We start from the raw sequence: 83,482 nt of genomic DNA on the forward strand, positions 1-83,482 counted from the left end.
CCGGGGGGGGGGGCGCGCCCCCGCCGGGGCCAGCCGGGCGCCGGCCCCGCGGGGGGGGGGGGGCCGCGGCGGTGTGCTCCTCGTCAGACGTGGAGCTTCTCCTTGACCTTCGCCTTCTTGGCTTCGGCGCTGGCGCGGTGCTCCGCCTTGCGCTGCTCGCGCACCGTTCGCCGGGCCTCGGCCGCTGCCGCTTCGGCGGCGGCGTCCGCCACCTCCAGCTCGGCCATGACCTCGCCGACCGGGCGCCGCGTCACCTCACCCCCGAGTCGTCCCATCTCGACGTCGATCACCTCGACGGCCGGCTCGGTCACGGTCGCGATGATCGCCGTCGACCCGAACGGGATCGACCGCCCCAGCACGGTCAGCGCCTCCTCCGACGTGCCCAGGCGGTCCGCGTCGAACGCGCCACCGATCAGGCCCCCGGCACCCCAGCCCAGCAGGATCCCCACCGGCCCACCGAGGACACCCACCAACGATCCGATCAGGGACCCGGACAGGACCCCGACGGGGCCGATGTTGTCCGCGCCGTCGGGGATGTGCAGGGCGCCGCCCTCGGTGCGCTCCACCAGCGCCGCGGACTCGAGACCGATCCGACCCTGCGCGTTGCACTCCTTGAGCACGCTCAGCGCCTGAAACGCCTTGCTCTGCTCCACGAACCGAACCACCACGACGTTCGTCTCAACCATGATCACTCCTTCACTCGGAACTTCTCTGACTCGTCGAGCATCCGCGGGGCCGATGCCAGAGCGATGCCAAAGATCGCGAGTCCGCTGCCAACGGCGGCGCGCGACGTCACGAACGGAGAGACTTCGCGGAGCCGTACGGCTGCGTACCGCAGCGCGGCTGCCCACGACGGCGGTGGGTGGTCAGCTCAGATCGAGGACGAGGCTCCGCGCACCGGGCTCGGGAAGCGCCACCGTCGGGCCACTCTCTCGTCGACCGTCTGGTCAGACGTTGCCCTAGGTCGGATCGTGCTCCACGTTGGCCTCAGGGCAGCCAGCGGCGGATCCGCTCGCGGTGTGCACGAGCCCAGACAGGGGAGCGGACGACGGGAATCGAACCCGCGTAGCCAGTTTGGAAGACTGGGGCTCTACCATTGAGCTACGTCCGCACTGGTCCCGGCTCTGGTGGAGCCCGGACCGCGGCACCCAGGGTACCGGGTGCAGGAGGGCGTCTCGTGCACCCGCGTCGCCCGTCAGGGCCGCTGCCGGGTGCGCACGGGGTGTGGCGCAGGTTGGTAGCGCGTCCGCTTTGGGAGCGGAAGGTCGTGGGTTCGAATCCCGCCACCCCGACAGCACGGGCCTGCCGCACGGACGGTGCGGCTCCCACTGTCCCGGCCCGGACGGCGACACACTGGCCGCGTGCTGCAGCTGCGCATCTCGGTGCCGAGCGACCTGACCGCGGACGTGGTCGCCGCGCTCGAGCGGGCGCCCGCGGTGAGCAGCCTCGCGGTCCTCGACGGCGCGTCGAGGCGGCCGGCGGGGGACGTCGTGCTCGCCGACGTGGCGCGCGAGGCAGCGAACGACGTGCTCGACGAGCTGCTGGAGCTCGGCGTGCACCACGAGGGCACGCTCAAGGTCGAGCCGGTGGACACCTGGGTGTCGCAGCGCGGCTACGACGCCGAGCGGCTCGCGCCGGGCAGCAGCGCTGACTCCGTCGTGTGGATCGACGTCACCAAGCGCGCGTACGCCGAGTCGGAGCTCAACTGGACGTACCTCAGCTTCATGACGTTCGCGACGCTCATCGCCGCGATCGCGATCGTGCTCGACTCCCAGATCCTCGTCATCGGCGCGATGGTGCTGGGGCCCGAGTTCGGGCCGATCGCGGCGCTGGGCGTCGCGCTCGTCCGCCGCCGGTTCCACCTGCTGCGGATCGCGCTCTGGACGCTGGTCGTCGGCTTCCTCGTCGCCATCGCCGTGACCTGCGTGGCCGCCCTCGTCGGCAAGCAGGTCGGCTGGGTGACGCTCGCGCAGGTCACGGCCCCGCGCCCGGACACCGCGTTCATCTACACGCCCGACAAGTGGTCGTTCGTCGTCGCGGTCATCGCGGGGGCGGCCGGGGTGCTGTCGTTGACGTCGGCGCGCGTCGGGGGTCTGGCTGGCGTCTTCATCTCCGTCACGACCGTGCCGGCCGCGGGCAACGTCGCGCTCGGGCTGGCATTCGGGCAGATGACTGAGGTGCGGGGGAGCGCCCTGCAGCTGGGCGTGAACATCGTCGGCATGGCGCTCGCGGGCTGGCTGACGCTGGTCTTCCAGAAGGCGGTGTGGAACCGGTTCGCCGAACGGCGCGAGCGGCTGCGCGAGAGGCTGCTGCGCCGGCGCTGAGATCGGATGTATCAGGACGAATCGCCGTGCGTCCTGTCCAGGGACTGTCCGTCCGACACCTCTGGAGAGCTTCACCATGAGCAGGATCCTGTTCACCCTCACCCCCGCCACCGGCCACGTGCGACCCGCGCTGCCCGTGGCGCGCGCCCTCGTCGACGAGGGCCACGACGTCGTCGTCTACACCGGTCGCAAGTTCGCGCAGGCCGTGACCGCGACCGGCGCGAAGCACGCGCCGATCGTCCAGGGCCGCGACATCGACGACGCGGAGTTCGACGCGTGGTCGCTCGCCCACGGTGCCCCGGCCCCCGGCATCAGGCGGCTGCAGTGGGACGTGCGGCACCACTTCGTCGAGACGGTGCCCGGGTTCCTGGCCGACATCGACGACCTGGTGTCCGCCGAGCGCCCCGACGTCGTCGTCATGGACAACGCGTTCCTGGCCGGGGGGATCGCCGCCCGCCGCTACGGCCTGCCGTCGGTGCTGTTCTCGGTCTCGCCGCTGGCCATCTCCAGCAAGGACACCGCGCCGTTCGGCATGGGCCTGCAGCCGCCCCGGACCGGGTTCGACGGCCTGCGGTACCGCCTGCTCGAGTGGTTCACCCGCAACGTCGTGTTCCGGGACGTCCAGAAGGTCGCCGAGCGGGTCGTCCGCGACGCCGGGCAGCCCGTCCCCGACGGCTTCTTCCTCGACTGGGTGCAGACGGCGGTCACCCGCGTGCTGCACACGTCCGTGCCGTCGTTCGAGTACCCCCGCAGCGACCTGCCCGAGAACGTCGAGCTCGTGGGGCCGTACCTGCCCGCCGGCATCGACCGGTTCGACCCTCCCGCGTGGTGGGACGACGTGCTCGACGCCCGCGCCACCGGTCGGCCGGTCGTGCTGGTCACGCAGGGCACCGTCGCCACCGACCCGGAGCGGCTGCTGTGGCCGGCGATCGACGGGCTCGCCGACGAGGAGGTGCTGGTCGTCGCGACCACCGAGGAGAACCCGGGCTACCCGGCCAACGTGCGGGCCACGCCGTTCGTGCCGTTCGAGCGGCTGCTGCCGCTGGTCGACGTCATGGTCACCAACGGCGGGTTCGGCGGGGTGCAGCAGGCGCTCGCCGCCGGCGTGCCCGTCGTCGTCGCCGGTCGCACGGAGGACAAGGCGGAGGTCGGTGCCCGGGTCGCCTGGTCCGGCGTCGGCCTCGCGCTTCCCACCGACAGGCTCACGGACCGCACGACGTCGCAGGAGGTCCGCCGCGGGGTACGCCGGGTGCTCGACAACCCGTCGTTCGCCCGCCGCGCCGCCGAGCTGGCGCAGGAGTACGCCGGGTACGACGGCGTCGCCCGGACCGTCTCGGTGCTGACGGAGGTCGCGGGTGCCTCCCGGTGACGGCGTGGGCGGTCCCACAGCCTGCGGGCTTGGGACCGCCGCCCGCCGTGGCGTAAGGTCGAGGGTCGCCAGCGTGCGGTCGTCGGTCCTCTGAACAGGTCGGTGACGGGCCGCGCGCGGCCCTGAAGCACGGAGATCGCCGGAGTCGCCGGCGCCCGCCCCGATCAGTTGGAGACCATCGAAGTGAAGAGCGCCGTCGAGACCCTGGAGCCCACCAAGGTCAAGCTGACCGTCGAGGTGACGTACGACGAGCTCAAGCCGAGCATCGAGCACGCGTACGAGCACATCGCCCAGGACGTGGTGGTCCCGGGCTTCCGCAAGGGCAAGGTGCCGCCGCGGATCATCGACCAGCGCGTCGGCCGCCCCGCCGTCATCGAGCACGCGATCAACGAGGGCCTGTCCGGCTTCTACGCCGAGGCCGTCCGCGAGAACAAGCTGCGCCCGCTGGGCCAGCCCGAGGTCGAGGTCACCCAGGTCCCCGGCCTGACCGCCGCGCCGAAGGGCGACGAGGGCGAGCTGCACTTCACCGCCGAGGTCGAGGTCCGCCCCGAGATCACGGTCCCCGCGCTCGACGGCCTGGCCGTGACCGTAGACGACGTGGAGGTCTCCGACGAGGACGTCCAGGGCCGTCTCGACGCCCTGCGCGAGCGCTTCGGTACGCTGGTCGGCGTCGACCGCCCGGCCGCCGAGGGCGACTTCGTCGTCATCGACCTCACCGCCACGATCGGCGACGAGCAGGTCGACAACGTCTCGGGCGTCAGCTACCAGATCGGCTCCGGCAACATGCTCGAGGGTCTCGACGAGGCGCTCACGGGCCTGTCGTCGGGCGAGTCGACCACGTTCGAGACCGCGCTCGCGGGCGGCGACCACGCCGGCGAGACCGCGCAGGTCAGCGTGACCGCCACGACCGTCAAGGAGCGCCAGCTCCCCGACGCCGACGACGACTTCGCGCAGCTGGCCAGCGAGTTCGACACGCTGGAGGAGCTGACGGCGGACCTGCGCGAGCAGGCGTCGCGGATCAAGATCTCGAACCAGGCCGTCCAGGCCCGCGACCTGCTGCTCGAGCAGCTGCTCGCCGCCACCGAGATCCCGGTCCCGACCGGCGTCGTCGAGGCCGAGGTGCACCGCCACCTCGAGGGCGAGGGTCGTCTCGAGGACGACGTGCACCGCGCCGAGGTGGGCGAGCAGGCCACCACCGCGCTGCGCAACCAGATCCTCCTGGACACGCTCGCCGAGCAGCTCGAGATCAAGGTCAGCCAGAACGAGCTGCTCGACTACCTGGTGAACGCGTCGCGCCAGTACGGCATGGACCCGAACACCTTCATCCAGACCATCGACCAGCAGGGCCAGATCCCGACGATGGTCGCCGAGGTCGCCCGCTCGAAGGCCCTCGCCGTCGCGCTGCGCCGCGTCGCCGTCACCGACAACGCCGGTGCGGCCGTCGACCTCTCCGAGTTCATCGGCTCCGACGCCGAGGACGCCGAGGAGGCCGCCGCCGTGACCGGTGGCGACGCCGCCGCGGACATCTCGGTGCTCGACGACGCCGAGACCGTCGAGGACGCCAAGGCCTGACGCGCCCGACCCGAGGGCCCCGCACCGGCACGACCGGTGCGGGGCCCTCGTGCGTCCGGCTGCTCCTAGGGTGGGCGCATGTCCCTCGTGCGCGTCCACAACTTCTCGGTCTCCCTCGACGGCTTCGGCACGGGCGAGGACCAGCGGCTCGAGGCCCCGTTCGGCCACGCGGGCCACCGGCTGATGGAGTGGGCCTTCGAGACGCGCACCTTCCGCGCGATGGGCATCCACGGCGAGTCGGAGGGGTCCTTCGGCGTCGACGAGGCGCTCGCCAGCCAGTGGGGGCCCGGGATCGGCGTCGAGATCATGGGCCGGAACAAGTTCGGCCCTCAGCGGGGTCCGTGGGCGGACGAGGAGTGGAAGGGCTGGTGGGGCGACGACCCCGTCTTCCACACGCCGGTCGTCGTCCTGACGCACCATCCCCGGCCGACGCTCGAGATGGAGGGCGGGACGACCTTCCACTTCGTCGACGCCGACCCCGTGACGGCGCTCGCGCGGGCCCGTGAGCTGGCCGGTGACCTCGACGTCCGGATCGGTGGCGGGGTCTCCACGGTCCGCCAGTTCCTCGAGGCCGACCTGATCGACCACCTGCACGTCGTGGTCGTGCCGATCGTGCTGGGCCGGGGCGAGCGGCTGTGGGACGGGCTCGAGGGGCTCGAGGAGCGCTTCGAGATCGAGGCGACGCCGTCGCCGTCCGGAGTCGTCCACCTCGTGCTCAGCCGCCGCGCCGAGCAGTAGGGCCGCTCGCGGGACCGGCCGGGTGCCCTGCTCTGCCGTCAGCGAAAACGCTCGGTGCGCGGCCATGGACCGGTGTGGCTGCGCGTTAGGGTCACTGCATCGCGCGGCTCCGGAAGCGGAGGACCGCGTGGTGCAGGACAGACGTCACCGTCAGACGAGGGAGCCTTCGTGAACGAGCTAGTGCCGATGATGGCCAGGGCCGACAGCCCGGCCTTCGGCCTCAATGACTCCATCTACAACCGACTGCTCCGCGAGCGCATCATCTGGCTCGGCTCCGAGGTGCGCGACGAGAACGCGAACGCCATCTGCGCGCAGATGATGCTGCTGGCCGCGGAGGACCCGGACAAGGACATCTGGCTGTACATCAACTCGCCCGGTGGCTCGATCACCGCGGGCATGGCGATCTACGACACCATGCAGTACATCCAGCCGGACGTCGCCACGATCGCGATGGGCATGGCCGCCTCGATGGGGCAGTTCCTGCTCTCGTCGGGCGCCCAGGGCAAGCGCTACGCCCTGCCGCACGCCCGCGTGATGATGCACCAGCCCTCGGGCGGCATCGGCGGCACCGCGACCGACGTGCGGATCAACGCGCAGCTGATCCTCCACATGAAGACCGTGCTGGCCGAGCTCACCGCGGCCCAGACCGGCAAGAGCGTCGACCAGATCAACGCCGACGCCGACCGCGACCGCTGGTTCACGGCCCCCGAGGCCCTGGAGTACGGGTTCGTCGACCACGTGGTCGAGCGGGCCGGCTCCGTCACCGGCGGCGGCGGCACGGCCTGACGGCCTCCGACCTTTCATCTTTGAGGAGAAGCTCATGAGCATGGAGTCCCAGTTCATGGCGCGCGCCGGGATGCTGGCGGGACCCGGTGGCCTCGCGCCGTCGTCGCCCGCCGCCCGGTACGTGCTGCCGCAGTTCGAGGAGCGCACGGCCTACGGCTTCAAGCGCCAGGACCCGTACACCAAGCTGTTCGAGGACCGCATCATCTTCCTCGGCGTGCAGGTGGACGACGCCTCGGCCGACGACGTCATGGCCCAGCTGCTGGTGCTGGAGAGCACCGACCCGGACCGCGACATCATCCTGTACATCAACTCGCCCGGCGGCTCGTTCACGGCGCTCACGGCGATCTACGACACGATGCAGTACATCAAGCCGCACATCCAGACGGTCTGCCTCGGGCAGGCCGCCTCGGCGGCGGCCGTGCTGCTCGCCGCGGGCTCGCCGGGCAAGCGCCTGGCCCTGCCCAACGCGCGCGTGCTCATCCACCAGCCGGCGATGGAGGGTGGCGGCTACGCGCAGGCGTCCGACATCGAGATCCACGCCAACGAGCTGATCCGGATGCGCGAGTGGCTCGAGCTGACCATCGCGCACCACACCGGCCGCGACATCGAGCTGGTCCGCAAGGACATCGAGCGCGACAAGATCCTCACGGCCCAGCAGGCGCTGGAGTACGGGATCGTCGACCAGGTGCTGGCCAGCCGCAAGGGCGTCATCCCGACGACGGTGCAGCCCACGGACTGATCGACCGGCGACGCCGGACCCGCACGCGGGTCCGGCGTCGCCGCGCCGGTCGCCGGGTGGGCGGCCGCGCGGGTGGAATGGCGCCGCGCCACGAAGGGTGTTCGGCTGACATCCCGGCCGCGGTGGTGTGCAATGGGGGAGGACGCGCACCCCGCGGGGTGGCGCGAAGAACGACGCACCGCCCGACGGGCGGAGGGCGACACGAGGAAGGGGATCGACGTGGCTCGTATCGGGGACGGTGCCGATCTCCTCAAGTGTTCCTTCTGCGGCAAGTCGCAGAAGCAGGTCAAGAAGCTGATCGCGGGCCCCGGCGTCTACATCTGCGACGAGTGCATCGAGCTCTGCAACGAGATCATCGAGGAAGAGCTGGCGGAGGCCACCGAGGTCGGCCTGGTCGAGCTGCCGAAGCCGAAGGAGATCTTCGAGTTCCTCGAGCAGTACATCATCGGCCAGGAGTCCGCGAAGCGGGCGCTCTCGGTCGCGGTGTACAACCACTACAAGCGGGTCCAGGCCGGTGAGGCGCGCACGTCGACGACCGACGACCACATCGAGATCGCGAAGTCGAACATCCTGCTGGTCGGCCCCACGGGCACCGGCAAGACGTACCTCGCGCAGACCCTGGCCCGCATGCTCAACGTCCCGTTCGCCATCGCGGACGCCACGGCCCTCACCGAGGCGGGCTACGTGGGCGAGGACGTCGAGAACATCCTGCTCAAGCTCATCCAGGCCGCCGACTACGACGTCAAGAAGGCCGAGTCGGGGATCATCTACATCGACGAGATCGACAAGATCGCCCGCAAGAGCGAGAACCCGTCGATCACGCGCGACGTCTCCGGCGAGGGCGTGCAGCAGGCGCTGCTGAAGATCATCGAGGGCACCACGGCCTCGGTCCCGCCGCAGGGCGGCCGCAAGCACCCGCACCAGGAGTTCATCCAGATCGACACGACGAACGTGCTGTTCATCGTGGCCGGCGCGTTCTCCGGGCTGGACGACATCATCGCGGCCCGGGCGCGCAAGCGCGTGGTCGGCTTCGGCGCCCCGCTGCTCGACGCGCACGACGAGGGCGACCTGTTCTCGGAGGTCCGCCCCGAGGACCTGCAGAAGTACGGCCTGATCCCCGAGTTCATCGGCCGGCTCCCCGTCGTCGCCGCGGTCTCCCGGCTCGACCAGGACGCGCTGGTACGGATCCTCACGGAGCCCAAGAACGCGCTGGTCAAGCAGTACCAGCGGATGTTCCAGATCGACGGCGTCGAGCTCGAGTTCGACGACGAGGCGGTCGCCTCCATCGCCGACCAGGCGCTCCTGCGCGGCACGGGTGCGCGCGGCCTGCGGGCGATCATGGAGGAGGTCCTCCAGCAGGTGATGTTCGAGGTGCCCAGCCGCGACGACGTGGCCCGCGTGGTCATCACCCGCGCCGTGGTGCTCGAGAACGTCAACCCGACGCTCGTCCCGCGGGAGACCCAGGAGAAGCGCACGCCCCGCGAGAAGAGCGCCTGACCGTCCCGCGATCCCGCCTAGGATCGCGTGCGTGAGCGACCTGCCGACCCCGATCCCCGCCGAGCTCGCGCGGCTGCGCGGGAGCATCGACAACATCGACGCCGCCCTGGTGTACCTGCTGGCGGAGCGGTTCAAGGCCACGCAGCAGGTGGGCGTCCTCAAGGCGACCAGCGGGCTGCCGCCGTCCGACCCGGCCCGCGAGGAGCAGCAGGTCGCGCGCCTGCGCGAGCTCGCACACACCGCCGACCTCGACCCGGTGTTCGCGGAGAAGTTCCTCGCGTTCATCGTCGAGGAGGTCATCCGCCACCACGAGGCGATCGCGCAGGACCACGCGCTGAAAGACTGACGCCGCGGGGGTGGCGCGCCGTCCCTGAGGGGCGGAAGGTAGGAGGGGTCAGCTCCGGCGGGCCGTGCGGGGGCGGAGCGCGCCTGCGGTCGCCGGGGATCGTCGATCCCGGAGGTGCTGCCCATGGACCTGCACTGGCTCAAGCCACTGCTCGGCCGCCCGTCACCGTTCACCACCGTCTACCTCGACGCCACGCGCGCCGGGGCGACCGGTGACGCGGAGGCGCTCGAGCGGTGGAAGGCCGTCCGACGCTCGCTCGAGCGGGACGGCGCGCCGGCGGGCGTGCTCGACCAGATCGCGGACGTGGTGTCGCGCCCGACCGGGGTGCGCGGGCCGCATGGTCGTGTCGTCGTCGCCGACGCCGGGGCCGTGGTGGTCGACCGGGTGCTCGCGGAACCGCCGGCGCAGTCGCACGCGGTGTTCGGGCCGGCGCCGGCCCTGCTGCCGGCCGTGCGGGCCGCGGACGAGACCGTCACCTACCTGCTGGTCGAGGTGGACCGCAACGGCGCGGACCTGACCTGGGCGGCCGGCGGCACGGTGCGGACCGAGGGCGGGCCCGAGATCGAGACCGTGGACGGCGGGCACGACGACGTGCACAAGACGCGCGAGGGCGGCCTCGACCGGCGCAGCCAGACCCGGGCGGAGGACTCCTGGGAGCGCAACGCGGAGGCCGTGGCCGCGGTGCTGGACAAGCGCGTCGCCGAGCGCAGCCCCGACCTGGTGCTGGTGACCGGCGACGTGCGGGCCGTGTCGCTGGTGTGCGAGGCCGTGGGGCAGCACACGCGCGAGCTGCTCGTCGAGGTCCCCGGCGGGGGCCGGGGCGAGGGCGTGAACCGGGGGTCGTTCGGCGCCAAGGTGACCGAGACGCTCGCCGGGTTCCGGGAGCGACGCCGGCATGCGGTGCTCGACCGGTTCCGCGAGGCCCAGGGGCGCGGCGGCGGGGCCGTGACCGCGCTCGACGACGTCATCGAGGTGCTGCGGCGCGGCCAGGTCTCCGAGCTCGTGCTGCACGTCGACGCGCTGACGTCCGGGCTGGCCGAGCGGACGCTGTGGGTGGGGCCGGAACCGCTGCAGGTGGCGACGAGCGCCGCGGACCTCTCGTCGATCGGAGTGACCGGCGAGGCGCGGGAGATGGACGCCAACGTCGCCCTGGTGCGCGCCGCGCTCGGGCAGGACGCCGGCCTCACGTTCGCCGAGGACGGCACGGTCGACCTGGTCGACGGCATCGGCGCGGTGCTGCGCTGGTCCGACGACTCGACCCCGAGCGAGTCGGTGCCCACCCAGTCGGCCGACCAGGCCCGCCTCCGCACGGTGGTCTAGCCGCGACGTCCGAGCAGATGTGGCCCCCGGGCTGCATCTGCTCGGACGTCCCGGTTCCCATGAGCGCAACGTCCGCACTCGTGCGGGCCAGGGGCCCCCGGAGTGCGGACGTTGCGCGGGGGGTGTCAGTCGGTGGTGCGGGTGTCCGTGTACAGGGCGTCGATGTCCGCCGCGAAGTCCTTGAGCACCAGGGCGCGCTTCACCTTGAGGGACGGGGTCAGGTAGCCGTTCGCCTCGGTGAAGTCGGTGGTGAGCAGGCGCAGCTTGCGGATGGACTCGGCGCGCGAGACAGCCTCGTTGGCGCGCTCGGCGGCGCGGTCGAGCGCCTCGAGCACCGCGGGGTCGGTGGCCGCCGCCTCCACCGACATGGCCGGCAGCCCGTGGTTGGCCAGCCAGCCGGGCAGCATCTCGGCGTCGAGCGTGACCAGGGCGCCGATGAACGGGCGCTGGTCGCCGACCACGACGACCTGGCTGACCAGCGGGTGGCCGCGCAGCCGGTCCTCGAGCACGGCCGGGGCGACGTTCTTGCCACCGGCGGTGACGATGATCTCCTTGGTGCGGCCGGTGATCCGCAGGTACCCGTCGTCGTCCAGGGTCCCCAGGTCGCCGGTGCGGAACCAGCCGTCGACCAGGGCCTCGGCGGTGGCCTCGGCGTCGTGCCGGTACCCGCGGAACACGTGCGGCCCGGCCACGAAGACCTGGCCGTCGTCGTCCACCCGCAGCGCCGTACCGGGGAACGCCGGCCCGACGGTGCCCACCTTGGTGAGCCCGGGCCGGTTCACCGCCGTCGGTGCTGTGGTCTCGGTCAGTCCGTAGCCCTCGAGCACCCGCACGCCGATGCCGCGGTAGAAGTGCCCGAGCCGCTCGCCCAGGGGCGCGCCGCCCGAGATGGCGAACTGCGCGCGGCCGCCCAGCGCGGCGCGGAGCTTCTTGTGCACCAGCGCGCCGGCCAGCGCGTGCCGAGTGCGCAGCGCGGGGCCCGGGCCGGAGCCGTCGAGCGCCCGCGAGTAGTCCTCGGCGGCCTTCGCGGCCCAGCGGAAGACCTTCAGGGTGGTCCCCGAGCCCGCCTTCTGCTCGGCCGAGTTGTAGACCTTCTCGAACACGCGGGGGACGGCCAGGATGAACGTCGGCTGGAACGCGGCCAGGTCCTCGAGCAGGTGCTTGGCGTCCGGCGTGTGGCCCAGCACCGCGCGGGAGGGCACGCAGAGCACCTGGATGAACCGCGCGAAGACGTGCGCGAGCGGCATGAACAGCAGCGTGCGCGACCCCGGCGCGGCGCACACCTCGCCGAGGCCCGCGACGCCGTTGAGCGTGAGCGCGACGAAGTTGCCGTGCGTCAGCTCGACGCCCTTCGGCCGGCCCGTCGTGCCCGAGGTGTAGATGATCGTGGCCAGGTCGTCGGCCCGCGCGAGCGCGCTGCGCCGGGCGATCTCGGCGTCGCCGACCGTGGCACCGTCGTCGACCAGCGTGGCCACGGCGCCGTCGTCGATCACCAGCACGTCGGCCAGCCCCGGCAGGTCGTCGCGGACCTCGGCCACGACCGCGGCGTGCCGGGCGGTCTCGACGATCGCCAGGCGCACCCCGGCGTCGGCCGCGATCCACCGCACCTGCTCGGCCGACGACGTCTCGTAGACCGGCACGCCGAGAGCGCCCGCGGCCCAGCACGCGAAGTCGAGCAGGGTCCACTCGTAGCGCGTGCGCGACATGATCGCGACGCGGTCGCCCGGCTGGACCCCGCGCGCGACCAGCCCCTTGGCCACGGCCGTGACCTCCGCGGCGAACGCCGACACGGTCACGCCGGTCCACGCGCCGTCGACCAGCCGCTCGGCGAACACCCCGTCGGCGTCCTGGGCGAGCCGGTCCGCGAGCAGGCCGGGGATGCTCGCCGCGGGGTCGAGCTCGACCAGCGTCTCCGACCGGAACTCGCGCACGTCAGGCCTTCGAGGCCGTCGGCTGCTCGACGGGCACGAGCACGGCGTCACGCGCCACGCACGCCTCGCCGTCGCCGTCCACCAGCGTGAGCGTGCCGACCACGCGACCGGCCGCGCGCACGTCGCCCAGGGCCGCCTCGACACCCGGGCGCAAGGCGGCGGGCACGGTCAGCTCGACCGCCGAGATCTCGGTGCGCATGGACACCTTGGCCTCGGACTTCACCTTGCGCAGGGCGGCGAGCGCCGAGCCCGCGGCGCCGACCACGGCCGGGTCCGCGGTGGTGCGCAGGGGCGCGGCGGACGGCCAGGCGGCGCGGTGCACCGACCCCTCGCGCCACCACGACCAGACCTCCTCGGTGGCGAACGGCAGCACCGGGGCGAACAGGCGCAGCAGCACGTCGAGGGCGATCGCCAGGGCGGCCCGGGCGGACACGGTCTCGGGCGACGGGTCGCCGTACGCGCGGTCCTTGACCAGCTCGAGGTAGTCGTCGCAGAACGTCCAGAAGAACGTCTCCGACAGCTCGAGCGCGCGGGTGTGGTCGTACGACTCGAGGGCGGCGGTGGCCTTCTCGACGACGTCCGCCAGGCCGGTGAGCATCGCGCGGTCGATCTCGACCGTGACGAGCGCGGGGTCGAGCGCGAGCGGCTCGTCCGCCGCGCCGAACGACAGCGCGAACTTCGAGGCGTTGAGGACCTTGATGGCCAGGCGGCGGCCGATCTTCATCTGCCCGATCTCGAAGGCGGCGTCGGTGCCCAGACGCGCGGACGCGGCCCAGTACCGGACGGCGTCGGACCCGTGCTCCTCGAGCAGGCCCATCGGCGTGACCACGTTGCCCTTGGACTTCGACATCTTCTTGCGGTCGGGGTCCAGAATCCAGCCGCTGATCGCGGCGTCGGACCAGGGCAGCGAGCCGTGCTCGAGGTGGGAGCGGACCACCGTGGAGAACAGCCAGGTGCGGATGATGTCCTGCCCCTGCGGGCGCAGGTCCATGGGGAACACGCGGCTGAACAGGTCGGGGTCGGTGCGCCAGCCGCCGACGATCTGCGGCGTCAGCGAGCTGGTGGCCCAGGTGTCCATGATGTCGGGGTCGGCCGCGAAGCCGCCGGGCACGCCGCGCTGGTCGGCCGTGTACCCGGCCGGCACGTCGGACGACGGGTCGATGGGCAGCTGGTCCTCGGTGGGCAGCAGCGGCGCGCCGTGCACGGGCTGGCCGTGCTCGTCGAGCGGGTACCAGACCGGGAACGGCACGCCGAAGAACCGCTGCCGCGACACCAGCCAGTCGCCGTTGAGGCCGCTGACCCAGTTCTCGTAGCGGACCTTCATGAAGTCGGGGTTGAAGCCCAGCTCGGCGCCGCGGGCCAGGAGGGCGTCGCGCAGGGCCTCGTCGCGACCGCCGTTGCGGATGTACCACTGCCGGCTGGTGACGATCTCGAGGGGCTTGTCGCCCTTCTCGTAGAAGTTGGCCTTGCGCTCGGTCTTCACCGGCTCGCCGTCCAGGTCGGCGGTCTCGCGCAGGCCGGCGACGACCGCCTCGCGCGCCGAGAACGTCGTCTTCCCGGCCAGCTCCTCGTAGCGGGCGCGCGCGGCGTCGGACGACAGCCAGTCCGGGGTGTCGCGCAGGATGCGGCCGTCGCGGCCCACCACCGAGCGCGTCGGAAGCTGCAGCTCGCGCCACCACTGGACGTCGGTCAGGTCGCCGAACGTGCAGCACATCGCGATGCCCGCGCCCTTGTCGGGCTCGGCCAGCGGGTGGGCCAGCACGGGGATCTCCACGTCGAACAGCGGCGAGCGGACCGTGGTGCCGAACAGGTGCTGGTACCGCTCGTCGTCGGGGTGCGCGATGAGCGCCACGCAGGCGGGCAGCAGCTCGGGGCGGGTGGTCTCGATGTACACGGGACCGTCGGCGCCGTGGAAGGCCACCCGGTGGAACGCGCCCGGGTAGTCGCGGGCCTCGAGCTCGGCCTGGGCCACCGCCGTCTGGAACGTCACGTCCCAGAGCCCGGGCGCCTCGGCCTGGTACGCCTCGCCGCGCGCGAGGTTGCGCAGGAACGCCTGCTGGGCGACGGCCCGCGACTCGGCGGACACCGTCTGGTACGTGCGCGACCAGTCGACCGAGAGGCCGAGGCGGCGCCAGAGGGCCTCGAACAGCTGCTCGTCCTCGACCGTCAGGCGCTCGCACAGCTCGACGAAGTTCTTGCGGCTCACCGGCAGCTGGAGTCCGGACTTGCCCTCGCCGCCCTCGAACGGGGGCGTGAAGTCCTCGTCGTACGGCAGCGACGGGTCGCAGCGGACGCCGTAGTAGTTCTGCACGCGGCGCTCGGTGGGCAGGCCGTTGTCGTCCCAGCCCATCGGGTAGAACACCTCGCGGCCGCGCATGCGCTGGAACCGGGCGACCACGTCGGTGTGCGTGTACGAGAACACGTGGCCGACGTGCAGCGACCCCGACACCGTGGGCGGGGGCGTGTCGATCGAGAAGACCTGCTCGCGGGTGGCCGTGCGGTCGAACGCGTACAGGTCCTGGGCGGTCCACGCCTCGTCCCAGCGCGTCTCTACGCCCTCGAGGGAGACCCGGTCCGGTACCTGCCGCGTGCCCGCGGTGATCAGGGGGGCGTCGGGGGTGGAGGGGGAGTCGGAGCTCATGGGCAGACATCTTCCCAGATCGGTGGGGCCGCGGCGGCCGGGCGACCATCCGGCGAACGTTCGGTGAACGATGCCGGCTCGGCGCGGGCGGGGTGACAGGATCGCCCTTCGCCGGTCGGGAGCGCATGATCGGGTGGACACACGGCACACGGAACCACGGGGAGGCTTGGCGATGGCCCCCGAGGGCTTCCTCCGGTCCCACCTCGCCGCGCCCCCACGCACCCTGCTCGACGTCCTCGACGCCACCGTGGCGGCGCACCCTGACGCCCCCGCGATCGACGACGGCAGCGCGGTGCTGACCTACCGAGAGCTGGCCGACGCGGTGCGCGACGCCGCGGGCGGGCTGACCGCGGCGGGGATCGGTCCCGGCGACCGCGTCGGCGTGCGGATCCCGTCGGGCACGGCCGGGCTGTACACGGCGATCCTCGCGGTGCTGGCCGCGGGGGCGGCGTACGTGCCGGTCGACGTCGACGACCCCCCGGAGCGCGCCCGGACCGTGTTCGGCGAGGCGGGCGTCGCCCGCGTCCTGACGGAGGGGGGTCTGGCCACGGCTCGCGGCACGACCCCCAGGCGGCCGGGTCTCGACGACGACGCGTGGATCATCTTCACCAGCGGGTCGACCGGCGCGCCCAAGGGCGTGGCTGTCACCCACCGGTCCGCCGCGGCGTTCGTCGACGCCGAGGCCCGCCTCTTCCTGCAGGACGCCCCGCTCGGACCGGGCGACCGCGTGCTCGCCGGGCTGTCGGTGGCGTTCGACGCCAGCTGCGAGGAGATGTGGCTCGCCTGGGCGCACGGCGCGTGCCTGGTCCCGGCACCGCGCGCTCTGGTGCGCACGGGCATGGACCTCGGGCCGTGGCTCGTCGCGCAGCGGATCACGGTCATCTCGACCGTCCCGACGCTCGCGGGGCTGTGGCGCAGCGAGGAGCTGGCCGGGGTGCGGCTGCTCATCTTCGGCGGCGAGGCGTGCCCGCCCGAGCTGGCCGCGCGGCTGGTGGGGGACGGGCGCGAGGTGTGGAACACCTACGGCCCGACCGAGGCCACGGTGGTCGCCTGCGCCGCGCTGCTCACGGGCGACGGACCGGTGCGCATCGGGCACGCGCTGGACGGCTGGGACCTGGCGGTGGTGGCGCCCGACGGGCAGCAGGTGGCGGAGGGCGAGGTCGGCGAGCTGATCATCGGCGGCGTCGGCCTGGCGCGGTACCTCGACCCGGCCAAGGACGCGGAGAAGTACGCGGCCGTCGACGGGCTCGGGTGGGAGCGGGCGTACCGCAGCGGCGACCTGGTCCGGTACGAGCCGGCCGGGCTGCTCTTCGTGGGGCGGGCCGACGACCAGGTCAAGGTGGGCGGCCGGCGCATCGAGCTCGGCGAGGTCGACTCCGCGCTGCTGGGGCTGCCGGGCGTGGCCGGTGCGGCGGCGGCGGTGCGCCGGACGCCCGCGGGGACCGCCGTGCTCGTCGGCTACCTGGTGCCCGAGCCGGACACGGAGGTGGACCTGGCCGAGGCGCGGCGCCGGCTCAGCGGCAGCCTGCCCGCCGCGCTCGTGCCGCTGCTCGCGGTGGTCGACGCGATCCCCACGCGCGGGTCCGGCAAGGTCGACCGGGACGCGCTGCCCTGGCCCCTGGAGCGCCCCGACGAGGAGTCCGCGCCCCCCGTCGGGCTGACCCCGACCGGCGCGTGGGTGGCCGAGCGGTGGACCGCCGCGCTCGGGGTCGCCGTGGCGGGCCGGGACGAGGACTTCTTCGCGTCCGGCGGGGGCAGCCTGGTGGCCGCGCAGCTGGTCAGCGCGCTGCGCGCCCGGTTCCCCACCGTGACCGTGGCGGACGTGTACGAGAACCCGCGGCTCGGCGACCTGGCGGACCGGCTGGACGAGTTCGAGCCGCCGGTGGTCGCCGACGAGCGGGTGGTCCCGCCGACCCCGTGGAGCGCCCAGCTGCTGCAGACCGTGCTGGCGGTGCCGCTGGCCGCCCTGGTCGGGCTGCGCTGGCTGACGTGGCTGCTGGCGGCCGACGCGCTGCTGGTGGCCACCACCGGGGCGCCGTGGGTGCCCGTCGTGCCCGGCGTCTGGTGGTGGGTGGCCCTCGGCTGGGTGGTGCTCATCAGCCCGCTCGGCCGGATGGGGACCACGGTGCTCGTCGCGAGGGGGCTGGTGGGCCGGATCGAGCCGGGCCGGTACCCGCGCGGCGGGTCGGTGCACCTGCGGCTCTGGTTCGCGGAGTCGTGGGCCGCCGCTGCGGGCGCGGAGAACCTCTCGTGCGCGCCGTGGGTGGCGGAGTACGCGCGGGCGCTCGGGGCGACCGTGGGCAAGAACGTCGACCTGCACGCGCTGCCGCCGGTCACGGGCCTCCTCACGCTCGGCAACGGCTGCTCGGTCGAGCCCGAGGTGGACCTGCGCGGGCACTGGCTCGACGGGGACGTCCTGCGCGTGGGCCGCGTGCGGATCGACAAGCGGGCGACCGTGGGGACGCGCAGCACCCTTGCCCCCGGCACGCGCGTCGGGGCGTGGTCCGAGGTGGCCCCGGGCTCCGCGGTGCTCACCTCGGTGCCGCCCGGCGAGCTGTGGGTGGGCTCGCCGGCGACCTTCGACGGACCCGCTCGCCGGCACTGGCCGCGCGACCGTGCTCCGCGGGGGGCCCGGTGGGTGGGCGTGTACGGCGTGACCGCCGCCGCGCTCGCGGCCCTGCCGGTGGTCGCCGCGGCGTGCGGGCTGTGGGTCGTCGGCCTGGGCCTGCGCGGCTCGGTCACCTGGCGGGACGCCGCCGTCGACGCCCTGAAGGCGGTGCCGCTGGGCGCGGTGACCATGGTGGTCGTCCTCGCCGTGGTCACGCTGGTCGCGGTGCGGCTGCTGGCGCTCGGGATGCGCGAGGGCTACCACCCCGTGCGCAGCCGGCCGGGGTGGCAGATCTGGGCCACGCTGCGCCTCATGGACGACGCGCGCACCACGCTGTTCCCCCTGTACTCGAGCATGGCGACCCCGGCCTGGCTGCGAGCGCTCGGCGCGGACGTCGGCCACGACGTCGAGGCGTCGACCGCGCTGATGATCCCGTCCATGACGTCGGTGGGCGACGGCGCGTTCCTGGCCGACGACACCCTCATCGGCTCCTACGAGCTGGGGCACGGCTGGCTGCGGGTCGAGCGCAGCCGGGTGGGCAAGCGGGCGTTCCTGGGCAACTCGGGGATGATCGCGCCCGGTCGCGCGGTGCCCAAGCGGGGGCTCGTGGCGGTGCTGTCGGCCACGCCCGAGGACGCCCGCGCCGGCACCAGCTGGCTGGGCTCGCCGCCGGTCCGGCTGCGGCGCGTGGCGGGGGAGTCCGACGACGCCCGCACGTTCGAGCCCCCGACGCGCCTGCGGGTGGCCCGCGCGCTCGTCGAGCTGTGCAGGATCGTGCCCGTGATCTGCACGTTCGGGCTCGGGGTGCTCGTCCTGCTGGCCCTGCAGGCGGTGCTCGACCGGTGGGGCCTCGGCGCGGCCGCGCTCGCCTCCCCGGTCGTGGTGCTGGTCGCCGCGTTCGTCGCGTGCGTCGTGGCGACGGCGGCGAAGTGGCTGCTGGTGGGTCGCCTGCGCGCGGGCGACCACCCGCTGTGGAGCTCGTTCGTGTGGCGCAACGAGCTCGCGGACACCTTCCTCGAGGTGGTCGCGGTGCCGTGGCTCGGTCCGGCCACGTCCGGGTCGCCGGCCCTCACCGTGTGGCTGCGCAGCCTCGGCGCGCACATCGGGCGCGGGGTGTGGTGCGAGACGTACTGGCTGCCCGAGGCGGACCTGGTCACCCTGGGCGACGCCGCCACGGTCAACCGCGGCTGCGTGCTGCAGACCCACCTGTTCCATGATCGGGTGATGAGCATGGACACGGTGGTGCTGGGGCACGGGGCGAGCCTGGGTCCCCACGGGGTGGTTCTGCCCGCGGCGAGCCTGGACGACGGCGCGCGCGTCGGGCCGGCGTCGCTCGTGCTGCGCGGCGACGCGATCCCCGCCGGGTCGCGGTGGACCGGCAACCCGGTGGCCCCCGCGTGACCAGCCCGCCCGAGGACCCCTACCTGCCGGGGCGGCCCGACGGGGGCATCACGGTGGACCGGTACGAGCTCGAGCTCGAGTACCGCGTGGCCACCAACCGCCTCGCCGGCCGCGCCGTCGTGCACGCCCGCGCGCTGCGACCCCTCGACAGGGTCGCGCTCGAGCTGCACGGGCTGCGGGTCTCGCACGTGCTGGTGGGCGGACGCCGGCCCGACCGGTGGACGCACCGCGGGGGTCGGCTCGTGGTCCGGCTCGGTCGCGAGGTGCCCGCGGGGACGCCGCTCGTCGTCGAGGTGCACTACGGCGGGCAGCCCGGACCCGTGAAGGGCCCGTGGGGCGAGGTCGGCTGGGAGGAGCTGGAGGACGGGGTCATCGTCGCGGGTCAGCCCGACGGTGCGCCCAGCTGGTTCCCGTGCCACGACAGCCCGGCGGACAAGGCCACGTTCGGCATCACCGTCGCGGCCGAAGCGGGCTACGAGGTCGTCGCCAACGGGCGGCTGGTGTCCCGCACCCCGCGTGCCGGGCGCGTGAGCTGGGTGTACGAGCAGCCGGAGCCCATGGCCCCGTACCTGGCGACCGTGCAGATCGGCCGGTACACGCGCGCGTGGGCCGGGGGCGAGGTGCTGGTCCCCGCGCGGCTGCGGGCCGCCGCCGAGCACGACCTCGGGCGGCAGCCGCAGATGCTCAGGCTGTTCGAGGACCGGTTCGGGCCGTACCCGTTCGGCGGGTACACGGTCGTGGTGACCGACGACGACCTCGAGATCCCGCTCGAGGCCCAGGGGCTGTCCGTGTTCGGCGCCAACCACCTGGACGGGCGGCGCGGGTCCGAGCGGCTGGTGGCCCACGAGCTCGCGCACCAGTGGTTCGGCAACAGCCTGACCGTCGCGCGCTGGAAGGACATCTGGCTGCACGAGGGGTTCGCCTGCTACGCCGAGTGGCTCTGGTCGCAGGAGGCGGGCGGCTGGACGGCGGAGCGGCACGCGCGGACCGCCTGGACGCGCCTGTCCGGCCTGCAGCAGGACCTCGTGATCGGCGATCCCGGGCCCGACGCGATGTTCGACGACCGCCTCTACAAGCGCGGCGCGCTCGCCCTGCACGCCCTGCGGCTCACGGTGGGCGACACCACGTTCTTCGACCTCCTGCGCGCGTGGACCGCCCGGTTCCGGCACGGGTCCGTCAGCACCGCGCTGTTCGTCGCGACGGCCAGCGAGATCGCCGGGATGTTCGTCGGCCCGCTGCTGGACGACTGGTTGTACCGCGAGGCGCTGCCCGCGCTCCCGGCGGCTGCTCGCGCTTAGGGTGATGGGAGGGGACGACCACGCGGAGCACCGCGGACCCCCGTTGGACAGGAGTGTTGATGGCACAGGTCACGGCGGACGGCCTCACGGTCGGGTACGCGGCGATGCTCGAGCAGTTCCACCCCACCGAGGCGGTCGACCTGTCCGCCCACGCGGAGGCGCACGGGTTCTCCGGCGTCATGGCGGCCGACCACTACCAGCCGTGGGTGCCCGCGCAGGGCCAGGCGGCGTTCGTCTGGAACGTGCTCACCGCGCTGGGCGAGCGCACGACCGGCGACATCGGTCCTGGCGTCACCGCGCCGACGTTCCGCTGGCACCCGGCGATGGTCGCGCAGGCGTCGGCCACGCTCGCCGCGATGTACCCCGGCCGGCACTGGCTCGGGCTGGGCTCCGGCGAGGCGCTCAACGAGCACATCGTCGCCAACTACTGGCCCGAGGCCCCCGAGCGGATCAACCGCATGTTCGAGGCCATCGAGATCATCAAGAAGCTCTTCTCGTCGTCGATCGCGGGCAAGGACGTCAAGCACGCGGGCCAGTTCTACAAGCTCGAGTCGACGCGTCTGTGGACCATGCCGGAGGTCGCGCCCGAGATCCTGGTGGCCACCGCCGGTCCGGTGACCGCCAAGCGCGCGGGCCGGCTCGCCGACGGGCTCATCACGGTCGGGGCGCCGCTGGAGAAGATCTCGGGGCTGTTCGGCAAGTTCGACGAGGGCGCGCGCGAGGCCGGCAAGGACCCGGACGCCATGCCGAAGGTGCTGCAGCTGCACCTGTCGTGGGCCGAGACCGACGAGCTCGCGCTCGCGCACGCCATGCACGAGTGGCCCAACGGCGGCATGAAGTTCCCCAAGGCTGACATCCGCTCGCCGTTCGACTTCGAGCAGATGGCCAAGCTGGTGCGCCCCGAGGACTTCGAGGGCCGCATGGTCATCTCGGCCGACCCCGACGTGCACCGCGCCGAGATCCAGAAGTACGTCGACCTCGGGTTCGACCGCATCTACCTGCACAACGTCGGCCGCAACCAGCGCGAGTGGATCGAGACGTTCGGGGCGGACGTGCTGCCCAAGCTGGTGCGATGACCGAGATCCGGGTCTGGGCGCCCGACGGCCTGCCGGAGATCGCGCCGGGGGACGACCTCGTGGCTCTGCTCACCGAGCTGCTGCGGGACGACCCGCCGGTCGACGGCGACGTCCTCGTGCTCACGTCGAAGGTCGTCTCCAAGGCCGAGGGTCGCGTGGTGTCCGCCGACGACCGCGAGCAGGCGATCACCGACGAGACGGTCCGCGTCGTCGCCACCCGCGAGCACGCCTCGGGCGTGACGCGGATCGTCGAGAACCGGCTGGGCCTGGTCATGGCCGCGGCCGGCGTCGACGCGTCGAACACCCCCGAGGGGACGGTGCTGCTGCTGCCGGTGGACCCGGACGGGTCCGCGCGCCGCCTGCGGGCCGGTCTCTCCCAGGCGTTCGGCGTGCGCATCGGCGTCGTCATCACGGACACGGCCGGGCGGCCGTGGCGGCAGGGCGTCACCGACATCGCGATCGGCGCGGCCGGCCTCGTGGTGCTGGACGACCTGCGCGGTCAGGTGGACACGTTCGGCCGCCCGCTGATCATGACGCAGGCCGCGGTGGCCGACGAGATCGCATCGGCGGGCGAGCTGGTCAAGGGCAAGGCGCTCGGCAGGCCGCTGGCGGTCGTCCGCGGGCTCGGGCACCTGGTGACCGTCGACGACGGCCCGGGTGCGCGCGTGCTCGTGCGGCTGGGCGACGAGGACATGTTCCAGCAGGGCAGCGCCGAGGCGTACTCGCAGGGCTGGAAGGACGCGCTCAGGGGCCAGCAGTAGCCTTCGCGGCCGCCTTGGCCGCCTGCTTGGTCGCGCGGACCTCGCCGAGCGAGACCGGGTCGGTGACGTCGGCGATGGACCGGCGCGACCCGGGCTCTCCGTAGGCGCCGGCGGCCTCGGCCCACCCGGCCGGCTGCACGCCGCGCTGCTTGCCCAGCAGGGCCAGGAAGATCCGCGCCTTCTGGTCCCCGAAGCCGGGCAGCGCCTTGAGCCGCTTGAGAACCGTGGCTCCGTCGGGGTCGCCGTCGGTCCACAGCCGCGTGACGTCGCCGTCGTAGTCGGCGGCCACGGCCGCGGCGACCGCCTGGATGCGGCCGGCCATCGAGCCGGGGTAGCGGTGCACGGCCGGCGGCGTCGCGCACAGGGCCGCGAACGTCTCCGGGTCCGCCTCCGCGATGCGGTGCACGTCGAGGCCGCCCATGCGGTCGGCGATCTTGGCGGGACCCGCGAAGGCCGACTCCATGGTGACCTGCTGGTCCAGGAGCATGCCGATGAGCAGCGCGAACGGGTCGTCGGTCAGGAGCTGGTCGGCGGTCGGGTCGCCGGTGAGCCAGAGCGTCATGACGGCATCCTCTCGCGAGTGGGGGAGGATGCGCCCGTGCGATGGGTCGTCGTGGTGCCTGTGAAGCCGGCCGCCGAGGGAAAGACGCGGCTGGCCGGGTCGTTGTCCGCCGGCGCCCGGGAGCGGCTGGTGCGGGCGATGGCGCTGGACACGATCGCGGCGGCCTCGGCCGCCGAGGGCGTCGAGCGGGTCGTCGTGGTCACCGCCGACCCCGTGCTGCGGGAGCTGCTCGCGTCGTCGACCGACCTGGTCGGCGAGCCGGGCGGCGGCCTGAACGCGGCCGTCGGGGCCGGGATCGACCGCGCGCGACGCCTCGACGCCGGCGTCGCCGTGCTGCTGGGCGACCTGCCCGCGCTGCGGCCGGCGGACCTCGCGGACGCCCTGAGCATGGCGGCCGCGCACGACCGGGCCGTGGTCGCCGACGCCGGCGGCACGGGGACCACCCTCCTGACTGCGCTGCCGGGTCTCGCGCTCGAGCCCCGGTTCGGCGCCGGCTCGGCCGCCGCGCACGAGCGGGCCGGGCACGTCCGGCTCGCCGTGCCCGCGACCTCGACCGTGCGGCGGGACGTCGACGTCGCCGACGACCTCGCGGAGGTCGAGCGGCTCGGCGTCGGGCCGGCGACGCACGCGGTGCTCGGCCTCGACGCCGACCCGGTGGGCTAGCGTCGGCGCGTGCTCCTCTACCGTTGCCCGCGCTGCGGGAGCGTCGCCTTCATCGAGACCACCGCCTGCGAGGCCTGCGGGCTCCAGATGGGGCTGCACCCCCCGACGCTCACGATGCGCCCCGCGCCCGAGCAGGGGACCGACATCGACGGCACGTGGTGGTTCCCGTGCACGAACCGGCTCTGGCAGTGCAACTGGCTCGCGGCGGCGGACTCTGGGTCCGGGCAGTGCGTCTCGTGCCGGCTCACGCGCACCCGGCCGGGCAACGACGACACCCTCGCGCTGGAGAAGCTGGCGACGGCGTCGGCGGACAAGCGCCGCCTGCTCGTGCAGCTGGCCGACCTCGGGCTGCCGATCACGCCCTGGTACGAGCGGCCCGGCGGGCTCGGCTTCGACCTGCTCTCGTCCCGGTCCGACGGCTCCCGCGTGGTGATCGGGCACGCGAACGGCATCGTCACCATCGACCTGGCGGAGTCCCTCGACGCGCACCGTGAGGCGCTGCGGATCAGCCTGGGCGAGCCGTACCGCACGATGCTCGGCCACTTCCGGCACGAGGTCGGGCACTACTACGAGTGGATCCTGGTCGAGCAGACGGGCTGGATCGACGAGTGCCGGACGTTGTTCGGCGACGAGCGCGCGTCCTACCGCGACGCCATCGCCCGGCACTACCGCGAGGGTGCACCGCGGGACTGGGCCGAGAGCTTCATCTCCGAGTACGCGACGATGCACCCGTGGGAGGACTTCGCGGAGTGCTTCGCCCACTACCTGCACCTCACGAGCACGCTGCAGACGGCCGCCGCGGGCCGGCTGACGGTCGAGGTCGAGGGCGTGCCGCAGATCGCCGACGGCCAGGTGCGTCCGCGCACCAGCTACGCGGACGCGAGCATGGACGAGATCCTCGCCGACTGGCTCCCGCTCGCCACGTTCCTCAACCGGGTCAACCGCGCGATGGGCAAGAGCGACCTGTACCCGTTCACCATCGCCGCGCCCGTGGCCCGCAAGCTCGACTTCGTGCACCGCGTCGTGACGGCGTCCCGGGTGGAGCAGCCGCTCGGGTCCTAGCGGCCCACGAGGGCGAGGGCGTCCGTCGCGATGCGGGCGGTCGTCGGCACGTCGGTCATGAGGGTGTCGACGGCCCGCGCGACGAAGCCGGCGGCCTCCAGCGCCGGCACGGCGTCGGAGTCGCGCCGGTCGACCAGCCACGCGTCGAGGATCCCGTCCGGGCGCCGGCCGTAGTGCTCGGCCACGGCGCGCGCGGTCGTCTCGACGCCGATGGCGGCCAGGCACGCGTCGGCCATGCCGCGCACGGGCGCACCGCCGATCACAGGGCTGATGCCGACCACGGGCGCCGGCGTGGCGCGCAGGGCGTCGCGGATGCCGGGGACCGCCAGGATCGTGCCGACCGAGACCACGGGGTTCGACGGCGGGATCACCACGACGTCGGCGTGGGCGATCGCCTCCAGGACGCCGGGCGCGGGCCGCGCGGTCTCCACGTGCGTCTGCACGAACCGGGTCGCCGGCAGCGCCGCGCGGTGCCGGACCCACCACTCCTCGAAGTGCATCGTCCGGCCGTCCGCCACGACGACGTGGGTCTCCACCTCGTCGTCGGTCATCGGCAGGAGCGTCACGCCCGGCTGCCACCGCTCCGCCAGCCGGGCCGTGACCTGCGACAACGGGAGCCCGTCCCGCAGCAGCTCGGTGCGGGCGAGGTGCGTGGCCAGGTCGAGGTCGCCCAGCGTGAACCACTCCCAGCCGAGGCCGTAGGCCTGCAGGTCGTCGCTCACGCGCCGGGACTCGTCGCGCCGCCCCCAGCCCTGCTCCTCGTGCACGGCGCCGCCGAGCGTGTACATCAGCGTGTCGAGGTCGGGGCAGACCCGGACGCCGTGCAGCCACATGTCGTCGCCGGTGTTCGCGATCACGGTGATCTGGGCGTCGGCCAGCTCGCGCAGCCCGCGCGTGAAGCGGGCGCCGCCGACGCCGCCGGACAGGACGGTGATCTTCACGCGGGGGGCCTCCTGGCCTGGGGGGACGGCTCGTGGAACGCGATGACGGGCCGCCCGGTGCGGGGGTGCTCCAGGACGTCGGCCTCGACGCCGTAGACCGCGCGCAGCAGGTCGGGCACCAGGACGTCCCGGGGGTGGCCGGCGGCGGCGAGGTGGCCGTCGCTCAGCACGAGCACGTGCTCGCAGAACGCCGCCGCGAGGTTGAGGTCGTGCAGGGCCGCGACCGTCGTGGTGCCCAGGTCCCGCACGAACGCCAGCAGGCTGAGCTGCGCGCTGACGTCGAGGTGGTTGGTGGGCTCGTCGAGCAGCAGCAGGTCGGGCTCCTGCGCCAGCGCGCGCGCGATCTGGACCCGCTGCCGCTCGCCGCCGGACAGGGACGACCAGGGGCGGTCGGCCAGGTGGTCCGCCTGCGCGCTGACCAGGGCGCGGTCGATCGCGGCCTCGTCGGGGTCGCTGCCCCACAGGGACCGGTAGGGGATGCGGCCGAGGGACACCACCTCGCGGACCGTGAGGGGGACGGAGCTGGTCGACTCCTGCTCGAGCAGGGCGATCCGCTGCGCGCGCGCCCGGCGCGGCAGGTGGTGGACCGGTCCGGCCTCCACCAGCACGGCGCCCTTCTCGGGCGGGAGCAGGCCCGCGATCAGCCGCAGCAGGGTGGTCTTGCCCGCACCGTTGGGGCCGAGCAGGCCGGTCAGGTGGCCCTCGGGCGGCGTCGCGTCGATGCCGTCCACCACCCACCGGCCGCCCAGGCGGGTGCCGACGCCGTCGAGGGTCAGGTCCACGCCGACCCCTTCCCGCGCCGCAGCAGGTAGGCGAACACCGGCACGCCGATGAGGGCGGTGACGATGCCGACCGGCAGCTCGCGCGGGTCGAACACCGTGCGTGCGAGCGTGTCCGCCCAGACCAGGAACACGGCGCCGCTCAGCGCCGCGACCGGCAGGAGCCGGCGGTGGGCCGGACCCGTGAGCGACGAGACGGCGTGGGGCAGGATCAGGCCGACGAACCCGATGGCGCCGCTGACCGCGACCATCGCACCGGTGAGCAGCGCGACGACGGTCATGAGGGTCCAGCGCGTGCGGTCGACGTCGATGCCCAGCGCGGCCGCGGACGTGTCGCCGAAGGCGAAGGCGTCGAGGCGCGTGGCGCTGAGCACGAGCACGCTGCCGACGACCACCACCGCGATCCCCGCGATCGCGACCGACCCCCACGTCGCGCCCGCCAGCGACCCGAGCAGCCAGTTGAGGATCTCGCGGTAGGAGTCGCCCGTGGCGGTCCAGAAGATGACGAAGCTGGTCCCCGCGGCGGCCAGCTGGGACACCGCCAGGCCCGCCAGCACCGCGCGCCCGGGGGCGAGGGTGCCGCCCGTGCGGGCGAGGGCGAGGGTCGCGACGAGGGCCAGCAGGGCGCCCGCGAACGCCGCGACCGGCAGCAGCAGGCTCACGCCGACCACGAGCACCGCGACGGCACCCAGGGACGCCCCGGACGACAGACCCAGCAGGTACGGGTCCGCCAGCGGGTTGCGCGTCAGGCTCTGCATCACCGCGCCGGCCAGGGCCAGCCCCGCCCCCACCGCGGCCGCCGTGAGCACGCGCGGCAGCCGCAGGTCCCAGACGATCGCGTCGTGCAGGCGCGGGACCTCCTGGACCGGCAGCCCGAGATGGCCGCCGATGCTACGGGCGACCTCCGCGACGCTCAGGTCCGCCGGGCCGATCGTCACGGCCACCAGCACCGTCACGACGAGCGCTGCGAGCCCCGCGGCGACCAGCAGCGTCAGCGGTGTCCGGCCCTTCACCCCAGCGCGGCGAGCTGGTCGTCGAGCGACTTCACCGCGTCAGCGTTGCGCACCCCGGCCTCGGACGCCGGGAACGGGACGGTGAGGTACCGGTGCTCCTTGACGGCGGTCAGCTGGTTGGTCGCCGGGTTGGCCTCGAGCATCTCGATCTTCTTCGCCGCGGTGTTCCACGAGGCGTCGACCAGCACGATGACGTCCGGGTCGGCCGCCACGATCTGCTCCCAGCCGGCCGAGGTCCAGGTGTCGTGCACGTCCGCGAAGATGTTGGTCAGGCCGGCCGCGTCCATGATCATCTGCGGCGCGCCGATGCCCGCGCCCACGTACGGGGTGTCGGAGCCCGAGCTGTACCAGAGCGCCGTGGTCCCGGCGGTCGGCTTCGTGGCGCTCTCGAGCGTGGCCTTCTGCTGCGCGATCAGCGCCTCGGCGCGGTCCGGCACGCCGAAGATGCTCGCGACCTCGCGGATCTCGTCGTCGACCTTGTCGAACGTCAGCGGGTCGGGCATGTAGCCCGCCTCCTTGCACGCGGCGGGGGAGACGTACGTGCCGATCCCGAGGCCCTGCAGGGTGCTGCGGTCGCCCGCGCCGTCGGCCGAGAAGTTGGACTCCCAGCCGCCGTAGACGAAGTCCGGCTCCAGCGCGAGCAGCGCCTCCTGGCCGGGCACCTTGTCCGAGACCACGGGGATCTTGTCGTACGCGGCCGCCTCGTCGTCGGGCACCGGGCCGTCCGAGAACGCCGTGCCGACCATCACGTCCTGGAGGCCGAGCGCCAGCAGCATCTCGGTGGCCGTCGACTTGATGGTCACGACCTTCGTCGGCGGCGCGTCGACGGTGACCGTGGTGCCGCAGTTGTCGAGCGTCACCGGGGCGAAGGTGGCGCTCGGGGTCGCCGTGCTCGTCGCGGTGGACGCGGCGTCGGGGGTGGCCTGCGCCGAGCAGGCGGCGAGCGCCAGCGTGGTGAGGGCGGCGGCCACGAGGGTGCGGGTTCTGGGCATGGGGTCTGGGGGCTCCGGTGATCGGGCGGTGCGCGCGGCGATGCCTCGCTCGCGGCGGGGGTGGGGTGCACGTCGCACCTCCGGAGGGCCGCCCACAGCCGGGCGGCGCGACCCGGCCACGACCGGCCGGGTTCCGCGCACAGAGTAGGCCTGGAGGGTGGCTCCTCGGCAAGCGGAGCCCGTGGTCGTCCTGGTCAGGGGGCCGCAGCCAGGGCGAGGGCCCGGGCGACGTCCTCGACCTCGGCGCCGAGCAGCCCGACCGTGACGCGGACGTGGGCGCCGGCCTCGTCGCCCGGTGCGCCGTCGGCGCTGAACGGGGCGCCGGGCGCGACGCGGATGCCGGCGGCCTCGAGCCGGACCAGCGCGGTGCGCTCGTCGTGGACCGGGAGCCAGAGGTTGATGCCGTCGCCGGGCTCGAGCGCGATGCCGAGGCCGGCGAGGGCCTCACGGAGGGCTCTGCGGCGGGCGAAGTAGACGCGCCGGGCGTGCGCGACGGCCTCGATGGCGCCGCCGTCGGTGAGCAGGTCGACCAGGACGTGCTGGAGCAGCCGGCTGGTCCAGCCGGGCCCGAGCATGCGGCGGGCGACCAGTCCGTCGAGCACCGCGGCCGGCCCACCGACGGCGGCGATCCGCAGGTCGGGGCCGTGGGACTTGGAGTAGGAGCGGACGTGGACGACGAGGTCGGGCAGCAGCGCGCCCAGGCTGACGTCGCGCGCCGACGCGATCTCGCCCGAGTGGTCGTCCTCGACGACGAGCACGTCGTGCCGGCGCAGCACGGCGGCCAGCTCGCGCGCCCGGGTCGAGGTGGTGCTCACGCCGGTCGGGTTGTGCGCCCGCGGCTGCAGCACCACGACGCCCGCGCCGCCCTCGAGGGCGCGCTCGAGCTCGTCGGGACGCATGCCGTGCCGGTCCAGCGTCACGGGCACCCGCTCGAGGCCCAGCTGCTCGAGCAGGTCGAACAGCGGCGGGAAGCCGGGGTCCTCGACCGCCACGCGCGAGCCGTACCCCGCGACGCGCTCGAGGATGCGGCTGATCGCGTCGAGCGCGCCGTCGACCACCGTGATCCGCTGGGCGGCGAACGGCCACGACTCGCGCAGCAGCACCTCGAGCGCCGGCACCACGGGAGACGCCAGGTAGGCGCCGGTGTCGGCGGCCGGGCTCTGCAGCGCGACGCGGGCCAGGGCGGGACCGATCAGGGGCAGCAGCTCGGGGTCGGGCGTCCCGGTCGAGAGGTCGAGCCGCGCGGGCGCGCCGCCGGCGAGGTCGCGGTAACGCGGCGGCAACCAGCTGGCGGGCGGGGGGAGCACGACGGTCCCCGCGCGACCGCGGGAGATGACGATGCCGACCGCGGACAGGGCCTGCCACGCGCCGCTCACGGTCGCCGGGCTGACGCCGAGGTCGGCCGCGAGGGTCCGCACGGTCGGCAGCCGGTCGCCGGGCCGCAGGTCACCGCCGCGGACCAGCCGCGCTACCGTCGCGGCGATCCCGCGGGGGCTGCGGTCGTCGACGTGCGCGGCGAGGTCCATGCGGGCCAGGATGCCCGTCCGCACGGCCGCGGCGGTGCGCCGGCGGAGGTCGGCGCAGATGTTTACGTGCGCGTCATCGATGTTCGCGCCGAGGAAACCGGCGGTAACGCCGCAGAAATGTTCAACCCCGACAGTCACATTCCAGGCTACGGTGCCAAGAACGGGCACTCCGGCGCCGCGTGGGGCTCCGAGGCCGGTCGAGATGAAGATGCGGAGGAGCCCTATGACCGTCGTACGCGTCGCGTTCACCCAGGCCACCTGGACCGGCGACAAGGAGTCGATGATCGCGCTCCACGAGGCCTGGGCCCGGGAGGCCGCCTCGCAGGGCGCGCAGATCATCGCGTTCCAGGAGCTGTTCTACGGCCCGTACTTCGGGATCACCCAGGACACCGCCTACTACGACTACGCGGAGTCGGTGCCGGGTCCGACGACGGAGAGGTTCGCGGCCCTGGCCAAGGAGCTGGGCATCGTCATGGTGCTCCCCGTGTACGAGGAGGAGCAGCCCGGCGTCCTGTACAACACCGCCGCGGTGATCGACGCGGACGGCAGCTACCTGGGCAAGTACCGCAAGCACCACATCCCGAACCTGCCCAAGTTCTGGGAGAAGTTCTACTTCCGCCCCGGCAACCTGGGGTACCCGGTGTTCGAGACCGCGGTCGGCAAGATCGGCGTGAACATCTGCTACGACCGGCACTTCCCCGAGGGCTGGCGGGTGCTCGCGCTGAACGGCGCGGAGATCGTGTTCAACCCCAACGCGACGGCACCGGGCATCTCCAACAAGCTCTGGGAGATCGAGCAGCCCGCCGCGGCGGTGGCCAACGGCTACTTCGTCGTCGCCAACAACCGCGTGGGGCTCGAGGACAACGAGTACGGCGACGAGGCCGTCAACTTCTACGGCTCGTCCTACGCCGTCGGACCGGACGGCAACTACGTCGGCGAGGTGGGCTCGTCGACCGAGAACCAGCTGCTCGTCCGCGACCTCGACCTGGACCAGGTGCGGATCGTGCGGGAACGGTGGCAGTTCTTCCGTGACCGCCGGCCCGAGGCCTACGGCCCGATCGTGGCGCCCTGAGCGAGGGGAGACGACCATGAAGACCCTCATCACCGGTGGCACCCTCGTCAGCGCGACGGGGCGGTCGGCCGCCGACGTGCTCATCGACGGCGAGAAGGTGGCCGCCGTGCTCAGCCCGGGCTCGACGCTGCTCGGCTTCGACCTCGCCGCGAACGTCGACCAGGTGATCGACGCCACCGGGAAGTACGTCATCCCGGGCGGGATCGACGCGCACACCCACATGGAGCTGCCGTTCGGCGGCACCAACGCGTCCGACACGTTCGAGACCGGCACGCGGGCCGCGGCCTGGGGCGGCACGACGACGATCATCGACTTCGCCGTGCAGCGCACGGGGGAGCGGGTCATGGACGGGCTCGGCGCGTGGCACGAGAAGGCCGCGGGCAACTGCGCGATCGACTACGGCTTCCACCAGATCATCGGCGGCGTCGACGAGGACTCGCTCAAGGCGATGGAGGGGCTGGTCGCCGAGGGCATCACCAGCTACAAGCTCTTCATGGCCTACCCGGGCGTCTTCTACTCCGACGACGCCCAGATCCTGCGCGCGATGCAGAAGGCCGCCGACCTCGGGCTGCTCACCATGATGCACGCGGAGAACGGACCGGCCATCGACGTGCTGGCCGCGCAGCTGGTGGCCCAGGGCAAGACCGACCCGTACTACCACGGCATCGCGCGCGCCTGGCAGCTCGAGGAGGAGGCCACGCACCGGGCGATCATGCTGGCCGACGTCACGGGTGCCCCGCTGTACGTGGTGCACGTGAGCGCCAAGCAGGCGGTCGCCCAGCTGGCCTGGGCCCGCGACGCCGGCAAGAACGTGTTCGGCGAGACGTGTCCGCAGTACCTGTACCTCAGCCTCGAGGAGCAGCTGGGAGCACCAGGCTTCGAGGGCGCCAAGTGGGTGTGCTCCACACCCCTGCGCTCGCGGGCCGAGGGTCACCAGGAGCACATGTGGCAGGCGCTGCGGACCAACGACCTGCAGATGGTCTCCACCGACCACTGCCCCTTCTGCATGAAGGGCCAGAAGGACCTGGGGGTCGGTGACTTCCGGGCCATCCCGAACGGGATCGGCTCGATCGAGCACCGGATGGACCTCATGTACCAGGGGGTCGTCACGGGCCAGATCACGCTGGAGCGGTGGGTCGAGCTCACCTCCACCACGCCGGCGCGGATGTTCGGGCTGTACGGGACCAAGGGCGTCGTCGCCCCGGGTGCCGACGCCGACGTCGTGGTCTACGACCCTGCGGGGCACACGTCGATCGGCGTGGGCAAGACGCACCACATGAACATGGACCACTCCGCGTGGGAGGGCTACGAGATCGACGGGCACGTCGACGTGGTCCTGTCCCGAGGGTCCGTCGTGGTGGACGAGTCCGGCTACCACGGGCGCGCCGGGCACGGGAAGTTCGTGCCGCGCGGCCTGTCCCAGTACCTCCTGTAGATCGGACTCAGATGGACTTCGGCGTCGTGCTGCAGACGAACCCCCCGGCCTCTCGCACGGTCGAGCTGGCCCGCCTGGCGGAGACCCACGGGTTCAGCCACGTCTGGACCTTCGACTCGCACCTGCTCTGGCAGGAGCCGTTCGTCATCTACTCGGCGATCCTGGCGGCCACCCGCAAGGTCATGGTCGGGCCCATGGTGACCAACCCCGCCACCCGGGACTGGTCGGTCATCGCCTCGCTGTTCGCCACGCTCAACGAGATGTACGGCAACCGGACCATCTGCGGGATCGGGCGCGGCGACTCCGCCGTGCGCACGCTGCACGGCAAGCCGTCCAACCTGGCGACCCTGCGCCAGTCGATCGAGGTGATCCGCGAGCTGGCCAACGACCGGCCGGCCTACCTGCACGGCGCCGAGGTGCGGTTCCCCTGGTCGCACGGGTCGACCCTGGACATCTGGGTGGCGGCGTACGGCCCGCTGGCGCTCAAGCTCACCGGCGAGGTGGGCGACGGGTTCATCCTGCAGCTCGCGGACCCCGACATCGCCGCGTGGACCATCAAGGTCGTCCGCGACGCCGCCGAGCAGGCGGGCCGGGACCCCGACGCGATCCAGTTCTGCGTGGCCGCGCCGATGTACATCGGGGACGACCGGGCGCACATGCGCGAGCAGTGCCGCTGGTTCGGCGGGATGGTCGGCAACCACGTGGCCGACATCGTGTCCCGATACGGCGCGGACTCGTCGGTGCCGACGGCGCTGACCGACTACATCGCGGGCCGCGAGGGCTACGACTACAACCAGCACGGCCGCGCCGGGAACACCCACGCGGCGTTCGTGCCCGACGAGATCGTCGAGCGGTTCTGCATCCTGGGCAGCGCGCAGGAGCACGTCGAGAAGCTCGAGGCCCTGCGGGCCCTCGGCGTCACCCAGTTCGCCGGCTACCTCCAGCACGACAACAAGGAGGAGACGATGCGCGTGTACGGCGAGCACGTCATCCCCGCGCTCGCGACGCCGGTGGTGGCCACCGCATGACCGACCTGGCGACGACGCTCGCGCCGGAGCGCACCGCGCCCGTCCCCGTGCCCGTGCGCGCCCGCCGCGGGGGCCTCGGGCGGCGGGTCGTCGTCGGCGTGCTCGCCGTCCTGCTGCTCGTCGCGCTCTGGGAGCTGGTCAAGGTCGTCGTGCCCGACACGGGCGGTCACCTCGGCGAGGCGAGCGTGCTGCCGCGCACCGACGACCTCGCCATGCCGCACGTGTGGGAGATCGTGCAGCGCGTGCTGCAGCCCGAGACGTCGGCCGCCGGCTCACCCACGGTGCTGAGCGCGATGCTCTCGGCCTGCTGGTTCACGCTGCGGGTCGCGCTCGCGGGCTGGCTGCTCGGCTCGATCGGCGGGCTGCTGCTCGCGGCCCTCATGCAGCGCTCGCAGCTGGCGGAGGCCGCGCTGGTGCCCTGGGTGGTGCTCAGCCAGACGGTGCCGCTCATCGCCCTGGCACCGCTGGTGGTCGGCTGGGGCGGGCGGATCCACCTGGGCCAGCTCGAGTGGCAGCGCTGGATGTCCGTGGCGCTCATCGCGAGCTACCTGGCGTTCTTCCCGGTGACCATCGGGGCCCTGCGCGGCTTCCAGTCGCCGCCCGCCGCGCAGGTCGAGCTGTATCGGTCGTTGGCGGCCGGCTGGACCCGCACCCTGGTCTCGCTGCGGCTGCCCGCCAGCGTGCCGTACCTGCTGCCCGCGCTGCGGCTGGGCGCGGCCACGGCCGTGGTCGGTGCGATCGTCGCCGAGGTGTCCACCGGCACCAAGGGCGGCATCGGGCGGCTGATCATCGGCTACGCCCAGTCCGCCAGCGGCGACCCGGCCAAGCCGTGGGCGGCGATCGCCGCGGCGGCGCTGCTCGGGCTGCTCGCCGCCGGCCTGGTGTCCCTGCTCGGGCTCGGCCTGGGCCGCTACCGCTACGCGGAGGTCAGATGAGTGACTCGCTCGCCGTGAGGGCGACCGGCGTCGGCAAGGTCTTCTCGTCCCGGTCCGGTGACGTGACCGCGCTCGAGGGCATCGACCTGTCGGTCGCGGCCGGGGAGTTCGTCTCGCTCATCGGCCCGTCCGGGTGCGGCAAGTCGACCCTGCTGCGGCTGATCGCCGACCTCGACGTCCCGACGTCGGGCGAGCTCACCGTGTTCGGCAAGACCCCGCAGCAGGCACGCGAGGCCCAGGACTACGGCATCGCGTTCCAGCAGGCGGGCCTGCTGCCGTGGCGGACGGTGACCGCGAACGTCGAGCTGCCGCTCGAGCTGCACGGGATCGGCAAGCCCGAGCGGGCCGGCCGGGTGGCCGAGCTGCTGGAGCTGGTGGGCCTGGGGGAGTTCGCGGGGCACTTCCCGCACCAGCTGTCGGGCGGCATGCAGCAGCGCGTCGCGATCGCCCGGGCCCTGGCCGAGCGGCCGAGCATGCTGCTGATGGACGAGCCCTTCGGGGCGCTCGACGAGATGACGCGCGAGCGCATGCAGACCGAGCTGGTGCGCATCTGCGCCGAGAGCGGCGCCGCGGTCGTGTTCGTCACGCACTCGATCCCCGAGGCCGTGTTCCTGTCGCAGCGCGTGGTCGTCATGTCGCCGCGACCGGGCCGGATCAGCGCGGTCGTGCCCGTGGACCTCGGGACCGACCGCGGGGAGGGGCTGCGCGAGGACGCCTCGTTCTTCGCGGCGGTCACGGCGGTGCGCGAGGCACTGCACGGCACGCCGGTCACCGCGCGCGGGATGGACCTGCGATGACCGCCGCCGCCGTCCGCCGCTGGGTCGCCCCCGTCCTGCTGGGGGTCGTCGCGCTCGTGATCTGGCAGGCGGTCGTCGTCGGCACGGGCATCAAGCCGTACCTGCTGCCCAGCCCGACCGCGATCGTCGAGCAGCTCGTGCTGGTGGTGCCGCTCGTGTGGTCCGCCGCGCTGGCGACGGGCATGAACGTGCTGGTCGGCCTGGTGGTCGGCGCGCTGATCGCCATCGGCGCGGCGATCGTCGCGGCCCGCAGCCGGATGGCGGACACGCTGCTCTCGCCGACGGCGGCCGCGCTGAGCGTCATGCCGATCGTGGCCCTGGCGCCGGCGCTGAACACGATGTTCGGCACCACCTCGACCACGCCGCGCCGCCTCGTCGTGTCGGTCGTGGTGTTCGCGCCGGTGTTCGTCAACACCCTGCGCGGACTGCGGCAGGTCCAGCCCGTGCACCGCGACCTGCTCCGCGCGTACGCCGCGAGCCCCCGCCAGATCACCCGCACGGTGACGATCCCGGGCGCGCTGCCGTACCTGTTCACGGGCCTGCGCATCGCGTCCTCGACGGCCGTGATCGCGGCGATCGTCGCGGAGTACTTCGGCGGTCTGCAGAACGGGCTGGGCTCCCGGATCACCTCGGCCGCGTCCAACAGCGCCTACGCCCGGGCGTGGGCCTTCGTGCTCGGCGCGATCCTGCTCGGGCTCGTGTTCTACCTCGCGACGCTCGCCCTGGAGCGCGCCGTCGCGAGGCGCCAAGGGGGCTAGAACGTCCGCCTGTCAGCGACGCCAGGCCGGCCGAATCCGCACAGACAGCCAACGAGAGGGAGAACGATGAGACTCACCAGGCGTACTGCGTGGGGCGCGGCCGCGGTCGGCGTCGCCGCCGCGCTCGCTCTGACGGGATGCACCTCCGACAGCGGCGGGGGGTCGGGCGACGAGCCCTCGATGAGCTCGGAGGTGCTGATCCCCGTCAAGCTCCAGCTGCAGTGGTTCACGCAGGCCCAGTTCGCCGGCTACTACGCCGCGGTCGACCAGGGCTACTACCGCGACGAGGGGCTCGACGTGCAGATCGTCGAGGGCGGCACCGACATCGTCCCGCAGTCGGTGCTCGCCGACGGGTCGGTCGACTACGCGATCGCGTGGGTGCCCAAGGCGCTGGCGTCGCGCGAGCAGGGCGCGGGGATCACCGACGTCGCGCAGATCTTCCAGAGGTCAGGCACGCTCCAGGTCGCGTTCAAGGACAAGGACATCACCACGGCCGCCGACCTCAAGGGCAAGAAGGTGGGCAACTGGGGCTACGGCAACGAGTTCGAGCTGTTCGCCGGCATGACCAAGGCGGGCATCGACCCGGCCACCGACGTGACCCTGGTCCAGCAGCAGTTCGACATGAACGCGTTCCTGGCCGGCGACATCGACGCGGCGCAGGCCATGACCTACAACGAGTACGCGCAGCTGCTCGAGGCGGAGAACCCGGACACGGGCCAGCTGTACACGGCCGACGACTTCACGGCGGTGAACTGGAACGACGAGGGCACCGCGATGCTGCAGGACGCCATCTGGGCGAACTCCGACAAGCTCGCGAACGACAAGGACTACCAGGACCAGACCGTGAAGTTCATCAAGGCGAGCCTCAAGGGCTGGATCTACGCGCGCGACAACCCGGAGAAGGCGCGGGACATCGTCGTGGCCCAGGGTTCGCAGCTGGGCAACAGCCACCAGCTGTGGCAGACCAACGAGATCAACAAGCTGATCTGGCCGTCGCCGGATGGCATCGGCAGGATCGACGAGGCCGCCTGGAAGCAGACGGTCGACGTCGCGCTCAAGACGAAGAACGACCAGGGGGCGACGGTGATCACGGCCCAGCCCGACGCCGACGCGTACACGAACGACTACGTGGCGCAGGCGTTGGCCGATCTCCTGGACGAAGGTGTCGACGTGTACGGCAAGGACTTCACGCCGATCGACGTCACACTCGAGGCCGGCGGCAAGTGACCTCTCGCGCGCGGGCGTCGACCTCGGCGCCCGCGCGCGGGCTCGCACCAGAAGGAGAAGCACCATGACCACCGACGACGACGCCACCGCGCTGCGTCTCGACCGCGACCACGTCTTCCACTCGTGGTCGGCACAGGCCCACCTGAACCCCCTCGTCATCGCGGGCGGGCTCGGGTCGACCGTCTGGGACCACAGCGGTCGGCGGTACCTGGACTTCTCCAGCCAGCTGGTCAACACCAACATCGGCCACCAGCACCCGCGGGTGGTCGCGGCGATCCAGGAGCAGGCGGCCACGCTCACCACGGTGGCCCCCGCGACGGCCAACCTGACCCGGGGGCGCGCGGCCGAGAAGGTGCTGAGCCACGCGCCCGACGGGTTCTCCAGCGTCTTCTTCACCAACGGGGGCGCCGACGCCAACGAGAACGCGATCCGGATGGCCCGCCTGCACACGGGCCGCGACAAGATCGTGTCCGCCTACCGCTCATACCACGGCAACACCGGGGCGGCCGTGGTCGCCACGGGGGACTGGCGTCGGGTGCCCAACGAGTTCGCCCGCGGCCACGTGCACCACTTCGGCCCGTACCTGTACCGCTCGGAGTTCTGGGCGACCACGCCCGAGCAGGAGTCCGAGCGCGCGCTGCACCACCTCGAGCGCGTGATCCAGGCCGAGGGGCCGGCGTCCGTCGCGGCCATCCTGCTGGAGACCATCCCCGGCACCGCGGGCGTGCTGGTGCCGCCGCCCGGCTACCTGGCGGGCGTCCGCGCGATAGCCGACCGGTACGGGATCCTGCTCATCCTCGACGAGGTCATGGCCGGCTTCGGCCGGACGGGCCAGTGGTTCGCGTTCGACTCGTTCGACGTCGTGCCGGACCTCATCACGTTCGCGAAGGGCGTCAACTCCGGCTACGTCCCCGCGGGCGGCGTGATCCTCAGCGACGCGATCGAGGCGACGTTCGAGGACCGGGTGTTCCCGGGCGGGCTCACGTACTCGGGCCACCCGCTGGCGATGGGCTCGATCGTCGCGGCCCTGGACGCCATGGCCGACGAGGGGATCGTCGAGAATGCCGCGGCGATCGGCCGCGACGTGCTCGGGCCGGGCCTGGCGGAGCTCGCGGAGAAGAACCCCTTGGTGGGCGAGGTCCGTGGGCTCGGCGTGTTCTGGGCCGTGGAGCTGGTCAAGGACCAGGACACGCGCGAGCCGGTCGACGCCGCCCTCATGGGGCGGATCAAGGCCGGCGCGCTCGCCCGCGGGCTGCTCCCGTTCCTGGCCGACAACCGCGTGCACGTGGTCCCGCCCTGCGTGGTGACCGCCGACGAGGCCGCGACGGGACTCGCGCTGCTGACCGAGGTGCTCGCCGAGGTCGCCCAGCCTTCTCGTAGTCCCCACCACCCCTTTGGAGCTTCTGCATGAGCACGAGCACGCCCCGACGCGCCCTGGTCACGGGTGCCTCCTCCGGTATCGGCGCCGCGACGGTCCGCCGCCTGCGCGCGGAGGGCTGGGACGTCGTCGCGACGGCCCGCCGCGGCGACCGCCTCGCGGAGCTGGCGGCCGAGACCCGTGCAGACACGTTCGTCGCGGACGTGACCGACGACGACGACGTTGCGCGCCTCGCCGCGTACGTGGCGGACGGCGGCCCGCTCGACGCGCTCGTCAACAACGCGGGCGGCGCGTTCGGGCTCGACCCGGTCGAGTCGTCGGACCTCGGGCACTGGCGCCAGATGTACGAGCTCAACGTGCTGGGCACGCTGCGGGTCACCCAGGCGCTGCTCCCGCAGCTGCGCGACGGCGACGGCGGGGACATCGTCGTCGTGACCTCGACCGCCGCGCATGGCACGTACGAGGGCGGCGCCGGCTACGTCGGCGCCAAGCACGCCGAGCGCATGCTCGCGACGACGCTGCGCTGGGAGATCCTCGGCGAGCCCATCCGGATCATCGAGATCGCCCCGGGCGCCGTGGCCACCGAGGAGTTCTCGATGATCCGGTTCGACGGCGACAGCGAGCGGGCGGCGGCGGTCTACGCGGGCTACGAGCCGCTGGTCGCCGACGACATCGCGGACTCCATCGCGTGGTCGCTCAGCCGTCCGGCGCACGTGAACATCGACCTGCTCGTGGTCCGGCCGCGCGCGCAGGCGAGCAACAACAGGATCGTGCGCTCGGGGACATGACGCTCCGCCGCGCCGCTCAGGTCGAGCGGGTGCGCGGTGCAAGGACGACGACCGCGTCGCCCGCCGTCGTGCTCCAGATCCCGACCGGGTGGCCCACGGCGGGCCGAAGCTCGCGCCAGGCGCGGTGCTCGGCGGTCCAGGTCCGCCCGCTGCCGTCCGCCGCGCCGATGGTCAGCGCACGCTGCCACGGCGCACCGGCAGATGCGACGACCCACCCGTCGATCCGTCTGGCGCCGTCAGCGAGCTCGCCGATCGCCTCCCGGCGCCTGAGCGCGACACGTCGTATCCGCGTCATCGCCCGCACCTGGCCCGCGGCGCCGACGGCGACGACGACGACACCGATCGGCTCCGCGCCGATGCCCGTCGTGAGGCTCCATGCCCCGCACATCCAGGCGACGGTCGCGACGCCGTAGCCCACCACCTCGCCGCGGAGCCCGCCCACGGCCAAGGCGACGTACGCCCACGCGACGACGAAGACGACCCCGGCGAGCGCGGCGACGAGCCGCCAGGGGGAGCCGGCCGACCAGGTCGCGGCGATCAGCGCGAGCCCGACCATGACTGCCGTCGCAGGCACCCACGCCGGACCAGGGTCCGATGACCGCTCGACGTCCGGCCGCAGGTGGAAGGTGGCGCTCCAGTCCTCGACCGCGACGACCGGCACAGGTGCACCACCGGGCCCGAGGTCATTCGTCGGGAGGCGTGTTCGAGGGTCGGCGGGCACGCCCCGATGCTGGTGGCCCGGCCGTCCGCTGTCCACGATCGACACGGTCCGTCGGCGCCAGGCACACCCCGTGAGATCGACCGGGCAACTGTCGGTGGCCGTCCGTAGTGTGGAGGCGTGCCCTCTGCTCCACCCGTCCGTCCCGCACGCCCCGAGTCGACCACCCGCGTGCTCCTGCGCCTGCGCGCGTGGGCCCGCCCGGCGCTGCCGAGGATCGCGCTCGGCGGGCTGACCGCCCTCGGCGCCAGCCTGCTCGCCCTGGCGGTGCCGCAGGTGCTGCGGGTGATCGTCAACGGCCCGCTGCTGAGCGAGGGGTCGCAGCGCGGGGTGGTGCTCGGCGCCCTCGTCGTGCTGGGCCTCGGCGTGCTCGAGGCGTTCCTGGTGTGGTGCCGCCGCGCCCTGATCCTCACGCCGGGCACCGGCGTCGAGCGCGACATGCGCACCGACCTGTTCCGCCACCTGCTCGACCTGCCGGTGGAGTTCCACGACCGGTGGTCGGGCGGGCAGCTGCTGTCCCGCGTGATGTCGGACCTGGGCACCATCCGGCGGTGGACGGTGTTCGGGCTCGTGATGCTGCTGGTCAGCGCCACGACCGTCGTCGTCGGCATCGGGCTGATGATCTGGACCAGCTGGGTGCTGGGGCTGGTCTACCTGGTGGGCGCGGTGCCCATGGTCTGGCTCGGGTTCCGGTTCCGGGAGAGCTACAAGGTGGTCGCCCGCCAGGCGCGGGACCAGGCCGGCGACCTCGCCACGACCGTCGAGGAGTCGGTGCACGGCATCCGCGTGCTCAAGGCGTTCGGGCGCGGCGACGACGCCCTGGACGACTTCGCCCGCCAGGCCGACGCCCTGCGGACGGTCGAGGTGCAGAAGGCGGCGACGCAGTCCCGGGTCTCGTTCGCGCTGAGCGCGATCCCCGAGGCGATCCTCGCGGTCTCGCTCGGGCTCGGCGTCGTGCTGACGTCCCGCGGGGAGCTGAGCGTCGGCGCCCTGGTCGCGTTCTTCGCGACGGCCGCCGTGGTGAACAGCCCCGTGGAGCGCCTCGGCATGCTGCTGGCGATGACGCTCGACGCCAAGGCGGCCACGGACCGGTACCTGCAGGTGATGGACACGGGATCGAGCGTGCGGGACCCCGCGGCCCCGCGGTCGCTGCCCGTCGCGGATCCCGCCGGGTCGCGGGTCGAGCTGTCGGGCGTGCACTTCGGGCACCCTCGCGGCGTCGACGCCGAGGGCCACCCGAGGGGTGGCTCCGACATCCTGGCGGGCGTCGACCTCGTGCTGGAGCCGGGGGAGACCATGGCGCTGGTGGGACTGACCGGCAGCGGCAAGACGACCCTGCTGCAGCTGCTCCCGCGGCTGTACGACGTCACGGCGGGCAGCGTCCGGATCGACGGCGTCGACGTCCGCGACCTCACGCGCGCGGACCTGCGGGCGGCGGTGTCGGTCGCGTTCGAGGACCCGATCCTGTTCTCCGCGTCGGTGCGCGAGAACGTGCTGCTGGGCACCGACCTCACCGGGCAGGAGGCCGACGACCTGGTGACCGAGGCGCTCGAGGTCGCCCGCGGGGGCTTCGCGTACGGGCTGCCCGACGGTCTGGACACGGTCATCGGCGAGGAGGGGCTCAGCCTCTCGGGCGGGCAGCGGCAGCGCGTCGCCCTCGCGCGCGCCATCGCGGTCCGGCCACGCGTGCTCCTGCTCGACGACCCGCTGTCGGCCCTCGACGTCACCACCGAGGCCGCGGTGACCCTGCGCCTGCGCGAGATGCTCACCGGCACCACGACGCTCGTCGTCGCGCACCGGCCCTCGACCGTCGCGCTGGCGGACCGCGTGGCCGTGCTGGAGAACGGGCGGATCACGGGGGTCGGCCGGCACACCGACCTGCTCACCAGCCACCCGCACTACCGGTACGTGCTCACGGCGCTGTCGGCGCTGGACGACGCCGACGACCTCGAGGAGGTGAGCCGGTGAGCGTCCTGACCTCGGAGGCCTTCGGGGACGAGACCACGAAGGGCGAGTCGCGACGCATCCGCCGACGCTCGCTCGCGCTGCTCGGCATGCTGCTGCGGCCCGTCGCGGGCCCGGCGTGGTGGACGGCCGCGCTGGTGGTGGGCTCGCAGCTCGCCGCGGTCGCCGGTCCCGCGCTCGTCGCGTACGGCATCGACAAGGCTCTGCCGGCCCTGACCGCGGGCGACGCGAGGCCGATCACCCTGGCGACCGCCGGCTACCTCGCCGCCGCGCTGCTGGGCGGCGTGCTGACCGCGGCGACCGTGCGGGCGTCCGCGCGCGTGAGCCAGACGATGCTGCTGGACCTGCGCCGCCGGGTGTTCCGGCACACGCAGCGGCTCAGCCTGGAGTTCCACGAGAAGTACACGTCGGGCCGGATCATCTCGCGGCAGACCTCCGACCTCGACGCGCTGCGCGAGCTGCTGGACGGCGGAGTCACCAACCTCGCGTCGAGCGTGCTGGCGATGGTCTTCACCGCGGTCTCGCTCGTCCTGCTCGACTGGCGCAGCGGCCTCGTCCTGCTCATCGCGGTCGTCCCGGGGGTGGTGCTCACCCGGTGGTTCCAGGTGCGGTCGCAGGTCCAGTACCGCAAGCAGCGGACGGCCGCGGCGCGGCTCATCGTGCGGTTCGTCGAGACGATGACCGGCATCCGCGCCGTCCAGGCGTTCCGCCGCGAGCCCCAGGTCGAGCAGGTCTACGGGGGGCTGGCGGAGGACTACCGGGCGACCAACGCCGCGGGGATCCGGCTGAACGGCGTCTTCGACACGGGCCTGACGCTCATCGGGAACGTCACGGTCTCCGCGGTGCTGCTGGTCGGCGGCCTGCGCGCGCTCGACGGCGGGCTCGAGGTCGGGGTGCTCGTGGCGGCGGTGCTCTACGCGCGGCGGTTCTTCAGCCCGCTGCAGCAGATCGGCATGTTCTACAACTCGTTCCAGTCGGCCACCGCGGCCCTGGAGAAGGTGGCGTCGCTGCTCGCCGAGGAGCCGACGGTCCCGGAGCCGGTGCACCCGACGAGGCTCGCCCACGCGCGCGGCGACGTGCGGTTCGACGACGTCGAGTTCGGCTACGGCACCGGCCCGACGGTCCTGCCGCACGTCGAGCTGCACATCCCCGCGGGCCAGTCGCTCGCGCTCGTCGGGGAGACGGGCGCCGGCAAGTCGACCATCGCCAAGCTGCTCGCGCGGTTCTACGACGTGCGGACGGGCGCGGTCCGGCTCGACGGGATCGACCTGCGCGCGATCGACCCGGTCGACCTGCGCCGCGCCGTGGTGATGGTGACCCAGGAGGCGTACCTGTTCTCGGGGTCGGTGGGCGCGAACATCGCGCTCGGCAAGCCCGACGCCACCCCGGACGAGGTCGAGGCGGCGGCGCGCGCGGTCGGCGTGCACGACCTCATCGCGGGCATGCCGGACGGGTACGACACCGAGGTGGACAAGCGCGGCGTGCGCCTGTCGGCCGGGCAGCGCCAGCTCGTCTCGTTCGCGCGGGCGTTCCTCGCGGACCCCGCGCTGCTGATCCTCGACGAGGCGACCAGCTCGCTCGACGTCCCGGGGGAGGCCCTCGTGCAGCTCGGCCTGCAGACGCTCCTCGCGGACCGGACCTCTGTGGTCATCGCGCACCGGCTGTCGACCGTCATGGGGTCGGACCGGGTGCTCGTGATCGAGCGCGGCCGGATCGTCGAGGACGGCTCGCCCGACGAGCTCGTGTCGGCGGGCGGCCGGTTCGCCGAGCTGCACGCCGACTGGCAGAGGTCGATCCGCAGCACGACGTAGCGGGGCCGACCGGGCGGCCGCCGCCCCGAGCTCAGAGGTGCCGCGCCGCGTACTCGTGCAGGGCGTCGCGGACGAACGTCGCGCCCTCCTCGCCGCCGTAGCTGGCGGCGAACCTCGGGTCGGCGACGTACATCTCGGCCAGCCCGACGATGTACTCCTTGACCGGCGCGGACCCGTGCCCCGGCGTGCCGGGGATGCTGCCGAGCCAGGCGACGTGCCGGCGCGCGAGCTCCTGCGCCTCGTCGGACGCCGGGTCGGCTCCGGCCGAGGCCGCGGCGCCCCACTCGGTGGCCAGCCGCGCGGTCGTCGCCTTCCACTCGGCGCGCTCGTCGTCGGTCATGCCCCGCCACCAGCCGTCCGAGGTGGCGTACGCGTCGGCGCCCCAGCGCCGCTCGACCTCGTCCTTGTGCTGGGTGTGGTCGAACCCGTCGAACATGTCCTCGGCCATGAGTGGCCCTCCGTCCTCTCGTGCGGTGATGGTCCGTGCGACGGAGGCGGCCTGCCGCTCCAGCCGTCGCTGCTCGCTGCGCAGCCAGTCGAGGTGGTGGCGCAGCGCGGCGGTCTCGTCCTGCTCGCGGTCCAGCACGCGACGGATGTCGGGCAGCCCGAGCCCGAGCCGGCGCAGCAGCAGGATCCGCTGCAGCCGGACGAGCGCGCGGTCGTCGTACCAGCGGTACCCGTTGTCGCCCACCCGGCTCGGCTCGAGCAGCCCGATCGCGTCGTAGTGCCGCAGCGCGCGGCTGGTGGTGCCCGTCAACCGGGCGACCTCCTGGATCGATGCCTCCATGCCGTCCACGGTAGAACTTGACGCAACGTCAAGGTCAAGCGGCGACGGCTGCCAGTCTGCGCAGGATCGCGGCGGTCAGCTCCGCCGGGGTGTCGACGAGCTCGTCGGCACCGGCCGCGACGAGCTCGCCGGCCGCGGCGTAGCCCCAGGTCACGCCGATGGTGGGCAGGCCGTGCTCGTGCGCGCCGTGCACGTCGTGCTCGCGGTCGCCGACCATGACGAGCGCGTCCGCGTCGGGATTCGCTGCCAGCGCCGCGGCGATGACCTGCGCCTTCGTCGACGAGGCCTCGTCCAGCGGGGCCCCGAAGACGCCGTCGACGAGCGCTGTGAGCCCGAACGCGTCGCAGATGGGCCGGGCGTAGATCTCGGGCTTGGAGGTGGCGACGACGAGCCGCAGCCCGGCCGACCGCAGCTGCGCGAGGACCTCCGGGATGCCGTCGTAGACGCTGTTGCCGGTGATCATCGAGTCGACGAAGACCGACCGGTACACGCGCACGGCCTCCGCGACGCGGTCCGCGGGCATGCCGTGGGCGGGGAAGCTCGACGTGATGGGCGGTCCGACGAAGGATCGGAGCGCCGACGGCGACGGGACCGGCAGTCCGAGCATCGTGTAGGTGGTCGCGATCGACGAGGTGATGCCGGGGGCGGAGTCCGTCAGGGTGCCGTCGAGGTCGAGGAGGACGAGGGAGGGGGTCACACACCGATGATGCCTGGTTGCCCCGGCAACCTGTCGGCAACGTCCGCGACCTAGGCTGAGGCCATGGCGACGACCGAGACCGCACCCGGCCAGCAGCTGCCGCAGGAACGGGAGGTCCTCGACTGGGAGCTCTTCGGCACCGCGGCCCGGGAGCTCGCGCAGACGGTGGTCGACGACGGCTTCGTGCCGGACATCGTCATCGCGGTGGCGCGCGGGGGCCTGCCGCCGGGCGGGGCGATCGCCTACGCGCTGGGCACCAAGGCCGTCGGCACCCTGAACGTGGAGTTCTACACGGGGATCGACGAGCGCCTGCCCGACCCGGTCGTGCTCCCGCCGCTGCTCGACACCGACGCGATGCACGGGCTGCGGGCGCTGGTGGTCGACGACGTGGCCGACACCGGGGAGACGCTGGCGCTGGTGCAGAGGCTCATGACGCTGCACTGCGCCGAGGCGCGCACCGCGGTGCTGTACGCCAAGTCGCGGTCGATCATCGAGCCGGACTACGTCTGGCGCCGCACGGACCGCTGGATCACGTTCCCGTGGTCGGCGCTGCCCCCGGTGAGCCCAGCGGGGTCCTGACGCGTTAGTCTTGGCCGCACAGGCGTCGACCCGGCCATCACCGGCGAGCCTCCGGAAGAACAGGTGCGCGAGCACCCCAGTAGAACCGGACGGGCAGGCCCGTCACAGCCGTCATCAAGTGGTCGACGACCCGTCAGGGGAGCCGGCAAGCGAGGTGGTACCGCGGTAGGTCCCGGCCGGTCCGGGTCCGATCGTCCTCGCAGCCGAGAGCGACGCACCCCACCGGGTGCCGACCACAGGAGAGCCAGACCGTGGCCTACCCGCTGCACCGCCAGTCCGACGTCCCCGCGTCCCCGGACCTGCCCGCCCTCGAGAAGGACGTGCTCGCGTACTGGGACGCCGACGGCACGTTCCAGGCCTCCATCGACGCCCGCGAGGCCGGCGAGCACGGCAGCAACGAGTACGTCTTCTACGACGGACCTCCGTTCGCCAACGGCCTGCCGCACTACGGCCACCTGCTGACCGGCTACGCCAAGGACGTCGTGCCGCGCTACCAGACCATGCGCGGCCACCGCGTCGAGCGCCGGTTCGGCTGGGACACGCACGGGCTGCCGGCCGAGCTCGAGGCGCAGCGGCTGCTCGGCATCACGGACACCTCCCAGATCGAGGAGATGGGCCTGGCCGCGTTCAACCAGGCGTGCCGCGAGTCCGTGCTGCGGTACACGGGCGAGTGGCGCGAGTACGTCACGCGCCAGGCGCGCTGGGTCGACTTCGACCACGACTACAAGACGCTCGACGTCACGTTCATGGAGTCGGTCATCTGGGCGTTCAAGCGCCTGTACGACCAGGACATGGCCTACGAGGGCTACCGCGTGCTGCCGTACTGCTGGCGCGACGAGACGCCGCTGTCCAACCACGAGCTGCGCATGGACGACGACGTCTACCAGTCCCGCCAGGACCCCGCGCTGACGGTCGGGCTGCGGCTCGAGACCGGCGAGCTGGCGCTGATCTGGACCACGACCCCGTGGACCCTGCCGAGCAACCTGGCGATCGCGGTCGGGCCGGACGTCGACTACGTGACCGTCGAGCCGGGGCCGGGAAGCCTGCTCGAGGGCGAGCGCGTCGTGCTCGCCGCCGCACGCCTGGGCACCTACGCCAAGGAGCTCGGCGAGGCCACGGTCGTGGCGACCGTCAAGGGTCGGGACCTGGAAGGCCGCCGCTACACGCCGCCCTTCGACTACTTCGCCGGCCGCGAGAACGCCCACCAGGTGCTGCTCGGCGACTTCGTCACCACCGAGGACGGCTCGGGCATCGTGCACATGGCGCCCGCGTTCGGCGAGGACGACATGGTCGCGTGCGAGGCCGTCGGGATCGCGCCCGTCGTGCCGGTCGACTCGCAGGGCAAGTTCACCACCGAGGTGCCGGACTACGTCGGGCAGCTGGTGTTCGACGCCAACAAGCCGATCATCGCCGACCTCAAGGCGGGCACCGGCCCGCTCGCGCGCGTCCCGGAGGACCGGCGGAGCGTGCTCGTCCGGCACGAGACCTACGAGCACTCGTACCCGCACTGCTGGCGCTGCCGGAACCCGCTCATCTACAAGGCGGTGACCAGCTGGTTCGTGCGCGTAAGCGACTTCCGCGACCGCATGGTGGAGCTCAACCAGGACATCTCCTGGACCCCGGAGCACATCAAGGACGGCCAGTTCGGCAAGTGGCTCTCCAACGCTCGCGACTGGTCGATCAGCCGCAACCGCTACTGGGGCACGCCCATCCCGGTCTGGGTCTCCGACGACCCGTCGTACCCCCGCGTCGACGTCTACGGCTCGCTGGCCGAGCTGGAGGCCGACTTCGGCCGGGTGCCGACGAACGAGGCGGGCGAGCCGGACCTGCACCGGCCGTTCATCGACGAGCTGACGCGCCCGAACCCGGACGACCCGACGGGCGCGTCGACCATGCGTCGCATCCCCGACGTGCTCGACGTCTGGTTCGACTCGGGCTCGATGCCGTTCGCGCAGGTGCACTACCCGTTCGAGAACGCCGACTGGTTCGAGCACCACTACCCGGGCGACTTCATCGTCGAGTACATCGGCCAGACCCGCGGCTGGTTCTACACGCTGCACGTGCTGGCCACGGCGCTGTTCGACCGGCCGGCGTTCCGCAACTGCATGTGCCACGGCATCGTGCTGGGCGACGACGGCCGCAAGGCCAGCAAGTCGCTGCGCAACTTCCCCGACCCGGTCGAGATGTGGGACGTGTACGGCTCGGACGCCGTGCGCTGGTTCCTCATGTCGAGCTCGATCCTGCGCGGCGGCAACCTCATCGTCGGAGAGGAGGGCATCCGCGACGGCGTGCGCCAGGTGCTCCTGCCGTTGTGGAGCACGTACTACTTCTTCTCGCTGTACGCGGGGGCGGCCGACGGCGGGCAGGGGTACACGGCGACGGCGGTCGACGCCGCGCGCGCCGCCACGCTCGCGCCGATGGACCGCTACGTCCTGGCGCGCACGCGGGACCTCGTCGCGACGACGACCGCGCAGCTGGACGCGTACGACATCGCCGCCGCGTGCGAGACCGTGCGCGAGCACCTCGACGTGCTGACCAACTGGTACGTCCGCACCCAGCGGGACCGGTTCTGGGCCGAGGACGCCGACGCCTTCGACACGCTGTGGACCTCGCTCGAGGTGCTCACGCGGGTCATGGCGCCGCTCGCGCCGCTGGTGTCGGAGGAGGTCTGGCGCGGCCTGACCGGCGGGCGCACCGTGCACCTGACGGACTGGCCGACCGTGGACGACGCCCCCACCGACGACGCGCTCGTCGCCGCGATGGACCAGGTCCGCGCGGTCACGTCGACCGCGCTCGGGCTGCGCAAGGCCGCTGGGATGCGCGTCCGGCAGCCGCTGCACACGCTCACCGTGGCGGTCGACGACGCGGACGCGCTCGCGCCGTACGCCGACCTGCTCGCCGCCGAGCTCAACGTCAAGCGCGTCGAGCTGGTCACGGCCGACCCCGGGACGGCGGAGCGCTTCGGCATCACGCAGCGCCTCGCGGTGAACGCCCGTGCGGCCGGTCCGCGGCTCGGTCGCGGCGTGCAGGCGGTCATCCAGGGCGCGCGTTCCGGCGCGTGGCGGGTGGACGGCGCGACCGTCGTCGTCACCACCGGCGACGGCGACGTGGCTCTCGAGCCCGCGGAGTACGAGCTGACGACGGTCGTCGGGGACGGCGGCGCGGCCGCCACCAGCACAGCGGCGGTGCTGCCCGGCGGCGGGTTCGTCGTGCTCGACCTCACGCTCGACGACGACCTGCGGGCCGAGGGCTACGCCCGGGACGTCGTGCGCGCCGTGCAGGACGCGCGCAAGGCCGCCGGTCTGCAGGTGGGGGACCGGATCCTGCTCACGCTCGGCGTCCCCGCCGAGCACCTGGCCGCGGTCGAGCGGCACCAGGACACCATCGGCCGCGAGACGCTGGCCGTCGCCGTGACCGTCCAGGACGCCGTGGCGTCGCTCGAGGTCACGGTGGAAGCCGTCGACGCCGGAGGGTATGAGGCATGAGTGCGCGCGAGCAGGGCACGGGAAGGTCAGGAGGGTCCGACCACCTGCGTCGCCAGGCCGAGAAGGAGGCCCGCACGGCCGCCGACGAGGTCTACCAGGCGATCCTGGCGCGCGCGCCGGAGCACGACATCGACCCGACGCTCGACCGGGTGCGGGCGGTGTGCGAGCTGCTGGGCGACCCGCAGAAGGCGTACCGGACCATCCACCTGACCGGCACCAACGGCAAGACGTCGACCTCCCGCATGGTCGAGCGGCTGCTGCGCGAGCACGGCCTGCGCACCGGCCGGTTCACCAGCCCGCACCTGAGCCGGGTCAACGAGCGGATCGCGATCGACGGCGAGCCCATCAGCGACGAGCGGTTCGTCGAGGTCTGGCAGGACGTCGCGCCGTACGTGCACCTGGTGGACCAGGGCTCGATCGAGAAGGGCGAGCCGCGCCTGTCGTTCTTCGAGGTGTTCACGGTGATGGCCTTCGCGGCCTTCGCGGACACCCCGATCGACGTCGCGGTGATCGAGGTCGGCCTGGGCGGCACGTGGGACTCCACCAACGTGGTCGACGGCGAGGTCGCGATCATCACGCCGATCTCGCTGGACCACGAGCGCTACCTCGGGCACACGCTGGTCGAGATCGCCTCGGAGAAGTCGGGGATCATCAAGGACGGCGCCACGGTCGTGATCGCGCAGCAGACCGAGGACGTCGAGGGCGTGCTGCTGGCCGTCGCGGCCGAGCGCGGCGCCCGGGTGCTGCGCGAGGGCGTCGACATCGCCGTGGGCGAGCGGCAGGTGGCGGTCGGCGGCCAGCTCATCACGCTGCAGGCCCTCGGCGGCACCTACACCGAGATCTTCCTGCCGCTGCATGGCGAGTTCCAGGCGCACAACGCGCTGCTGGCGCTCACGGCGGTCGAGGCGTTCCTCACCGGCGGCCGGGCCCTGGACCCCGGTGTGGTCGAGGTGGCGTTCGCCGACGTCGACTCGCCGGGCCGGCTCGAGGTCGTCCGGTCGAGCCCGACGATCATCGTCGACGGCGCGCACAACCCGGCCGGCATCGAGGCGCTCGTCGCGGGTCTCGAGGAGGCGTTCGAGCTCACCCGGCTGGTCGGGGTGGTCGGTGTCATGGCCGACAAGGACCCGGAGGGCATGCTCGCCGCCCTCGAGCCGGTGCTGGCCGAGGTGGTGATCACCCGTGCATCGACGTCCCGTGCCCTGGACGCCGAGGACCTGGCGGACATCGCGATCGACATCTTCGGCGAGGACCGGGTGCACACGGTCGAGCGGCTCAACGACGCCCTGGACCTGGCGGTCGCGCGGGCGGAGAGCGAGGTCGAGCGCGGGTCCGGCGTGCTCGTCACCGGCTCGATCCTGCTCGTGGCGGAGGCGCGCCGGCTGCTGGGCCGCCCCTGACTCCTGGTCACCCGTCCGGGTGACTCGCCCGTGCTCACGCGGACGTCTGCACGAACGTGCACCGACGGCGCACGTCCTCCCCTTGACGACCCCACAGGACGCCAACATTGTGAGGTTTGTCGGGACGCCGGAGTCCGCGACGGACGTGCGGGGCCTGCCGTGGGCGCCCGGTGGAAGGGATGGCTGCAGTGAAGAAGCTCATCAACGACCCGCAGAACGTCGTGGCCGAGTCCCTCGAGGGTTTCGCCGCCGCGCACGCCGACGTCGTGGCGGTGCACACGGACCCGCCGTACGTCACGCGGGCCGCCGGCCCGAGCGCCGGCAAGGTCGGCCTCGTGAGCGGCGGCGGCTCGGGGCACGAGCCGCTGCACGGCGGGTTCGTCGGCGTCGGCATGCTGACCGCGGCGGTCCCGGGCGCGGTGTTCACATCGCCGACCCCCGACCAGATCGCGCCCGCGCTGCAGGCCGCCGACTCCGGCGCCGGCGTGCTGGCCATCGTGAAGAACTACACGGGCGACGTGCTCAACTTCGAGACGGCGGCCGAGCTGGCCGAGGCCGAGGGCGTCACCGTCCGCAGCGTCATCACCAACGACGACGTCGCGGTGGAGGACTCGCTGTACACCGCGGGTCGGCGCGGCGTGGCCGGCACGGTCGCGGTCGAGAAGATCGCGGGCGCGGCCGCCGAGCGCGGGGACGACCTCGACGCCGTCGTCGCCATCGCCGAGAAGGTCAACGCGAACGTGCGCTCGATGGGCGTGGCGCTGACCGCGTGCACGGTCCCGCACGCGGGCAAGCCGAGCTTCGACCTGCCCGAGGACGAGATCGAGATCGGCATCGGCATCCACGGCGAGCCCGGCCGCCGCCGCATCCCCCTGGCGAGCGCCGACGAGATCACCGAGATGCTGCTGACGCCGGTGGCCGACGACCTCAAGCTGGCCAGCGGCGAGAAGGTGCTGCTGTTCGTCAACGGCATGGGCGGCACGCCCGCCTCCGAGCTCTACGTGGTCTATCGTCGGGCCCGCGCGTTGCTGGAGGCGCGGGGGGTCGAGGTGACCCGCTCGCTCGTCGGCAACTACGTGACATCGCTGGAGATGCAGGGTGCGTCGGTGACCGTGCTTCGGCTGGACGACGAGCTGACCGCCCTGTGGGACGCACCCGTGCACACCACCGCGCTGCGATGGTGAGCGGACCGGGGGCCGTCGCCGACAGCACCGGGACAGGTCGAGGGAGCGTGGGCATGACGCTGGACGTCGCGTGGGCGATCGACTGGGTGCGCCTCTCGGCGCAGACCGTCACGGAGCACCGCACCGAGCTGATCGAGCTCGACCGGCAGATCGGCGACGGCGACCACGGCGAGAACATGTTCCGTGGGTTCTCGGCGGTCGTGGCCAAGCTCGACGCGCTCGAGGCGCCGCCGGCGGACATCGGCGAGGTGCTCAAGCTCGTCGCGACGACCCTCATGTCGACCGTGGGGGGTGCCGCCGGACCGCTCTACGGCACCGCGTACCTGCGCGCCGCGAAGGCCACGGGCGTCCCCGAGCTCGACAGCCAGGGCGTCGTCGCGCTGCTCGAGGCGGCGCTCGAGGGCATCGTCGCGCGCGGCAAGGCGACCACGGGCGAGAAGACCATGGTCGACGCCTGGACCCCGGCCACCGAGGCGGCGGTCACGGCCGCCGACTCGGGGGCGACGCCGGCCGAGGTGCTCGCCGCCGCAGCGGACGCCGCGCACGACGGCGCCGAGGCGACCATCCCGCTCATCGCCACGAAGGGTCGTGCCAGCTACCTGGGGGAGCGGTCGGCCAACCACCTCGACCCGGGCGCGCGCTCGACCGAGCTGATCCTGCGCGCCGCCGCGCAGGCGGCCGCGTGAGCGGGCCCCTCGAGCGCGAGCCGGCTCCCGTCGCCCTCGTGCTGGTCTCGCACTCGCGCGGGCTGGCACAGGGGGCGGTGGAGCTGGCGGAGCAGATGGCGCCCGGCGTGCTGCTGCTGGCGGCGGGCGGGATGCAGGACGGGGGGCTCGGCACCAGCTACGAGACCGTCGAGGCCGCGCTGCTGGAGGCGACGCAGGACGGGCGCTCGGCCGTGGTGCTGACCGACCTGGGCTCGGCGGTGCTCACGGCCGAGTCGGTGCTCGAGCTGCTGGACGAGGACGTGGCGGCGCGGGTGCGCCTGGCCGACGCCCCGTTCGTCGAGGGCGCGGTCGCGGCCGCGGTGACCGCGCACGGGGGAGCGGACCTCGCGGGCGTGCTCGCGTCCGCGGAGCACGCGGGCTCGACCTTCGGCGGCGCCGCCGCCGCGCCGGTCCCGCAGGAGGCGGTCGACGCCGACGACGGGGTGCTCCGGGCGACGGCGGTGCTGCGCAACCCGCTGGGGCTGCACGCGCGCCCGGCCGCGGTGGTGGCGCGCATGCTCGCCCAGTACGACGCGAAGGTCCGCGTGAACGGCGCCAACGCCGCGAGCGTCCTCGAGCTGATGAAGCTGGGGGCCAAGCAGGGCGTCGAGCTGCGCATCGAGTCGGAGGGTCCGCAGGCGGCACAGGCGCGGGACGCGCTCGTGTCCGCGGTCGAGGGCGGCTTCGGCGAGGTCTGACGCCCGCTCCGTGTGAGCGACCGCACAGAAAAGTGCGTTCACTGCAAAGTTGCAGTGCGTGTAAAGTTGCACCTCGTGCAGAACAGTGCGATCGACGAGCCCGCGGCCCTCGGCCTGCGTGAGCGCAAGAAGCGCGCGCGCCGCGAGGCGCTGATCGACGCGACCCACCGCCTGGTCGCCGAGCACGGCCTGGACGCGGTCACCGTCGACGCGATCTGCGAGGAGGCCGGCGTCTCGGTCCGCACGTTCTTCAACTACTTCGAGACCAAGGACGACGCCGTGCTCGGCCACACCCCGTGGCCCCTCGAGTCTGCGGCCGCCGACGTCTTCGCCGCGGGCGGTCCCACGGGTCACCTGATGCTCGACCTCCAGGCGCTGGTGAGCTCGTTCCTCAGCGACCCGCCCATCGGCCGCGAGCGGCTGGCCCGCGCCATCGAGCTGGCCGCCAAGGAGCCCCGGCTGGTCGCTCGGCACCTGGCGTGGTTCGAGCAGCACAAGGGTCAGCTCTCCGCGCTCGTCGAGCGCCGGCTCGGGCAGGACGGCCCGCACTCGCCCGAGATGGTCGGCGCGGTCCTGCTCTTCCTCACGCACGCGACGTTCCTGCGCTGGGACGCCGCCGGCGGCCACGGCGACGCCGACGAGCACCTGGCCTCCGTCGTCTCCGAGCTGCGCTCGATCCTCTCCGACTGACGTCTTCCCGCCCGACACTCCCAGAACGAGGTTCTCCGCATGGCCACCGCAGCACCCGAGGTCGCAGCGCCTGACAAGCCGCTGATCGTCCTCACCCCCAAGACCGTCTGGCTCATCTTCGGTGCGCTGATGGCGGGCATGTTCATGTCGTCGCTCGACCAGTCGATCGTCGGCACCGCGATGCCGACCATCGTCGGCGAGCTCAACGGCGTCGAGCACCAGGGCTGGGTCGTGACGGCCTACATCCTGGCGATCGCGATCGTCATGCCCCTGTACGGCAAGTTCGGCGACCTCTGGGGCCGGCGCTGGCCGTTCCTCGTCGCGATCGGCCTGTTCACGGTGGCGTCGGCCGGGGCCGGGTTCGCCCAGTCGTTCGGCGAGCTCGTGTTCTGGCGCGGCGTGCAGGGCCTCGGCGGCGGCGGCCTGATGATCCTGTCGCAGGCGATCATCGCGGACATCGTGCCCGCCAAGGACCGCGGCAAGTACATGGGTCCCATGGGGGCCCTGTTCGGCATCTCGGCCGTCATCGGCCCGCTGCTCGGTGGCCTGTTCACGCAGCACGCCGACTGGCGCTGGTGCTTCTGGCTCAACATCCCCATCGGCCTGACGGCCTTCGCCATCGCGTGGTTCACGCTGAAGCTCCCGACGCACCGCTCCGGCAAGAAGATCGACGTCGCCGGCATCTTCTTCCTGGTGGTCGCCACCTCGGGCCTCGTGCTCACCACCAGCTGGGACAGCTGGACCGGCAACCGCGGCTACGACTGGTCCGACCCGGGCCTGCTCGCGCTGGTGATCGGCACGCTGGTCTCCATCGCCGCGTTCATCATGGTCGAGCTGCGCGCCAGCGAGCCGCTGCTGCCGCTGCGCCTGTTCAAGAACTCGACGTTCACCATCGCCACGGCCATCGGCCTCATCCTCGGCATGGGCATGTTCGCCGCCCTGGCGTTCCTGCCGACCTTCCTGCAGATGTCGACCGGTGCGGGCGTGACCGAGTCCGGCTTCCTGCTGCTCCCGATGATGGTCGGTGTCATGCTCACGGCGATCGGCTCGGGCATCGCGATCACGAAGACCGGCCGCTACAAGGTCTTCCCGGTGGTCGGTCTGGCCATCACCACGGGTGGCGTCGCGTGGCTCACGCAGATCACCGGTGACATGTCGATGTGGCTGTTCGGCGCCATGATCTTCGTGCTCGGTGCCGGCATGGGCCTGGTCATGCAGACGATCGTGCTCGCCGTGCAGAACTCGGTGGACCCGCACGAGATCGGCACCGCGACCAGCACGAACAACTTCTTCCGCGAGATCGGTGCGGCCGTCGGCACGGCGCTGTTCAGCACGATGTTCACGACGAAGCTCGCGGACAACCTGGCGGACGTCTTCGCCGGGCTGCCGGCCGGCTCCGGCGGGGACGCCTCGAGCCTGACGCCCGCCGCCGTGCAGGCGCTGCCCGAGCCGCTCAAGTCCGGGGTCATCGACGCGTTCACCAACGCGCTCGCGCCCTCGTTCTGGTACCTGGTGCCCGTCATCGCGGTGGGCTTCGTGCTGGCGCTGTTCCTGCGCGAGGTCAAGCTCTCCGACGTGGCCGGCATGGTCGCCCGGGGCGAGGCCCTCGCGGCCGACGGCTCCGGTGCGCCCACCGGCGCGGGGATCGTCGACGAGCTCTCGGCCGCCCCCCACGGCGAGCTGCCGACCCAGCGTGACGTGGCCCCGGACGACGTCGAGGCCTCGGCCCGCCGGTAACCTGACCCGATGAGCTCCACCGTCCCGGACGGCCAGGCCGTACGCCGCAAGCGCCCCGCGAAGCCCCAGTTCACCCAGACGATCCTGATCCTCGAGGCTCTGCTGGTGTTCTTCGCGACGCTCGTGGCGTACGGCCTGCGGGTGGCTCCCGTCTCCACCATCTGGTGGGTGGGCGGGACCCTCTCCGTGGTGCTCCTGCTCCTGTCGGGACTCGTGTCCCGGCCCGGCGGGTACCTCGCCGGCTCGATCGTCCAGGTGTTCGTCCTGGCCGGCGGGTTCGTCATCCCGATGATGTTCGCCGTCGGGGTGATCTTCGTCGTCCTGTGGGTGGTGGCGCTGCGGCTGGGCGGCCGCATCGACCGCGAGCGGGCCGAGTACGACGCCGCCCACCCGGGGGCGGTCGGACCGTAGGCGCCCGTTAGGGTGACGCCCATGACTGACGCACCCACCACGCAGCGCACCCTCGTCCTGGTCAAGCCCGACGGTGTCCGTCGCGGGCTCGCGGGCGAGATCGTCCGCCGCATCGAGGCCAAGGGCTACACGCTCGTCGCCGTCGAGCTGCGCGAGGCCGACGAGGCGCTGCTCGCGGAGCACTACGCCGAGCACGCCGGCAAGCCGTTCCTCGCCCCGCTGGTCGAGTTCATGCGCTCCGGCCCGGTGCTCGCCGTCGTGGCCGAGGGCCACCGCGTGATCGAGGGCTTCCGCTCGCTGGCCGGCGCCACCGACCCGACCGTCGCCACGCCGGGCACCATCCGCGGCGACCTCGGCCGCGACTGGGGCCTCAAGGTCATCCAGAACCTCGTGCACGGCTCGGACTCCGAGGAGTCGGCGGCGCGCGAAATCGCCCTCTGGTTCCCCGCGCTCTGACCCCGTGACCGGGCGACCGGCCGACTGGGTGGCCGCGGCCTGCGCGGACCTCGGCACCGAGGTCGTCGTCGGCTGGTGCGTCGGCCTGCTCGCGGGGCAGGCGCCCGACGACGGGCCGTCGCTCGACCACCTCGGCGGTCCCGGGGCGGCGGACCTGGTCGCCGGGTACGCGCGCACGCCCGGCAAGCCCGACTACTGGCCGCGCGTCTGGGCCGCCCGCGCGCTGCGCTACGCGTGGCTGGACGGGCCCGAGGTGCACGGCGCGGTCGTCGCGGCCCTGGCCGACCCGGCCTGGCGGGTGCGCGAGACCGCGGCGGCGCTGACCCGGGTGCACGAGCTGGGCGAGGCGTCGGCGGGGCTGCGCCTCCTGCTGAGCGACGAGGTGCCGCGCGTCCGGGCCGCGGCCGCCGAGGCGCTCGCCGTGGTCGGGGAGCACGACGACCTCGACGCCCTCGCGGCCGTGCACGAGCCGGACCCCGGCGTGCGCCGGGCGGTCGACCGCGCCCGGCGCCTGCTCGCCGAGCGTCTGGACCTGCCGGACCCGGGCGCGCGGGGCGCGTGAGCCGCACCGCCGAGCGGGTGGACGTCCCCGGAGCCGCCTCGCCCGCACCTTAGGCTCTGTGCGTGCACCTCAAGACCCTCACCCTGCGGGGGTTCAAGTCGTTCGCCTCGGCGACGACCCTGAACTTCGAGCCGGGCGTCACCTGCGTGGTCGGGCCCAACGGCTCGGGCAAGTCGAACGTCGTCGACGCCCTGGCCTGGGTGATGGGGGAGCAGGGCGCCAAGTCGCTGCGCGGCGGCAAGATGGAGGACGTCATCTTCGCCGGCACCGCCGGCCGCCCGCCGCTGGGACGCGCCGAGGTGGCGCTCACGATCGACAACGCCGACGGCGCCCTGCCGATCGAGTACTCCGAGGTCACCATCTCGCGGACCCTGTTCCGCAACGGGGGCTCGGAGTACGCGATCAACGGCCAGGGCTGCCGCCTGCTCGACATCCAGGACCTGCTGTCCGACTCGGGCCTCGGCCGCGAGATGCACGTCATCGTCGGGCAGGGGCAGCTCGACGCGGTGCTGCGCGCGACCCCCGAGGAGCGCCGCGGCTTCATCGAGGAGGCCGCGGGCGTCCTCAAGCACCGCAAGCGCAAGGAGAAGGCGCTGCGCAAGCTCGAGGCGATGCAGGCCAACCTCACGCGCCTGTCCGACCTCACGGGCGAGATCCGTCGCCAGCTGGGCCCGCTCGGCCGGCAGGCGGAGGTGGCGCGCAAGGCGGCGGTGGTCCAGGCGGACCTGCGCGACGCCCGCGCCCGCCTGCTCGCCGACGACCTCGCGCAGCTGACGTCCACGCTCGAGCAGGAGATCGCCGACGAGAGCGCGCTGCGCGCCCGCCGCGAGGAGGTCGAGTCCGCGCTCGCCGCGACGCGCGGGCGCCTGGCCACCCTCGAGCGGGAGGCCGCCGAGGCCGCGCCGGCGCTGAGCGAGGCCAGCGAGGTCTGGTACCGGCTGTCGTCGCTGCGCGAGCGGCTGCGCGGCACGGCCTCCCTGGCGGCCGACCGCGTGCGGCTGCTCGGCAGCGCCGGACCCGAGCGCACGGGCGGGTCCGACCCCGACGACCTCGCCGCCCAGGCGGAGCGCGTCCGCGCCGCCGAGGCCGAGCTGGCCGCCGAGGTGGAGATCGCCCGGGTCGCGCTCGAGGCGGCGGTGACCGCCCGGCAGCAGGCCGAGGCCGAAGCGACGGGCGCCGAGAAGGAGGTGGCCACCGCGCTGCGCGGCGCCGCCGACCGCCGCGAGGGGGTCGCCCGCCTGGCGGGTCAGGTGGCGGCCCGCCGCAGCCGCGTCGAGGCGACGCAGGCCGAGCTCGGACGCCTGCGGGAGTCGCTGGCGGCCGCCGAGCAGCGCGGCCAGGAGGCCACCACGCAGTTCGCGGTGCTGGAGTCCCAGGTCGCGGGCGTCGAGGAGGGCGAGGAGGGCCTGGACGCCGAGCACGAGGCCGCCGTCGAGGCTCTGGAGCGCGCGAGCGAGCGGCTGGGCGCGCTGCAGGAGCAGCTGAGCGCCGCCGAGCGCGAGCGCGCCGCCCTCGAGTCGCGGGCCGAGACGCTCGAGCTCAGCCTCACGCGCAAGGACGGTGTCGGGGCCCTGCTCGCCGCGGACGGCCAGCCCGGGCTCGTCGGGTCGGTCGCGGCGCTGCTCGCGGTCGACCCGGAGAACGAGGAGGCGATCGTCGCGGCGCTGGGGGCGGTGGCCGACGCGGTCGCCGTCGACTCCGTGGACGCGGCCGTCGACGCCATCCGCTACCTGCGCACCGAGGACGCCGGCCGCGCGACGCTGCTGGTCAGCGGCTCCTCGGCGGCGTCGACCCCGGTGGCGGACGTGCCCGCCGGCGCGGCCCGCGCGGTCGACCTCGTGCGCGCGCCCGAGCACGTGCGCGCCGCCGTCGAGACCCTGCTGGCCGACGTCGTCGTCGTCGACGACCTGGCCGCCGCGCGCGCGATCGTCGCGGCCCGCCCCGACCTCGTCGTCGCGACCCGCACGGGCGACGTGCTGTCGCGCTACCGGGCGTCCGGCGGCTCGGCGACCGCGCCGAGCGCCCTGCACCTGCAGTCGGCCCTCGACCAGGCGCGCGCGGGCGTGGCGCAGGCGACAGCCGACGCCGAGCGCGTGCGGTTCGAGCTCGTCGGCGCGACGGAGGCGCAGGCGGCGGCGCGCGAGGCGCACGAGCGCACGCTCGACCGCCTCAACGAGTCCGACGCGGCGCTGGCCGCGGTCGCCGAGCAGCTGGGCCACCTCGGGTCGACGGCCCGCGCAGCGAATGCCGAGGCCGCCCGGCTCCAGCAGTCGCTCGAGGCCGCCTCGCGCACGCTCGAGGACGACAGCGCGCAGCTGGCCGAGCTGACCGAGCGGCTGGCCGCCGCGGAGGTCGAGCCGGCCGAGAGCGAGGCCGCGATCGTCGAGGGCAGCGCCCGCCGCGACCGCCTGGCCGAGCTGGCGGCCGGCGCCCGGTCCCGCGAGACCGAGGCGCGGCTCACGCTGCGCACCGGGGAGGAGCGGGCGCGGGCGCTGTCCGGCCGCGCCGAGTCCCTCGAGCGCGCCGCGCAGACCGAGCGCGTCGCCCGGGAGCGCGCCGCCGAGCGCGAGCGGGCCCGGTCCCGGCAGTCCACGGTCGCGCAGGCGGTCCGCGACGGAGCCACCCAGGCGCTCGTCGTGCTCGACGAGTCGCTGCGGCGGGCATCCGCCGAGCGGGACGCGGCGGAGGCGGCCCGCGGCGAGCGGGACCGCGAGGTCACGGCCGCGCGCGCCGAGGTCGACGTCCGCGCCGCCGAGCTCGCGCAGCTGACCGACGTCGCCCACCGCGACGAGGTGGCTCGTACGCAGCAGCGGCTGCGGATCGAGGCGCTCCAGTCCCGCGCGGTCGACGACCTGGGGCTCGACCCGGCCGTGCTGCTCGAGGAGTACGGCCCGCACCAGGACGTGCCCGTCATCCCCGTGCCCGGCGCCGAGGTCGACCCCGAGGCTCCCACGGCGGTGCCGTACGTGCGCGAGCAGCAGGAGAAGCGCCTGCGGGCCGCCGAGCGGGCGCTCTCGCTGCTCGGGCGCGTCAACCCGCTCGCGCTCGAGGAGTTCGCCGCGCTGGAAGAGCGTCACCAGTTCCTCGTCGAGCAGCTGGCGGACCTGAAGAAGTCGCGCGCCGACCTGCTCGAGATCGTCAAGGAGATCGACGAGCGGGTCGAGCAGGTGTTCGCCGAGGCCTACCGCGACACCGCCGCCGCGTTCGACGTGGTGTTCCCCCGCCTGTTCCCCGGCGGTGAGGGCCGGCTGGTGCTCACGGACCCCGACAACATGCTCACCACGGGCATCGAGGTGGAGGCCCGGCCCGCCGGCAAGAAGGTCAAGCGGCTCTCGCTGCTCTCCGGCGGCGAGCGGTCGCTGACCGCGGTGGCCCTGCTCGTGGCGATCTTCAAGGCCCGGCCCAGCCCGTTCTACGTCATGGACGAGGTCGAGGCCGCCCTCGACGACGCCAACCTGGGCCGCCTGCTCGAGATCTTCCGCGAGCTGCAGGAGGACTCGCAGCTGATCGTCGTGACCCACCAGAAGCGCACCATGGAGATCGCCGACGCCCTGTACGGCGTGACCATGCGCGGCGACGGGGTCACCACCGTGATCAGCCAGCGGATGCGCGAGGACGTCGCCGTCTGACGACCCACCCACGCGGGTGTGGAGATTGTGTGCTGTTTGACACTCCCTGTGCGTGGGGGCCTCCCGCATCCAGGTTCAGCGCCGACACTGGGGGCATGGCCATCCTCGTCGCGATCGTTCTCGCCCTCCTCGTCGCCGCTGGTGTCCTGCTCGCTGCCAGCGTGACCAGCTCCGCCCGGGACAAGGGGGAGTCGCCCCTGCAGGCGTTCCGCGCCGGCTGGGCCGCCCGCAAGCACCCCGACACCGACCAGCGGGCCGCCGCCGCGGCGGCCTCGGTCGAGCCCGTCGACATGTCGCTGGCCCAGTTCCTGCGGGAGACGGTCGACGAGGGCGAGGCGTACCTGCAGGTCGACGACCTGGCCGCCACGCTGCAGCGCGCGCGGGACAAGGCCGTCGGCGTCCTGCCCGGGAACCACGCGCGCTGAGCCCGCGGCCGTCGGCTCCGGGCGCCCTGCCTGACGTGCCGGCTCGCCTCGGCGGCCCGCCGCCCGACAGACTGTCCCGGTGACCAACGAGACCCTCGAGATCCTCCTCGCCGCCGGCATCCCGGCGGCGATCGCCGTGGCGCTGGCGACGGTGTTCGTCCGGCGGCGCCGCACGTCGAGCTCCGACGAGGCGAGCCCCGACGAGACCGGCACGGTCGACGTCCTCCCGGCGCCCGCGCCCGCCCCCGAGGTCGAGACCGCCCCCGAGGCGCCCGGCGCGCCGGTCGAGGTCCTGCCCGAGGAGGCCGAGGCCCCGCCCGCGCTCGAGGTCCCCGCGCCCGTCGCCGGCCGGCTCTCCCGCCTGCGCGACCGGCTGGCGCGCTCCGGCTCCCCGCTGGGCGCGCGGCTGTTGGCCGTGCTCTCCAAGGACCACCTCACCGAGGACGACTGGGACGAGCTCGAGGAGACCTTGCTGCTCGCCGACGTGGGCGCGGGCCCGTCCGGCGAGCTGATCGACGCCCTGCGCACCCGCGTCCGGGTGGAGGGCCTCAAGGACCCGGCGCAGGTCCGCGCGCTGCTCCGCGAGCAGCTGCTCGCGCTGGTCGACCCGTCCCTCGACCGGAGCCTCCACACCGCACACGGCGTGGCCCCCGACGGCTCGTCCGTGCCCGCGGTCGTGCTCGTCGTGGGCGTCAACGGCACCGGCAAGACCACCACGGTGGGCAAGCTCGCGCGCGTGCTCGTCGCCGACGGCAAGACCGTGGTGCTCGGTGCCGCGGACACGTTCCGTGCCGCCGCCGCCGACCAGCTGCAGACGTGGGGCTCGCGGGTCGGCGTGCACACGGTCCGCTCGGACCGCGACGGCGCCGACCCCGCCGCGGTGGCGTTCGACGCCGTGCGCCGGGGCCGCGTCGAGGGGATCGACGTGGTGCTCGTCGACACCGCCGGGCGGCTCCAGAACAAGGCCGGTCTGATGGACGAGCTGGGCAAGATCACGCGCGTCATCACGCGGGAGGCGCCGCTGTCCGAGGTGCTCCTGGTGCTCGACGCGACCACGGGCCAGAACGGCCTCAACCAGGCGCGCGTCTTCGGCGAGGTGGCCGGCGTGACCGGGATCGTGCTCACCAAGCTGGACGGCACGGCGAAGGGCGGCATCGTCGTCGCGGTGCAGCGTCAGCTCGGCGTCCCGGTGAAGCTCGTGGGCCTCGGCGAGGGTCCCGACGACCTGGCGCCGTTCGACCCCGAGGCTTTCGTGGACGCGCTACTCCAGGGGTAGCTCGCCTGGCCGGCTCGCCCGCCGGACCGCCGCCACGCCCGCGGCCAGCAGGGTCGCGGCCGTCAGCGCGGCGAGGGGCGGGGGCGAGACGAGCTCGAGGACGGTCGCTACGCCCACGGCACCGGCCGCGACGAGCCAACCGGCTCGGCGCCGGAGCAGTCCGACGCCGACGGCGGCGAGCACCGTCGAGCTGACGACGAGGGCGGCGAGGACGAGCACCTCCTCGAACGCCCCCGGCGCCCCGTCGACCTGGACCCACTGCCCGCCGATCGGCCCCCAGCGGAGGTTGGTGCGCAGGGCGATCACCGCGAGGACGCCGGCCGCGGCCGCCAAGCACCGCCCCGTCCACACCGCGGAGGAGGCACGGCCGCGCCGACGTCGGCGGCTCAGCACCAGCAGGGCCAGGGTTGCCGGGACCACCAGAGTCGCGCCGACGGGCAGCGGGTGCGCGTCCGGCGGGGGGACCAGGGGCAGAGGCTCGACGTCGTCGGCACCCCAGGGGAAGCCGATCCGCGTCCACGTCCCGTGCTCGTCCCGGACGGCCAGCCCGTCGCCACCGTTGGCGGCGTACACGCGGTAGCCGTCCTGGGTCGGCAGGATCGCGACGCCGTGCGTCCGCAACGGCTGGCCGTCGGGGTCGTAGCGGGTCGCCAGAGCGCGGAGCACGTCCGGCGGCACCGCCCAGTCGACCTCCCAGGTGTCGCCGCCGTCGGCGCTGCGGCTGACGCCGACGCCCTCGGCCGCCACCTGGTAGCACTCGCTGCCGGTCGGAGCGGCGCACGTGGTCCCGAGGCTCCCGCCCGCGGCGACGAAGGCGTCCGTGGTCGCATCCGCCGTCCACTGCTCGCGGAGGTAGCGCCACTCCTCGCCGTCCTCCGAGACGTACCAGGAGGTCGTCGTCAGATCGAGGTCGGTCGCCATGCCGACCACGAGCACGCCGTCGACGACGCCGACCTGCATCGCACCGTCCGGGGGGTCGGAGATCGAGCTCGTCGCGGCTGTCGCCAGGACCACGAGGGGCAGCACGACCAGCCAGCGGAGCTCCCGACGCGGGCGGCGCCGCGCCCGGGTCCGGGTCACGCGCCCGACGTGCCACGCGAGCGCCAGCGCGGGCAGCGCGAGCAGGTCCGTCGGGTCGGCCAGGACGCGGCTGGGTCCGGCGACCGCTCCCAGGACCGACGAGGCGAGGTGCGCGGCCGGGGACGTGGTCTTCACGACCGCGAAGACGACGCCGACCAGGGCCGTGCTCGTCCACGCGCACCGCGCGGCGCTCGGCTCGCCGGCATCGACCACCCGCGCCAGGCCGGACACGGCCACCGCGACCAGCGGGGGCACGACGACCAGCCAGGCGACGTCCGAGAGCTTGCCGGTCCACCAGGTGCCGAGCGCGGCCTTGAGCAGGTGGTCGTTGACCACGAGGACCACGAGCGCGACGCACGTGACCGGGTGGGTCAGCCAGTCGCGTGCCGCCGTCGTGGCGGGGTGGGGCTGGACCACGCGTACCTCCGTGTCGACGACCCCCACACCATCGACACGTGCCCGCGAGATCTTGACCGCGGCAGCGCTCCTCGGGCGTCCCACGACCTGGACGTCCGCTCACCACGAAACCGAACGTTTACCTGCGGGTGAGGCTTGTCACACCGACGTAACGTCCCTCGCGCATGTCCGAAACCCGCCTCGTCGACTGTGATCCCGACCAGCCACCCCCGGCTGGCTAGTGGAGAGGCGATCTCGATGGAATTCGCTTTGGACAGCGGGAACACGGCGTGGATGCTCACCGCCGCGTCGCTCGTGCTGCTGATGACGCCGGGGCTGGCGTTCTTCTACGGCGGCATGGTGCGCGGCAAGAGCGTCCTGAACATGATGATGATGAGCTTCGCGGCGATCGGCGTCGTCGGCCTCATCTGGGTGCTCTACGGGTACTCCGGCACGTTCGGCCCTGACCTCGGCGGCGGCTGGCTCGGCAACCCGTTCACGTACTTCGGCCTGCAGGGCTTCACGGACGACGACAGCCTGATGGCGTCGACGGGCGTGCCGTTCCTCGTGGCCGCCGGCTACCAGGCCACGTTCGCGATCATCACGGTCGCGCTCATCTCCGGGGCGATCGCCGACCGCATGAAGTTCAGCGCGTGGCTCGTCTTCTCCGGCGTCTGGGTCACCGTCGTCTACATGCCCCTGGCCCACTGGGTGTGGGGCGGCGGTCTGCTCAGCGCGACCGGCATCACCGAGGGCCTGTCGACCCCGATCGACTTCGCCGGTGGAACCGTCGTCCACATCGACGCCGGTGTCGCGGGCCTGGCGCTCGCCATCCTGCTCGGCCGCCGCAAGGGCTGGCCGAAGGAGCCCATGCGGCCGCACAACCTGCCGTTCGTCATGCTCGGCGCCGCGCTCCTGTGGTTCGGCTGGTTCGGCTTCAACGCCGGCTCCGAGTTCGGTGCGGACAGCACGGCCGGGCGCGCCTGGCTCAACACGATGCTCGCCACCTGCGTCGCGATGCTCGCCTGGCTCGCGACGGAGAAGCTGCGTGACGGCCACGCCACGTCGCTCGGTGCGGCCTCGGGTGTCGTCGCCGGTCTGGTCGCCATCACCCCGGCCGCCGCGGCGGTCGACACGTGGGGTGCCATCGTCGTCGGCATCGTCGCGGGTGTGCTCTGCGCCCTGGCGGTCGGCCTGAAGTTCCGGTTCGGCTTCGACGACTCGCTCGACGTCGTCGGCGTCCACGCCGTCGGCGGTCTCGTCGGCACGCTGCTGATCGGCTTCTTCGCCACCGACAAGAACGGCGGCTGGTTCCCCGACGGCGCTCAGAACGGGCTGTTCTACGGCGGCGGGTTCACGCAGCTCGCCACCCAGGCCATCGTCGCGGGCTGCGCCGTGCTCTTCAGCTTCACGGCGACGTACGTCATCGGGCTCATCCTCAAGGCGACCATCGGTCTGCGGGTGTCCGAGGAGACCGAGGCCGGCGGGATCGACCTGGCTGTGCACGCTGAGACCGCATACGAGACGCTGGGCGTCGGCGCCCGTGTCGTGACGGAGGTGAAGTGATGACGAAGCTCGTGACGGCGGTCATCCAGCCGCACCGGCTGGACGATGTGAAGTCCGCGCTCGAGGCGGCAGGCGTCCGAGGTCTCACCGTGAGCGAGGCGAGCGGCTACGGCCGTCAGCGCGGCCACACCGAGGTCTACCGCGGTGCCGAGTACACGGTCGACCTGGTCCCCAAGGTCAAGATCGACGTGCTCGTCAGCGACGAGGACGCGGCGGGCGTGACCGAGGTCATCGTCCGCGCCGCGCAGACCGGCAAGATCGGCGACGGCAAGGTCTGGGTCGTGCCGGTCGAGGACGTGGCTCGCGTCCGAACCGGCGAGCACGGCGACGACGCCCTCTAATCAGGACGGTCGACTGCCACACATGACACAGGAACGGCCGCCCGCGGGGGGCGCGGCCGCGAACGGGTCGCCCGAGGTCCCGCACCCCGCGATCGGGGTGCGGGACCTCCGCGCTCAGCGGCTCGATCTCGCTGCCGGGCTCACCGGCCCCGGAGCCGACGGCATCGCGCGCCGGGCGGCGATCGTCGAGCTCGTCGTCGACCGGCTGCGCGGGCAGTGGGAGATCGCGACCGAGGGCGAGGACGTCACCGGCATCGCGCTGGGGGCCGTCGGGAGCGTCGGCCGCGGCGACGCCAGCCCGGTGAGCGACCTGGACCTCCTGCTGGTCCACGAGGGCCGCGGGCACTCCCCGGAGTCGCTCTCGGCGCTCGCCCAGAAGCTCTGGTACCCCATCTGGGACGCCGGCCTCGACCTCGACCACTCGGTCCGGTCGCTGGCCCAGTGCCGCCAGGTGGCCTCGAAGGACCTGCCGGCCGCCGTCGGGCTGCTCGACCTGCAGCCGGTCGCCGGCGACGCCGTCGTCATCGCGCGGGCCAAGTCCGCGCTCCTCGAGGACTGGCGCTCGGCCGCCCGTCGGCGGCTGCCCGAGCTGCTGGCCTCCACCCGCCAGCGCGCCGACCGGCACGGCGAGCTGGCCTACCTCATCGAGCCCGAGCTCAAGGAGGCGCGCGGCGGCATCCGCGACGCGGTCGTGCTCAGCGCGCTGGCCGCCACGTGGCTCACCGACCGCCCGCACGGCGCGGTCGACATGGCCTACGCGCACCTGCTCGACGTCCGCGACACGGTGCAGGTGGTGACGCGCCGGCACACCAACCGGCTGCTGCTCGCGGACCAGGACGAGGTCGCCGCGCTGGTCGGCTTCGACGACCGGGACGACCTGCTCGCGAGCATCGCGGAGGCGGCCCGGGTCATCTCGTACGCGCTGGACACCACGGTGCGCAACGCCCGCCAGGCCCTGCAGCGGCCGGCGCGAACGCCCATGCTCGTGCGCGGCCGCCGCACGGCCCCGCGGCTGCGGACCATCGCGGAGGACCTGGTCGAGCACGACGGCGAGATCGTGCTCGCCGTCGAGGCCCGCCCCGCGGAGGACCCGCTGCTCTCCCTGCGGGCCGCCGCGACCGCCGCGCGGACGGGGCTGACCCTGTCGCCGGTGACCGTCGCGAGCCTGACGGCCACCCCGCCCCTGCCGACGCCGTGGCCCAAGGCCGCGCGGACGCACCTCCTGCAGCTGCTCGGCTCGGGTCCGGCGCAGGTGCCCATCTGGGAGGCGCTCGACCTGGCCGGCGTGGTGACCACCTGGATCCCGGAGTGGGCGGGCGTGCGCAACCGGCCGCAGCGCTCCGCGATCCACCGGCACACGGTCGACCGGCACCTGGTCGAGACCGTGGCGCGCGCGGGCCGCGACAAGCGCGTCGTCGAGCACGGCGACACGCTGCTGCTCGCGGCGCTGCTGCACGACATCGGCAAGCGCGCGGGGGCGGGGGACCACTCGACCGAGGGCGCCCGGCTCGCCGGCCCGATCGTGCTGCGGATGGGGTTCGACGACCAGACGGCGGCCGACGTCACGCGGCTCGTGCGCGAGCACCTGACCCTCTCGGAGCTGGCCACCACCGCGGACCCGGACGACCCGGCGACCATGGCGCGCCTGCTCGACGCCGTGGACCACCGGCCGGACATGCTGGTGCTGCTGCGGGCGCTCACCGAGGCGGACGCCGGCGCCGCCGGGCCGCAGGCGTGGAGCACGTGGCGCGCGACCCTCGTCGACGACCTGACGGCACGGGCCACCCGCGAGCTGGCAGGTACCCTAGGACGTCCGTGAAACCCGAAGCGTGAGGACCGCCAGGTGTTCGCCACCCTGTCCGACCGACTGACGTCGACCTTCAAGAACCTGCGCACCAAGGGCCGTCTGTCCGAGGCGGACATCGACGCCACCGTGCGCGAGATCCGTCGGGCCCTGCTCGACGCCGACGTCGCCGTCCCGGTCGTCCGTTCGTTCACCGGTGCCGTGCGCGAGCGCGCGCTCTCGGCCGAGGTGTCGGGCGCGCTCAACCCGGCGCAGCAGGTCGTCAAGATCGTCAACGAGGAGCTCGTCGCCATCCTCGGCGGCCAGACCCGCACGCTGAACCTCGCCAAGAACCCGCCGACGGTCATCCTGCTGGCGGGTCTGCAGGGTGCTGGCAAGACGACGCTCGCCGGCAAGCTCGCGCTGCACCTCAAGGGTCAGGGCCACACGCCGCTGCTCGTCGCCGCCGACCTCCAGCGCCCCAACGCCGTCACGCAGCTGCAGGTGGTGGGGGAGCGTGCGGGCGTGCCCGTGTTCGCCCCGCACCCCGGCAACCAGGGCAGCGACGACGTCATGCCGTTCGGCGCCGACCCGGTCGCCGTGGCGCGCGAGGGCCTGGCGACCGCCAAGACCAAGCTGCACGACGTGCTGATCGTCGACACGGCCGGCCGCCTCGGCGTCGACGCCGAGCTGATGCAGCAGGCCTCCGACATCCGCGACGCGCTGGACCCCGACGAGATCCTCTTCGTCATCGACGCGATGATCGGTCAGGACGCGGTCACCACCGCCCAGGCATTCCAGGACGGGGTCGGCTTCACCGGCGTCGTGCTGACCAAGCTCGACGGCGACGCCCGCGGTGGCGCCGCGCTGTCGGTGGCCAGCGTCACCGGCAAGCCGATCATGTACGCGTCGACCGGCGAGAAGCTCACCGAGTTCGAGGTGTTCCACCCGGACCGCATGGCGTCCCGCATCCTCGACATGGGCGACATCCTCACGCTCATCGAGCAGGCCGAGAAGGCGTTCGACGCGGGTCAGGCCGAGGAGATGGCGGGCAAGCTCGCCGCCGGCCAGGACCTCACGCTCGAGGACTTCCTCGTGCAGATGCAGCAGCTGCGCAACGCCGGCCCGCTGAAGAAGATGATGGGCATGCTGCCCGGCATGGGGCAGATGCGGGAGGCGCTCGACAACTTCGACGAGCGCGAGGTCGACCGCATCGAGGCGATCATCCGGTCGATGACCCCCGCGGAGCGCCGGACGCCCAAGATCATCAACGGCTCGCGCCGCTCGCGCATCGCCGCGGGGTCGGGCACCAAGCCGAGCGACGTCAACCAGCTGCTGGAGCGCTTCGACGGCGCGCAGAAGATGATGAAGCAGATGGCCAAGGGCGGCGGCATGCCCGGCATGCCCCCGGGCATGGGCAACCTGCCGGGCATGGGCGGCAAGAAGTCGCGCGGCCGCACGGCGGCACCGGCCCGGAAGGTCAAGGGCAAGTCGGGCAACCCGGCGCGCCGGGCCGAGCAGGAGCGGGGCATCACGAGCCGCCCGGCGGCGCCGGCGGGCTCGGCCTTCGGCATCGCCCCGACGACGACGCCCGAACCGAGCGAGATCGAGCTGCCCGCCGGCCTGGACCGCTACCTCGGCGGACGCTGAGGCCTCCGTGCTCCTGCACCTGCGCGGCACCGTCGTCCTCGACGACGAGCGCGAGGTGGGCGACGCGTGGGTGGTCGACGGGCGGATCACGTTCGAGCGGCCGTCGTCGGCCCCCGACGCCGTGCTCGAGGGCTGGGTCCTGCCCGGCCTGGTCGACGTGCACTGCCACATCGGGCTGGCGGCGGACGGGCCGGTCGACGACGGCACCGCGGAGAAGCAGGCCCTCGAGGACCGCGACTCCGGGGTGCTGCTGGTCCGCGACGCCGGGTCGCCGGCCGACACCGGCTGGGTGCACGAGCGCGACGACCTGCCGCGCCTGATCCGCGCGGGACGCCACCTCGCCCGCCCCAAGCGCTACCTGCGGCACTACGGGCGCGAGCTCGAGTCGGTCGAGCAGCTCCCGGACGCCGTCCGGGAGGAGGCCGCGCGGGGCGACGGCTGGGTCAAGCTCGTCGCCGACTGGATCGACCGCGACCTCGGCGCCGACGGCGACCTGCGCCCGCTCTGGCCGGCCGACGTGCTCGCCGAAGCCGTGGCCGTGGCCCACGCCGCGGGTGCGCGCGTCACGGCGCACACGTTCGCCACCGAGGCGCTGGACGACCTCCTCGACGCCGGCGTCGACTGCCTCGAGCACGCCTGCGGCGCGACGCCCGACCACATCGACCGCATCGCCGCCGCGGGCATCCCGGTCACCGCCACGCTCCTGCAGGTGGACCGGTTCGAGGACATCGCCGCGCAGGGCTCGCGCTACCCGCTGTTCGCCGCGCGGATGCGCGCGCTGCACGCCCACCGGTACGCGCTGGTCCGGGACCTGCACGACGCCGGCGTGCCGGTGCTCGTCGGCACGGACGCGGGCGGCACGCTCGGGCACGGCCGGATCGCCGACGAGGCCGCGGAGCTGGTCCGGGCCGGCCTCCCGGCCCGCGACGTGGTGGCCGCGGCGAGCTGGCGGACGCGCGAGTGGCTGGGGGTCCCGGGCATCGCCGAGGGCGAGAGCGCCGACGTCGTGGTGTACGACGCGGACCCCCGGGCGGACGTCGGCGTGCTGGCCGCGCCGCGCGCCGTGGTGCTGCGCGGGACGGTCGTCGCCGGGCGCCTGTGACCTGGGGGACATGGTTGGGAGTCCCGTCCGGCGTCTGGCACAATGGTCGGCTGTACCCGGCGTCTGCAGCCCCTCTACCTGCGTTCGTCGTGTCCCTGACCTTCCCGGCGCGCCCACCCCACGGGCAATGCGCGGGCAGGTCACCCAGCAGACCTCAGGAGAAGACCACACCGTGGCCACCAAGATTCGTCTCAAGCGTTTCGGCAAGATCCGTCAGCCGTACTACCGCGTCGTCGTCGCCGACTCGCGCACCAAGCGCGACGGCCGCGTGATCGAGGAGATCGGCAAGTACCACCCCACCGAGGAGCCGTCGCTCATCGAGATCTCCTCGGAGCGCGCGCAGTACTGGCTCGGCGTCGGCGCGCAGCCGACCGAGCAGGTCCAGGTGCTCCTCAAGATCACCGGTGACTGGCAGAAGTTCAAGGGCCTGCCCGGCACCGAGGGCACCCTGCGCACCAAGGCCGACAAGGTCGACCCGAAGGCCGCGATCGACAAGGTCGCCCTGGATGCCGAGAAGGCCAAGGCCAAGGCGTCCGAGAAGAAGGCCGCCGCTGTCGAGGCTCCGGCCGAGACGGTCGAGGACGAGCAGGCCTGATGCTCGCCGACGCTCTCGAGCACCTGGTGCGTGGCATCGTCGACCACCCGGACGACGTCCGCGTGAACGCGTCGACGCTGCGCCGTGGGGACCTGCTCGAGGTGCGCGTGCACCCCGACGACCTCGGCCGGGTCATCGGCCGCGGTGGTCGCACGGCTCGTGCGCTGCGCACCGTGGTCGGCGCGCTCTCGACGGACGGCGCGGTCCGCGTCGACGTCGTGGACGTCGACCGGCGCTGACTGATCGCCGAAGGCCCGGTCCCCTAACCTGGGGACCGGGCCTTCGCCATGAACGCCCACCGATCGTGAGGACTCCCATGCAGCTGACCGTCGCGCGGATCGGCCGTGCCCACGGCCTGCGCGGAGAGGTCGCCCTCGACCTGCGCACCGACACCCCCGAGGACCGGTTCGGCGACGGCGCCGTGCTGGCGACCGAGCCCGCCGCGCGCGGCCCGTTGACCGTGGTGAGCACGCGGGTCCAGCAGGGCCGCTGGTACGTCACGTTCGCGCAGATCACCGACCGGACCACCGCCGAGGCGATGCGCGGAACCGAGCTGGTCGTGGACGAGGACGCCTCCGACGAGGACGACGCCTGGTACCCGCACGAGCTCGCCGGGCTGCGCGCGGAGCACGTGGACGGTCGCGTGCTCGGCGAGATCATCGGCCTCGAGCACCTGCCGGCCCACGACATGCTCGTGCTGCGCGAGCCCGACGGCGCCCGCACGCTGGTGCCGTTCGTCCGGGCGATCGTGCCCGTGGTGGACGTCCCTGGCGGGCGCGTGGTGCTCGACCCGCCCGGCGGTCTGCTGGCGTCGGACGCCGCCAACCTGGTGGTGTCCGAGGAGACGGTCATGCCCCGGGACGCAGGCGGCGACTGACGTGCGCATCGACGTCGTCTCGATCTTCCCCGAGTACCTGGCGCCGCTCGAGCTCTCGCTCGTCGGCAAGGCCCGTGCCGGCGGCCTGCTGGACCTGCGCGTGCACGACCTGCGCGACTGGACCACCGACCGCCACCGGACCGTCGACGACACCCCCTTCGGCGGCGGTGCCGGCATGGTCATGCGGCCCGACGTGTGGGGGACCGCGCTGGACGAGCTGCTCGACGCCGACGCGCACCTGCTGGTGCCGACGCCGTCGGGGGAGCCGTTCACGCAGCGGACGGCGGAGGCGCTGGCGGGCGAGAGCCACCTGGTGCTGGCGTGCGGCCGGTACGAGGGGATCGATGCCCGGGTGGCGGAGCACTACCGGTCGCGCGGGCGGGTCACGGAGTTCTCGCTCGGCGACTACGTGCTCAACGGGGGAGAGGTCGCCGCGCTCGTCGTGGTCGAGGCCGTCGCGCGCCTGCTGCCGGGCGTCGTCGGCAACCCGGAGTCGCTGGTCGAGGAGTCGCACGGGGCCGCCGGCCTGCTCGAGTACCCCGTCTACACCAAGCCCCCCGCGTGGGCCGGCCTCGAGGTGCCCGAGGTGCTCCTGTCCGGGCACCACGCGCGGATCGCTCGCTGGCGGCGCGACACCGCCCTGGAGCGGACGGCGGCGCGGCGGCCCGACCTGATCGCGGCGTTGCCCGTCGGGGAGCTGGACGCGCACGACCTGGCGCTGCTCGCCTCGCTCGGGTGGCAACCGACGGACGGGCGTCTCGCGCCGGCCTGAAGGGGCGGTGACGTTCGGCACCCGATTTACCGCGGGTGCTGCCCGTGTGGCAGACTTGCCCGTTGGTGCGCGCAGGTCGCGTCTCTGCCACAGGGGAGACGACTCACGACCACCCGGGTACGACCCCGGACGCACCGGACCATCAGACCAAGGACGCCGGTCCTGCCCTGCACAGGGTGGCCGTGACGCCCTCGACGACGTTCCTGACCTGTGGCAGGGCGGGGAAGTGACATCACATGCACACGCTCGACAGTGTCGATGCAGCATCGCTGCGCTCCGACATCCCGGACTTCCGCGCCGGTGACACCCTGAAGGTCAACGTCAAGGTCGTCGAGGGCAACCGCTCCCGCATCCAGGCGTTCCAGGGTGTCGTCATCGCCCGCCAGGGCGACGGCGTCCGCGAGACGTTCACCGTCCGCAAGGTCAGCTTCCAGGTCGGTGTCGAGCGCACGTTCCCCGTGCACTCCCCGAGCCTCGAGTCGATCGAGGTCGTGACGCGCGGTGACGTGCGCCGCGCGAAGCTGTACTACCTGCGCAAGCTCCGCGGCAAGAAGGCCAAGATCAAGGAGAAGCGCGAGTTCGCTCCCGCCGCGAAGAAGGCCTGAGCCTCCTCGCACGCGACGTCCCGACGGGCGGTCACCGATCCGGTGGCCGCCCGTCGGCGTCCCCGGGAGGTGCTTGCCCTGGTCACGGCGCACGTCGGTCCCGGGACCGAGTCACGACGGGGGTGACGGGGGACACAGCTGCCGATCTCGGCGGGTGGTCGTGTGCGCGTCAGGGCCTCCCGCGTGCGAGAGTGTGCGGGTGATCGACCGACCTGCCCGAGACCTCGACGAGGACTCGTCGCCCACGTCGTGGCCGGGCCAGGCGTCCTCCAGCGGCCCCTTCCCGCCGCGTGAGACCGCGCCGCAGGGCCCCCAGCTGCCCGATCTGACGGGTGGCGGCGACGGCTCGTCCGCGACCCCTGAGCACACCCGACGGCATGCGGCCGCCCGCCGCCCGAGCGGCGCCGGCTCGTTGCTGCGCGAGACCGTCATCATCCTGGTCAGCGCGATCGTGCTCTCCCTGCTGGTCAAGACGTTCCTCGTGCAGGCGTTCTTCATCCCCAGCCAGTCGATGCACGACACGCTCATCGAGCACGACCGCATCCTGGTCAGCAAGCTCACGCCCGGCCCGTTCGACCTGCGCCGGGGCGACATCGTCGTGTTCAAGGACCCGGGGGGCTGGCTGCCGGCCGACGTCGCGCCCGACCCCGGGCCGGTGCGCGGCGCGATCAACGACGCGCTGACCTTCATCGGGCTCTACCCGGCCGACGCCAACGAGCACCTGGTCAAGCGCCTCATCGGCCTGCCCGGCGACCACGTGGCGTGCGCGGGCGCGGGCGAGCCGATCACGGTCAACGGGGTGCCGCTCGACGAGCCGTACCTCGCGGCGGGCGTGCTGCCCAGCGACATCGCGTTCGACGTCACCGTGCCGCCCAACAGCATCTGGGTCATGGGCGACAACCGCTCGCACTCCTCGGACTCCCGCTACAACCAGGGCAAGCCCGGGGGTGGTTCGGTTCCCATCCAGAACGTGGTCGGCATGGCCTTCGTGACGGTGTGGCCCCTGGAGCGCGTGGGGCTGCTGCACAACCCGACCAGCACGTTCGCGGACGTGCCCGACCAGCCGTGACCACCGCGGTCACCGTGACCCGGCGCCCGGCGCCGGTGCGGTCGGCTCCCCACCTGCGGCACGAGCGCGTGCTGCTGCGGGACGGCGCCCGGCTGCTGGCCGGGATGGACGAGGTCGGCCGCGGCTCGCTCGCCGGGCCCGTGAGCGTCGGCGTGGTCGTCGTGGACGCAACCACGCGGTCCGCCCCCAAGGGCGTCGCCGACTCCAAGCTGCTCGCCCCCGCCGCCCGGACCCGCCTGCTCCCGGCCCTGAACCGGTGGGGCGTCGCCCGCGCGGTCGGCCACGCGAGCGCCGACGAGATCGACGCGATCGGCATCATCGCGGCCCTCCGGCTTGCGGGCACCCGCGCGCTGACCACGATCGCCGCGACCGTCGGCCCCGTGGACGTCGTGCTCCTCGACGGCTCGCACGACTGGCTCACGCGCCCCGCGCAGGGCGACCTGTTCGCGCTCGACGACGAGCCGGACGTGCCCGCGCCGCGCGTGCACGTCAAGGTCAAGGCCGACCGGACGTGCGCCTCGGTGGCGGCTGCGAGCGTGCTGGCCAAGTGCGAGCGCGACGCCATGATGGTCGGGCTGGCGGCGGAGCACCCGGCCTACCGGTGGGACGAGAACAAGGGCTACGCGTCCCCCGAGCACATGGCGGCGCTGCGGGAGCTGGGCCCGTGCGTGCTCCACCGGCGCTCGTGGCGGCTGCCCGGCGTGGGCGGTCTTGACGACGACGGCGAGCCGGACCTGGCGCTCCTCGAGGACGCGGCTCTCGACGACGAGGTCGTGTGATCGACCGGCCGCGTGGCGTCGCGCGGCCCGGACCGCACGCATGGGGGATGATGTCCCGGTGAGCGCGGAGGACCTGGAGAACTACGAGACCGACATGGAGCTCGCGCTGTACCGCGAGTACCGCGACGTCGTGGGGCTCTTCTCCTACGTCGTGGAGACCGAGCGGCGGTTCTACCTGGCGAACCAGGTCGACCTGCAGGTGCGCTCGGCGGCGGGTGAGGTCTACTTCGAGCTGACGCTCGCCGACGCCTGGGTCTGGGACGTGTACCGCTCCGCGCGGTTCGTGAAGTCGGTGCGGGTCGTGACGTTCAAGGACGTCAACGTCGAGGAGCTGGCCAAGGCCGAGCTCGACCTCGGGGGCAGCGCGGGCTTCGCCCGCTGATACTCGCGCGAGCCGACCATGGTCGGTTCTCCGGCCGCCTGGTGCGACTGTCGAGACGGCGCGGTCTCTTGGTGCTCGTGCGCCGGCCCTGCCACCTCGCACGGTGGGGGAGAGGCGCGTGCCGGTCGAGGGCGCCGAGCCGCCCACAGCCCCGTCTCCGAATCGCGCGCCCCACGGATCGCCGACGACACCCCGGCCACCCGCTCGCCACCTGGCAGCGTCCTGCGCGGAGGTGGTCCGGTGCGCGCGAAGGACGCAGTGGGACGGTACGGCGAGGACGTGGCCGCGGCGCACGTGCGTGGTCGTGGGTGGGAGGTGCTCGACCGCAACTGGCGGACCCGGGACGGTGAGCTCGACCTGGTCGCCCTCGACGGGGACGAGCTCGTGGTCGTGGAGGTCAAGACCCGCCGGTCGGTCGCGTTCGGTCATCCGGCCGAGGCGGTCACGCGGCGCAAGCTGGCCCGGGTGCGACGGCTCGCTGCGCAGTGGCTGGCCGCGCACGACGTGCACCCACGGTCGGTGCGGGTCGACGTCATCGCCGTGCTGCTGCCCCCGCGCGGCGCGGCCGAGGTCGACCACCTCGTGGGGGTGGTCTGAGTGGTGCTCGGCCGCACGCTCGGCGTCGCGCTGGTGGGACTGACGGGCCACGTGGTCGAGGTCGAGGCGCATCTCGCGCCCTCGTTGCCGGCGTTCACGCTCGTAGGGCTCCCCGACGCCTCGCTGGCCGAGTCGCGGGACCGCGTGCGTGCCGCGGTGACATCCTCAGGACTGCCGTGGCCCAACCGTCGGATCACCGTCAACCTCTCGCCGGCCACGCTGCCGAAGTCCGGGTCGGGCTTCGACCTCGCCATCGCGGTGGCCACGCTGGCCGGAGCGGAGGCGATCGACCCGGCCGCGACGCGGGACGTCGTGCACCTGGGGGAGCTCGGGCTGGACGGTCGGCTCCGGCCCGTGCGCGGCGTGCTGCCGGCGGTCGCCGCGGCGGTGGCTGCCGGCCGGAGCCGGGTGGTGGTCGCGGAGGCGAACGCCGCCGAGGCGCGGCTCGTCCCGGGGGCGCAGGTCGTGGGCGCCACGAGCCTCGCGCAGGTGGCCGCCGGCTACGGGGCGAGCCTGGATGTGCCGCCCGTCCCGCCGGTGGCCACCGACCCGGTCGCGGGGCGCGCCGTCGTGGCGGCACTGGATCTCGCCGACGTCGTGGGCCAGACGGAGGCGCGCGCGTGCCTGGAGGTCGCGGCGGCGGGTGGGCACCACCTGCTCATGGTGGGTCCGCCGGGCACGGGCAAGACGATGCTCGCGGCGCGCCTGCCCGGGCTGCTGCCGGACCTCTCGGAGGCGGACGCGGTCGAGGTGACCGCGGTGCACTCGGTCGCGGGCGCGTTCGACCCCGGGGGCGGGCTGCTGCGCAGGCCGCCGTTCGAGGACCCGCACCACACGGCGACGCCCGCGAGCGTCGTGGGTGGCGGCTCGGGGATGCCGCGGCCGGGTGCAGCCTCGCGCGCGCACCGCGGGGTCCTCTTCCTCGACGAGGCCCCCGAGTTCTCGACCGCGGTCCTGCAGACGCTCCGGCAGCCGCTCGAGCACGGCGAGCTCGTGCTGCACCGCGCCGCCGGCACCGCCCGCTACCCCGCGCGGTTCCAGCTGGTGCTCGCGGCCAACCCCTGTCCTTGCGGGCAGGCGGTCGGCAAGGGCCTGTCGTGCACGTGCCGCGCCGAGCAGCGACGTCGGTACTTCGGCAAGCTCTCCGGGCCGCTGCTGGACCGCGTGGACCTCCAGGTCGAGCTGAGCCCGTCGCGCGCGGGCGCGGCGGCAGGGGAGTCGAGCGCGACGGTCGCGGCGCGGGTGGCCGCGGCCCGGGTCGCGCAGGTGCAGCGCCTGGCGGGCACGCCCTGGCGCACCAACGGGGACGTGCCGGGCGGGTGGCTGCGGGACCGCCTGGGCCCGGACCGCTCGCTGGTCGCCGACCTCGACCGGGCGCTCGACCGGGGCACGCTGAGCCTGCGGGGCGTGGACCGGGTGCTCCGGGTCGCGTGGACGCTCGCGGATCTCGCCGGACGGTCCGCGCCCGGCCGGGCAGACGTCGGGCAGGCCCTGCTGCTGCGCACGCGCGGGCACGGCGCGTGAGCGGCATCGGGCCGGACGTGCTCGCGCGCGCCACGTGGAGCGGCCTGGTGGAACCCGGGGACGCGGTCGCTGGGGCCCTCGTGGGCCTGCTGGGCGCCCCGGAGGCGCTCGCGTGGCTCCGCGCCGCGGTCGAGGCCGGGGACGGCCTGGATCTCGGTCCGCTCGAGGACGGTCGCGGACCGCTCGGCCCGGCGCAGGTCGCGGCGATCGGACGGGCGGTGGCTCGGTGGTCGGTCCGGCTGCCCGACTGCGACCCGCAGCGCGACCTCGACCGGCTCGACCGGATCGGTGGCGCGGTCCTGGTCCCGGGCGATCCGCGGTGGCCCGCACCGCTCGACGACCTCGGCGTCGAGGCGCCGTTCTGCGTCTGGGTGCGGGGCGACCTCGACCTCGCGACCGCGTCGGCGCGGTCCGTCTCGATCGTCGGGTCCCGTGCGGCCACGTCGTACGGCGAGCGCGTCGCCTTCGACCTCGCCGACGGGATCACCGTGGCGGGTGGGTGTGTCGTCTCCGGTGGTGCGTACGGAATCGATGCGGCCGCGCACCGCGGGGCCGTTGCTCGCGGTGGTCCGACTCTGGTGTTTCTCGCGGGCGGCGTCGACCGCGCCTATCCCGCGGGGAATGCGCGCCTGCTCGAGTCGGTGGTCGCCGCCGGGGGAGCCCTGGCCTCCGAGGTCCCTCCGGCGAGCCTGCCCACCAAGAGCCGCTTCCTGCAGCGGAACAGGCTGATCGCCGCGGCCGGCCGGGCGACGGTCGTCGTCGAGGCGGCGTGGCGCTCGGGCGCGATGAGCACCGCACACCATGCGGCACGGCTCCTGCGCCCGGTGGGGGCGGTGCCCGGGCCGGTGACGTCGATGGCGTCCGCGGGCTGCCATCGACTGCTCCGGGAGGGGGTCGCCGTGTGCGTGACCGACGCGGCCGAGCTGCGCGAGCTCGCGGCGCTGACCAGCGAGGACCTCGCTGCGGCCGTCCGGGCCGAGCGCGCCGCGGACGCGCGGGCGGCGCACCCGCGCGACGGGCTCGACCCGCTCGCCGCGCGTGTGCTCGATGCGATGCCACGCCGCGTGCCCGCGGAGCTCGAGCGCGTCGCGAGCGTCGCGGGCGTCTCCGTGGCCGAGGCGCGGGGCTCGCTCGGCCTGCTCGAGCTGGACGGATGGGTCATCCGTCGCTCGGGCGGGTGGCTGGCTGTGAATCGGGCCACACCATGACGGCCGGGCGCTGTCCAGAAGGCGCGCCGAGAACCGTGTGAAGAGAGTGGGGGTGAGGTGATCGGCGGGTGAAAAAATCGCGCATCCGGGCATTTCTTGGCCCGCGAATCGGACATTGTGCCGGGATTCACCCAACGTTAGGCCGGGCAGGTGAAAGCCGTCCTTGTGACCGGCTGTGTTTCACGTCACCGTACTCACATGGACGTGGTCGGGATCACTGCAGAGGCGCCGAATCGTGCGCGCCTGCTGTCTGATTTCTCGGCCCACCTGAGCGCCCAGCGCGGATTGTCCGCCCACACGAACCGCGCCTACGTCGGGGATGTCGACCAGCTCCTCGGCTACGCGTCGCGGCACGGGCGCACCACGCTGGACGCCATCGACCTCGGCGTCCTGCGCGGCTGGCTGGCCTCGATGGCCACCACGCACCGCAGCCGTGCGACGCTCGCCCGGCGCGGCGCGGCCGTCCGGACGTTCTTCGCCTGGGCCGCCCGCACGCACCGTGTCCCGGTGGACCCGGCTCTGCGGCTCGCGACGGCTCGCACGGCGTCGCCGCTGCCGACGGTCCTCCGGGTGGAGCCGGTGACCCAGATGCTCGACCTGGCGCGCGACCGGGCCCTCGACGGAGACGCCGTCGCGCTGCGGGACTGGGCGCTGCTCGAGCTGCTCTACGCGACGGGTGTCCGGGTCGGTGAGGTGGTCGGCGCGGACCTGGGTGACCTGGACGTGCACGAGCGGACGCTGCGCGTGGTCGGCAAGGGCGATAAGGAGCGCGTCGTCCCGTTCGGCAAGCCCGCCGCGACGGCCCTGACCGCCTGGCTCGACCGCGGTCGTCCCCAGCTCGCCCAGCCTGCCTCGCCCGCGGCCCTGCTCCTCGGGCTCCGCGGCGGGCGCCTCGACCAGCGCCAGGCGCGCACGGTCGTCCACCAGGCCGCCGCCCTCGCGGGCGTCGACGACGTGGCGCCGCACGCGCTGCGCCACTCTGCCGCGACCCACCTTCTCGAGGGCGGGTCGGACCTGCGCAGCGTCCAGGAGCTCCTCGGGCACGCGAGCCTCGCCACGACGCAGCGCTACACCCACGTCTCCGCAGACCGGCTCCGGTCGGCGTTCCAGCAAGCTCACCCCCGCGCATGACGCACACGATGGAGTCGACGATGACGACGCAGCTGGACGCCGCCTTCCCGGTGCGCACGCGTAGGACGAGCACGGCCCCCGAGGGCGTCATCCCGCAGCCGTGGCCCGCCACGACCGAGCAGGTCGCGGCGCCGAACGTGCCGATCACGCGGGGCGTGCCGACGCCCCGCGTGCCGGTCGCGCCGAGCCGGTCCGTCGAGGAGATCGACGCCCTGTGGGAGGACTACAAGGCCACGCAGTCCCCCCGGGCGCGCGAGGGCCTGATCCTGCACTACGCCTCGCTGGTGTCGGCGGTCGCCGGCCGCGTCGGCATGCGTCTGCCCAGCACGGTCGAGCAGGCCGACCTGGTCTCGTACGGCATGTTCGGCCTCATCGACGCCATCGAGAAGTACCAGACCGACCGCTCGGTGAAGTTCGAGTCCTACGCCTCGTCCCGCATCCGCGGCGCGATCATCGACGAGCTGCGCGCGATGGACTGGGTCCCGCGCTCGGTCCGCACCAAGGCCCGCTCGGTCGACCGCGCCTACGCCGAGCTCGAGGCCAAGCTGCACCGCACCCCGACCGAGGACGAGGTGGCCCGCCACCTCGAGATGCCCGTCGAGGACCTGCGCGCCATCTACTCCCAGCTGTCGACCGTGAACGTGGCCGCGCTGGACGAGCTGCTCGGCGGCGGCGACGACCGTCCCGGTGGCGTCTCGCTCGTGGACACGCTCGGCGACGAGCGCACGCTCGACCCGGCCGGCTCGATCGAGGCCGCCGAGACGAAGTTCCTGCTCGCCCGTGCGATCGAGTGTCTGGGCGAGCGCGAGCGCATCGTCGTCGTCCTCTACTACTACGAGGGCATGACCCTGGCGGAGATCGGCCGCGTGCTCGGCGTCACCGAGTCGCGCATCTCGCAGATGCACACGGCCGCGATGGTCCGGCTGCGCACCCGCCTGCTCGAGGCCGAGCGCGTCTGACCGCCCCGATCGACGGGCCGGTCGACGCCGCGCCCGAGGAGAGCAGCACCACCGGCCCCGCGCCGGGGAGCAGCGCGAGCGGGTCCACGTAGTCGTCGCCCACCCGGACGCCCCAGTGCAGGCATGTTGCCGGTGCGCAGTGGGACCCCTCCGTGGTCAGGATGCCGAGCGCCTGTCCCGCGACGACCGCGTCCCCGACGCGGACGCCGGTCAGCACGGGCTCGAGGCTCGACCGGCGCCCGCTCGCGTCAGTGACCGTGACCACGCCCCGGCCGGCCACCGCGCCCGCGAACGTGACGACGCCGTCGACGGGGGAGAGGACGGACGCTGCGGCGACCGCGCGCAGGTCGACGCCCCGATGGCCCGCGGCCCACGGCCGCGGCGGCGGCTCGAACCCGCGGGCGACGTCCGCGAGTCCCGCGAGCGGGAGCCGGTACGTGCCCGGCTCCGGCGGCCCCGACGACTCCGCCGGTCCCGCCGAACCCGCCGAGGCGAGCACGGCGAGCACGAGCGCCACGAGCACGGCGACGACCCCGGACCCGACGGCCGTCCGGGCAGCGGCGGTGCGGGGCGGGCCGCCGGACCCGAGGCGGGAAGCGGTGTGCGCCGGGCCACCGGACCCGGGGCGGGAGACGGTGCGCGCCGGGCCGCCGGACCCGGGGCGGAAGGCGGTGCCGCCACTCCCCTCGACCACGAGGGGAGTGGCGGTGCCGGGCGGGCCGTCGGACTCGGGTCGGGATGCCGCGCGGCGCGAGCCGTCCGAGTGACGAGCTGCGGTCGGGCGCGGCGGGTCTGGGGTGCTGGCCGCGGCAGGGTCTCGGGTCATGAGGGCGATCGTCGAGGGCGGGGACGGCCCGACGCGGAGCGCGAGGCGATCCTGGGGACGAGGCCGCCGGCCGGCCGGGCTGTGGGCGGGTCGTGTGGTTCGGACCAGCCCCGGCGATCGGCTAAACTTCTGGTGCGACCGGTCCGTACCGGTCGACTTCGCGCGTCATCCACCCGCCCCGGGACCCGACGGCCATCGTGCCGACGAGGACCAGGACGGGGTCGATCTCCGCAGCGGTCCGTGCACCTGCCCACGTGGTTGGTGCCGGTGCGGGCGACGACATGGCGCCAGGGGCGCCGACCAGGTTGGTCGGAGCCGACAACCGAGATGCGGGCCCCGAGAAGGGTCCGCCTTGACGCGTGCACCCTGCGGTGCGCGCCGGAAGGACGTGCCATGGCCGTCGTGACCATGCGCCAGCTGCTCGAGAGCGGTGTCCACTTCGGGCACCAGACCCGGCGCTGGAACCCCAAGATGAAGCGCTTCATCTTCACCGAGCGCAACGGCATCTACATCGTCGACCTGCAGCAGTCGCTGTCGTACATCGACAACGCCTACGACTTCGTGAGCCAGACCGTCGCGCACGGCGGGACGATCCTGTTCGTCGGCACCAAGAAGCAGGCGCAGGAGCCGGTGGCCGAGCAGGCCGCCCGCGTCGGCATGCCGTACGTCAACCAGCGCTGGCTCGGTGGGATGCTCACCAACTTCAGCACGGTCCACAAGCGCCTGCAGCGCCTCAAGGAGCTCGAGCAGATCGACTTCGACGACGTGGCGAGCTCGCCGCTGACGAAGAAGGAGCTGCTCGTCCTGCGCCGCGAGAAGGACAAGCTCGCGAAGACGCTCGGCGGCATCCGTGACATGGCCAAGGTTCCCTCGGCCGTGTGGATCGTCGACACGAACAAGGAGCACCTCGCCGTCAACGAGGCGCGCAAGCTCGGCATCCCGGTCGTCGCGATCCTCGACACCAACTGCGACCCCGACGTCGTCGACTACCCGATCCCGGGCAACGACGACGCCATCCGCGCCGTGCAGCTGCTGACCCGCGTCATCGCGGACGCCGCCGCCGACGGTCTGCTCAAGCGTCACTCGGGTCGCACCGCGGCAGCCGAGGGCACCGAGGCCGACGCCGAGCCCCTGGCCGAGTGGGAGCGCGAGCTGCTCGCCGGCGCCGAGGCCGACCTGGCGGGTGCCGAGGTCTCCGCCGACGCGACCGAGGCCGTCGCCGAGGCGAAGACCGAGATCGCCGAGGAGGTCGTGGCCGAGGACGCCGCGACCGAGGCCGTGGCCGAGGAGGTCGTCGCCGAGGCTGTCGCCGAGGAGGTCGTGACCGAGGCTGTCGCCGAGGAGGTCGTCGCCGAGGCTGCCGCCGAGGAGGCTGCGCCCGAGGCCGCTGCCGACGAGACCGCCGCCGCCGAGGGCGACGCCGACTCCAAGTGACCCTGCCGGGGGGGGGGGGGGGGGGGGGGGGGGGGGGGGGGCGGCCGCCCGCCCCCCCCCCCCCCCCCCCCGCCCCCCCCGCCCCCCCCCCCCCCCCCCCCCCCCCCCCCCCCCCCCCCCCCCCCCCCCCCCCCCCCCCCCCCCCCCCCCCCCCCCCCCCCCCCCCCCCCCCCCCCCCCCCCCCCCCCCCCCCCCCCCCCCCCCCCCCCCCCCCCCCCCCCCCCCC

The 83,482-nt window shown here is 73.6% G+C and carries 73 protein-coding genes and 2 tRNA genes; 60 read left to right on the forward strand and 15 right to left on the reverse strand.

Annotated features, from left to right (window positions below; translation table 11 throughout):
• Nucleotides 1-83: 83 nt before the first annotated feature.
• The gene (locus tag AB5970_RS11990) at nt 84-686 is read right to left on the reverse strand and encodes a DUF1269 domain-containing protein (protein ID WP_370504174.1); all 603 of its coding nucleotides are present in this window, start codon (nt 684-686) and stop codon (nt 84-86) included.
• 354 nt (nt 687-1,040) lie between these two features.
• Nucleotides 1,041-1,111: transfer RNA gene (locus AB5970_RS11995), tRNA-Gly, on the reverse strand.
• Nucleotides 1,112-1,218: 107 nt separating this feature from the next.
• On the opposite strand from AB5970_RS11995, the gene AB5970_RS12000 reads away from it, so the two are divergent.
• The 10 genes from AB5970_RS12000 (at nt 1,219) to AB5970_RS12045 (ending at nt 10,691) form a co-directional block, all read left to right on the forward strand.
• A tRNA-Pro gene (locus AB5970_RS12000) sits at nt 1,219-1,292 on the forward strand.
• A gap of 69 nt (nt 1,293-1,361) precedes the next feature.
• Nucleotides 1,362-2,324, forward strand: a complete 963-nt coding sequence (locus AB5970_RS12005; protein WP_370504175.1) for a DUF389 domain-containing protein — start codon at nt 1,362-1,364, stop codon at nt 2,322-2,324.
• Between the two features lie 76 nt (nt 2,325-2,400).
• Nucleotides 2,401-3,693: a nucleotide disphospho-sugar-binding domain-containing protein gene (locus AB5970_RS12010; protein WP_370504176.1), complete on the forward strand. Its 1,293-nt coding sequence runs from the start codon at nt 2,401-2,403 to the stop codon at nt 3,691-3,693.
• 183 nt (nt 3,694-3,876) lie between these two features.
• On the forward strand, nt 3,877-5,265 hold the full coding sequence (gene tig / locus AB5970_RS12015; RefSeq protein WP_370504177.1) for a trigger factor: 1,389 nt from the start codon (nt 3,877-3,879) through the stop codon (nt 5,263-5,265).
• Between the two features lie 78 nt (nt 5,266-5,343).
• Nucleotides 5,344-6,003: a dihydrofolate reductase family protein gene (locus AB5970_RS12020; RefSeq protein WP_370504178.1), complete on the forward strand. Its 660-nt coding sequence runs from the start codon at nt 5,344-5,346 to the stop codon at nt 6,001-6,003.
• Between the two features lie 168 nt (nt 6,004-6,171).
• Complete coding sequence (locus tag AB5970_RS12025) at nt 6,172-6,789, forward strand: ATP-dependent Clp protease proteolytic subunit (protein ID WP_370504179.1); 618 nt, start codon at nt 6,172-6,174, stop codon at nt 6,787-6,789.
• A 34-nt stretch (nt 6,790-6,823) separates the two neighbouring features.
• Nucleotides 6,824-7,528, forward strand: coding sequence for an ATP-dependent Clp protease proteolytic subunit (locus tag AB5970_RS12030; protein WP_370504180.1), 705 nt, complete (start codon nt 6,824-6,826; stop codon nt 7,526-7,528).
• A gap of 219 nt (nt 7,529-7,747) precedes the next feature.
• Complete coding sequence (gene clpX, locus AB5970_RS12035; protein ID WP_370504181.1) at nt 7,748-9,025, forward strand: ATP-dependent Clp protease ATP-binding subunit ClpX; 1,278 nt, start codon at nt 7,748-7,750, stop codon at nt 9,023-9,025.
• Nucleotides 9,026-9,056: 31 nt separating this feature from the next.
• Entirely contained in the window at nt 9,057-9,371 is a 315-nt protein-coding gene (locus tag AB5970_RS12040; protein ID WP_370504182.1) for a chorismate mutase, read from the forward strand.
• A gap of 123 nt (nt 9,372-9,494) precedes the next feature.
• The gene (locus AB5970_RS12045) at nt 9,495-10,691 is read left to right on the forward strand and encodes a hypothetical protein (protein ID WP_370504183.1); all 1,197 of its coding nucleotides are present in this window, start codon (nt 9,495-9,497) and stop codon (nt 10,689-10,691) included.
• 125 nt (nt 10,692-10,816) lie between these two features.
• Here the strand turns inward: AB5970_RS12045 and AB5970_RS12050 are convergent, their stop codons facing one another.
• Together AB5970_RS12050 and valS are read right to left on the reverse strand one after the other, a co-directional pair.
• Entirely contained in the window at nt 10,817-12,622 is a 1,806-nt protein-coding gene (locus tag AB5970_RS12050; RefSeq protein ID WP_370504184.1) for an AMP-dependent synthetase/ligase, read from the reverse strand.
• A gap of 1 nt (nt 12,623) precedes the next feature.
• Nucleotides 12,624-15,263: a valine--tRNA ligase gene (gene valS / locus AB5970_RS12055; RefSeq protein WP_370504185.1), complete on the reverse strand. Its 2,640-nt coding sequence runs from the start codon at nt 15,261-15,263 to the stop codon at nt 12,624-12,626.
• A 172-nt stretch (nt 15,264-15,435) separates the two neighbouring features.
• Between valS and AB5970_RS12060 the strand changes: the two genes are divergently transcribed.
• The 4 genes from AB5970_RS12060 to AB5970_RS12075 are packed head-to-tail and all read left to right on the forward strand — an operon-like array spanning nt 15,436 to nt 22,407.
• Nucleotides 15,436-19,272, forward strand: coding sequence for a Pls/PosA family non-ribosomal peptide synthetase (locus AB5970_RS12060; protein WP_370504186.1), 3,837 nt, complete (start codon nt 15,436-15,438; stop codon nt 19,270-19,272).
• Nucleotides 19,269-20,570, forward strand: a complete 1,302-nt coding sequence (locus AB5970_RS12065) for a M1 family metallopeptidase (protein WP_370504187.1) — start codon at nt 19,269-19,271, stop codon at nt 20,568-20,570. The genes AB5970_RS12060 and AB5970_RS12065 overlap by 4 nt, the downstream gene beginning before the upstream one ends.
• Nucleotides 20,571-20,629: 59 nt before the next feature.
• On the forward strand, nt 20,630-21,646 hold the full coding sequence (locus tag AB5970_RS12070; RefSeq protein ID WP_370504188.1) for a TIGR03557 family F420-dependent LLM class oxidoreductase: 1,017 nt from the start codon (nt 20,630-20,632) through the stop codon (nt 21,644-21,646).
• Nucleotides 21,643-22,407 (forward strand): coenzyme F420-0:L-glutamate ligase, encoded by a 765-nt coding sequence (locus tag AB5970_RS12075; RefSeq protein WP_370504189.1) that lies wholly within the window; start codon nt 21,643-21,645, stop codon nt 22,405-22,407. The genes AB5970_RS12070 and AB5970_RS12075 overlap by 4 nt, the downstream gene beginning before the upstream one ends.
• Here the strand turns inward: AB5970_RS12075 and AB5970_RS12080 are convergent.
• Complete coding sequence (locus AB5970_RS12080; RefSeq protein WP_370504190.1) at nt 22,391-22,969, reverse strand: HhH-GPD-type base excision DNA repair protein; 579 nt, start codon at nt 22,967-22,969, stop codon at nt 22,391-22,393. The two genes, AB5970_RS12075 and AB5970_RS12080, sit on opposite strands and share 17 nt — an antisense overlap.
• A 36-nt stretch (nt 22,970-23,005) precedes the next feature.
• Between AB5970_RS12080 and cofC the strand changes: the two genes are divergently transcribed.
• Together cofC and AB5970_RS12090 are read left to right on the forward strand one after the other, a co-directional pair.
• On the forward strand, nt 23,006-23,632 hold the full coding sequence (gene cofC, locus AB5970_RS12085) for a 2-phospho-L-lactate guanylyltransferase (protein ID WP_370504191.1): 627 nt from the start codon (nt 23,006-23,008) through the stop codon (nt 23,630-23,632).
• 9 nt (nt 23,633-23,641) lie between these two features.
• Nucleotides 23,642-24,694, forward strand: a complete 1,053-nt coding sequence (locus AB5970_RS12090) for a zinc-binding metallopeptidase family protein (RefSeq protein ID WP_370504192.1) — start codon at nt 23,642-23,644, stop codon at nt 24,692-24,694.
• On the opposite strand, the gene cofD is transcribed toward AB5970_RS12090, so the two are convergent.
• From cofD to AB5970_RS12115, 5 genes are all read right to left on the reverse strand, one after another.
• A complete protein-coding gene (cofD, locus tag AB5970_RS12095; RefSeq protein ID WP_370504193.1) occupies nt 24,691-25,635 on the reverse strand; it encodes a 2-phospho-L-lactate transferase in 945 nt (314 codons plus the stop codon). The two genes, AB5970_RS12090 and cofD, sit on opposite strands and share 4 nt — an antisense overlap.
• Nucleotides 25,632-26,417, reverse strand: coding sequence for a putative F420-0 ABC transporter ATP-binding protein (locus AB5970_RS12100; RefSeq protein ID WP_370504194.1), 786 nt, complete (start codon nt 26,415-26,417; stop codon nt 25,632-25,634). Before AB5970_RS12100 ends, cofD begins: the two co-directional genes overlap by 4 nt.
• Nucleotides 26,408-27,427, reverse strand: a complete 1,020-nt coding sequence (locus tag AB5970_RS12105) for a putative F420-0 ABC transporter permease subunit (RefSeq protein WP_370504195.1) — start codon at nt 27,425-27,427, stop codon at nt 26,408-26,410. The genes AB5970_RS12100 and AB5970_RS12105 overlap by 10 nt, the downstream gene beginning before the upstream one ends.
• Complete coding sequence (locus AB5970_RS12110) at nt 27,424-28,419, reverse strand: putative F420-0 ABC transporter substrate-binding protein (protein ID WP_370504196.1); 996 nt, start codon at nt 28,417-28,419, stop codon at nt 27,424-27,426. The genes AB5970_RS12105 and AB5970_RS12110 overlap by 4 nt, the downstream gene beginning before the upstream one ends.
• A gap of 194 nt (nt 28,420-28,613) precedes the next feature.
• On the reverse strand, nt 28,614-29,945 hold the full coding sequence (locus AB5970_RS12115) for a PLP-dependent aminotransferase family protein (RefSeq protein WP_370504197.1): 1,332 nt from the start codon (nt 29,943-29,945) through the stop codon (nt 28,614-28,616).
• Between the two features lie 223 nt (nt 29,946-30,168).
• On the opposite strand from AB5970_RS12115, the gene AB5970_RS12120 reads away from it, so the two are divergent.
• The 9 genes from AB5970_RS12120 to AB5970_RS12160 all read left to right on the forward strand — a co-directional run bounded on the left by AB5970_RS12120 (nt 30,169) and on the right by AB5970_RS12160 (nt 39,363).
• Nucleotides 30,169-31,017, forward strand: a complete 849-nt coding sequence (locus AB5970_RS12120) for a nitrilase-related carbon-nitrogen hydrolase (RefSeq protein WP_370504198.1) — start codon at nt 30,169-30,171, stop codon at nt 31,015-31,017.
• A 16-nt stretch (nt 31,018-31,033) separates the two neighbouring features.
• Nucleotides 31,034-32,452, forward strand: a complete 1,419-nt coding sequence (hydA, locus tag AB5970_RS12125) for a dihydropyrimidinase (RefSeq protein ID WP_370504199.1) — start codon at nt 31,034-31,036, stop codon at nt 32,450-32,452.
• A gap of 11 nt (nt 32,453-32,463) precedes the next feature.
• Nucleotides 32,464-33,480, forward strand: coding sequence for a TIGR03842 family LLM class F420-dependent oxidoreductase (locus tag AB5970_RS12130; protein WP_370504200.1), 1,017 nt, complete (start codon nt 32,464-32,466; stop codon nt 33,478-33,480).
• Nucleotides 33,477-34,415 (forward strand): ABC transporter permease, encoded by a 939-nt coding sequence (locus tag AB5970_RS12135; protein ID WP_370504201.1) that lies wholly within the window; start codon nt 33,477-33,479, stop codon nt 34,413-34,415. The genes AB5970_RS12130 and AB5970_RS12135 overlap by 4 nt, the downstream gene beginning before the upstream one ends.
• Nucleotides 34,412-35,212 carry an ABC transporter ATP-binding protein gene (locus AB5970_RS12140; RefSeq protein WP_370504202.1) on the forward strand — a complete coding sequence of 267 codons (801 nt, stop codon included), beginning with the start codon at nt 34,412-34,414 and terminating at the stop codon, nt 35,210-35,212. The genes AB5970_RS12135 and AB5970_RS12140 overlap by 4 nt, the downstream gene beginning before the upstream one ends.
• Nucleotides 35,209-35,970, forward strand: coding sequence for an ABC transporter permease (locus AB5970_RS12145; RefSeq protein WP_370504203.1), 762 nt, complete (start codon nt 35,209-35,211; stop codon nt 35,968-35,970). The genes AB5970_RS12140 and AB5970_RS12145 overlap by 4 nt, the downstream gene beginning before the upstream one ends.
• A gap of 66 nt (nt 35,971-36,036) precedes the next feature.
• Nucleotides 36,037-37,197, forward strand: a complete 1,161-nt coding sequence (locus AB5970_RS12150; RefSeq protein ID WP_370504204.1) for an ABC transporter substrate-binding protein — start codon at nt 36,037-36,039, stop codon at nt 37,195-37,197.
• A gap of 64 nt (nt 37,198-37,261) precedes the next feature.
• Nucleotides 37,262-38,608: an aspartate aminotransferase family protein gene (locus tag AB5970_RS12155; RefSeq protein ID WP_370504205.1), complete on the forward strand. Its 1,347-nt coding sequence runs from the start codon at nt 37,262-37,264 to the stop codon at nt 38,606-38,608.
• On the forward strand, nt 38,605-39,363 hold the full coding sequence (locus tag AB5970_RS12160; protein ID WP_370504206.1) for an SDR family NAD(P)-dependent oxidoreductase: 759 nt from the start codon (nt 38,605-38,607) through the stop codon (nt 39,361-39,363). Before AB5970_RS12155 ends, AB5970_RS12160 begins: the two co-directional genes overlap by 4 nt.
• Nucleotides 39,364-39,379: 16 nt before the next feature.
• Here AB5970_RS12160 and AB5970_RS12165 read toward each other — a convergent pair whose 3' ends face one another.
• Nucleotides 39,380-40,024, reverse strand: coding sequence for a hypothetical protein (locus AB5970_RS12165; protein WP_370504207.1), 645 nt, complete (start codon nt 40,022-40,024; stop codon nt 39,380-39,382).
• Between the two features lie 177 nt (nt 40,025-40,201).
• Here AB5970_RS12165 and AB5970_RS12170 point away from each other — a divergent pair, with 177 nt between their 5' ends.
• Nucleotides 40,202-42,049, forward strand: a complete 1,848-nt coding sequence (locus AB5970_RS12170) for an ABC transporter ATP-binding protein (RefSeq protein ID WP_370504208.1) — start codon at nt 40,202-40,204, stop codon at nt 42,047-42,049.
• Nucleotides 42,046-43,857 (forward strand): ABC transporter ATP-binding protein, encoded by a 1,812-nt coding sequence (locus AB5970_RS12175; RefSeq protein WP_370504209.1) that lies wholly within the window; start codon nt 42,046-42,048, stop codon nt 43,855-43,857. Before AB5970_RS12170 ends, AB5970_RS12175 begins: the two co-directional genes overlap by 4 nt.
• Nucleotides 43,858-43,888: 31 nt before the next feature.
• On the opposite strand, the gene AB5970_RS12180 is transcribed toward AB5970_RS12175, so the two are convergent.
• Nucleotides 43,889-44,644 (reverse strand): MerR family transcriptional regulator, encoded by a 756-nt coding sequence (locus tag AB5970_RS12180; RefSeq protein ID WP_370504210.1) that lies wholly within the window; start codon nt 44,642-44,644, stop codon nt 43,889-43,891.
• Between the two features lie 34 nt (nt 44,645-44,678).
• Entirely contained in the window at nt 44,679-45,341 is a 663-nt protein-coding gene (locus tag AB5970_RS12185) for an HAD hydrolase-like protein (RefSeq protein ID WP_370504211.1), read from the reverse strand.
• 63 nt (nt 45,342-45,404) lie between these two features.
• Here AB5970_RS12185 and AB5970_RS12190 point away from each other — a divergent pair, with 63 nt between their 5' ends.
• The 14 genes from AB5970_RS12190 (at nt 45,405) to ftsY (ending at nt 62,580) form a co-directional block, all read left to right on the forward strand.
• Complete coding sequence (locus AB5970_RS12190; RefSeq protein ID WP_370504212.1) at nt 45,405-45,920, forward strand: phosphoribosyltransferase; 516 nt, start codon at nt 45,405-45,407, stop codon at nt 45,918-45,920.
• Between the two features lie 251 nt (nt 45,921-46,171).
• The gene (ileS, locus tag AB5970_RS12195) at nt 46,172-49,405 is read left to right on the forward strand and encodes an isoleucine--tRNA ligase (protein ID WP_370504213.1); all 3,234 of its coding nucleotides are present in this window, start codon (nt 46,172-46,174) and stop codon (nt 49,403-49,405) included.
• Nucleotides 49,402-50,805 carry a bifunctional folylpolyglutamate synthase/dihydrofolate synthase gene (locus AB5970_RS12200; RefSeq protein ID WP_370504214.1) on the forward strand — a complete coding sequence of 468 codons (1,404 nt, stop codon included), beginning with the start codon at nt 49,402-49,404 and terminating at the stop codon, nt 50,803-50,805. The genes ileS and AB5970_RS12200 overlap by 4 nt, the downstream gene beginning before the upstream one ends.
• Nucleotides 50,806-50,993: 188 nt before the next feature.
• Nucleotides 50,994-51,989: a dihydroxyacetone kinase subunit DhaK gene (gene dhaK / locus AB5970_RS12205; RefSeq protein ID WP_370504243.1), complete on the forward strand. Its 996-nt coding sequence runs from the start codon at nt 50,994-50,996 to the stop codon at nt 51,987-51,989.
• A 53-nt stretch (nt 51,990-52,042) separates the two neighbouring features.
• The gene (gene dhaL, locus AB5970_RS12210; RefSeq protein WP_370504215.1) at nt 52,043-52,675 is read left to right on the forward strand and encodes a dihydroxyacetone kinase subunit DhaL; all 633 of its coding nucleotides are present in this window, start codon (nt 52,043-52,045) and stop codon (nt 52,673-52,675) included.
• A complete protein-coding gene (dhaM, locus tag AB5970_RS12215) occupies nt 52,672-53,394 on the forward strand; it encodes a dihydroxyacetone kinase phosphoryl donor subunit DhaM (protein ID WP_370504216.1) in 723 nt (240 codons plus the stop codon). The genes dhaL and dhaM overlap by 4 nt, the downstream gene beginning before the upstream one ends.
• A 75-nt stretch (nt 53,395-53,469) precedes the next feature.
• Nucleotides 53,470-54,084, forward strand: a complete 615-nt coding sequence (locus tag AB5970_RS12220; RefSeq protein WP_370504217.1) for a TetR/AcrR family transcriptional regulator — start codon at nt 53,470-53,472, stop codon at nt 54,082-54,084.
• Nucleotides 54,085-54,123: 39 nt separating this feature from the next.
• Nucleotides 54,124-55,821, forward strand: coding sequence for an MDR family MFS transporter (locus AB5970_RS12225; protein WP_370504218.1), 1,698 nt, complete (start codon nt 54,124-54,126; stop codon nt 55,819-55,821).
• A gap of 9 nt (nt 55,822-55,830) precedes the next feature.
• The gene (locus AB5970_RS12230) at nt 55,831-56,232 is read left to right on the forward strand and encodes a DUF4233 domain-containing protein (protein ID WP_370504219.1); all 402 of its coding nucleotides are present in this window, start codon (nt 55,831-55,833) and stop codon (nt 56,230-56,232) included.
• Between the two features lie 21 nt (nt 56,233-56,253).
• Complete coding sequence (gene ndk, locus AB5970_RS12235; protein WP_370504220.1) at nt 56,254-56,688, forward strand: nucleoside-diphosphate kinase; 435 nt, start codon at nt 56,254-56,256, stop codon at nt 56,686-56,688.
• 4 nt (nt 56,689-56,692) lie between these two features.
• On the forward strand, nt 56,693-57,250 hold the full coding sequence (locus AB5970_RS12240) for a HEAT repeat domain-containing protein (RefSeq protein ID WP_370504221.1): 558 nt from the start codon (nt 56,693-56,695) through the stop codon (nt 57,248-57,250).
• Between the two features lie 62 nt (nt 57,251-57,312).
• Nucleotides 57,313-60,879 (forward strand): chromosome segregation protein SMC, encoded by a 3,567-nt coding sequence (gene smc / locus AB5970_RS12245; RefSeq protein WP_370504222.1) that lies wholly within the window; start codon nt 57,313-57,315, stop codon nt 60,877-60,879.
• A 95-nt stretch (nt 60,880-60,974) separates the two neighbouring features.
• The gene (locus tag AB5970_RS12250; RefSeq protein WP_370504223.1) at nt 60,975-61,304 is read left to right on the forward strand and encodes a hypothetical protein; all 330 of its coding nucleotides are present in this window, start codon (nt 60,975-60,977) and stop codon (nt 61,302-61,304) included.
• 79 nt (nt 61,305-61,383) lie between these two features.
• On the forward strand, nt 61,384-62,580 hold the full coding sequence (ftsY, locus tag AB5970_RS12255; RefSeq protein ID WP_370504224.1) for a signal recognition particle-docking protein FtsY: 1,197 nt from the start codon (nt 61,384-61,386) through the stop codon (nt 62,578-62,580).
• On the opposite strand, the gene AB5970_RS12260 is transcribed toward ftsY, so the two are convergent.
• Nucleotides 62,566-64,077: a hypothetical protein gene (locus AB5970_RS12260; protein WP_370504225.1), complete on the reverse strand. Its 1,512-nt coding sequence runs from the start codon at nt 64,075-64,077 to the stop codon at nt 62,566-62,568. The genes ftsY and AB5970_RS12260 overlap by 15 nt on opposite strands.
• Before the next feature lie 237 nt (nt 64,078-64,314).
• On the opposite strand from AB5970_RS12260, the gene AB5970_RS12265 reads away from it, so the two are divergent.
• The 18 genes from AB5970_RS12265 (at nt 64,315) to whiG (ending at nt 80,996) form a co-directional block, all read left to right on the forward strand.
• The gene (locus AB5970_RS12265; RefSeq protein WP_370504226.1) at nt 64,315-65,622 is read left to right on the forward strand and encodes an ammonium transporter; all 1,308 of its coding nucleotides are present in this window, start codon (nt 64,315-64,317) and stop codon (nt 65,620-65,622) included.
• Nucleotides 65,622-65,963 (forward strand): P-II family nitrogen regulator, encoded by a 342-nt coding sequence (locus AB5970_RS12270; RefSeq protein ID WP_130782712.1) that lies wholly within the window; start codon nt 65,622-65,624, stop codon nt 65,961-65,963. Before AB5970_RS12265 ends, AB5970_RS12270 begins: the two co-directional genes overlap by 1 nt.
• A 22-nt stretch (nt 65,964-65,985) precedes the next feature.
• A complete protein-coding gene (locus AB5970_RS12275) occupies nt 65,986-67,782 on the forward strand; it encodes a [protein-PII] uridylyltransferase (RefSeq protein WP_370504227.1) in 1,797 nt (598 codons plus the stop codon).
• 24 nt (nt 67,783-67,806) lie between these two features.
• On the forward strand, nt 67,807-69,396 hold the full coding sequence (ffh, locus tag AB5970_RS12280; RefSeq protein WP_370504228.1) for a signal recognition particle protein: 1,590 nt from the start codon (nt 67,807-67,809) through the stop codon (nt 69,394-69,396).
• A 7-nt stretch (nt 69,397-69,403) separates the two neighbouring features.
• On the forward strand, nt 69,404-70,498 hold the full coding sequence (locus tag AB5970_RS12285; protein ID WP_370504229.1) for an amidohydrolase family protein: 1,095 nt from the start codon (nt 69,404-69,406) through the stop codon (nt 70,496-70,498).
• Between the two features lie 172 nt (nt 70,499-70,670).
• Nucleotides 70,671-71,093 carry a 30S ribosomal protein S16 gene (gene rpsP, locus AB5970_RS12290; RefSeq protein WP_370504230.1) on the forward strand — a complete coding sequence of 141 codons (423 nt, stop codon included), beginning with the start codon at nt 70,671-70,673 and terminating at the stop codon, nt 71,091-71,093.
• A complete protein-coding gene (locus AB5970_RS12295) occupies nt 71,093-71,332 on the forward strand; it encodes an RNA-binding protein (RefSeq protein WP_055922281.1) in 240 nt (79 codons plus the stop codon). Before rpsP ends, AB5970_RS12295 begins: the two co-directional genes overlap by 1 nt.
• Before the next feature lie 77 nt (nt 71,333-71,409).
• Nucleotides 71,410-71,970 (forward strand): ribosome maturation factor RimM, encoded by a 561-nt coding sequence (gene rimM / locus AB5970_RS12300; protein WP_370504231.1) that lies wholly within the window; start codon nt 71,410-71,412, stop codon nt 71,968-71,970.
• 1 nt (nt 71,971) lies between these two features.
• Nucleotides 71,972-72,742 (forward strand): tRNA (guanosine(37)-N1)-methyltransferase TrmD, encoded by a 771-nt coding sequence (gene trmD, locus AB5970_RS12305; protein ID WP_370504232.1) that lies wholly within the window; start codon nt 71,972-71,974, stop codon nt 72,740-72,742.
• Between the two features lie 236 nt (nt 72,743-72,978).
• A complete protein-coding gene (gene rplS / locus AB5970_RS12310; protein ID WP_370504233.1) occupies nt 72,979-73,347 on the forward strand; it encodes a 50S ribosomal protein L19 in 369 nt (122 codons plus the stop codon).
• Nucleotides 73,348-73,546: 199 nt separating this feature from the next.
• The gene (lepB, locus tag AB5970_RS12315) at nt 73,547-74,416 is read left to right on the forward strand and encodes a signal peptidase I (protein ID WP_370504234.1); all 870 of its coding nucleotides are present in this window, start codon (nt 73,547-73,549) and stop codon (nt 74,414-74,416) included.
• Nucleotides 74,413-75,195, forward strand: a complete 783-nt coding sequence (locus tag AB5970_RS12320; RefSeq protein WP_370504235.1) for a ribonuclease HII — start codon at nt 74,413-74,415, stop codon at nt 75,193-75,195. Before lepB ends, AB5970_RS12320 begins: the two co-directional genes overlap by 4 nt.
• 58 nt (nt 75,196-75,253) lie before the next feature.
• A complete protein-coding gene (locus tag AB5970_RS12325; RefSeq protein ID WP_055922267.1) occupies nt 75,254-75,577 on the forward strand; it encodes a DUF2469 domain-containing protein in 324 nt (107 codons plus the stop codon).
• A 240-nt stretch (nt 75,578-75,817) separates the two neighbouring features.
• The gene (locus AB5970_RS12330; protein ID WP_370504236.1) at nt 75,818-76,174 is read left to right on the forward strand and encodes a YraN family protein; all 357 of its coding nucleotides are present in this window, start codon (nt 75,818-75,820) and stop codon (nt 76,172-76,174) included.
• A complete protein-coding gene (locus AB5970_RS12335) occupies nt 76,175-77,698 on the forward strand; it encodes a YifB family Mg chelatase-like AAA ATPase (RefSeq protein WP_370504237.1) in 1,524 nt (507 codons plus the stop codon).
• Complete coding sequence (gene dprA / locus AB5970_RS12340; protein ID WP_370504238.1) at nt 77,695-78,906, forward strand: DNA-processing protein DprA; 1,212 nt, start codon at nt 77,695-77,697, stop codon at nt 78,904-78,906. The genes AB5970_RS12335 and dprA overlap by 4 nt, the downstream gene beginning before the upstream one ends.
• A gap of 198 nt (nt 78,907-79,104) precedes the next feature.
• Nucleotides 79,105-80,037: a tyrosine recombinase XerC gene (locus AB5970_RS12345; RefSeq protein ID WP_370504239.1), complete on the forward strand. Its 933-nt coding sequence runs from the start codon at nt 79,105-79,107 to the stop codon at nt 80,035-80,037.
• 20 nt (nt 80,038-80,057) lie between these two features.
• Entirely contained in the window at nt 80,058-80,996 is a 939-nt protein-coding gene (gene whiG / locus AB5970_RS12350; RefSeq protein ID WP_370504240.1) for an RNA polymerase sigma factor WhiG, read from the forward strand.
• On the opposite strand, the gene AB5970_RS12355 is transcribed toward whiG, so the two are convergent.
• Nucleotides 80,914-81,822, reverse strand: a complete 909-nt coding sequence (locus tag AB5970_RS12355; RefSeq protein ID WP_370504241.1) for a peptidoglycan DD-metalloendopeptidase family protein — start codon at nt 81,820-81,822, stop codon at nt 80,914-80,916. The genes whiG and AB5970_RS12355 overlap by 83 nt on opposite strands.
• Before the next feature lie 393 nt (nt 81,823-82,215).
• On the opposite strand from AB5970_RS12355, the gene rpsB reads away from it, so the two are divergent.
• On the forward strand, nt 82,216-83,256 hold the full coding sequence (gene rpsB / locus AB5970_RS12360; protein WP_370504242.1) for a 30S ribosomal protein S2: 1,041 nt from the start codon (nt 82,216-82,218) through the stop codon (nt 83,254-83,256).
• Nucleotides 83,257-83,482 lie beyond the last annotated feature (226 nt).

Origin of the sequence: Cellulomonas sp. ICMP 17802 (assembly GCF_041295535.1) — a bacterium.
Taxonomy (GTDB): Bacteria; Actinomycetota; Actinomycetes; order Actinomycetales; family Cellulomonadaceae; genus Cellulomonas.

What these genes read in the sequence shown, in the direction of transcription:
- AB5970_RS11990 (WP_370504174.1), bottom strand. Translation starts at nt 686, where the DNA reads ATGGTTGAGACGAACGTCGTGGTGGTTCGGTTCGTGGAGCAGAGCAAG.
- AB5970_RS12010 (WP_370504176.1), top strand. Translation starts at nt 2,401, where the DNA reads ATGAGCAGGATCCTGTTCACCCTCACCCCCGCCACCGGCCACGTGCGA.
- AB5970_RS12020 (WP_370504178.1), top strand. Translation starts at nt 5,344, where the DNA reads ATGTCCCTCGTGCGCGTCCACAACTTCTCGGTCTCCCTCGACGGCTTC.
- AB5970_RS12030 (WP_370504180.1), top strand. Translation starts at nt 6,824, where the DNA reads ATGAGCATGGAGTCCCAGTTCATGGCGCGCGCCGGGATGCTGGCGGGA.
- AB5970_RS12045 (WP_370504183.1), top strand. Translation starts at nt 9,495, where the DNA reads ATGGACCTGCACTGGCTCAAGCCACTGCTCGGCCGCCCGTCACCGTTC.
- valS (WP_370504185.1), bottom strand. Translation starts at nt 15,263, where the DNA reads ATGAGCTCCGACTCCCCCTCCACCCCCGACGCCCCCCTGATCACCGCG.
- AB5970_RS12060 (WP_370504186.1), top strand. Translation starts at nt 15,436, where the DNA reads ATGGCCCCCGAGGGCTTCCTCCGGTCCCACCTCGCCGCGCCCCCACGC.
- AB5970_RS12070 (WP_370504188.1), top strand. Translation starts at nt 20,630, where the DNA reads ATGGCACAGGTCACGGCGGACGGCCTCACGGTCGGGTACGCGGCGATG.
- AB5970_RS12075 (WP_370504189.1), top strand. Translation starts at nt 21,643, where the DNA reads ATGACCGAGATCCGGGTCTGGGCGCCCGACGGCCTGCCGGAGATCGCG.
- AB5970_RS12080 (WP_370504190.1), bottom strand. Translation starts at nt 22,969, where the DNA reads ATGACGCTCTGGCTCACCGGCGACCCGACCGCCGACCAGCTCCTGACC.
- AB5970_RS12110 (WP_370504196.1), bottom strand. Translation starts at nt 28,419, where the DNA reads ATGCCCAGAACCCGCACCCTCGTGGCCGCCGCCCTCACCACGCTGGCG.
- AB5970_RS12115 (WP_370504197.1), bottom strand. Translation starts at nt 29,945, where the DNA reads ATGGACCTCGCCGCGCACGTCGACGACCGCAGCCCCCGCGGGATCGCC.
- AB5970_RS12120 (WP_370504198.1), top strand. Translation starts at nt 30,169, where the DNA reads ATGACCGTCGTACGCGTCGCGTTCACCCAGGCCACCTGGACCGGCGAC.
- hydA (WP_370504199.1), top strand. Translation starts at nt 31,034, where the DNA reads ATGAAGACCCTCATCACCGGTGGCACCCTCGTCAGCGCGACGGGGCGG.
- AB5970_RS12130 (WP_370504200.1), top strand. Translation starts at nt 32,464, where the DNA reads ATGGACTTCGGCGTCGTGCTGCAGACGAACCCCCCGGCCTCTCGCACG.
- AB5970_RS12135 (WP_370504201.1), top strand. Translation starts at nt 33,477, where the DNA reads ATGACCGACCTGGCGACGACGCTCGCGCCGGAGCGCACCGCGCCCGTC.
- AB5970_RS12140 (WP_370504202.1), top strand. Translation starts at nt 34,412, where the DNA reads ATGAGTGACTCGCTCGCCGTGAGGGCGACCGGCGTCGGCAAGGTCTTC.
- AB5970_RS12145 (WP_370504203.1), top strand. Translation starts at nt 35,209, where the DNA reads ATGACCGCCGCCGCCGTCCGCCGCTGGGTCGCCCCCGTCCTGCTGGGG.
- AB5970_RS12150 (WP_370504204.1), top strand. Translation starts at nt 36,037, where the DNA reads ATGAGACTCACCAGGCGTACTGCGTGGGGCGCGGCCGCGGTCGGCGTC.
- AB5970_RS12155 (WP_370504205.1), top strand. Translation starts at nt 37,262, where the DNA reads ATGACCACCGACGACGACGCCACCGCGCTGCGTCTCGACCGCGACCAC.
- AB5970_RS12160 (WP_370504206.1), top strand. Translation starts at nt 38,605, where the DNA reads ATGAGCACGAGCACGCCCCGACGCGCCCTGGTCACGGGTGCCTCCTCC.
- AB5970_RS12180 (WP_370504210.1), bottom strand. Translation starts at nt 44,644, where the DNA reads ATGGAGGCATCGATCCAGGAGGTCGCCCGGTTGACGGGCACCACCAGC.
- AB5970_RS12190 (WP_370504212.1), top strand. Translation starts at nt 45,405, where the DNA reads ATGGCGACGACCGAGACCGCACCCGGCCAGCAGCTGCCGCAGGAACGG.
- AB5970_RS12200 (WP_370504214.1), top strand. Translation starts at nt 49,402, where the DNA reads ATGAGTGCGCGCGAGCAGGGCACGGGAAGGTCAGGAGGGTCCGACCAC.
- dhaL (WP_370504215.1), top strand. Translation starts at nt 52,043, where the DNA reads ATGACGCTGGACGTCGCGTGGGCGATCGACTGGGTGCGCCTCTCGGCG.
- AB5970_RS12225 (WP_370504218.1), top strand. Translation starts at nt 54,124, where the DNA reads ATGGCCACCGCAGCACCCGAGGTCGCAGCGCCTGACAAGCCGCTGATC.
- AB5970_RS12230 (WP_370504219.1), top strand. Translation starts at nt 55,831, where the DNA reads ATGAGCTCCACCGTCCCGGACGGCCAGGCCGTACGCCGCAAGCGCCCC.
- ndk (WP_370504220.1), top strand. Translation starts at nt 56,254, where the DNA reads ATGACTGACGCACCCACCACGCAGCGCACCCTCGTCCTGGTCAAGCCC.
- AB5970_RS12250 (WP_370504223.1), top strand. Translation starts at nt 60,975, where the DNA reads ATGGCCATCCTCGTCGCGATCGTTCTCGCCCTCCTCGTCGCCGCTGGT.
- AB5970_RS12265 (WP_370504226.1), top strand. Translation starts at nt 64,315, where the DNA reads ATGGAATTCGCTTTGGACAGCGGGAACACGGCGTGGATGCTCACCGCC.
- AB5970_RS12270 (WP_130782712.1), top strand. Translation starts at nt 65,622, where the DNA reads ATGACGAAGCTCGTGACGGCGGTCATCCAGCCGCACCGGCTGGACGAT.
- AB5970_RS12275 (WP_370504227.1), top strand. Translation starts at nt 65,986, where the DNA reads ATGACACAGGAACGGCCGCCCGCGGGGGGCGCGGCCGCGAACGGGTCG.
- AB5970_RS12295 (WP_055922281.1), top strand. Translation starts at nt 71,093, where the DNA reads ATGCTCGCCGACGCTCTCGAGCACCTGGTGCGTGGCATCGTCGACCAC.
- rimM (WP_370504231.1), top strand. Translation starts at nt 71,410, where the DNA reads ATGCAGCTGACCGTCGCGCGGATCGGCCGTGCCCACGGCCTGCGCGGA.
- rplS (WP_370504233.1), top strand. Translation starts at nt 72,979, where the DNA reads ATGCACACGCTCGACAGTGTCGATGCAGCATCGCTGCGCTCCGACATC.
- AB5970_RS12345 (WP_370504239.1), top strand. Translation starts at nt 79,105, where the DNA reads ATGGACGTGGTCGGGATCACTGCAGAGGCGCCGAATCGTGCGCGCCTG.
- whiG (WP_370504240.1), top strand. Translation starts at nt 80,058, where the DNA reads ATGACGACGCAGCTGGACGCCGCCTTCCCGGTGCGCACGCGTAGGACG.
- AB5970_RS12355 (WP_370504241.1), bottom strand. Translation starts at nt 81,822, where the DNA reads ATGACCCGAGACCCTGCCGCGGCCAGCACCCCAGACCCGCCGCGCCCG.
- rpsB (WP_370504242.1), top strand. Translation starts at nt 82,216, where the DNA reads ATGGCCGTCGTGACCATGCGCCAGCTGCTCGAGAGCGGTGTCCACTTC.